General features: G+C 47.6%; 114 protein-coding genes, 10 tRNA genes, 2 rRNA genes, 1 pseudogene, 1 riboswitch and 2 other annotated features (1 of these 130 running past the window's edge). Of the genes and pseudogenes, 61 read left to right on the top strand and 66 right to left on the bottom strand.

Translation table 11 applies throughout. From position 1 onward, the window contains the following. Positions 1-290, bottom strand: partial view of a hypothetical protein gene (locus HNY42_RS00635; protein ID WP_188004895.1) — the 5' portion only. It extends 220 nt beyond the left edge of the window; 290 of the gene's 510 nt are visible here — the first part of the coding sequence; the start codon lies at positions 288-290; its stop codon lies off the left edge, out of view. Between the two features lie 64 nt (positions 291-354). Continuing rightward, positions 355-1,626 (bottom strand): purine/pyrimidine permease, encoded by a 1,272-nt coding sequence (locus HNY42_RS00630; RefSeq protein ID WP_131503527.1) that lies wholly within the window; start codon positions 1,624-1,626, stop codon positions 355-357. A gap of 159 nt (positions 1,627-1,785) precedes the next feature. On the opposite strand from HNY42_RS00630, the gene HNY42_RS00625 reads away from it, so the two are divergent. Next, complete coding sequence (locus HNY42_RS00625; RefSeq protein ID WP_188004894.1) at positions 1,786-2,481, top strand: alpha/beta hydrolase; 696 nt, start codon at positions 1,786-1,788, stop codon at positions 2,479-2,481. Between the two features lie 62 nt (positions 2,482-2,543). On the opposite strand, the gene HNY42_RS00620 is transcribed toward HNY42_RS00625, so the two are convergent. The 5 genes from HNY42_RS00620 to HNY42_RS00600 all read right to left on the bottom strand — a co-directional run bounded on the left by HNY42_RS00620 (position 2,544) and on the right by HNY42_RS00600 (position 8,557). Continuing rightward, positions 2,544-3,479 carry a carbohydrate kinase family protein gene (locus HNY42_RS00620; RefSeq protein ID WP_188004893.1) on the bottom strand — a complete coding sequence of 312 codons (936 nt, stop codon included), beginning with the start codon at positions 3,477-3,479 and terminating at the stop codon, positions 2,544-2,546. Beyond that, positions 3,466-4,317 carry a PRD domain-containing protein gene (locus HNY42_RS00615; protein WP_255412942.1) on the bottom strand — a complete coding sequence of 284 codons (852 nt, stop codon included), beginning with the start codon at positions 4,315-4,317 and terminating at the stop codon, positions 3,466-3,468. The genes HNY42_RS00620 and HNY42_RS00615 overlap by 14 nt, the downstream gene beginning before the upstream one ends. Positions 4,318-4,425: 108 nt before the next feature. Next, positions 4,426-5,838: a sucrose-specific PTS transporter subunit IIBC gene (locus HNY42_RS00610; protein ID WP_188004892.1), complete on the bottom strand. Its 1,413-nt coding sequence runs from the start codon at positions 5,836-5,838 to the stop codon at positions 4,426-4,428. Between the two features lie 175 nt (positions 5,839-6,013). Further along, positions 6,014-6,817: an endonuclease/exonuclease/phosphatase family protein gene (locus HNY42_RS00605; protein WP_131503522.1), complete on the bottom strand. Its 804-nt coding sequence runs from the start codon at positions 6,815-6,817 to the stop codon at positions 6,014-6,016. Positions 6,818-6,901: 84 nt separating this feature from the next. Then, complete coding sequence (locus HNY42_RS00600) at positions 6,902-8,557, bottom strand: PTS transporter subunit IIBC (RefSeq protein WP_131503521.1); 1,656 nt, start codon at positions 8,555-8,557, stop codon at positions 6,902-6,904. Positions 8,558-8,810: 253 nt separating this feature from the next. Here HNY42_RS00600 and HNY42_RS00595 point away from each other — a divergent pair, with 253 nt between their 5' ends. Continuing rightward, the gene (locus HNY42_RS00595) at positions 8,811-9,095 is read left to right on the top strand and encodes a helix-turn-helix domain-containing protein (RefSeq protein ID WP_131503520.1); all 285 of its coding nucleotides are present in this window, start codon (positions 8,811-8,813) and stop codon (positions 9,093-9,095) included. A gap of 264 nt (positions 9,096-9,359) precedes the next feature. On the opposite strand, the gene queF is transcribed toward HNY42_RS00595, so the two are convergent. The 9 genes from queF to HNY42_RS00550 form a co-directional block, all read right to left on the bottom strand. After that, a complete protein-coding gene (gene queF / locus HNY42_RS00590; RefSeq protein WP_012371770.1) occupies positions 9,360-9,848 on the bottom strand; it encodes a preQ(1) synthase in 489 nt (162 codons plus the stop codon). Positions 9,849-9,859: 11 nt separating this feature from the next. Further along, positions 9,860-10,576, bottom strand: coding sequence for a 7-carboxy-7-deazaguanine synthase QueE (gene queE / locus HNY42_RS00585; protein WP_114596672.1), 717 nt, complete (start codon positions 10,574-10,576; stop codon positions 9,860-9,862). Continuing rightward, a complete protein-coding gene (gene queD, locus HNY42_RS00580) occupies positions 10,573-11,028 on the bottom strand; it encodes a 6-carboxytetrahydropterin synthase QueD (RefSeq protein WP_012371768.1) in 456 nt (151 codons plus the stop codon). Before queD ends, queE begins: the two co-directional genes overlap by 4 nt. Further along, positions 11,025-11,681, bottom strand: a complete 657-nt coding sequence (queC, locus tag HNY42_RS00575; RefSeq protein ID WP_026827150.1) for a 7-cyano-7-deazaguanine synthase QueC — start codon at positions 11,679-11,681, stop codon at positions 11,025-11,027. The genes queD and queC overlap by 4 nt, the downstream gene beginning before the upstream one ends. Positions 11,682-11,851: 170 nt before the next feature. Then, entirely contained in the window at positions 11,852-12,508 is a 657-nt protein-coding gene (gene bshB2, locus HNY42_RS00570) for a bacillithiol biosynthesis deacetylase BshB2 (RefSeq protein ID WP_131503517.1), read from the bottom strand. Beyond that, positions 12,508-12,873, bottom strand: coding sequence for a YojF family protein (locus HNY42_RS00565; RefSeq protein WP_131503516.1), 366 nt, complete (start codon positions 12,871-12,873; stop codon positions 12,508-12,510). The genes bshB2 and HNY42_RS00565 overlap by 1 nt, the downstream gene beginning before the upstream one ends. 61 nt (positions 12,874-12,934) lie before the next feature. Next, entirely contained in the window at positions 12,935-13,750 is an 816-nt protein-coding gene (locus HNY42_RS00560; protein WP_026827153.1) for a bifunctional hydroxymethylpyrimidine kinase/phosphomethylpyrimidine kinase, read from the bottom strand. Between the two features lie 132 nt (positions 13,751-13,882). Continuing rightward, a complete protein-coding gene (locus HNY42_RS00555) occupies positions 13,883-14,887 on the bottom strand; it encodes an inorganic phosphate transporter (RefSeq protein ID WP_026827154.1) in 1,005 nt (334 codons plus the stop codon). A gap of 16 nt (positions 14,888-14,903) precedes the next feature. Then, entirely contained in the window at positions 14,904-15,521 is a 618-nt protein-coding gene (locus tag HNY42_RS00550; RefSeq protein ID WP_114596668.1) for a DUF47 domain-containing protein, read from the bottom strand. A 342-nt stretch (positions 15,522-15,863) separates the two neighbouring features. Between HNY42_RS00550 and cbpA the strand changes: the two genes are divergently transcribed. From cbpA to HNY42_RS00525, 5 genes are all read left to right on the top strand, one after another. Beyond that, entirely contained in the window at positions 15,864-16,502 is a 639-nt protein-coding gene (gene cbpA / locus HNY42_RS00545; protein ID WP_026827156.1) for a cyclic di-AMP binding protein CbpA, read from the top strand. 58 nt (positions 16,503-16,560) lie between these two features. Continuing rightward, positions 16,561-17,328: a pyrroline-5-carboxylate reductase family protein gene (locus tag HNY42_RS00540; RefSeq protein ID WP_131973509.1), complete on the top strand. Its 768-nt coding sequence runs from the start codon at positions 16,561-16,563 to the stop codon at positions 17,326-17,328. Positions 17,329-17,518: 190 nt separating this feature from the next. Beyond that, positions 17,519-18,076 (top strand): TetR/AcrR family transcriptional regulator, encoded by a 558-nt coding sequence (locus HNY42_RS00535; RefSeq protein WP_188004891.1) that lies wholly within the window; start codon positions 17,519-17,521, stop codon positions 18,074-18,076. 44 nt (positions 18,077-18,120) lie between these two features. Beyond that, a complete protein-coding gene (locus tag HNY42_RS00530) occupies positions 18,121-21,279 on the top strand; it encodes an efflux RND transporter permease subunit (protein WP_131973508.1) in 3,159 nt (1,052 codons plus the stop codon). Positions 21,280-21,496: 217 nt separating this feature from the next. Then, positions 21,497-22,159 carry a C40 family peptidase gene (locus tag HNY42_RS00525; protein ID WP_131503510.1) on the top strand — a complete coding sequence of 221 codons (663 nt, stop codon included), beginning with the start codon at positions 21,497-21,499 and terminating at the stop codon, positions 22,157-22,159. A gap of 56 nt (positions 22,160-22,215) precedes the next feature. Here the strand turns inward: HNY42_RS00525 and HNY42_RS00520 are convergent, their stop codons facing one another. Together HNY42_RS00520 and HNY42_RS00515 are read right to left on the bottom strand one after the other, a co-directional pair. Continuing rightward, positions 22,216-23,181 carry a LacI family DNA-binding transcriptional regulator gene (locus HNY42_RS00520; protein WP_188004890.1) on the bottom strand — a complete coding sequence of 322 codons (966 nt, stop codon included), beginning with the start codon at positions 23,179-23,181 and terminating at the stop codon, positions 22,216-22,218. Positions 23,182-23,193: 12 nt separating this feature from the next. After that, positions 23,194-23,451 carry a hypothetical protein gene (locus tag HNY42_RS00515; RefSeq protein ID WP_114596661.1) on the bottom strand — a complete coding sequence of 86 codons (258 nt, stop codon included), beginning with the start codon at positions 23,449-23,451 and terminating at the stop codon, positions 23,194-23,196. Between the two features lie 172 nt (positions 23,452-23,623). On the opposite strand from HNY42_RS00515, the gene HNY42_RS00510 reads away from it, so the two are divergent. Together HNY42_RS00510 and HNY42_RS00505 are read left to right on the top strand one after the other, a co-directional pair. Beyond that, complete coding sequence (locus tag HNY42_RS00510) at positions 23,624-24,082, top strand: MarR family winged helix-turn-helix transcriptional regulator (RefSeq protein WP_114596660.1); 459 nt, start codon at positions 23,624-23,626, stop codon at positions 24,080-24,082. Positions 24,083-24,198: 116 nt separating this feature from the next. Then, positions 24,199-24,831 (top strand): NAD(P)H-dependent oxidoreductase, encoded by a 633-nt coding sequence (locus HNY42_RS00505; protein WP_114596659.1) that lies wholly within the window; start codon positions 24,199-24,201, stop codon positions 24,829-24,831. Positions 24,832-24,881: 50 nt separating this feature from the next. Here the strand turns inward: HNY42_RS00505 and HNY42_RS00500 are convergent, their stop codons facing one another. Continuing rightward, on the bottom strand, positions 24,882-25,604 hold the full coding sequence (locus HNY42_RS00500; protein ID WP_188004889.1) for a WecB/TagA/CpsF family glycosyltransferase: 723 nt from the start codon (positions 25,602-25,604) through the stop codon (positions 24,882-24,884). Between the two features lie 82 nt (positions 25,605-25,686). Here HNY42_RS00500 and HNY42_RS00495 point away from each other — a divergent pair, with 82 nt between their 5' ends. Continuing rightward, a complete protein-coding gene (locus HNY42_RS00495) occupies positions 25,687-26,346 on the top strand; it encodes a uracil-DNA glycosylase (protein ID WP_188004888.1) in 660 nt (219 codons plus the stop codon). A gap of 58 nt (positions 26,347-26,404) precedes the next feature. Here HNY42_RS00495 and HNY42_RS00490 read toward each other — a convergent pair whose 3' ends face one another. Then, positions 26,405-27,211: a Cof-type HAD-IIB family hydrolase gene (locus tag HNY42_RS00490; protein ID WP_188004887.1), complete on the bottom strand. Its 807-nt coding sequence runs from the start codon at positions 27,209-27,211 to the stop codon at positions 26,405-26,407. Between the two features lie 125 nt (positions 27,212-27,336). Here HNY42_RS00490 and HNY42_RS00485 point away from each other — a divergent pair, with 125 nt between their 5' ends. The 6 genes from HNY42_RS00485 (at position 27,337) to HNY42_RS00460 (ending at position 33,133) form a co-directional block, all read left to right on the top strand. Continuing rightward, complete coding sequence (locus tag HNY42_RS00485) at positions 27,337-28,599, top strand: hypothetical protein (RefSeq protein WP_255508399.1); 1,263 nt, start codon at positions 27,337-27,339, stop codon at positions 28,597-28,599. Between the two features lie 23 nt (positions 28,600-28,622). Continuing rightward, entirely contained in the window at positions 28,623-29,315 is a 693-nt protein-coding gene (locus tag HNY42_RS00480) for a response regulator transcription factor (RefSeq protein ID WP_131503501.1), read from the top strand. Next, on the top strand, positions 29,312-30,697 hold the full coding sequence (locus HNY42_RS00475; protein WP_188004886.1) for a sensor histidine kinase: 1,386 nt from the start codon (positions 29,312-29,314) through the stop codon (positions 30,695-30,697). Before HNY42_RS00480 ends, HNY42_RS00475 begins: the two co-directional genes overlap by 4 nt. A gap of 97 nt (positions 30,698-30,794) precedes the next feature. After that, positions 30,795-31,172, top strand: a complete 378-nt coding sequence (locus HNY42_RS00470; RefSeq protein ID WP_188004885.1) for a DUF1499 domain-containing protein — start codon at positions 30,795-30,797, stop codon at positions 31,170-31,172. Further along, positions 31,169-32,596, top strand: coding sequence for a dihydrolipoyl dehydrogenase family protein (locus tag HNY42_RS00465; RefSeq protein ID WP_131503498.1), 1,428 nt, complete (start codon positions 31,169-31,171; stop codon positions 32,594-32,596). The genes HNY42_RS00470 and HNY42_RS00465 overlap by 4 nt, the downstream gene beginning before the upstream one ends. Before the next feature lie 3 nt (positions 32,597-32,599). Continuing rightward, a complete protein-coding gene (locus HNY42_RS00460) occupies positions 32,600-33,133 on the top strand; it encodes a DUF420 domain-containing protein (RefSeq protein ID WP_114596650.1) in 534 nt (177 codons plus the stop codon). Positions 33,134-33,223: 90 nt separating this feature from the next. On the opposite strand, the gene HNY42_RS00455 is transcribed toward HNY42_RS00460, so the two are convergent. The 3 genes from HNY42_RS00455 to HNY42_RS00445 form a co-directional block, all read right to left on the bottom strand. Further along, positions 33,224-33,997, bottom strand: a complete 774-nt coding sequence (locus HNY42_RS00455) for a flagellar motor protein MotB (RefSeq protein ID WP_188004884.1) — start codon at positions 33,995-33,997, stop codon at positions 33,224-33,226. Beyond that, the gene (motA, locus tag HNY42_RS00450; protein WP_131973501.1) at positions 33,972-34,757 is read right to left on the bottom strand and encodes a flagellar motor stator protein MotA; all 786 of its coding nucleotides are present in this window, start codon (positions 34,755-34,757) and stop codon (positions 33,972-33,974) included. The genes HNY42_RS00455 and motA overlap by 26 nt, the downstream gene beginning before the upstream one ends. 97 nt (positions 34,758-34,854) lie before the next feature. Beyond that, a complete protein-coding gene (locus HNY42_RS00445; protein WP_012371741.1) occupies positions 34,855-35,094 on the bottom strand; it encodes a hypothetical protein in 240 nt (79 codons plus the stop codon). Between the two features lie 161 nt (positions 35,095-35,255). On the opposite strand from HNY42_RS00445, the gene HNY42_RS00440 reads away from it, so the two are divergent. Next, positions 35,256-36,647 carry a TrkH family potassium uptake protein gene (locus HNY42_RS00440; RefSeq protein ID WP_188004883.1) on the top strand — a complete coding sequence of 464 codons (1,392 nt, stop codon included), beginning with the start codon at positions 35,256-35,258 and terminating at the stop codon, positions 36,645-36,647. A 65-nt stretch (positions 36,648-36,712) separates the two neighbouring features. Here HNY42_RS00440 and HNY42_RS00435 read toward each other — a convergent pair whose 3' ends face one another. Genes HNY42_RS00435 through HNY42_RS00425 form a run of 3 tightly spaced genes read right to left on the bottom strand, consistent with a single transcriptional unit; the run spans position 36,713 to position 40,679 of the window. Then, positions 36,713-37,456 carry a sugar nucleotide-binding protein gene (locus HNY42_RS00435; RefSeq protein WP_131973499.1) on the bottom strand — a complete coding sequence of 248 codons (744 nt, stop codon included), beginning with the start codon at positions 37,454-37,456 and terminating at the stop codon, positions 36,713-36,715. Next, positions 37,453-38,538, bottom strand: coding sequence for an SDR family oxidoreductase (locus tag HNY42_RS00430; RefSeq protein WP_131973498.1), 1,086 nt, complete (start codon positions 38,536-38,538; stop codon positions 37,453-37,455). The genes HNY42_RS00435 and HNY42_RS00430 overlap by 4 nt, the downstream gene beginning before the upstream one ends. Then, positions 38,535-40,679 carry a PAS domain-containing sensor histidine kinase gene (locus HNY42_RS00425; RefSeq protein WP_131503491.1) on the bottom strand — a complete coding sequence of 715 codons (2,145 nt, stop codon included), beginning with the start codon at positions 40,677-40,679 and terminating at the stop codon, positions 38,535-38,537. The genes HNY42_RS00430 and HNY42_RS00425 overlap by 4 nt, the downstream gene beginning before the upstream one ends. A gap of 203 nt (positions 40,680-40,882) precedes the next feature. On the opposite strand from HNY42_RS00425, the gene HNY42_RS00420 reads away from it, so the two are divergent. Together HNY42_RS00420 and HNY42_RS00415 are read left to right on the top strand one after the other, a co-directional pair. Further along, positions 40,883-41,407, top strand: a complete 525-nt coding sequence (locus HNY42_RS00420; protein ID WP_131503490.1) for a restriction endonuclease — start codon at positions 40,883-40,885, stop codon at positions 41,405-41,407. Positions 41,408-41,579: 172 nt separating this feature from the next. Beyond that, the gene (locus HNY42_RS00415; protein WP_026827182.1) at positions 41,580-42,056 is read left to right on the top strand and encodes an LURP-one-related family protein; all 477 of its coding nucleotides are present in this window, start codon (positions 41,580-41,582) and stop codon (positions 42,054-42,056) included. Positions 42,057-42,104: 48 nt separating this feature from the next. Here HNY42_RS00415 and HNY42_RS00410 read toward each other — a convergent pair whose 3' ends face one another. Continuing rightward, a complete protein-coding gene (locus tag HNY42_RS00410) occupies positions 42,105-42,725 on the bottom strand; it encodes a DUF1836 domain-containing protein (protein ID WP_012371734.1) in 621 nt (206 codons plus the stop codon). Positions 42,726-42,840: 115 nt separating this feature from the next. Between HNY42_RS00410 and HNY42_RS00405 the strand changes: the two genes are divergently transcribed. Then, positions 42,841-43,488: a diacylglycerol/polyprenol kinase family protein gene (locus HNY42_RS00405; protein ID WP_131503489.1), complete on the top strand. Its 648-nt coding sequence runs from the start codon at positions 42,841-42,843 to the stop codon at positions 43,486-43,488. 1 nt (position 43,489) lies between these two features. Here the strand turns inward: HNY42_RS00405 and HNY42_RS00400 are convergent, their stop codons facing one another. From HNY42_RS00400 to HNY42_RS00370, 7 genes are all read right to left on the bottom strand, one after another. After that, positions 43,490-44,353, bottom strand: a complete 864-nt coding sequence (locus HNY42_RS00400; RefSeq protein ID WP_188004882.1) for a tetratricopeptide repeat protein — start codon at positions 44,351-44,353, stop codon at positions 43,490-43,492. A 108-nt stretch (positions 44,354-44,461) separates the two neighbouring features. Beyond that, complete coding sequence (gene ald / locus HNY42_RS00395) at positions 44,462-45,586, bottom strand: alanine dehydrogenase (RefSeq protein ID WP_131973494.1); 1,125 nt, start codon at positions 45,584-45,586, stop codon at positions 44,462-44,464. A 120-nt stretch (positions 45,587-45,706) separates the two neighbouring features. Next, complete coding sequence (locus HNY42_RS00390) at positions 45,707-46,924, bottom strand: PucR family transcriptional regulator (RefSeq protein ID WP_131973493.1); 1,218 nt, start codon at positions 46,922-46,924, stop codon at positions 45,707-45,709. A 207-nt stretch (positions 46,925-47,131) separates the two neighbouring features. Beyond that, entirely contained in the window at positions 47,132-47,986 is an 855-nt protein-coding gene (locus HNY42_RS00385) for a sulfite exporter TauE/SafE family protein (protein ID WP_188004881.1), read from the bottom strand. Positions 47,987-48,093: 107 nt separating this feature from the next. Then, positions 48,094-49,650, bottom strand: a complete 1,557-nt coding sequence (locus HNY42_RS00380; RefSeq protein ID WP_188004880.1) for a solute symporter family protein — start codon at positions 49,648-49,650, stop codon at positions 48,094-48,096. Continuing rightward, a complete protein-coding gene (locus tag HNY42_RS00375) occupies positions 49,647-49,973 on the bottom strand; it encodes a DUF485 domain-containing protein (RefSeq protein WP_188004879.1) in 327 nt (108 codons plus the stop codon). The genes HNY42_RS00380 and HNY42_RS00375 overlap by 4 nt, the downstream gene beginning before the upstream one ends. Before the next feature lie 294 nt (positions 49,974-50,267). After that, positions 50,268-50,912, bottom strand: a complete 645-nt coding sequence (locus HNY42_RS00370; protein ID WP_114596634.1) for a TVP38/TMEM64 family protein — start codon at positions 50,910-50,912, stop codon at positions 50,268-50,270. Positions 50,913-51,148: 236 nt separating this feature from the next. On the opposite strand from HNY42_RS00370, the gene HNY42_RS00365 reads away from it, so the two are divergent. Then, positions 51,149-52,066, top strand: a complete 918-nt coding sequence (locus tag HNY42_RS00365) for an oxygen-dependent tRNA uridine(34) hydroxylase TrhO (RefSeq protein WP_188004878.1) — start codon at positions 51,149-51,151, stop codon at positions 52,064-52,066. A gap of 60 nt (positions 52,067-52,126) precedes the next feature. On the opposite strand, the gene HNY42_RS00360 is transcribed toward HNY42_RS00365, so the two are convergent. Together HNY42_RS00360 and HNY42_RS00355 are read right to left on the bottom strand one after the other, a co-directional pair. Continuing rightward, positions 52,127-52,915 (bottom strand): alpha/beta hydrolase, encoded by a 789-nt coding sequence (locus tag HNY42_RS00360; protein ID WP_255508395.1) that lies wholly within the window; start codon positions 52,913-52,915, stop codon positions 52,127-52,129. Positions 52,916-52,921: 6 nt separating this feature from the next. Continuing rightward, positions 52,922-54,598, bottom strand: a complete 1,677-nt coding sequence (locus HNY42_RS00355) for a GGDEF domain-containing protein (RefSeq protein WP_188004876.1) — start codon at positions 54,596-54,598, stop codon at positions 52,922-52,924. Between the two features lie 125 nt (positions 54,599-54,723). Further along, positions 54,724-54,945 (top strand) — a binding site (T-box leader). Positions 54,946-55,002: 57 nt separating this feature from the next. On the opposite strand from HNY42_RS00355, the gene argS reads away from it, so the two are divergent. Continuing rightward, positions 55,003-56,685: an arginine--tRNA ligase gene (gene argS, locus HNY42_RS00350; protein WP_188004875.1), complete on the top strand. Its 1,683-nt coding sequence runs from the start codon at positions 55,003-55,005 to the stop codon at positions 56,683-56,685. 29 nt (positions 56,686-56,714) lie between these two features. Continuing rightward, positions 56,715-57,320, top strand: a complete 606-nt coding sequence (locus HNY42_RS00345; protein ID WP_188004874.1) for a hypothetical protein — start codon at positions 56,715-56,717, stop codon at positions 57,318-57,320. Positions 57,321-57,393: 73 nt separating this feature from the next. Here the strand turns inward: HNY42_RS00345 and HNY42_RS00340 are convergent, their stop codons facing one another. The 3 genes and pseudogenes from HNY42_RS00340 to HNY42_RS00330 form a co-directional block, all read right to left on the bottom strand. Then, on the bottom strand, positions 57,394-57,987 hold the full coding sequence (locus HNY42_RS00340) for a metallophosphoesterase family protein (RefSeq protein WP_131503480.1): 594 nt from the start codon (positions 57,985-57,987) through the stop codon (positions 57,394-57,396). Positions 57,988-58,050: 63 nt separating this feature from the next. After that, positions 58,051-58,218: pseudogene (locus tag HNY42_RS00335) on the bottom strand (carboxymuconolactone decarboxylase family protein); the annotation flags it as partial. Positions 58,219-58,301: 83 nt separating this feature from the next. Next, positions 58,302-58,796: a YajQ family cyclic di-GMP-binding protein gene (locus HNY42_RS00330; RefSeq protein WP_026827201.1), complete on the bottom strand. Its 495-nt coding sequence runs from the start codon at positions 58,794-58,796 to the stop codon at positions 58,302-58,304. A 161-nt stretch (positions 58,797-58,957) separates the two neighbouring features. Here HNY42_RS00330 and pulA point away from each other — a divergent pair, with 161 nt between their 5' ends. Together pulA and HNY42_RS00320 are read left to right on the top strand one after the other, a co-directional pair. Then, entirely contained in the window at positions 58,958-60,970 is a 2,013-nt protein-coding gene (gene pulA / locus HNY42_RS00325) for a type I pullulanase (RefSeq protein ID WP_188004873.1), read from the top strand. Positions 60,971-61,187: 217 nt separating this feature from the next. Further along, a complete protein-coding gene (locus tag HNY42_RS00320) occupies positions 61,188-61,670 on the top strand; it encodes a site-2 protease family protein (RefSeq protein WP_131503478.1) in 483 nt (160 codons plus the stop codon). A gap of 60 nt (positions 61,671-61,730) precedes the next feature. On the opposite strand, the gene HNY42_RS00315 is transcribed toward HNY42_RS00320, so the two are convergent. Further along, entirely contained in the window at positions 61,731-61,907 is a 177-nt protein-coding gene (locus HNY42_RS00315) for a YycC family protein (protein ID WP_114596622.1), read from the bottom strand. Positions 61,908-62,022: 115 nt separating this feature from the next. On the opposite strand from HNY42_RS00315, the gene HNY42_RS00310 reads away from it, so the two are divergent. The 3 genes from HNY42_RS00310 to HNY42_RS00300 all read left to right on the top strand — a co-directional run bounded on the left by HNY42_RS00310 (position 62,023) and on the right by HNY42_RS00300 (position 66,204). Continuing rightward, a complete protein-coding gene (locus HNY42_RS00310) occupies positions 62,023-62,817 on the top strand; it encodes a hypothetical protein (RefSeq protein ID WP_255508391.1) in 795 nt (264 codons plus the stop codon). Positions 62,818-62,879: 62 nt separating this feature from the next. After that, positions 62,880-64,985, top strand: coding sequence for an MMPL family transporter (locus HNY42_RS00305; protein WP_188004872.1), 2,106 nt, complete (start codon positions 62,880-62,882; stop codon positions 64,983-64,985). Positions 64,986-65,088: 103 nt separating this feature from the next. Beyond that, complete coding sequence (locus HNY42_RS00300) at positions 65,089-66,204, top strand: NADH-dependent flavin oxidoreductase (RefSeq protein ID WP_188004871.1); 1,116 nt, start codon at positions 65,089-65,091, stop codon at positions 66,202-66,204. A gap of 50 nt (positions 66,205-66,254) precedes the next feature. Here HNY42_RS00300 and HNY42_RS00295 read toward each other — a convergent pair whose 3' ends face one another. From HNY42_RS00295 to HNY42_RS00255, 9 genes are all read right to left on the bottom strand, one after another. Further along, complete coding sequence (locus HNY42_RS00295; protein ID WP_188004870.1) at positions 66,255-66,827, bottom strand: 3'-5' exonuclease; 573 nt, start codon at positions 66,825-66,827, stop codon at positions 66,255-66,257. A 109-nt stretch (positions 66,828-66,936) separates the two neighbouring features. Continuing rightward, a complete protein-coding gene (locus HNY42_RS00290; protein ID WP_131503473.1) occupies positions 66,937-68,334 on the bottom strand; it encodes an MATE family efflux transporter in 1,398 nt (465 codons plus the stop codon). A gap of 160 nt (positions 68,335-68,494) precedes the next feature. After that, positions 68,495-69,574 carry a site-2 protease family protein gene (locus tag HNY42_RS00285; RefSeq protein ID WP_131503472.1) on the bottom strand — a complete coding sequence of 360 codons (1,080 nt, stop codon included), beginning with the start codon at positions 69,572-69,574 and terminating at the stop codon, positions 68,495-68,497. Between the two features lie 79 nt (positions 69,575-69,653). Beyond that, entirely contained in the window at positions 69,654-70,919 is a 1,266-nt protein-coding gene (locus HNY42_RS00280) for a sensor histidine kinase (RefSeq protein WP_131503471.1), read from the bottom strand. Next, on the bottom strand, positions 70,916-71,599 hold the full coding sequence (locus HNY42_RS00275) for a response regulator transcription factor (RefSeq protein ID WP_131503470.1): 684 nt from the start codon (positions 71,597-71,599) through the stop codon (positions 70,916-70,918). The genes HNY42_RS00280 and HNY42_RS00275 overlap by 4 nt, the downstream gene beginning before the upstream one ends. 11 nt (positions 71,600-71,610) lie before the next feature. Further along, positions 71,611-72,468: a hypothetical protein gene (locus HNY42_RS00270; protein WP_188004869.1), complete on the bottom strand. Its 858-nt coding sequence runs from the start codon at positions 72,466-72,468 to the stop codon at positions 71,611-71,613. A gap of 100 nt (positions 72,469-72,568) precedes the next feature. Further along, a complete protein-coding gene (locus HNY42_RS00265) occupies positions 72,569-73,120 on the bottom strand; it encodes a maltose acetyltransferase domain-containing protein (RefSeq protein WP_370528962.1) in 552 nt (183 codons plus the stop codon). 121 nt (positions 73,121-73,241) lie between these two features. Further along, positions 73,242-74,126, bottom strand: coding sequence for an SDR family oxidoreductase (locus HNY42_RS00260; protein WP_114596612.1), 885 nt, complete (start codon positions 74,124-74,126; stop codon positions 73,242-73,244). 227 nt (positions 74,127-74,353) lie between these two features. Then, entirely contained in the window at positions 74,354-75,706 is a 1,353-nt protein-coding gene (locus HNY42_RS00255; RefSeq protein ID WP_188004867.1) for an FAD-dependent oxidoreductase, read from the bottom strand. 419 nt (positions 75,707-76,125) lie between these two features. Here HNY42_RS00255 and HNY42_RS00250 point away from each other — a divergent pair, with 419 nt between their 5' ends. Together HNY42_RS00250 and HNY42_RS00245 are read left to right on the top strand one after the other, a co-directional pair. Beyond that, positions 76,126-76,737 (top strand): YitT family protein, encoded by a 612-nt coding sequence (locus HNY42_RS00250; protein WP_131973479.1) that lies wholly within the window; start codon positions 76,126-76,128, stop codon positions 76,735-76,737. A 76-nt stretch (positions 76,738-76,813) separates the two neighbouring features. Next, entirely contained in the window at positions 76,814-77,374 is a 561-nt protein-coding gene (locus tag HNY42_RS00245; protein WP_188004866.1) for a GNAT family N-acetyltransferase, read from the top strand. A 270-nt stretch (positions 77,375-77,644) separates the two neighbouring features. Here the strand turns inward: HNY42_RS00245 and HNY42_RS00240 are convergent, their stop codons facing one another. From HNY42_RS00240 to HNY42_RS00195, 10 genes are all read right to left on the bottom strand, one after another. Continuing rightward, entirely contained in the window at positions 77,645-78,340 is a 696-nt protein-coding gene (locus tag HNY42_RS00240) for a phosphotransferase family protein (RefSeq protein ID WP_188004865.1), read from the bottom strand. A gap of 13 nt (positions 78,341-78,353) precedes the next feature. Further along, a complete protein-coding gene (locus tag HNY42_RS00235) occupies positions 78,354-79,736 on the bottom strand; it encodes a hypothetical protein (protein ID WP_188004864.1) in 1,383 nt (460 codons plus the stop codon). Next, entirely contained in the window at positions 79,733-80,650 is a 918-nt protein-coding gene (locus HNY42_RS00230; protein ID WP_131503463.1) for an FTR1 family iron permease, read from the bottom strand. The genes HNY42_RS00235 and HNY42_RS00230 overlap by 4 nt, the downstream gene beginning before the upstream one ends. A 12-nt stretch (positions 80,651-80,662) precedes the next feature. Continuing rightward, positions 80,663-81,400 (bottom strand): hypothetical protein, encoded by a 738-nt coding sequence (locus HNY42_RS00225; protein WP_131973476.1) that lies wholly within the window; start codon positions 81,398-81,400, stop codon positions 80,663-80,665. After that, positions 81,397-82,128 carry a glycosyltransferase family 2 protein gene (locus HNY42_RS00220; protein WP_131503461.1) on the bottom strand — a complete coding sequence of 244 codons (732 nt, stop codon included), beginning with the start codon at positions 82,126-82,128 and terminating at the stop codon, positions 81,397-81,399. Before HNY42_RS00220 ends, HNY42_RS00225 begins: the two co-directional genes overlap by 4 nt. After that, entirely contained in the window at positions 82,125-83,558 is a 1,434-nt protein-coding gene (locus HNY42_RS00215; protein WP_188004863.1) for an alkaline phosphatase family protein, read from the bottom strand. The genes HNY42_RS00220 and HNY42_RS00215 overlap by 4 nt, the downstream gene beginning before the upstream one ends. Before the next feature lie 5 nt (positions 83,559-83,563). Next, complete coding sequence (locus HNY42_RS00210; protein ID WP_188004862.1) at positions 83,564-84,421, bottom strand: lysylphosphatidylglycerol synthase transmembrane domain-containing protein; 858 nt, start codon at positions 84,419-84,421, stop codon at positions 83,564-83,566. Further along, the gene (locus HNY42_RS00205; RefSeq protein ID WP_188004861.1) at positions 84,400-85,320 is read right to left on the bottom strand and encodes an NAD-dependent epimerase/dehydratase family protein; all 921 of its coding nucleotides are present in this window, start codon (positions 85,318-85,320) and stop codon (positions 84,400-84,402) included. Before HNY42_RS00205 ends, HNY42_RS00210 begins: the two co-directional genes overlap by 22 nt. A gap of 25 nt (positions 85,321-85,345) precedes the next feature. Then, positions 85,346-86,527, bottom strand: a complete 1,182-nt coding sequence (locus HNY42_RS00200; RefSeq protein WP_188004860.1) for a hypothetical protein — start codon at positions 86,525-86,527, stop codon at positions 85,346-85,348. A gap of 151 nt (positions 86,528-86,678) precedes the next feature. Next, positions 86,679-87,206: a type III secretion system chaperone family protein gene (locus HNY42_RS00195; RefSeq protein ID WP_012371690.1), complete on the bottom strand. Its 528-nt coding sequence runs from the start codon at positions 87,204-87,206 to the stop codon at positions 86,679-86,681. A gap of 208 nt (positions 87,207-87,414) precedes the next feature. Between HNY42_RS00195 and HNY42_RS00190 the strand changes: the two genes are divergently transcribed. From HNY42_RS00190 to HNY42_RS00180, 3 genes are all read left to right on the top strand, one after another. Next, a complete protein-coding gene (locus tag HNY42_RS00190; protein WP_188004859.1) occupies positions 87,415-89,862 on the top strand; it encodes a CoA-disulfide reductase in 2,448 nt (815 codons plus the stop codon). A 209-nt stretch (positions 89,863-90,071) separates the two neighbouring features. Continuing rightward, positions 90,072-91,517 carry an alanine/glycine:cation symporter family protein gene (locus HNY42_RS00185; RefSeq protein WP_131503455.1) on the top strand — a complete coding sequence of 482 codons (1,446 nt, stop codon included), beginning with the start codon at positions 90,072-90,074 and terminating at the stop codon, positions 91,515-91,517. 117 nt (positions 91,518-91,634) lie between these two features. Beyond that, a complete protein-coding gene (locus HNY42_RS00180; protein ID WP_131973469.1) occupies positions 91,635-92,096 on the top strand; it encodes a hypothetical protein in 462 nt (153 codons plus the stop codon). 94 nt (positions 92,097-92,190) lie between these two features. Here the strand turns inward: HNY42_RS00180 and HNY42_RS00175 are convergent, their stop codons facing one another. Beyond that, entirely contained in the window at positions 92,191-93,003 is an 813-nt protein-coding gene (locus HNY42_RS00175) for an aldo/keto reductase (RefSeq protein ID WP_026831792.1), read from the bottom strand. A gap of 157 nt (positions 93,004-93,160) precedes the next feature. Between HNY42_RS00175 and HNY42_RS00170 the strand changes: the two genes are divergently transcribed. Continuing rightward, the gene (locus HNY42_RS00170) at positions 93,161-93,361 is read left to right on the top strand and encodes a hypothetical protein (RefSeq protein ID WP_188004858.1); all 201 of its coding nucleotides are present in this window, start codon (positions 93,161-93,163) and stop codon (positions 93,359-93,361) included. A gap of 43 nt (positions 93,362-93,404) precedes the next feature. On the opposite strand, the gene HNY42_RS00165 is transcribed toward HNY42_RS00170, so the two are convergent. Together HNY42_RS00165 and HNY42_RS00160 are read right to left on the bottom strand one after the other, a co-directional pair. Beyond that, complete coding sequence (locus HNY42_RS00165) at positions 93,405-94,712, bottom strand: Na+/H+ antiporter NhaC family protein (protein ID WP_188004857.1); 1,308 nt, start codon at positions 94,710-94,712, stop codon at positions 93,405-93,407. Between the two features lie 78 nt (positions 94,713-94,790). Next, a riboswitch (SAM riboswitch) is annotated at positions 94,791-94,894 on the bottom strand. Positions 94,895-94,962: 68 nt separating this feature from the next. Further along, positions 94,963-95,925, bottom strand: coding sequence for a metal ABC transporter solute-binding protein, Zn/Mn family (locus HNY42_RS00160; RefSeq protein WP_188004856.1), 963 nt, complete (start codon positions 95,923-95,925; stop codon positions 94,963-94,965). Positions 95,926-96,103: 178 nt separating this feature from the next. Here HNY42_RS00160 and HNY42_RS00155 point away from each other — a divergent pair, with 178 nt between their 5' ends. Both HNY42_RS00155 and HNY42_RS00150 read left to right on the top strand, forming a co-directional pair. Next, the gene (locus HNY42_RS00155; RefSeq protein WP_188004855.1) at positions 96,104-97,063 is read left to right on the top strand and encodes an alpha/beta hydrolase; all 960 of its coding nucleotides are present in this window, start codon (positions 96,104-96,106) and stop codon (positions 97,061-97,063) included. A gap of 51 nt (positions 97,064-97,114) precedes the next feature. Next, entirely contained in the window at positions 97,115-97,705 is a 591-nt protein-coding gene (locus HNY42_RS00150; protein WP_188004854.1) for a histidine phosphatase family protein, read from the top strand. Here HNY42_RS00150 and HNY42_RS00145 read toward each other — a convergent pair. Then, positions 97,702-98,187, bottom strand: a complete 486-nt coding sequence (locus HNY42_RS00145; protein ID WP_131503448.1) for a YwpF family protein — start codon at positions 98,185-98,187, stop codon at positions 97,702-97,704. The two genes, HNY42_RS00150 and HNY42_RS00145, sit on opposite strands and share 4 nt — an antisense overlap. Positions 98,188-98,329: 142 nt before the next feature. Between HNY42_RS00145 and HNY42_RS00140 the strand changes: the two genes are divergently transcribed. Continuing rightward, positions 98,330-98,659, top strand: coding sequence for a hypothetical protein (locus HNY42_RS00140; RefSeq protein ID WP_114596592.1), 330 nt, complete (start codon positions 98,330-98,332; stop codon positions 98,657-98,659). A 26-nt stretch (positions 98,660-98,685) separates the two neighbouring features. Here the strand turns inward: HNY42_RS00140 and HNY42_RS00135 are convergent, their stop codons facing one another. Both HNY42_RS00135 and HNY42_RS00130 read right to left on the bottom strand, forming a co-directional pair. Continuing rightward, positions 98,686-100,137: a nicotinate phosphoribosyltransferase gene (locus HNY42_RS00135; RefSeq protein WP_131503447.1), complete on the bottom strand. Its 1,452-nt coding sequence runs from the start codon at positions 100,135-100,137 to the stop codon at positions 98,686-98,688. Positions 100,138-100,153: 16 nt separating this feature from the next. Next, positions 100,154-100,687: a cysteine hydrolase family protein gene (locus HNY42_RS00130; protein WP_131503446.1), complete on the bottom strand. Its 534-nt coding sequence runs from the start codon at positions 100,685-100,687 to the stop codon at positions 100,154-100,156. A gap of 164 nt (positions 100,688-100,851) precedes the next feature. Between HNY42_RS00130 and HNY42_RS00125 the strand changes: the two genes are divergently transcribed. Genes HNY42_RS00125 through HNY42_RS00115 form a run of 3 tightly spaced genes read left to right on the top strand, consistent with a single transcriptional unit; the run spans position 100,852 to position 101,908 of the window. Continuing rightward, positions 100,852-101,127: a 4a-hydroxytetrahydrobiopterin dehydratase gene (locus HNY42_RS00125; protein ID WP_026827240.1), complete on the top strand. Its 276-nt coding sequence runs from the start codon at positions 100,852-100,854 to the stop codon at positions 101,125-101,127. Beyond that, complete coding sequence (locus tag HNY42_RS00120) at positions 101,117-101,611, top strand: hypothetical protein (RefSeq protein WP_131503445.1); 495 nt, start codon at positions 101,117-101,119, stop codon at positions 101,609-101,611. Before HNY42_RS00125 ends, HNY42_RS00120 begins: the two co-directional genes overlap by 11 nt. Before the next feature lie 33 nt (positions 101,612-101,644). Next, on the top strand, positions 101,645-101,908 hold the full coding sequence (locus HNY42_RS00115; protein WP_026827242.1) for a hypothetical protein: 264 nt from the start codon (positions 101,645-101,647) through the stop codon (positions 101,906-101,908). A 72-nt stretch (positions 101,909-101,980) separates the two neighbouring features. Here the strand turns inward: HNY42_RS00115 and HNY42_RS00110 are convergent, their stop codons facing one another. Beyond that, positions 101,981-102,727, bottom strand: a complete 747-nt coding sequence (locus HNY42_RS00110; protein ID WP_131503444.1) for a rhomboid family intramembrane serine protease — start codon at positions 102,725-102,727, stop codon at positions 101,981-101,983. Between the two features lie 68 nt (positions 102,728-102,795). On the opposite strand from HNY42_RS00110, the gene acpS reads away from it, so the two are divergent. From acpS to HNY42_RS00005, 21 genes are all read left to right on the top strand, one after another. Next, on the top strand, positions 102,796-103,182 hold the full coding sequence (gene acpS, locus HNY42_RS00105; protein ID WP_131503443.1) for a holo-ACP synthase: 387 nt from the start codon (positions 102,796-102,798) through the stop codon (positions 103,180-103,182). Next, a complete protein-coding gene (gene alr, locus HNY42_RS00100; protein WP_131503442.1) occupies positions 103,154-104,227 on the top strand; it encodes an alanine racemase in 1,074 nt (357 codons plus the stop codon). The genes acpS and alr overlap by 29 nt, the downstream gene beginning before the upstream one ends. 139 nt (positions 104,228-104,366) lie before the next feature. Beyond that, complete coding sequence (locus HNY42_RS00095) at positions 104,367-104,591, top strand: hypothetical protein (RefSeq protein ID WP_012371670.1); 225 nt, start codon at positions 104,367-104,369, stop codon at positions 104,589-104,591. Positions 104,592-104,594: 3 nt separating this feature from the next. Continuing rightward, complete coding sequence (locus tag HNY42_RS00090) at positions 104,595-104,945, top strand: type II toxin-antitoxin system PemK/MazF family toxin (protein ID WP_014971520.1); 351 nt, start codon at positions 104,595-104,597, stop codon at positions 104,943-104,945. A 202-nt stretch (positions 104,946-105,147) separates the two neighbouring features. Then, positions 105,148-105,474 carry an STAS domain-containing protein gene (locus HNY42_RS00085; RefSeq protein ID WP_012371668.1) on the top strand — a complete coding sequence of 109 codons (327 nt, stop codon included), beginning with the start codon at positions 105,148-105,150 and terminating at the stop codon, positions 105,472-105,474. Next, positions 105,471-105,953: an anti-sigma B factor RsbW gene (gene rsbW, locus HNY42_RS00080; protein WP_012371667.1), complete on the top strand. Its 483-nt coding sequence runs from the start codon at positions 105,471-105,473 to the stop codon at positions 105,951-105,953. Before HNY42_RS00085 ends, rsbW begins: the two co-directional genes overlap by 4 nt. Beyond that, positions 105,919-106,716 carry an RNA polymerase sigma factor SigB gene (sigB, locus tag HNY42_RS00075; RefSeq protein WP_012371666.1) on the top strand — a complete coding sequence of 266 codons (798 nt, stop codon included), beginning with the start codon at positions 105,919-105,921 and terminating at the stop codon, positions 106,714-106,716. The genes rsbW and sigB overlap by 35 nt, the downstream gene beginning before the upstream one ends. Before the next feature lie 67 nt (positions 106,717-106,783). After that, on the top strand, positions 106,784-108,904 hold the full coding sequence (locus tag HNY42_RS00070) for a Tex family protein (RefSeq protein WP_188004853.1): 2,121 nt from the start codon (positions 106,784-106,786) through the stop codon (positions 108,902-108,904). Continuing rightward, positions 108,901-109,341: a SprT family protein gene (locus HNY42_RS00065; RefSeq protein WP_131973459.1), complete on the top strand. Its 441-nt coding sequence runs from the start codon at positions 108,901-108,903 to the stop codon at positions 109,339-109,341. Before HNY42_RS00070 ends, HNY42_RS00065 begins: the two co-directional genes overlap by 4 nt. A 149-nt stretch (positions 109,342-109,490) precedes the next feature. After that, positions 109,491-109,565, top strand: a tRNA-Asn gene (locus HNY42_RS00060). An 8-nt stretch (positions 109,566-109,573) separates the two neighbouring features. Next, positions 109,574-109,665 (top strand) — tRNA-Ser (locus tag HNY42_RS00055). A gap of 49 nt (positions 109,666-109,714) precedes the next feature. Beyond that, positions 109,715-109,789: transfer RNA gene (locus tag HNY42_RS00050), tRNA-Glu, on the top strand. 4 nt (positions 109,790-109,793) lie between these two features. Next, positions 109,794-109,869: transfer RNA gene (locus tag HNY42_RS00045), tRNA-Val, on the top strand. A 34-nt stretch (positions 109,870-109,903) separates the two neighbouring features. Further along, positions 109,904-109,979: transfer RNA gene (locus HNY42_RS00040), tRNA-Asp, on the top strand. Between the two features lie 4 nt (positions 109,980-109,983). Further along, positions 109,984-110,055 (top strand) — tRNA-Gln (locus tag HNY42_RS00035). A gap of 6 nt (positions 110,056-110,061) precedes the next feature. Beyond that, positions 110,062-110,137, top strand: a tRNA-Lys gene (locus HNY42_RS00030). Between the two features lie 30 nt (positions 110,138-110,167). Further along, a tRNA-Leu gene (locus HNY42_RS00025) sits at positions 110,168-110,253 on the top strand. Positions 110,254-110,257: 4 nt separating this feature from the next. Further along, positions 110,258-110,334: transfer RNA gene (locus HNY42_RS00020), tRNA-Arg, on the top strand. A gap of 19 nt (positions 110,335-110,353) precedes the next feature. After that, positions 110,354-110,430: transfer RNA gene (locus tag HNY42_RS00015), tRNA-Ile, on the top strand. Positions 110,431-110,564: 134 nt separating this feature from the next. Next, positions 110,565-112,126, top strand: a 16S ribosomal RNA gene (locus HNY42_RS00010). Positions 112,127-112,291: 165 nt separating this feature from the next. Further along, positions 112,292-115,206 (top strand): 23S ribosomal RNA (locus tag HNY42_RS00005). Together the 16S and 23S rRNA genes with 10 tRNA genes alongside form the textbook arrangement of a ribosomal RNA operon. A 48-nt stretch (positions 115,207-115,254) precedes the next feature. Further along, positions 115,255-115,343, top strand: a sequence feature (5S ribosomal RNA rRNA prediction is too short).

The raw sequence follows: 115,343 nt of genomic DNA, 5'->3' as shown, positions 1-115,343 counted from the left end.
CCTTCTAAAGATCCCTTAATAGAACCCCTTGAAATTTCACCTGCCCCAGTAACACTCCAATTGGTTTTTACTTTCTCGGATACAATCATTTTCTGTGGACCGTGCATTGTCTTAGATTCGACTTCCCATGCACCGTAACTTTTTGATTTGTAAACAGGGGATGCCGCAGGAGCATAATAGAAATATGTACCTTCATTTCCACTTAATGCCTGAGTATATTTAGGTCCTACAAGTACAAGAGAAGTCGATAAAAGTAGGGTAGCGCTTAAAATCTTTGTGATTTTTTTCATCTTAAACCTCCAAATGCTTATTTTTAACTGTTTTAATATAACATTTAAGGTTTTTTTTTGCAATTCAATCATTTGTACGAATATGACGTAAAGATTCTGCGAGCAGGGCGACGAGTGTTCCGAGTACGAGACCATTCGACATCAATGTCGTGACGAGCGGAGGCAAATCGGAAGTGGCACCTTTCGGAAGAAGCAGGGCACCGATTCCGACTAGAACCGGTAAGCCGACCGTAATCATGGCGGTCTGGCGATTCAATTCCCGCGAAGCTTCCGTGACCCCGATAATCGCCATTCCGGCGACGATTGGAGCAACCATTGCGTATCCGACAGCGACCGGAATCTTTGCAATCAGTCCGACGAACGGAGTGACGACGCTGAGGAACAGACAAATGGCATTGGCAATCGCAAAGGCCTTCCGATCCGTATTATCGGTTGAAGCGATGAAACCGGCTGTCCCGGAAATCGCAACGGGACCGACCGTTCCGAACATTCCCGCGAAAATTTGCCCGATTCCGGCTGTGACGCCGGCTGTCGCGACTTGTCCCTTCACTTGCTCACCACGTTTTGCACTGATGATTCGTTCAATGACTTTGATGTTCGCCAAGACGTTTGTCATCAGCAACAATGAGATGATCAGTGCTGTCGGGAGTAAGCTCCAGTCGAGTTGAATACCACCGAACGGCATCAAATCAGGGAAGGTAAAGAACGGACCGTCGAACGTCGGCATTTCGGCACGACCAATCAAAGCAAACATGCTCCAACCAACGAGCAGGGTGATCAATAACGCATACTGACGCAACCGATCGCTACGTTCTAAATAAAGTGAGATGATGACGGTTAAGACAGAAATGACGGCAGGAAGCACCTGAATCTTTCCGTCTTCGATATTGAGCAATCCTTTCATGACCGAACCGGATAATTGAGCCGATAACAGTAACATATAAACACCGATGACTTGTGGTGTGAACAGAGGAACGAGTCGACGAAGCACCCCGGTCAGGGTGAGAATGATACAGATGATCCCGCTTAAGATGAGAAGAAAACCTAACGACTGTAACGTGTTGGAGTAACTGCCGTACAAGGTGATTCCGATGGAAGAATAAAGCGCGAATACTCCCCACCAAATACCGGCAGGGCCTTCCATGATCGGCAGACGGTGGCCGAATAACACTTGAATGAGACTTAAAATCGCAAAAACGAATAAACAACGTGAGAGGAAAGCGAGGGTATCTGCACTTGATAGTTCAAATGAGGCAGCAATCGCGAGTGGCGGGGCAATGTTAGTACAAATAATAAACAAAAACCACTGAATCGTGGAGACAACAGTACGTGGCAAAACAAATGATTCCCCTTTCGAATAACGGATGCTTTTTTAATCTTAAACCAAATATTGAAAAAGAGATAGATACGCTTACATTAACTGAAAATTCAAAACACTTCTTTCATATGTGATTTTGCACATTATATTGGGTATCATAAAAGAGGAGGGATGAATATGAAAAGATGGTTAAAACGAATCAGCATCAGTCTACTGATTCTGGTAGGGATCTTAGTTGCAGCATTCATGATTTGGGCTCAATTTGATTACAATCCAACAAAAGAAGCAAAACAGTATTTCGGTGAACCGGTCGGACAAGGTTATCAGTTCGGAGACGACACGAGTGAAACGGGCTTCATTTTTTATCAAGGGGCCAAAGTGGATCCCGCTGCATACAGCTATTTCGGTCACCAATTGGCACAAGAAGGATATTATGTCGCCCTGCCGAAACTGCCGTTTAATATTGCGCTGCTGGACTCTAAAAAGGGATTATCGATCATCGAAGAGCATCCAAAAATCAAGCAGTGGTATTTGATTGGTCATTCGTTAGGCGGAAGCGCCGCTTCAACGATTTTGGAAGACAGTCCGAAAATCAAAGGCATGATTTTTTTAGCTTCTTATCCGATTGATGTAATCGATACTCCGTCGCTAACCGTCTACGGTGGAAGGGACGGGGTTTTACCGGTCGAGGATATTGAGGACAGTAAACAGGATGTCCGTTCTGATGCAGTGTTTCATCTGATCCAGGATGGAAACCATGCCAACTTCGGGATGTACGGCAAACAAAAAGGGGACAATGACAGTCCGTTGACGCCAAAAGAACAACAGGATGAAACGTTGAAGGTGATCCGGGAATTCATATCTGCACAGTAAAAAAAGACCCGCTCTTCTGTCTGATTGGACAGGGGAGCGGGTTTGATGTCTTCTCATATATGTTACGTCAACCGTCGTGAAACCTCGTCAAGCGTTGGCAAAGCAACCATCGCGCCTTTGACCGAAGCGGCTAAACCTCCGGAAATCGCAGCAAAGCGGCCGATATCCTGTAATTCGTTTTCATCCCAGTCAAACGAAAACGAGCGGATGGCACATTGATGGAGGAGACCGGACATGAACGCGTCACCTGCTCCCGTCGTATCAATCGCATCGACAGAAATCGCTTGAATCTCTGCCATCGAGCGGTCGGTATAAATCAGAGAACCTTCCGCGCCACGCGTTACAGCCAGTAACCGAATCGGATATTCTGCGAGTAGTTCGGCAGCCCCTTCATCCAAATTCGTCTGGCCGGTTAAAAAGGTCAGTTCTTCCTCCGCCAGTTTCACGATTTGAGCATCCGGTAAGACGGACCGAATCGTGGAACGGGCAGCATCTAAATCAGACCATAACGATTCACGTAAATTCGGGTCGTAAGAGATCGGGACATTATTGGCTTTCGCCACTTCAATCGCCCGCCGTGTCGCTTCGACCGCATCTCCGGAAATCAAGGAGATTGATCCGATATGCAAGAGGTCCGCCTCGGCGAGTGAATCCGGAATGTCTTTTTCATGAAAACTCATGTCCGCACGATAACTGTTGATGAACTCGAATGACCGGTCACCGTCGGCTGCATTCGTAACGAGGACAAGGCCGGTCTTATGTGTCGGATCAAAAACAAGATGATCCGTCTTAACACCGTAATGATGAAGTGTATCCTTTAAAAAGTGTCCCATCGAATCGTCACCGACGGAACCAAGGAAATAACTGTCGGCGCCGAGCCGTGCTAATCCAACGGCGACATTGGCCGGTGCACCACCCGGATTTTTTTGGAACGTTACATTATCGGCATCGAGCGGTATTAAATCGATCAATGCTTCACCAAGACTATAAATTTTCATAGGAGGTACCCCTTTCAAAATCTGGCCGAATCCGTTCCACGTGAAGAGCCATATAGCCGACTTCGGATTGCGGCACAGTCGTCTGTAATTCTTGTTCCAACCAGGACGCCATGTTTTCCGCACAACGGAAAGCGTCCGTATAACGGGTTTGAACAGCGGATAAGATGACGTCATCCATGTCATGTAACGTTTGCCCTTGTTCGATCCGGGCTAAGACGAGTTTCATATGGGTGAAGAACCGGTAATAGGTCATCGAGGTCGTTTCAATCGTTTGACCGAAAAAGGCTTCGATTTGTTCACGCAACTCATTTAATAACGTAGCCGTCTGGAGGGCGGTTGCCATATTAGGATGTCGTTGTCGTGCATTATACAAGTGAAGGGCGATGTTCGCAGCTTCTTCTTTCGGTAATGAAACGGCTAACTGTTGTTCAATATGGGCGACTGCCCATTCTCCAATCTGATATTCCGCTGTATACAGTAACCGGATTTCTTCCGCCAAGCGATTATGGACGACCAGTTGTTCACGGGCAAGCCGGACGGCGTGGGCGAGGTGATCGGTCAGACTGACATGAATGTAGTCATGAAAAGGTGTTTTCAGTTCGCCTTCTGCATAAGAAATGATCTGTTCCGACAAATCGATGATATCCAGTGGAGTCGTCGTCAGGATTTCCTTGAACTGTTCGGCATTTTCAAAAGACGGGATGAACATTTTTTCAATTTTTGTCGGATCAACAGGATCCTTCTTTTTTTTACCAAAAGCAATGCCGGGCCCCATGATGATCCGTTCCTGACCTTGTTCTTTTGTGACGATGGCGTTATTGTTGAGTACTTTATGAATGATCAGTCTGACTACCTCCTTTCTACTTCCATTATACGGGTTATCGGCAATCTAGGAAAACTGACAAATGCGACCCGAAGAGGATTCTCAAGGGGTCGCATCGTTTAATTAAGCAGCCAAATCCGTCTGTTTTTGTTTTCGTGTATCGAGACGCATCAAGATGACGGTAGCGACGAAGGCCGTTGCGACAGCAATTGCGAAACCAACCAAATAGTTGATCAAGTTGGAGGCGCCGAGCGGAGCGACGATGGCAATCATCGGAATACCGGTTAATCCGTAAGCGTTCGCTGCGACTTGTGTCAAGACGACATATCCGCCGCCGATCGCGCCACCAATCGCACCACCGATAAACGGTTTACCGAGTCGAAGGTTGACCCCGTAGATGACAGGTTCCGTAATCCCGAGAAATGCGGAAAAAGCAGACGGGAGAGCGAGTGCTTTGAGTTTGACGTTTTTCGTCATGAAGTAAACGGCAAGTCCTGCTCCGCCTTGGGCGACGTTTGCCATAGACCAGATAGGAAGTAAGAAGTTTTTACCGATACTCTTATCGGCAAGTAATCCCGCTTCAATCGCATGGAAACTGTGGTGCATTCCTGTGATGACGATTGTCGAGTACAGACCACCGAATAAGAGACCGGCGACGACCGAGAACTGCTCATAGAAGAAGACAAGAACAAACGAGATTCCCTTACCGAGCAACGTGCCGATTGGACCGATGACGATGAGTGCGAGGAAGCCTGTCACGAGAATCGTCACGAACGGTGTGACGAGGAGATCAAGTGTTTCTGGTGTCCGTTTACGGACTTCTTGTTCAATCTTAGCCATGACCCAAACTGTCAGAAGAACCGGGAAAACCGTTCCCTGATAGCCGATCAATTCAATGTTCATGCCGAGGAAATGCATCACTTCCGGTTCACTGTTTCCGAGTGTCCACGGATTTAATAACGATGGATGGGTCATGATTCCACCGATGACGGCACCGAGGTACGGATTCGCACCGAATTCACGGGCAGCCGAGAAACCGATCAGAATCGGTAAGATGATGAAAGCGGAAGACGAGAACATATCGAGCAACTGGACGATTGGCGAATCACCGCTGACCCAGCCGAATGCCTTGATCATTCCGAGCAGTCCCATTAACAGACCGGCAGCGACGATAGCCGGAATCAGCGGTACGAAGACGTTTGATAATGAGCGGGCAAGACGGGCAAACGGATTCAATTTTTGCGAAGCTGCTTTTTTGACATCAAGCTGTTCTTCTCCGTCCGGCCTTACACCAGCGAGTGGGGCGAATTCAGCGAAGACCTTGTTGACAGTACCTGTTCCGAAGATGATTTGATACTGACCTGAACTTGAGAATGCACCACTGACACCGTCCAAGTCTTCGAGAGCAGGCTGATTCACTTTGGATTCGTCATGCAGGACGAGGCGGAGCCGTGTTGCACAATGGGCGGCCGTAATGATGTTTTCCCGGCCTCCGACGAGTTCGAGGACATGTGCTGCAGTTTGTTTGTAATCCATCTTGAGTTCCTCCTTTAGGAAAGGCGTGCAGTTGCAACAAGCCACAAAAAAAGGCAAGACCGAACAGCATCTCCACGAACGAGATGCTGAATCGGTCTTGCCAGCCGTACTGTCACAATCCGCACTATTTGCTTGTTGCCCTCATCATAAGGAGAAAAGAAAGCGTTGTCAACCGTTAAATGGGTTCTTTTTGAATCGAGATATCGACTTCGACACCAAAGTGGTCAGAAACAACCGGTGCGAACACCCCGTCAAAGACGACTCCGACGCGATCGACGTCGATTTTTCGGTTCGATAAGACCAGGTCGAGACGTAATCCTTGTTGATTTTCTTCCCACCCGTCAATTTTGCCTTCGACCGTTTCAATACCAACAGTCTCTTGAGCCAACAAAAAGACGTCGTGGAGGCCGCGTTGTATCATATGGTCATAGCCGGCCTCACGTTCCAATGCATCATTGTTGAAGTCGCCTAAGAACATCGTCCATTCAAGAGGGTCCATTCGGGCAATCAAATGATCGAACTGTTCACTGAACGGCTCATCCGCATCTTCCCACCAACCGAGGTGACAGGAATTAAACGTGATTTGTGTCCCGTCGATATCGATGGTTGCCCGGACGATTTTGCGGGACTTCCAGTCCATCGTGTCCTGACTTCTGCTGACGTAATAACTGTCTGATTTTAAGATGGGGTGTTTCGTCAAAAGAGCGAGACCTTCCTCATACGCATCATATCCGATATGCGAGAAGTCCCAGACGAACGAATAGTCGAAACCTTGTTTCGCCAAGGCTTGTTGAATCAAGTAAACAAAATTATCTTCACGGATGTTGTCATAAAGGATCGGAGTATCCATCAATTGACTCACTTCCTGTAAAGCAATGACATCATAATCCTGTTGGATGATTTGTGTAACGATTTGATCGAGTTTATCGAGTTGATTGGTTTCCTGCCAAGAATGGCAATTGAGCGTAAGTAATCGCATCTGTTGATCCTCCTGTTTTTCAATAAAGAAAGGTGAAACTCAAGGAGAGCTTCACCTTTTCTTATTTACCCTAAATCATCTGGTTTATGCGCCGATTCGATCTTGGATATCTGATTTCAAGACATCCGCTTTAGGACCGTAAATAGCTTGCACGCCATTATTTTTTAGGATTAATCCAAGTGCACCATTGGATTTCCAATCAGATTCCGGTGCGACAAGACTTGGATCTTTGACCGTGACGCGCAGGCGTGTCATACAGGCATCGACTTCCTCGATGTTTGCTTGACCCCCTAATAATCCGATGATGCGTGAGGCTTGTGATTGATCGTTTGTTGCAGCCGCTTCGTTCGTAGCTTGAGTGTTATCTGAAACGACGACATCATCCAAGTAGTTTCCGTTACGGCCAGGTGTTGCATAGTTGAACTTTTTAATAACGAAACGGAATGTAAAGAAGTTCAAGAAGAAGAAGAACACACAAACACCGATGAAGCGGATCAAGTCACCGATCAGTCCCGCTTTTGCAATCAGCGGAATCCGTGTCAACAATTCAATCGCTCCGAACGCATGGATCCGGAGATGCATGACGTCAGCCAAAGCAAATGCAACACCTGTTAAGACAGCATAGACAACGTAAAGGACAGGTGCGATGAACATGAACATGAATTCGATCGGCTCCGTTACCCCTGTTAAGAAAACGGCAAGACCGGCAGATAGGAAGACCGGTTTATAAGCTTTCTTTTTGTCTTCATCAACCGACATGTACATGGCAACAGCAACACCGATTAAAGAAGCCAGGGAAGTAACGACTTGTCCTTCTTTAAAACGTGCCGGGACGACACTGTTGATCAAATCGTTGTATCCTTGTGTGTTACCTGCTTGTTTTAAGTTAACGAGATCGGTAATCCAGGCGAGCCATAACGGATCTTGACCTGCGACCGTCGAACCTTGCGCTGCCCCCGTTAAAATTTTATACGTTCCACCGAGTTCCGTGTAGTTCATCGGAACCGTCAGCATGTGGTGAAGACCAAACGGTAAGAGCAGACGTTCCAGTGTTCCGTAAACGAATGGAGCAAGGATCGGTGCCGTATCGCGTGACGTCGCGATCCAGCGTCCGAAGTCATTCAATAATCCTTGGACGAATGGCCAAACGAGTGATAAAACAAACGCTGCAACGACGGATCCACCGATGACGACGAATGGAACGAATCGTTTACCGTTAAAGAATGCAAGTGCATCAGGCAACTTGCTGAAGTTATAAAATTTATTGAAGAGTACAGCTCCAAGGAAACCGGAAATGATTCCGACGAATACGCCCATGTTAAGCGCCGGAGCACCAAGGACAGAAGTGAAATAATCTTTTACAATTAAATCAGAACCAAGTAAAGACGTGACGGTTGCTTTTGGATCGGCAAGCATCGTCGAGTTGACACCGAAGATAGCACCGGTAACACGGTTGACTAAGATAAAGGCAAGTAAGGCAGCAAATGCTCCGCCGGCCCGTTCTTTTGCCCACGATCCACCGATCGCAACGGCGAACAAGACATGCAGGTTAGTAATGATGGCCCAACCTAAATCTTCAACAATTCTTGCAACCGTTTGCATAAACACGATGTCGCCACCGTACATTCCGATCAACTTCCCGATCGAGATCATGATTCCGGCAGCTGGCATGACTGCGATGACTACCATTAAAGCTTTTCCTAGCTTTTGCCAGAAATCAAATGAAATCTTGTTTTTCATGTGGTTTCACTCCTCTATGTATCTGTTATCTGTGTAATTAGTGCAAGAAATGTAAGCGATTAATGCAACCGCTTGCACCTAGAATTGTAAGCGATAACTTTTTAAAAAGCTAGTTCTTTTTTATGATTTTTTTGAAATTATATTTTAGAAAATGAATATTATGAATAGGAGAAGTGTTGAAAAATGAAAATCGGGAATAAGTTAACAGGAAAGAAAGCGGAGCGTCATGTGCTTAGAAAAAGGAGACGAAATCATGAGTGAATCGATCATTCCTCTCACGAACTATGGAGAACGAATTCGAATGTTACGGAACCGACAGGGCATGGAGCTCGAACAACTTGCGGAACTGACGGAAACGACACCTGAAATGATGAATCGGATTGAAAAAAGCCTGGCATATCCATCCTTTTCGATGATCGAACGGTTGGCAAAGGTGTTAGGTGTTCCGTACGAACATTTACTTCGGGATATCTGGTCGGCGCAAATGATTTTTCAACAAGAGGAAGATCAAAAAATCATTGATTTGCCTTCGAGTTAACGATAGAAAAAAAGGGCTGACTCAAAAGTCAGTCCTTACAAAGAAAAGGATGGCAGATTCTAATTCTGCCGCCCTTTTCTCGTTTAAACAGGAATCACTCGTTTCACGCAACTCCTACAGGAAAAAGCGCATTTTTGTGCTGTCAGAGACAAACAAGACCCGCTTTCCTGCCTGAATGAGGCAGGAAAACTGGCTTGTGTCTCGCCTGAGGAAAGGGCGTGAAAAGACGAGAGATTCCTTTTTGAGTCAGCCTCTTTTACTGTATTATCGATTATCGATGGTTTCGGGATATAAATCATGATTAAACAGACGGTGCTCTGCCATCTGTTCATATTTCGTACCCGGTTTACCGTAGTTGTAGTATGGATCAATTGAAATCCCGCCGCGTGGTGTGAATTTTCCCCATACTTCGAGGTAACGGGGTTCCATCAGTTTGACAAGATCCTTCCCGATAACGTTGATGCAGTTTTCATGGAAGTCACCATGATTACGGAAGCTGAACAGATAAAGTTTTAGTGATTTTGATTCGACCAGCTTCTCGTCCGGGATGTAAGAGATGTAGATGGTCGCAAAATCCGGTTGATTCGTAATCGGACAAAGGCTCGTAAATTCAGGTGCATTGAATTTTACGAAGTAATCATTTTCCGGGTGACGGTTCGGGAAGGCTTCAAGCACTTCCGGTTGATATTCAAAAATATACGGGACAGACTTTTGACCAAGTAAGGACAAATCGTTTAAATCTTCTGGACGCATAATTAATCTCCTTAAACGCCGCGATCGTTTGCGAAAACGAGGGCATGTAGTTGTGGAAGAACCCGTGCATGATTAAATCGTTCGTCAGTTGCGACGCGTTCCCATAAAGTTTTTAAGCCGGATAACATCCGCGGTGCAATCGTACCTTCTTCCGCAGGATCAGGATTACCGAGTGACAGATATAAGGTTTTTAAGGCGTAGCGTTCTGAAATGGCAGCAGCAAAGTCAAGATCCGCCTCATCAAAGATGACGATTTTAACGGCGCGTTGCTGTTCAGGCAATCGTTTGAAAAAGACATCAAGGCGGTCATAATCAACGGTCATGCCACTCGACGGCGGTTTCGGACTGATCGTGACGTCTTCGATATCGAGCACCCAGTTTTGCCAGTAAGAACCTTGTGTTTCGACCGACATCGTGATGCCACGGCTCTTCAGTGCGTCGACGAGTGTCCCGATCGATGCGTGTAACAAAGGGTTACCGCCGGAAATCGTGACATGACCATACGAACCGAGGGCATCGAGTTGCGTCAGGATTTCTTCTGCTGTCAGTAAATCCGGTTTTTCCGATCCGTCCCAAGTGAAGGCCGAGTCACACCAGGCACAGGAATAATCACAGCCACCCGTCCGGACGAACATCGTTTTTTGACCGATCGAACGTCCTTCACCTTGAAAGGTTGGACCAAAGATTTCAAGAACAGGAATCTTCGGTATTTTCTTCAGTTGACTCATGACTCGAGCATCCATTCCCGGCGGACTTCTGCAAAAGCAGTCGGTGTTTCATACAGTTTAACGAACTCGACACGCAGACCGCGTTCATCCGGCAGATGTTTACCGAGTGTTTCAAAAATCCAGGCCGACATGTTTTCAGCCGTTGTATTCATGTAAGGAAGCGACTCATTCAAGTAACGGTGATCGAGTAACGGTTCGAGATGCTCTTTGAAAATTTTCTTCAAATCGCCAAAGTCTAGTGTCATACCGCGGTGATCAAGGAATCCGCTGATGCCGAGATCCACGTGATACGTATGGCCGTGCAGGGCGCGGCACTTGCCATCATAGTCATACAGGTGATGGGCTGCGTCAAACGTCAATTTTTTGACGATCATGACACGTGATTTTGTATAAATAAGCGAGTCGCCGGTCGGGCGCTCGACTGTTTCGGGTGCTTCATAGTTGAATTTCATGTGTGTTGGACCTCCTCGATGTAGGCATCTAAGCCTTTTTTCCGTAATTCACAAGCAGGGCAATCGCCACAGCCGTCTCCAATGATTCCGTTGTAACACGTTAATGTCCGTTCGCGGACAAATTCAAACGCGCCGAGCGAATCAGCTAATGCCCATGTCTCTTTTTTGTCGAGCCACATGAGCGGAGTATGAATCACGAATGGATAGTCCATCGCGAGGTTAAGCGTCACATTCAGTGACTTGATGAAGGAATCACGGCAATCGGGATAACCGGAAAAGTCTGTTTCGCATACACCGGTAATGATATGGCGGATGCCACGTCCTTTAGCGAGGACGGCTGCGAAGGACAGAAACAGGTGATTTCGGCCATCTACAAAGGTAGAAGGAAGCCCGTCTTCGTTTGTCGTGATCGATTGTGAGTGGTCAGTCAGAGAATTGCTTGTCAATTGACTGAGGAGTGAGAGATCGAGCTCGTGATGTTTCACACCGAGTTCAGATGCGATTTCGCGAGCGACATCGAGTTCTGCGGCATGACGTTGCCCGTAGTTGAAGGTAACGACTTCAACTTCTGAATAGTCGGCAAGTGCCTGAAACAGGCAGGTCGTCGAATCTTGACCGCCACTGAAGACGACAAGAGCACGTTCATTTTTCATTGGATACACTTCCATTCCTAGTTTTTGTGACGGAGGAGGTTACGAACTCCGGAGACACAGTCTCAACTATTCACACTAGCAGAAGGTGACTCAAAAGTCGACTGACAATCGAGGATTTTGTAAGACAAAAAAAACACCCTTGAACGAAAGGACGTCCAGGGGTGCGGAAATTATAACGGATAGTGGTAATAGCGTTCTTTGACGAGCAAATCACGGATGTTCGAGTCTTCTGAGATGACTTTCATCAAGCCGCCTGTTTGTGATGCATGCGCTTGAAGGGCAGCGATTTTTTGATCGGTATAGGCACTGACATCATGGATGAACGTTCCTTCACCGAGTTCGTCACGTGTATTGTTAGCGAAGGCAACCGCTAAAAATTCAGGACGCTGACTTTCGTCAATCGCACGAAGTGCCCGGACGACGGCACGTGCTGTCGCTTCGTGATCCGGATGGACAGCATATCCCGGATAAAACGAAATGACCCGTGTCGGTTGCGTTTTCGTAATCAATTGTCCGATTCGTTCAGCAAGCATCACTTCGTCTTCGAATTCGACCGTTTTGTCGCGGAGTCCCCACATTTGTAAATCGGAAATCTTCATTTTTTCAGATGCGGCAATCAGTTCGTGTTTGCGGATCGTCGCGAGCTGTTCGCGGTTCGTAAAGACAGGACGCCCCATGTTGCGTCCCATTTCACCGAGTGTCAGGCAGGCATATGTGACGGGTCCGCGGTTCTCTGCATGTTCGATAATCGTTCCAGCCGAGCTGAACGCTTCATCATCCGGGTGAGGGAAGATGACGAGGAGATGATCTTGTTCATTGTAAGCCATTATTCTACCTCCTCTGCGCCTTGCGCGAATGGAGTCGGACTGAGTTCGAAGGCAATCGCAAGGCGTCCTTCCATGTCGTGTCCGGCAATCAACAGTTGATCGCCTGCAAATTCATAATCCGTTAAGCCTTCACCGTACAACCAGCCGTGGGAGAGTTTCAGTCCGATCCGGTACGGACCGTTTCCGGTAATCAGACCACGTTCGTACGTAATCTCGGCGTTGCGGAAAAACATGCCGGCACTGTGGAACGTCGGATCCTGGTGGGTCGCGTACGCCCCGTTCGTCGTTTCGACGTGGACATAAAGTGGTGTATTGGCATGCTTGTCGATATAGTCTTGTACAGCGGTTAAATCAAGTGCTTGCATGATGAATCCCCTTTCCTATACAGAAAGAAGTCCGCGATCAGTGCGCGGACTTCTTGAGCGATTAAGACGTTACTGTTCGGTGAGCAGCATGGTCAGTCGGGCCGACATATTCATTCAGGCGGAATGAATGACGAATCGCAGAAGTGATAAACGATTTCGCTGTACGGACCGCTTGCTCCACAGAAGCTCCTTTTGCGAGTTCAGCTGTAATTGCAGCAGAGTAGGTGCATCCTGCTCCGTGCGTATACGGTGTCTCAATACGCTCGTCCTCAATTAGGATAAACTCTTTTCCGTCATAAAGCACGTCAACTGCTCGTGGGTGGTCAATCTTACTGCCACCTTTGACAAGAACGTATTGCGCGCCTTTTTCATGGATCCGTGCAGCTGCGAGCTTCATTTCATCGATGGTCGAAGGTGTTTTTCCAAGACCGGACAATTGACCTGCTTCAAAAACATTAGGGGTCACGACCGTTGCGAGCGGTGTCAAGACATCGCGTAAAGCATTCGCGGTATCGGGATTCAGAACTTCATCTTCACCTTTACACACCATGACCGGATCGATGACGACGTTTTTGACACCAGATGACTTGATTTTTTCAGCAACGACTTCAATGATTTCGACAGTCGGGAGCATACCCGTCTTCATCGCATCTACACCAATTCCTCCAAGGACCGTATGGATTTGTGTCCGGACGAGTTCGGCATCGATTGGGTAAACCGCATGGTGCCAAGAATGATCGGGATCTTGAGCGACGATGACCGTCAGTGCGTTCATCCCGTAGACTTCAAGTTCCTGGAACGTCTTCAAATCAGCTTGAATACCAGCACCGCCACTCGTGTCAGAGCCGGCAATCGTTAACGCTTTACGTTTTGTCATGTGGAATTCCTCCTAAATAAAATAAGCATATCTTCTTGCCATCAATCATAGCGAATTCTAGTCCAAGCGACAACTGCAGGGGCTCAATTGAGACAGAAAATCCCCACCTAGCTGACTAGATGGGGAATAAGATCATTTAATGAATAGGAAATCTAAGATGTAGTAGATGAGCGCCGCCACGGCCATTGAAATCGGCAATGTGATGACCCATGTAATCAACATCCGTTGTGCTGTTCCCCATTTAACACCTTTTTTCCGGTGTGATGTACCTACACCGAGAATGGCAGAAGAAATAACGTGTGTCGTTGAAACCGGTAAGTGAATGGCTGTCGCACCAAAGATGATGGCAGCAGACGTCAAGTCAGCCGCAACCCCGTTGACCGGACGGATTTTCATGATCTGTCCACCAACGGTCTTGATGATCCGCCATCCACCGACGGATGTACCTAGACCCATTGCGACCGCACACGATAGTTTAACCCAAAGTGCGACTTCGTGATCGGTTTGGAAACCGGAAGAGATGAGGGCAAGCGTGATGATACCCATCGCTTTTTGTGCATCATTCGTTCCGTGTGTATACGATTGAAGTGCGGCTGTTGCAATTTGCATATGACGGAAACGACGATTCGTCTTCGCCAAGTTTCCTTTTTTGAAAACTACTTTAAAGATTCCATAGACGATAAATCCAAGCGTGAAGGCAAGAATCGGTGAAATGATCAGTGCCTGAACGATTTTTAGAATCCCTTTAGCTTCAATTCCGCCAAAGCCGACAGATGCGATAGCAGCACCGGCGATTGAACCGATCAGCGTGTGCGAAGAACTCGACGGAATACCGAAGTACCACGTTAAGAGGTTCCAAGCGATAGCAGAGAGTAAAGCAGCGATGACGACATAACTTCCGTGCTCAAGCGTCGACGGATCGACGATATCGCTGGAAATTGTTTTAGCAACGCCAGTAAACGTGATTGCACCTAAAAAATTCATCGTCGCGGCAAGAATGATGGCGTGACGTGGTTTCAAAGCACGAGTCGACACCGAAGTCGCAATCGAGTTCGCTGTATCGTGGAAACCATTAATGAAGTCGAAGCTAAGTGCGAGAATGACGATTATGGCGGTGATGATAAAAAGACTATCCATCTCGTTAGCTCCTCACTTATGCGTTTTTCATGATGATCGTTTCAATGACGTTTGCTGCATCTTGGCAGTAATCGGCAATTGATTCGAGCGATTCATAAATTTCTTTGTATTGAATGATTTTGATTGGATCTGTTTCTGTTGCGAACAATGCTTTGATTGATTTACGACGCAAGTTATCGCAGATGGTTTCCTGCTCTTTCACTTTGATGACGTGTTCACGCATCGGTTGGAGTTTACGTGCTACTAACAAATCCATTGATAAAGCGAGCTCATTGACGGCAATGTGGATTTCATCCACGAAACGAATCATATGCTCGTCTGCTTGTACGATATTGTAAATTTCGAAGATAGCTGAACACTCTTCAAAACCATCGAGGACATCGTCAAGTGAATTAGCAAGTGCTAATAAATCTTCACGGTCGATTGGTGTGATGAACGCGTTGTTTAAATCGATGATCAATTGATGCATCAAATCATCACCAGCTGTTTCAAAATCTTTTACTTTATGGGCGAATTCTTTGACATCGGCAATACCATTGATTTTAAAGTCGACGAAAAATTGTGACGTTTGTTGCAGGTGTCCTGCAATCTCAGATAATTTAACCGCGAATGGATCTTGTTTTTTACTGAACATTTCTTCTGCCTCCATATTAAGAACAAGAATAGAATAGTGAAGTGACTTCACGAGTTCGATTGTATCAGACGCTATTGTAAAAGAATACAACTATGTCCCGTCTTTACGAAATCTTAATAAATCTTAATACTAATGGGATTGTTGATTTAATAAAGAATTAAAAATTGCAAAAATAAGATGGAATTGCTTCTTAATCTTGAGGGAATTTGTGTTTTCTCTTGGCTCCTGTAAGGGAATAGAAGAAAAGCAGGAGAAGGAAGAGCGGAAGCGAATAAGAAATTAAGTTAGAGCGTCATGTAAATCAGGTATAATCATGTTAAAGGAAAGAGGAGGACGTTTTGTATGCTCGTTCAAAGTTTGTGTATTCCGAAACACCAGTGTGTCAAGATTTTAGAAACCGCTACGATTCGAGAAGCGTTGCAGACGCTAGAAGAAACAGGATATCGTTGTGTCCCGGTTCTTGATCAGACCGGTCAATTGTTCAAAGGGAACATTTATAAAATGCATATTTACCGTCACGGGATGAACGGTGGTAGTTTAGATGATAACGTCATGACGTTAATCAAAAATACGACGAAGTTCATTTACACAGGCAGTAACTTCTTTGAAGTCTTTTTCTCAATCAAAGAATTGCCTTACATCGCAGTCTTGAATGATGATGGACAGTTCTTCGGCATCTTACCACACGGAAAGATGCTTGGTATGCTCGAAGAAGCATGGAATCGTGATTCAGGCAGCTATATCTTAACGGTTGCACTCAGTGAACAAAAAGGTGCCCTTGAAAAGATCGCTAAAATCGTTAATAAGTACTCAACAGTGGCGAGTTTGATGACACTTGATGCGAAAAGCAGTGTCATGCGCCGGGTCTTGATCACATTACCGACTGACTGTGATGAGAAAACGAAAAAGAAAATCGTCAAGAAATTAAATGAAAAAGGACTCCGTGTCGTTGCTGTGGAAGACTTGGCAGTTCGTGTATAATGACTAGGAAATCTGAAGGGACCAGTAAGTGGTCCTTTTTTTGTTGGGAGGAATAACAATGAAAATTTTAATGGTAGGGGCAGGTTCGATGAGCGAGTCCTTAGTCAAAGGATGGCTTGATTCGGGTATCTCCCCTCAAACGATCACGATGACCAATCGAACAGACCGGACACGTCTGTTTGCTTTGGCGGAGCAGTACGGTGTTCGGACGACGGCCGAGGAACAGGTCGAACAATTTGATGTCGTTGTTTTAGCCATGCAGCCGGACGGAGTTCTCGACTACATCAAACAAAAGACTTGGACGGACCAATTGGTAGTGTCCGTCGCCGCGCATATTACACCGGCAGACATCGAGGCACACGTTTCATGTGGTGCTGTCTGTGCGATGCCGAATACACCTGTCGCATTTCGGACAGGAATGACGGGACTTTGGTTTGGTGACCTTATCTCGGATCAGAAAAGACAACAAGCGACGGCATTGTTTGAACGAGTGGGTCAGACGGTTGAAACGAATGCGACAACGATGCCTTATTTGATGGCTGCAGCAGGATGCAGTCCGGCTTTCTTCTATGAAATCGTCGGCGCGATGACACCTGTTTTAACGAAAGCGGGTTTTGATGCTTCTTCTGCCCGGCGGATCATTGCGCAGGCTATGAAAGGATCGGCGGAACTGCTGTTACACGAAGAACGTCCGACAGAGGAACTGATTGATGATGTAGCGGCTCCGGGTGGTCCGACGGATCGAGGAGTCCGTGTTCTGCGTGAACATCACTTAGCACAAGCGATATATGCTGCTTTGATGGAAAGTGCGCGGGAAGATCACTAAAGATTACTTGAAACGTCTACCGGTTCTCGATTCGAAGAGTACGGGTAGACGTTTTTTTTCATGTTCGGCTCATATAATACGAAGCGTTTCACGTGAAACATTGATTTAATCTTGCAAAGCGGGACAGAACTTCGTATATTTAAAAAAGAAACCGTCCAGACGGTACAGTAAAATGGAAAGGAGAAAGATGATGGTCAGTATAAAAGCGTTAGAAACGCGACGTCGAATCACGGATGCAACTGTTCAAATCATGCTGACTCAAGGGTTTCCACAACTGACACTTGAAGAAGTGGCGAAACAGGCGAATGTCTCCAAAGGCGGATTGTTGTATCATTTTTCTTCCAAAGAAGAATTATTGATGGGTGTGATTGAAGAACAGGAACGGCGTCAGTTTCAGCAATATCAGACGTACCGGGAAGAGGGATTTGGTCCAATGGAAGCATTCGTCCTGCTGCAAGCAAGACGGGATGAAGAATTTTGCCTCGACATCGATACGGTATTGTTCTTATTGTCCTTATTAAAGGAAAATGCCGCTTTTGTGGAAGAACGAAAAAAACAGGTTCATCAGTTTTTTGATCAATTGATGGAACAGGCAGATCCTGTAGACGCGATGATGATTCGTTTTACATTGGACGGCTTGAAAATGTCGGAACATTTTCAGTTCGGTCAACCTGCACCTGACGTACGGCAGGCCTTGATTGAACGGTTATTGAAACAAGCACGCAAGATTGATCAAGCATCAAAATAACAAGATGGAATCGAAAAAGAAGAGAGAGAAGGCGGATTTTTACCATGAAGCGTATCATTCAATTTTCAGTCAATAATAAGTTTGCCCTTTGGTTACTGACGATTATCATCACAGTCGCCGGAATTTATGCCGGAACGACGATGAAACTCGAGACGTTGCCGGATATCACGACACCAACCGTGTCCGTGACGACGATTTATCCAGGAGCAACACCGGAACAAGTACTCGATGAGGTCAGCCGTGAACTTGAAAGTAAGGTCGAGAACCTTGGCGGAGTCGAAACCGTCCGCTCGTCCTCTTTCCAAAATGCCTCAAATTTACAAATCGACTACAGCTTCAGTACAGACATGGACGAAGCGGAACAAAAAGTCAAAGAAGCACTGGCCAATGTTGAATTGCCGGAAGGAGCACAGGAACCTCAGGTTTCCCGAATCTCCTTTGATGCCTTCCCGGTCATCGGATTTGCCGTATCGGACGAAAAACGTTCATTATCCGACTTGACGAAACTGGTCGAAAACGAACTTCAACCAAAACTCGAAGGAATCGAAGGCGCACAGACGGTTCAAATTGCCGGTCAGGAAATCCGTCGAATCGAGATTCAATTTGATGAAAAGAAATTACAACAGTACGGATTGACGGAAGAGAACGTCAAACAACTGATTCAAGCGAATGATTCCCGCTTGGCACTTGGGTTATATGAACTAGGTGATAAAGAACAGGCCGTTGTCCTCGATGGAAAGGCAACGACAGTCACTGAACTGAAGAATCTCCGTTTGCCGTACACACCACAAGCAGCAACAGAGTCACCTGAAGCCAGTGCCGGACAAGGACAGACGCAAGCACCTGCACAATCGGCGCCGACAGATGCGGCTCCGGCACAAGCAGCGAGTCCGGCTGCGGCGGCACCAACGCAAGTCCCGACCGTTAAATTATCGCAATTAGCGACGATTGAAGACAAAGGAATCGAAGAATCGATTTCCCGGTCAAACGGGGAACGTTCGATTGGCGTCCAGGTGACGAAGTCACAAGATGCAAATACGGTCGAAGTCGTCAATGCGGTCAAAGAGACGATTAAAGACTTTGAGAAAGACAATGCCAGCGTAAAAGCGTCGGTCACGCTCGACCAAGGGAAGCCGATTGAAGAATCGGTCTCAACGATGATCAGCAAAGCATTGATTGGTGCCTTGTTCGCTGTCGTCATCATTCTCTTGTTCCTGCGTAATGTCAAATCAACGATCATTGCCGTTATTTCGATTCCATTATCTCTGTTGATGGCGATTTTGGTCTTGAAACAGTTGGACATCTCCCTCAACATCATGACGCTTGGGGCGATGACAGTTGCGATTGGTCGCGTCGTGGATGATTCGATTGTCGTCATTGAAAACATTTACCGTCGCTTGACGGATCCCGCTGAACCGTTAAAAGGGAAAACGCTCATCATTGATGCGACGCGTGAAGTATTCATTCCGGTCGCTTCATCGACCATCGTCACGATTGCCGTCTTCCTGCCGCTCGGATTTGTCACAGGATTTGTCGGTGAACTGTTCCTTCCGTTCGCGTTAACGGTCGTGTTTGCACTCTTTGCCTCATTGATCGTGGCGGTAACGGTTGTTCCAATGTTTGCTGATTCACTCTTTAAACGAGGGAAGGCACCAAAACCGGAAAAAGAAGATGGCGGAAAACTCGCCAATTGGTACCGTGGTGTACTGAATTGGTCGTTAAACCATAAACTCGTCGTGTTCGGACTTGCCGTCCTGTTGCTGATCGGCAGTTTCGCGCTTGTTCCGACCATCGGCGTCAACTTCTTGAATCAAGAGAGTGAAAAAACGTTTTACGTGACCTACAATCCGAAACCGGGTCAAACGTTAGAAGATTCATTGAAGGCTGCCGACTTGGCAGAAGGATATTTCGAAAAGCAACGTGATGTGGATAATCTTCAATTTACAGTCGGTGGAGAAAATCCATTGAATCCCGGAAATACAAAGCAAGCTGTCTTCATCGCCCAGTATGATCCGGATACAGCTGATTTTGCCGATGTAAAACAACAGGCAATCAAACAACTGAATAAAGAGATTCCGACCGGCGAATGGAAAGAACAGGACTTCAGTGGAGGAGCTGCTTCTTCCGGTGTTTCGTACTCGGTTTATGCGAATTCAATCGAAGATCTACAAACGATGACACCAAAATTCGTCAAAGCGATTGAAGGCGAATCGAAATACGTGCGTAAAGTAACAACCGACTTAAAAGAGTCGTATACGCAATACACGTTCGAAGTTAATCAACAAAAAGCCGCTGAATTCGGTATCTCGACAGCACAATTGGCACAAGGAATTGCCAATGTGCAAGGCGAAGAAAAACCACTTTCTACTATAAAAGTAGACGGCAAGGAACTTGATGTCATCGTACCGAACGAACAGACGACATATGATTCCATCAATGATTTACAAACAACAGATGTCACGACGCCGCTTGGTGTCCGGAAACTGTCGGATTTCGTCTCCGTTAAAAAAGGAACGACACCGGATTCACTCAGTGAACGGGACGGCAAATTGGTCGCGACGGTCACTGCAGAATTAAAAACAGACAAAGCAACAGAAGCTTCACAAGCCATCGATAAAACAGTCAAAAAAATTAATCTTCCGACAGGTGTTTCGTATAAAGCAGGTGGTGTGACGGAGCAAATTCAAGAGTCGTTCACGCAACTCGGACTTGCGATGGCAGCAGCAGTCGCCATCGTCTACCTTGTTCTTGTCGTCACCTTTGGAGGCGCATTGACACCACTTGTCATCCTGTTCTCGCTTCCGTTTGCCATCATCGGCGGATTACTCGCGCTGTTGATTACAGGCGAAACGATTTCAGTATCTTCATTAATCGGTGCATTGATGTTGATCGGAATCGTCGTGACGAACGCCATCGTTCTGATTGATCGCGTCATTCACAAAGAAAAAGAGGGCCTCGAGACACGTGAAGCCTTATTGGACGCGGCAGGAACACGACTTCGTCCAATCTTGATGACAGCGCTCGCGACGATTGGTGCCTTGTCACCATTGGCACTAGGTCTTGAAGGCGGTGCTTTGATTTCGAAAGGTCTCGGGGTGACGGTCATTGGCGGATTAACAAGTTCAACGTTATTAACCTTGTTGATTGTCCCGATCGTCTACGAATTCTTTGCCCGATTTCGGAAAAAGAAGTCAATAGATTAAGCAGTTTTAGTTTCTAATGATTAAAGCAGGTACCCTGGAATGGCTCTAGCATGCTATTTTAGGACCTGTTTTTTTATTTGTTGCAAAAATGTTACGGTAAACTATCCCTGTTAATAAACTGTAACACGATGAAAGAAATCGACATGATAGGATAAAAACAGTAATTATCTGATAATTTAGTTTTTTACATAAACTCACTTACAAGGGAGACAGACGGATGAAAAGTTCATTTTTAATTCGTGTCATCGTGTTTGCAACGTTGCTCATCAGTAGCTTTGCCGCTGTTCCTCACCAAACAAAAGCCGGTACGGCAAAAAAAGTTGTCGTGGCGGTCGACGTGTTGAATGTTCGGTCAAAAGCAACGACGACAGGTCAAAAATTAGGCCAACTGAAATTAGGCCAAACGGTAACGGTCCTCGGCAAAACGGCAAACAACTGGTATCAACTCCGGTATGCGGGGAAAAATGCTTACATAGCGGCTACATACACAAAAGCGTTTAATGCAAAAGCGACAACGGGATTAACTAAAAATGGAGCAGCCGTCGTATCCGTGGCGGAAGGCTTAAAAGGACGTCCTTACGTATTTGGCGCAACAGGTCCTGTCAGCTTCGACTGTTCCGGCTTTACGCGTTATGTCTACAATGCATTGGGTAAATCATTACCACGAACAGCGGCTGCCCAATACGGCGCAACGAAACGAACAGCTCCAGTTGCTGGAGATCTGGTCTTCTTCACACACGGAAGCGGAATTCAACACGTTGGGATTGCGGTGGATGGATCGACGATGATCAATGCCAACTCGTATTACGGACAAGTCGTCAAAGAATCATTCCGAAGCGGCTACTGGGGATCACGTTACGTTGCTGCCGGATCTTTATAAGAAAGAAAATTAACCAAAAACCCGCTCTTGACGCATTTGCGAGACAAGAGCGGGTTTTAGTCATTGGATTCAAGAGCGGTCAATCCGCTCAGAAGGGTGGTCGGAATTTCCACTTGAGGATGATCCCGCCAATTGTCACTAATGGCGATCGAGAAAGCTTGGCGTCCGATGGTCTCGTAAGGGACGGCAACCGTCGTTAAATTGAGAACGACTGCTAACTCACTTCCGTCGAATCCGATCACGGCTAAATCTTCCGGAATCCGGTAGCCTTGTTTACGAAGCTCCAGGATGACGCCGGCTGCGACATGATCACTTGCGGTCAATAAAGCGGTCGGACGATTGGTTTGCTTCGCCCACTGCTGTGCGATCCGGGCCCCGTCTTCAATCGTCAACGCCTGTTGGTAGATCCAGGAAACGTCGGCAAGCGATACGGTATCCTGATAAGCCCGTTTTCGGGCACGGCTGTTTGTACTGTCGGGACGACCGAGACAGATCCCGATCTGGGTATGACCAAAAGACTGAAGTGCCTTCAAGCCGCTTTGAAACGCGGTATAATGATTGATGTAGACCGAAGAGACATCTTCATGGTGTTCACAAAAAATAATCGGACCATATTGTTCGTATTGCAAAATGTCTTCGACCGGCAGACTGTGTGAGACGACAATCAGTCCATCGACTTCGCGTTGGGCAAGAGCTTGAAGAACGGTTTGTTCGTGTGATGCGATGTAGTTCGTCTGCCACGTCAAAAAACGGTAGTCCGCTTCAAAAGCAGACTGGGCAATCCCGTGCAGAATTGCGGCATGATACGGATGATCGACGTAAGGCAACATGACGCCGATTGTTTTCGTTTGACCGGTCGATAAATGGACGGCAGTTTGATTTCGGATGTAACCAAGTTTTGTGATGGCGTCCCGGACGGCCCGCCGTTTATCTTCCGCGACGTACGGATGATCATTGAGGACACGCGAGACTGTCGTCACTGAAACCTCTGCTTCACGTGCTAAGTCACGAATGTTGGTCATCAAAAGTTCCTCCTAGCTGTTGGATAATTGTTGATGGATCTGAATCCAGTCCTGTCTCGTGATCGGGCCTTCAAGCCAAGCCGAACGATCGAGTTGTTCCGAAATTCTTTGAAGCAGCTCGACTTGATGAGCTGGCGGCAAGTCCGGAAACTGATCGACCAACGTATGCTTACACAAATAGTAACCGGTCGATGTGTACAGCTGTTCGATCGCTAATTCGTAAGCAACATTTTTCTGAAAGAGACGAGACAGGAATTTTTGAAATGACATGAGAAGACCTCCCTTGTAGTGTATATCAAGACCGTAATGTATGGAACGCGTTTCACGGCAAGCAAAAACTGAGAGGTCCGTCATAAAAGTGGAAAATCCGGACTGGAATTGACCAATGGAAAAAAGAGGTCTATGATTGGTTCGAATCAAGATAAAGAGGGGCGAACGTAAAATGGAATCGACAGACTCGAAGCTGGCATTAAAAATGCTCGTTGTTCTATCTCGCACAATGCATGCAGTAGCGGAACAAGTGAAAGTAGACATCAAGACCCATCAGCTGAATTTATCGGAATTTGGTGTACTGGAATTGTTGTACCACAAAGGCGATACACCACTTCAACAAATCGGCGATAAAATCTTATTAACGAGTGGCAGTGTCACGTACGTCGTGGATAAATTAGAGAACCGGGGTCTTCTTGCCCGACGATCATGCCCGACGGATCGTCGCGTGACGTTCGGAACACTGACAGAGGCGGGAAGAGAATTAATGGAAGAAACGTTCCCGAAACATGAAGCGTTTTTAACAGACTTATTCAGTGACTTGTCCATTTCAGAAAAAGAGCAATTGATTGATCAGCTAAAACGGATTGGTCATCGTGCAGACCATTATACACACTCAGAAAAAGCCTAATCATCCTGATTAAGCTTTTTTTGTTGCTTTCTTTGAAATCAAACTAATTGACAAAAGAAAATGGTGTTGGTATATTTACTTACAGAAATTACTTTAGATAAAAGGGAGAAATAAAAATGACTAAATTACTTTATGTAACTGTAAACCCGAAATCAACAGAACATTCATTCAGCCTTCAAGCTGGTGAAGCTTTCCTCGAAAGCTACAAAGCAGCTAACCCGAACGCTGAAGTCCAAGTTCTTGATCTATATAAAGAAGATGTCCAAGAAATCGATACAGACGTACTCAGCGCATGGGGCAAATTCGCGACAGGCGAAGAGCTTTCAGAAGTTGAAATCGCTAAAGTCGGTACAATGACGAAACACCTGGAGCAGTATATGGAAGCGGACGAATATGTATTCGTAACGCCAATGTGGAACTTCTCATTCCCGGCCCGTCTTAAAATGTACATCGACAGCGTTCTTCTTGCAGGTAAAACGTTTGCTTACACTGCAGAAGGTCCTAAAGGATTGATGGAAGGCAAAAAAGCACTCCACATTCAGGCAACAGGCGGCGTATACGCCGGTTCTGGCCTCAACTTCGGAGATGACTACCTCCGTCAAGCACTCGCTTTCACTGGTGTAACAGACTACAACTCATTGTTCATCGAAGGTATGGCAATGAACCCAGAAAAAGCAGAAGAAATCAAAGAAGCAGCAATCGCAGAAGCAAAAGAACTTGGTCGTTCATTCTCAACGGTCAACGCATAAGAAACGAAAATACCCGCTGTCCGGTAAACCGGACAGCGGGTATTTTGTGTTCACAGATGAGTTTTTTTTCGTAAAACAAGGGATGCGAAAAGGAGCAGGTCCTTTAACTTCTCCAGTCCGCGCGGGTGACTGGAAATCCGGTACAACCATTCGAGCTTCAACTTTCGGAAGACCTTCGGTGCCCGTTTGCTGTGACCTGACCAGACATCAAACGCTCCGCCGACACCGATGAAAAGGCCGTGATCCACTTTGTTATAAACGGATGCAATCCATTCTTCCTGTTTCGGTGCCCCGAGGGCCACCAAAATCAAATCGGCGTCGGCTGTTTGAATGACTTTGGCAGCTTGTTCTTCTTTGCCGAATCCATGAAAGGTCCCAACGAACTGGATATCAGGAAAACGGATTGATAATTGTTGAATCAGCGACTTCATGACTTCCGGACGTCCACCAAGCAGGAAGACCCGTTTCTTTAAAGCGTCGGCTGTTCGAAGCAACTCCCGTGCCGTCTCGATGCCGGGCAATGTCGCAGTGAGCGGTTGACCCATCCGTTTTCCGGCTGCCGTCACACCGATTCCGTCAGGCGTGATGAACGTTGCTTGTTGTAAAATATGCCTATAAGCGGGATCACGCAAAGAACGTAAGACCAGTTCGGGATTAGCTGTAACAATAAAGGCTTTTTCATTGTTGTGTAAAATCGTTTTAATATGGGTATACCAATTCGACGGTGTTGCGTCGACAAAAGGCAAACCAAATAACTGTGTTGTTTGAATCATCTTTATTCCACCTCATGTACCATCATAGCAGAATCAAGCCGGACGAACAGGGGCTTGAGACTGAAAAAAAGGAGCGAACGGGATGCATGCAGCCTGGCAGGAGATTTTAAAAGAAGAGAAAGAAAAAGACTACTTTATCCAATTATGGGATTTCGTCAAGACCGCTTACCGGGAAACGACGGTCTATCCGCCGAAGGATCGGATTTTCCATGCCTTTGACGCGGTGGCGCCGCAGGATGTCCGCTGCGTCATCCTGGGTCAGGATCCGTATCATGGACCAAACCAGGCAAACGGATTAAGTTTTTCCGTCAATGACGGGATTGCGATTCCGCCGTCTTTACGTAATATGTACAAGGAACTAGGATCCGATCTCGGATGCCCGGTGCCGACGACGGGTAATCTGGAAGCCTGGTCGAAGCAGGGCGTGTTTTTGTTGAATACATCACTGACGGTTGAAGCAGGGAAAGCCGGTTCCCATGCGAAAAAGGGCTGGGAATCGTTTACGGATCGTGTCATCGAAGTACTTGGACAGCAGGAGCAACCGATTGTATTCATTCTTTGGGGGAATCATGCGAAAAGTAAAAAAAGCTTGATTGATACCTCTCGTCACCTCGTCCTCGAGTCCGTTCATCCAAGCCCACTTTCGGCGAGCCGCGGTTTTTTTGGCAGCCGGCCGTATTCGCAGACCAATAACTGGTTACAGCAACAAAACCGAACACCAATCGATTGGTGTATTTCGTAAAACATGAAAAAACCAATTTACTCCACAAAGACGGAGTAAATTGGTTTTTTTGAATGGTTTAATCCATCATGAATTTTTCGATGACGAGGGCAATACCGTCCTCATCATTAGAAGCTGTCATGTACTGGGCTTTTTCTTTGACAGTATCGGCAGCATTCGCCATCGCGACACCAAGACCGGCCCATTCGATCATAGTCAAATCATTGTTGCCGTCTCCGCAGGCGATGACATCTGCCTGCTTGATTCCGAGACGTTCAGCGAGCAGGGCAAGACTTGTTCCCTTCGTCACACCGGCTTCCGTAAACTCGAGGAAAAATGGCTTCGAGCGGGCGACAGCAAGCTCACCGGCTAACTCAAGTTGAAGTTTTTGTTCGACTTCCGCCAAACGGTTTTCTTCCGCAAGCATCAAACATTTGACGACCGGTTCTGTGATGGCTGCTTTGAAATCCGGGACGATGATGACATCCATTCCTGTCAGTTCCCCTTCAATTGTCGTGAAGCCGTTAGCGCGTTCTGTCAAAATTTCGTGTCCGACATACGTGTGAATGTCGATGTTTTCCCGTTTACTTAAATCGTAAAGACGATGTACGGTTTCCGGAAGAAGGGTACTGGAGAAGAGGGACTCCTTTGTTTTACAGTCGATGATGGAAGCCCCGTTGAAACTCAGGATATAACTGCCATAGCGGGCAAGTTCCAACTCGTTTGCTAAATCAATCATCGCGTAAGTCGGACGACCACTCGCAAGCACGACTTTTTTGCCACGACGTTGTGCGTCGAGTAACGATTGTTTCGTTTTTGGAGAAATCGTATGGTCGCTCGTCAATAATGTATCGTCAAGATCAAGTACAATCATTTCGTAAGCCATGAATATAAACCCCTTTCGAATATCTGTTACATCTTAACAAGTTGACACTTCTTCCACAATATACTCTCACTTGAAAGAGTGTGATAAAGTTTGAGAAGAGCATGTATGGAAAGGATTTAAGTATGATGAAATATTTTGTAATTTTCTTATCGACCCTATATTTGGCGGGATGCGGTCTTACATTGCCTCATCCGGCTTCCTTACTTGAACACCCGGCGTTACCGGAATGGGAAAAATCATTAAAAACAAAAATTGAGACCGATTTGCCGACAGAAGCGGAAATCGTGGCCCCTCGGAATCAATCCATTTCAAGGCTGTATGAATTGATTGATTTGAACCGGGATGGACGTGATGAAGCCATCACCTTTTACCGGATCGAACAACTAGGGACATTTCAGATCAAAGTGTTGGTACATGAACGCCTGAAGAACAAGTGGGTTTTACGTGTGAGCCAGCCGATTGCGACAGGACGATCGATTGATCAACTGCATGTCATCCTCGATAAATCCAAAAAAGTGAATCAACTGATGATTGGTGTGACGAGTCTTGAAGAGAACACGGTCTATCTCCTGAAAGATTTGATGAAGCCGTCGATTAACACTACTAAAATCGATACATATGATCGATTGACGATTGCCGATTTGAATCAGGACCGACGTCAGGATATGGTATTGCTTAAAAAAGGACGGACGACGGAACTTGTGTATTATGAGGAAGCCTTGAACCCGACCAACCGGCAAAATGTCACATTGCCAGTCAAAGAAGGTGATTTATTTGCGGATCATGATCTGTTTGAAATTGATACCGTGAATCCGGCGAAGAAAAAGGGGATATTCGTTTCCTTTACCCGTGAGGCAAAAATGCATCTACGCGTCTTTCAACTTGAACAAGACCGGCTGACCTCGGTCCGCTGGGGAGAGACATCAGAAATCGTCGAGCCGATGTATACGTTCCCGAAAGATGTCGACCAGGACGGTGTCATCGAATTTGCGCATCAATACACGCCTGACGGAAGCATCGGACGTGTGGCCGAAGAAAAACCGAGAATCACGGCCTATTACGCATGGAACGGCTCCGACGTGGAACCGTTTCTTGAAAGCGGCTTTGAGCTTCGGGAAGAGCAGTATATTGATCTCGAATACAATTTCGTCATGCGTTTTCCCGCAAACTGGGCGACACGTGAAACGATTGAGAAAAAGGACAATCGGGTCCGGTTCATCAACCGAGAGACCGGAACGATTGATTTTGAACTGGAGATCATTCCAAAGACTCAATACATCGCCAGTCATCGCAAGAAGAAAATTAAAGAAGGCATTGATTACGTGTATGTCATCTCTACCAATCAATCCTATGAAGAGTACGCTGCCAACGTAGCGCTCGTGGAATAAAGTAAAAGCAGGAGGAAAATAAGATGACTAAAATATTAGTGGCCGAGGATGAGCATGCGATCCGCAGTTTCATCGTCATTAATTTAAAACGTGCAGGATATGAAGTGATTGAAGCGGAGAACGGACGGGAAGCATTGAACTACTTTGAACAGCAAACGTTCGATATCCTGCTGCTCGACATCATGATGCCGGAAGTCGACGGATTCGCGGTATGTGAACAAGCGCGCTCGAAAGATGAGGTCGTCGGCATCATCATGCTGACGGCACGGACGCGTGAAGAAGATAAAGTCATGGGACTCAGTGTCGGTGCGGACGATTATATCGCGAAGCCGTTCAGCCCGGCTGAACTGTTGGCGCGCATCCAGTCCCTGCTCCGTCGGGTCGAAACGCTCCGTCGCCGGAAACAACCGCGTGAACTCGTCTCAGGTCCTTTTCGCATTGATCTCGGAGCAAAGCGGGTGCAAAAAGCAGGGATTGATGTCGAAGTCACACCGACAGAATACGATTTATTATGCCATTTCATTAAAAATGAAGATCAGGTCATGTCGCGGGACGAGTTGCTCGATGCAGTGTGGGGCGAAAACTACTTCGGAGACCGGAAGACGGTCGACGTCAACATTCGCCGTTTACGTCAGAAAATCGAAGAAAATCCAGCAGAACCCCAGTTCATCGAGACGTTATGGGGACACGGCTATAAATGGCGTAACGAAAAATGAAACGACAGATTTTGATGCGGTTCATGACGATTATTACGGTGACAGTGCTGCTCGTCATCGGAATCCTATCTTTCGTGACGTATAACTATTATTATGTGACGGCGACAGATGTCTTGAAACGGCATGCGAACGCAAGTGCTGTCTTATTTGCGAACAGTGGTCTGGCATATGATTTTCAAGATTCAGAAGCGACGATTCATGATGTACTTGATTCGTATGCCTACACGGATGCGGAGATCGAAGTGCTGGATGCGAAGGGGGTCCCCCGTTATTCATCCACGGGTTTCGTCTCAAAGCGGAATATGACGAAACAGGAAGTGACACGTCTGCTGAGCGGGGGAACGATCACGAAACGTTACGATGATCCGGCAACAAATGAACATCTGCTTGAGGTGACAGAACCGATCGTATCGTTCGGACAGACGACAGGAGCACTGCGTTATACGACGTCGCTCGCTAAAATCGATCAACGGGTCATTGAAATTTGTCTGGCGATTCTCTTGTTGGGTGTCGTGATCTGGGGACTGGCCTACATTTATTCCTCCCGTCTCGTCTCGTCGATCGTTCGACCGATTCAGGAAGTCATCGGTGCATCCGATCAAATCGCCAAACAGCATTATGATGTTAAGGTCAATGAAGAGTACACGTTCGAACTGGGTGAGCTTGCCCGAACAATCAACTATATGGGACAACAGATCAAACAACAGGAAACATTAAAAGACGAGTTTATTTCCGGGATTTCGCACGAGTTACGAACACCGCTCACTTCCATCAAAGGGTGGAGTGAAACGTTGCTGGCAGAGCCGGAACGATTGCCGGAAGAAGCATCGCTCGGGATGGGCATCATCCATTCTGAAACCGAACGGTTGATTTCTCTTGTTGAACAGTTGCTTGATTTTTCAAAACTCGAAACGAGTCGTTTAGTCTTATACCGGCAAGAAGTGAATTTGACGGAAGTCATCGAAACGGTGACGGCGCAGCTCCGGCAAAAACTGGAGGAAAAAAATATTCGGATTATCCGTAAGTTACCGTCACAGGTAATCGGGTTGTACGACGAAAACCGATTGAAACAAGTTTTTTTGAATTTACTCGACAACGCCATCCGTTTTTCACCGGTTGACGGCGAAATTACGATTCGCCTTGTCCGTTCCGAACGTGTCCTCTTTTTATCCTTCAGCGATGAAGGTCCCGGAATTCCGAAAAATCATCTTCGTCACGTCACGGAGAAATTTTATCAAGTTCAAAAAGGAAAAGGGGGAACAGGATTAGGACTGGCGATTTGCCGGGAACTGGTTGAAGCGCATGAAGGAAAACTGTTCATCGATAATCAACCGGAAGGCGGAGCCATTGCGACGATCCTCCTGCCGGTCACAAAAGCATAACGGCAAAGTCAAATGAGAAGCGCTTTCGAAACTGAACTGGTAAAGTAAAATGAGAATCATGCTTCACAGCAAGACGAAACGAATGGAGGAATCAGTCATGGCACTTGGCGTATCGAACGGCAGATTAAGTCCGCTTACAGGGAAACCGAACGCGGTATCGACACAGACGGATAAAGAAGCGTTGAAGATGACACCTTTACCGTTCAACGGAAATCTAGCAGAATCAAAATTTCAAATCATGCGGGTTCTTCAAAGTCTTGACCGGGTGACAGTAGTCAAAGAAGATCCAACGTACATTCATGCTGTCTTCTCGAGTAGAGTCCTTCGTTTTAAAGATGATGTTGAATTTTATTTCGACGAAGCTTCCCAAAAAGTTCATTTCCGCTCAGCTTCCCGTGTCGGTTATTCCGACTGGGGCGTCAACCGAAAACGAATGGAAGACATTTCGGCACGGTATAAGGAGGCTTCCCGATGAAAAGTTATCAGTTGGTCGTAATTGGTGGTGGAGCAGCCGGAATGACAATTGCGGCAGGAGCAGCCAGTCTTGGTGCCCATGTCGCATTGATTGAGCGTCATACACATTTAGGTGGAGATTGTTTGCATTACGGTTGTGTCCCGTCAAAAGCGTTGATTGAAGCAGCGCATGACGTTCATGTCATGAAGCAGACGGCAGCCAAGTACAATGTGACCCTGAACGGAGACGCAGTGTACAGCAAAACAAAAGCAAGCGTCGACCGTGCCCGGAATATCATTCAGTCGCATGACGGAACGAAACGGTTCGAGGATTTGGGTGTCGATGTCTATATCGGCGAAGCCAGTTTCTTGAGTGCCAATGAAGTCGAAGTAGCGGGACAACTGGTTGTCGGAGAAAAATTCGCGATTTCGACGGGATCACAGCCGATCATTCCGCCGATTGAGGGGCTTGATACGATTCCGTACTTAACGAATGAGACGATTTTTGAACAAACGGAACGCCCTGAACGATTGCTTGTCATCGGCGGCGGAGCGATTGGTCTCGAATTATCGCAAGCCTATGCGCATCTCGGAACGGAAGTGACTGTGATTGAGGGTGCTAAATCCTTGATGCCAAAAGAAGACCGCAGCATGGTCACGGTACTACAACGACAAATCGAACAGGAATTGACACTCCATTTGGATACGACCGTCACAAGTGTCCGGAAAGCTGCGAACGGAATCGAAGTCACAGTCAAAACAGGCGAAGAATCCCGTGTCATTGAAACGGATGCCGTACTCGTGGCTGTTGGCCGGAAGCCGCGGATTGATGCGTTACGCCTTGATCGCGCAGGTGTTCATGTGGAAAAAGGTTATGTTCAAGTCGATGCTTCCCTTCGGACGAACCAACGTCATATCTTTGCTGTCGGTGATACGATTCAATCGTTGCCGTTCACACATGTGGCCGGTCTCGAAGGAAAAACGGTCGTCACGAACGCCTTGTTCGGCTTACGGACAAAACCAGATTACCGTGCCGTTCCATGGGTGACGTTTACGACACCTGAACTGTTCCACCTGGGACTGACAGAAGAAGAAGCACGTCAAAAACACAGTGACATCAAAGTCTATGAAACCGGACTTGATGAAGTCGATCGGTTTGTCATCAACGGCCGGACGGAAGGTCGCGTCAAACTGATTGCTGATAAACGCGGAAAACTGATTGGTGCCCATGCAATCGGCGAGCAGGCCGGCGAATGGATGCAGGAAGTCGTTTATGCGATGGCGCGCAAAGATAAGGTCGGTCAGTTATCCCGTGTCGTTCATCCGTACCCGATTCGTGGGGCGGCGGTCCAACGTGCGGCTGATTTATACTGGCGTGAACGTCTCTTTGACGGTCCATTGCCAAAATGGTTAAAACGATACTTTGATTGGAAACAAGGAGAATAATACATGCAACAATCTGCTAAAAAACGTAATTTCGTTCCGGTCGTCATTCTTTTGACGCTCGTCATCAATCTGTTGGTCGCTCTGTTGTTTTTTGCGCCGCCTTTACAAGTCGGTGACGGGTTTGACTGGACGCTGCTTCCTTTTTTAAATGCCATCTTTAACAGCTTTACCTTTATGTTGTTACTCGGTGCCTGGATTTCGATTCGCCGGGGAAACCGGATCAATCACCGCCGTTTCATCGGTGGTGCCATGACGACGACGACATTATTCTTGATTTCGTACGTGACGTATCATGCGGTCAGTGAATCGACGAAATTCGGCGGAGAAGGATTCGTTCGTCCCGTCTATTTCTTTATTCTCATTTCGCACATCATTTTAGCGGCGGTCATCGTACCGCTCGTCTTGATGTCGCTCGCTCATGCGTTGAATCAAAATTTCGAGAAACACAAGAAGTGGACGCGTTTTACAATGCCACTTTGGTTATATGTCAGTCTGACGGGCGTTATCGTTTACGTGATGATTCGTCCGTACTATTAAACAAAATCGTGCATCAAAAAAACAGGTCCATTCCGATTGTTCTCGGAGTGGACCTGTTTTGATTGCCGAATCGTCATACAGCAAAGGATGTTACGGTTTTACCTTCGTTTCATCCAAGACGTTTTGTGCTTTGATATCAATCAGTGGACGGATCAGGACTTCGACACGCCGGTTTTGACTGCGAGCGTTTTCCGTATCATTCGAAGCAATCGGTTGATACTCTCCGTAGCCGCTGACCGTAAATCGTTTAGGTGCAAGTTTCGGATTCCGCTGAAGAGCACGCATGAAACTGATCGCCCGTTCTGCACTGAGTTCCCAGTTCGACGGATACTGAACGGTATTGATCGGAATGTTATCAGTATGACCCGAAACCTGGATTTGACGTTGTCCTGCTTTGACAAGCAGGGTACTCATACCTTGAGCGATTTGAATTGCATCACCTTTTACATCTGCTTGGGCAGGAGAAAAGAGGGCCCGGTCACGGATCGTGAAGACAAGTCCTTCATTCGTGACCTCGACTTTGATATCTTTCTCAAGCTTCTGTTGTTTAATGTAATCATTGGCTTCTTCTTTGATCTTTTCGAGCTCAGCGATTTCGTAGCTTTGTGCTTTTGTTCGGGCATCCGTTTTTTTTGAATCCTCTTCTTCTTGTGAGGTCGATAGGGAACTGTTCGTAATCATGCCGGATCCGCCGTTGAAGACGGAACTGAACGATTGGGACATGGCTTTCAGTTTGACGGCATCGACGTTACTCGAAGCGAACAGTACGATGAATAAAGCGAGTAATAATGTCAGGAGATCGGCGTAAGGAATCAGCCAGCCTTCAGAGATGTGTTCATCATGCGGCTTCTTTTTCCGTTTCATACGTCGCACGCTCCTTCGGTGTCAGATAGACAAGTAACTTATCCTCCAGGTTTTTAGGAGATTCTCCGTTCTGAATCGATAAGATTCCTTCAATCATCATTTCATAGAGTTGGATTTCAGTAGCTGACTTTTGCTTTAACTTGGTCGCAAACGGGAACCACAAGACGTATCCTGTAAAGATCCCGAACAGCGTCGCGATAAAGGCACCGGAAATCGCGTGACCTAATTTTTCGATGTCTGAGAGATCAGATAAGGCCGCAACGAGACCGACGACGGCCCCGAGAACACCAAGGGTCGGTGCATATGTACCGGCTTGTGTGAAGATGTTGGCATTCGCATGGTGCCGTTCAGTCATGTTTTCAAGGTCACGCGTCATGACGTCTTCAACATATTCTGACGGTTGACCGTCAATGACCATCATGACGCCGCGGCGCATGAACGCATTATCGACTTCTTCGATTGCCGTTTCAAGTGACAATAAACCTTCCTTTCGAGCCTGTGTCGAAAGGGTTAAAAATTGTTGGAGCAACGTTTGTTTTGTCATCAATTGCTGTTCAAAGAAGATGACTTTAAACAAAGCAGGGATGATTTTAAGACGTTCCTTTGGAAATGAAATCATGATTGCTGCCGCTGTACCGACAAAAATGATGACTAGTGCTGCCGGGTTCAGTAATGCAACGGGTGGAGCCCCTTTGAGAATCATTCCTCCGACTAAGGTGATGAGCCCTAGTATAATACCAATAATCGACACGATATCCATTTCATTTGTGCCACCTTTCCCCATGTTGTCTGATCGTGAACGAAAAACAAAAAGAGCAGAAGAGGCGTCTTCTGCTCGGAAATCCAAAAACCGAGAATCACGCGCCGTTTTCATCGATAAGCAACTGAATGCTTTCGTTTCGTTCGTCACGTTCTATATCGGTTAATACATCGTATTTTTTTAATGCAATATACAATTCGTTTAGAATTGATTGATCCACATGTAGCGATAGTAACTCCTCGAATTGATAATATAGCTGTGCGGGCATCCATTGCGATTGGCGTTCAAGCCTTCGCGAGACATCTTCAATCGAATGGTCAGCCGTCCTAGGGTCCACTGTTTCCCTCAACCTCCTTTTATGATTAAACGTCGACTTTTATCTATTTTACCAAAAAAAAACGAAAACGTTTAGCAGATTGCAGATTTAAATAGAACAAATGTTTTTGAGGGAGTATGATAGATGCACTTGGGTCATTTCATCTTAGGAGGAGTACGAATATGTTTTCACATAAAAGACGTTCACGTCTTGCGAAGTTCGGACGGTTCGGAGAACTGATTTATCATCAGTTATTCGATAAACCGGCCCGATTCATTGCGACCGGTTTTACCTTGACCATCTTACTGGGTGGTTTTTTACTGTGGTTACCTATGTCCCAACAGGCAGGTCAGGATGTATCGTTCATCGACTGTTTGTTCGTTGCGACTTCGGCCGGAACAGTGACAGGTCTTTCGACGATCAATATTGCCGAGTCCTTCAATCTGTTAGGACAAATCATCATGATGTTGCTGATTCAGGTCGGGGGACTCGGGTTCATGACAATTGCGCTTGTCTTGTTAAGCGTGACAGGACGAAAGATCGGTATCCGACAACGGATCATCATTCAAGAGATGTTTAATCTCGACAGTCCAGGCGGAACAATCCGTCTTACCCGGAACATCATCTTGACGACCGTCGTCGTTGAATTGATCGGAATGCTGTTGATTGCCCTCGACTTATTCATCCAATATAAGTATACGTTCGGCAAATCACTGTATTATGGACTGTTCCATGCCGTATCGGCCTTCAACAATGCAGGCTTTGCATTATGGGGCGATAACCTGGTCGGGTTTCAACAGGATACGACTTTTATCCTGACGATTGCCGCGTTATTGATGATTGGCGGACTCGGTTTTACCGTTATTGCGGATATCTCTGCGAAACGGAGTTTTAAGAAGATTTCCTTACATTCGAAACTGATGGTGTTGTCGCTTGTTGTCATCAATGGACTTGGGGTCCTTGCGATGATGATTTATGAATGGGTGTCGAACCTCGGATCGCTTCATGACAAATCCTTTTTTGAAGCGTTACACATTGTCTTCTTCCAAGTCGTCACGACGCGGACTGCAGGCTTTCAGACGATTGATTTAACGACGATGGTTCCGTTATCGATCGGATTGATGATGGTCTTGATGTATATCGGGGCAGGTTCTGCTTCGACGGGATCCGGAATCAAGGTCACGACGGCAGCTGTCATCTTGAAAAACGTCTGGACTTATCTGCGCGGACAACGTGAGACCGTCTTGATGCGACGGACGGTTCGGCCGCAGGCTATTCAAAAAGCTTATGCGATTGCCGTGTTTAGTCTCCTGTTCATTGCTTTGATCACGACGTTGCTTGCTTTGTCACAACCGAACATTTCTTTTGTCGGCTTGTTCTTCGAGACGGTGTCCGCATTCGGGACAGTCGGGCTGTCATTGAATGTCACAGCGGAATTAAACGACTTCGGGAAAGCCTTGATTATGTTTATGATGTTGCTCGGCCGGGTCGGATCGTTGACGATTCTGTTTACGTTTGCCGCTCAACACGATCGTTTGATTCGTTATCCGAAAGAAAATATGTTGATTGGTTGATGTTCCGGGAACAACCTGAAAAAGTGTCGTCTGGCCCATGTTTGATAGGGTGGACGACACTTTTTTTATTGGAAAAAGGAGAGACGCTTTGAAATCGGTCGGATAACAACCCGTGAATCGGTCATCCGATCATCGCGCGTCATACGGTTATCTTCGGTAATCTGCCACTTCGACCCATGCAGGATGTTCAAAGCTGTCACGATGTCAAAAAATGAATGACTTGAATTCCCGTTTGCCAGATAAAGACCGGGTGTATACGTCGTGATAATCGTGTAAAGCGTCTGTGCCGTATCCTCTAAAAAAGCACAGGAAGGATACCACTCTGTGCTGGCGGGAATCGGACCTGCAATAGCGTGGCGTTCCAAATAATCAATCATATTATTGGAGCCGGCTGCTTGCCCGATCTGCCAACCGATCCGGACGATGTACGCATCGGGATTGACCGCTTGGATCAGACGTTCGCACGTTCGTTTGTATACACCGTATTCATCCGTTGCTGCCGGCACGACCGCAGGATCATGAGGTCCTTTTTGATTGTCGGAATAGACGGAAGCCGTACTTGTAAAAAGAAACGGAATGTTTCGTTCAAACGACAGACGCGCAAGCGTTTCGGCAAATTCGGATGAACCCATCCCGATATGGAGCAACAAATCGGGTTGGACACGATCGATGAACGCTTCCATGACGGCAGGATCAGTCGTTGAGACGACAGACCGATCCCATGCGGTGATCTCGTAGTGATGGGAACGGAAGACGTCCGCGAGGACAGGAGCGACCGTTCCGTTCACGCCCGTTATTAAAACATTCATATTAGTTCTCCCGTCTGTGGATGTTTTGTTTTGTAATAGGCGACAAGGCGGGGAATCAGTTCCGCTAAATCCGGGCAGATGATACCGGTCCCGTCCAAATCACGCAATGTGTTACTCATATCATACCGGGCCGGATGCACGAAGTAATCAAGCGTCTGTCGCTGCATCTGTAAGCGTTTAGCGACGCGTGGTGTCAGCAGTGATGTGACGAGACGAAACGGGACGACCCCGCGTGGATAGGACCCGTAATAGACGACATGTAACATCTCGTAAATGGCGCGGGCACCATGCGGGAACGGATCGGTCAAGTGATAGGTCGTCCGGATGCCGGCCGGTGCATGACTGAGATATGTCGTCGCATTGACGACATAATCATACGGAACGAGGTTGATGAGTGCGTTCGCTCGTCCGGCATAAGGCAACGGGGCAAAAGGGCTCAAAAACCGTAGCGCATTTAGAACGAAATAGACACCATCCCACTTAGGTGTTTCACCAGTCTTGGAATGTCCGACCACGATTCCGGGACGGATGATCGTATAGGGTAACGCTCCAACTTCTTCGCGGAACCGTACTTCTGCCATGTATTTCGTTTCTTCATAGGCATTTTTAAAGTCTGCCTGATGCAATAACTCATTTTCAGAGATCGTTCCGGTTCGAAGACCGGAAACGTATGCGGTACTGAAGTAAACATAACGCTCCAAGTGAACGAAGGTATGGGCAAGACGTGTCACATGAGAAGTGCCCGTGACGTTAATCCGAAAAGCAGCATCGTAAGAAGTCGCTAAGTCATACAGAGCAGCGAGGTGGAAGAGATGGGTGACGCGACCGGCCACCTCCTGCCGGATTGACCCAGGCAAACCCAGCCCTTCTTTTGTAATGTCGCCTTCAATCAAAATTAACTGTTCTTCCTTGAGCGGAGTCGTCCGCAAAAGCTGTTCTTTTTGCGAAACGGCACTCGCGTGTTCATGTTTAAGATGCAACAGATAAAAGCAGTCAATTTGCTCAGGAACAAGAGCCAAACGTTCGATCAGCTTCGTTGCCAAAAAGCCCGGAAATCCTGTCATCAGATAGGTTCGGTTCATTTTTTTTCAAAATCCTTTCGTGGATCAATTTCTAATACAATCGTGAACGTTGATCCTTGATTTAATTCTGATTCGACGGAGATAGCGCCTCCATGGGATTCTATGATTTCCTTACAGATGGCGAGCCCTAAACCGGTTCCACCGATTTTTCGGACAGCGGAATTGTCAACACGATAAAATTTTGTAAACAGTTTATCAAAAGCGGTAGATGGAATACCAAGCCCGTAATCGGTCACGCTCAAGATGGCTTGATCTGCTGCTTTTTCCAAGCGAACATCAATATGATCAGCGGCAGGTGAATATTTGATTGCATTGGATAACAGATTGATGATGACCTGTTTAACTTTGTCTTCATCAGCAAAAATGACAATCGGATCATCATCCATCGTGGCATGAATCGTATGTGTCTCTGCTGTTTCACCACAGGTTTCAATCGTTTCTGCTAACAATTGGCGTAACGAAAATGGTTTGAAGACATAGTCTTGTTTGCCACCTTCCATTCGCTGGATATCTAAAAAATCATTAAGAAGATTGGTTAGCCGTTTTGCTTCCTCATGAACGATTTCAACATACCGGGTCGTTTTTTCAGGTGTAGGTTGCCGGTAACGCAACAGTTCCATGAAACCAAGGATGGATGAGAGCGGCGTCCGCAATTCATGGGAGACGGTGCTGATCAATTCATCTTTGACGTGATTCATTTTTTGTTCTTCCGTCCGGTCACGGAATACGAATAAAAAGCCGTGACGAGAAAAACGACTGCGTTCTTTTTTGATCGAGGTCGCATAAAATTCAAAGTAGTGATGACTGGATTCATCGGGTTGCTGCAGCGTGAAGCGGAAGGAGATTTCGGAATGTTTCCCTGCCAGTAATTCCTCGACTTGCTGCAACATGGCGTAACGTGTTGCTAAATCGAGATTCGGAATCATACTGATCCGCTCCTGGATTTTACTTGGTGCGATACCAGGAACATCCAGCAGTTTACGTGCTTTAACGTTCATGTAGGTGAAACTGCCATCTTCCCCGGTCAGTAAAAAGCCTTCATTGGAAGCTTGAAGAATCGATTGCGTAATATCACGTTGACGCATGATGGCATTTTTTTCACGCTCCAACATCTTTTCGATTTTCTTTTGTTCGGTGATGTCGCGCACGACAGCGACGCGCATCCGGTTTTTTTCATATGTGATTTCGCGGGGAAACACTTCAATTTCGACAGAAGTGCCGTCTGCCCGCCGTCCGATGACTTCATAAGGTTCTTCATAATGATTCGTGATTCGGCGAATGACGGATTCCTGAAACTCAGGTTGGACAAAATCAAGAATCTGTTGTCCTTTTATCAGTTCGAGTCGGGTCCGGAAAATGATTTCCGCTGCCCGGTTAGCATCGAGAATGACGCCATCATTATGAAAGATGACGGCTTCAAGAACCGATTCGGCAATCAGACGGAATCGCCGTTCACTTTTTGCGAGATGCAGCTCGACTTGTTTTTGAGAACTGATGTCTGTAATGAATAAGAAGAAACCGCCATTTTTGAGACTTGTCATGTATAAGCGGCCATAAAACCGGGAACCGTCTGTTCGATGATACGTCCAGTCGTTTTCTGTACCCCGTCCGTGCAATAGAAGGATATCTTCATCGGACAGGTTTTTTAGATTCAACTGTTCCAGATGTTGTTTCCGGAGCTGGAATTCTTCCGGATCGTGGATCGAGATTGGTGTCATCTCCTGAGGCAGTGCGGCCGGATCGACACCGAACATCGTCCCGGCTGTTTCGTTAATGGCTGTGATACGGAAATTTGGATCCGTCACGAGAACAGCGGCATCGATGGTGGAATCCAATAATTGATGGAGATCAAGAGACTGGATTGTCACTAAAAAGAAATCCGTTTGTTCGACTGGGGAAATCGTCAACGTGTAAGGAAGAGAAACGATCTGAACCCGAGTTGAAATCGGAAAAAGTGTGTCTTCTAATAAAAAGAATGAAGAAAGCGATGTATCAGCTGATGACAGCCGGAACTGTTGATGAAATGCAGGATTCGCAAAGTCGATGATACCGAATCGATCCACTAGTACAACAGGCTCTTCGAGAGCACGCAACGTTGCATGAATGACTCTGCTGAAAGAAGGAGATGAATGTTCTGCCATGAGCTACCTCCTTAAAAGGAATGAACGATAAACGGATGTGTGTAAAAAAGTCAGCAGGGTGACGTATTCTCTATATATTCTCCGTCTGATGACGTCGTTCCTATCACCTGCGCAAGAGAAGCTTGAATTTAGTATGATGAATTCAGAGAACAATCATGATTAAAGAGGGTATCACATAGAATCAGAAGGGTGGAAACAGCACGATGCAAAAACAAACAAAACGAAGAATGATTGCCTTCTTATTCGCAGTGAGCGGAGGAGCCGCTGCTTATTTTTTTTCGAGTTCTTGGGAACCTTTAATCTTGATTGTCAGTATAGTAGGGTGTACACTCTTTTTGATCCTTTCCTTCCTGACTCCATCATTAGCAAATCGACTGGACCGGATGGAAGGACGAGAGTTTGAGGAATGGTTGGTCGAGCTTTTTGAAAGAGCCGGGTATCGTGTCGAGTTGACACCGGCCTCACGTGATTTCGGAGCAGATTTATTGATTGAAGACGCACAAGGGTATAGGATTGCGATTCAAGCGAAACGGTATGGTTCAGTCGTAGGACTCGAAGCCGTTCAACAAGTGGCAGCTGCCGTCCCGTTTTACGGCATGGATGAAGGATGGGTCGTGACGAACTCGACCTACACGGAAGCCGCTTATCGTCTGGCAGAACCGAATCGGGTTCGGTTGATTGATCGGAACGAATTACTGGAATTTGCTCATGAAATTGGCTTTCGCTAATGTTGTCGAATGATTGTCGACAAAAGGGGGTTGTCAATTTGTTCAAACGGTGCAATAATCATTTTCGTTAACGAAATATCAGTCAGATAAAGAAAATCAAAATTATACGGAATGTCTAAATATACTGGGGACGAAATACCAGCACTTTTTAGCAGTGAGAGGAGAATTTCTGTTGCGCAAAGTTGTCTATGTGCAGGGTTGCGTTTTTTCGCAAGGTCATGCCGCGATTTATGATGAATCGCACCAAATGATTGGTGCAGTTCAACACGACGAAACCGGTCGTGTCCAAGTAATGAATGGTGAAGGTAGAGGGGTAGCGTTTGGTAAGTTCATCCCGACATGCAAGAAATGGGTCGTGATGAACCACGATGGTCAAGAAGTAGGTCAAATGCGTGAGAAATTTTCACTCTTCTCGAAGAAATGTGAGTACAACGTTTACGAACGAGGTACGTACACCATTTCCTTCGACCTGACAAAAGGAAAATTCTCAGTACGGAGTTCAGCGGGAGAAGTCGTCGCAGAATTGCTGCAAGACGGCGATGAATACCGTCTCGTCAAAGATGCGGATAAGCTTTCGATGTACGAATTACTCTCGGTTCTAAAGAGCCTGACGAATAACGTCAACTACAAGTCACTTACAGCAGTCTAAAATAAAAAAGATGTCCGGCCATCGATGATGACCGGACATCTTTTTTTATTAAGTTTGTAAGACATGTTGAAGACGTTGCTTCGCTTCGTGCGTCAGATGCGATATACGGCGCGCATAGAGGCACAGTTGGAGAACGTGGACAGTTTCAGGGCGGTAGGCGTTGATGCGCTCTAAGGACCGTCTCAAGCGTTTTTCCGTCAACTCGATCGGACCGCTTGTTTCCGCATGTTGTGTATACACAAGATAGAAGTCAAGCGGACTGATTAAATCATCTTCATCAATGTTTGGATTTTTGAAGACAATCGTCAATAATTCACGTGTTTCCTCCAGTGAAAACAAATGCTTTAAATCATCCAGTAAGTAAATGATGGCAGCCTGGTTAATGGAATACTTCTTACCCCGGTGCGGAACGCCGATGATGTCACGGACTTCGCGCTTCGTCCAATTTTGAATCGTCGTTGCCGACATATGTTCCCCGATCAATGCATTGGCAAGGTGAACGATTTCATTAATGGATAAACCGTTTTTGGAAGGATCGAACTGTTTGAGACGGGTCATTACTTTCGGCAGATCGGCTTCATCTTCTGACACAAGTGTCCCGATTCCTTTGCCTTCTTTCAAACGAAGCAGGCAACTGGATAACGTTTGTACTGCTTGAGCATCATACATGCAGAATACTTCCTCTCTAGAACGTCATTTGACCTTATGTTAACAAATGAAGGTTCGAAAGAGCAAACGCCAATTGAACGAAGTACAATGAAACTATCAAAAAAGGGGGATTCGTATGGAGTGGATTGCTGCAGTCGGAACAATCGTCATCGTTGGAATCGTCTTAGCCCTTCTCGAATGGACGGGAAAAAAATTGCAGATGCAACCCGAGACGATACGGAAGTGGATTCATATCGCGGTCGGGCACTGGGTGTTTTTAGCCCTCGCTTGGATGGAGCATTGGTATGTCGCCATCACACCGCTGCTTTTTTTCACACTGATCAATTGGATTACATTGAAACGAGGGACCGGGCGGATGAATCAGGTGGAACGGGTTTCGTATGGAACAGTGTATTACCCGATGGCCTTGGCCCTGCTGGTTCTGTTCTTTTTCGAACAGGAACCGATGGCGCTTGTCGCAGGAAGTATGGTCCTTGCCTGGGGAGACGGATTAGCCGCCCTCGTCGGAAAGCGCTTTGGGAAAACATTCTACACCCGCGGAAAAATCCGTCGTTCGTTCGAAGGTAGCATCGCGATGTTTCTCGCCTCGTTTCTCGTGTTGACAGTGACCTTCCTATTGTATGAAGAACCGGCTTGGCTTGCCGTCAGTTACGGTTTTTTACTGGCCAACATTGCGGCCTTGATTGAAGCGGTCTCTTACCGGGATACCGATAACCTGTTGATTCCGCTGACGATCGGAGCTCTTGTCGCCTTTGCCTTGTAAATTACGGACGGTGCAACAGACGACGGACGAAATAACGGCTCCGGATCGACAGGTAGAGCGGAATGGACCGGATTCCAGCATGGCGATACGTCAAATCGCGGCAGATGGTCTTGAAAACAGTCTGATACATCCGTTCCTCTGATTGATCATAAACGGCTGCCCACATGCTGTGTTCAATCATCAAGGAAAGCATGGAATCGAGCTGGAAGACGGTGTCTTCATCCGGTTCGCCGTCCAGTGTCTTACAGAACAGGTCATAACGCATTTCCGCATTGTTGGCAGCGATTGCATGGAACATCATATCGTGACGGTGATCCGGAATCTCGAGCAGCATCGCATACAAGGATTCGAGCACATAGTCGTCATGACCCGGCATGGCTTGCATCATATCGATGGTCATCAAGGTACCTTCTCCGCCAGGACCAATCTTTTTTAAGTACTGAAGAGCATGGGAAGCGGCCTCACCATAAAATTCCCGGTCATAATAATGGACGGCCAAATGCCGGTGGACACTCGGTTCATCCGGAAAAAGCGACAAAGCGGCCAAAAAATGCTGTTCCGCTTCGTGTTGAAATTGTTCGACTTCACTCATCAAGCCGAGCAGCAAGTGAGCCCGGACATGATCGCCGGTTTTAGCACGTGTCTGCTCCAGTTGCCGACGGGCAGCTGAAAAATTTTGCTCATGAAACAACGCATAGGCTTCTGCAATTCCTGGGAGGGGATGGTTCGGTGCTAGCTGCCGAAGTCGCTCAATTTTTTGCTGAAACAGCGTTGGTTCGAATTCAACTGTTAAATGATGTAACAAATCGACTTCCGCAAATGGAATCGTGATCTCGTTTGATTGTGCGTGTAGCGTATGTACCATGTTAAAACCACCTTATATCGTGTTATGTGTTCATCATAAGGGAAATGGAAGACAAGAAACAGTCCGTTGCACGGAGCAACGGACTGTTTCCGGTCATATAGAATGGACTTAAGCGTGTAAGTGAAGAACGTCTTCAACCGATTTGTACGTATATCCGAGATCGCGGGCGACAGCTTCGTACGTGACAAATCCTTGCGCGACATTCAGACCTTTTTCAAGCGAGACGTTTTCGGCGAGTGCACGGTGTGTTCCTTTGTTTGCGAGTTCCAATACATAAGGAAGCGTTGCATTCGTCAAAGCGAGTGTTGATGTGCGTGGAACCGCACCCGGCATGTTAGCGACAGCGTAGTGAACAACACCGAACTTTTCATACGTCGGATCATCGTGTGTCGAAATCCGGTCAACTGTTTCGAAGATTCCGCCTTGGTCAATCGCAACGTCAACGATGACAGAACCCGGTTTCATGCGTTCGACCATTTCAGCTGTGACGAGTTTCGGCGCCTTTGCTCCAGGAATCAAGACGGCACCGACAACAAGATCGCTTTCAGCGACAGCTTCTGCAATCGTATACGGATTTGAAATCAGCGTGTTGATTGAATTACCGAAAATGTCATCGAGTTGACGGAGACGTTCCGGACTGACATCGATGATGGTGACATCTGCACCGAGACCAACGGCAAGTTTTGCTGCGTTTGTTCCAACGACTCCACCGCCGATGACCGTTACTTTACCGCGACGGACACCAGGAACACCTGCAAGCAGGATGCCCATACCACCGTGCGGTTTTTCAAGAAACTGAGCACCGATTTGTGACGCCATCCGACCGGCCACTTCGCTCATCGGTGTTAAGAGTGGTAACGTCCGGTTTTTTTCGACCGTTTCGTATGCGATTGCTGTAATTTTTGAATCGACGAGTGCACGTGTCAACTCAGGTTCTGCAGCCAGATGAAGGTATGTGAACAATGTGAGTTCCGGACGGAAGTATTGATATTCCGAAGCAACCGGTTCCTTAACTTTCAATGCCAGCTCGGCAGTAGCCCAAACTTCAGCCGCTGTCTCGATGATTTGTGCCCCTGCTTGCGTGTATTCTTCGTTTGTAAAGCCGCTCCCCATACCAGCAGTTGTTTCGACGATGACCGTATGTCCTTGACCCGTTAAAGCCGCTACCCCAGCAGGCGTTAACGCGACACGATTTTCATTGTTTTTAATTTCCTTTAATACTCCGATGATCATAAATGCGATCCCCTTTCGCGAATAAACAAACAGTGTGTCACTTCTCCTTCAGTATACGAGAAATGAAAGCGTTCTACTTTATCGGCGATTTCAAAAATACAAGCAATCCTTTGTGAAAAATCACAAAGGATAACGGTCTGCTTTTAAATACAGGTAAAGAAGGGCACGTTCCGGAAGCGACTCCATCCGGATACCGGCTTCTTCCTCGATTCTTCGCATCCGATACAAAATCGTATTCGGGTGGACATGCAGGTGGGAAGCGACCTGTTTGACGTTTCCGTCATAATGAAGGAACCACTCCAACGTCTCACATAACGAAGCGGCATGTTTCCCGTCATAGGCGCGTAATCGCTCAATCTCTTCTAAACGAACGGTCCTTCTGCGCAGACGTTCGGAAAAAATCGGTAACAGCTGGAATAAACCAAGACGCTCATATCGTGTGACGGTATTTAACTCAAACGGAAATGCATCTTTTAACCGGAGAACGATCCCCGTTTCTTCGTAACGTTCCGGAATCGACTGAACGCCGGTAAATACTTCGCTGCTGGCAGAGATGAATTTCGTGTAATTAAATCGTTCGGCAAGCATTTGTCGGAAAGATTGAATGAAGGCATCAAATTGTAATCGTTCGTGGTGGGCATCTTTATCATTTGTGCTGATCCACAAAATAAAATCGGTTTCATCGTACGCGTACAAAAGCGGTCGGACGGTTTGTTGGATAGTCAGCAAATAACGTAACCGATCAGCAAGTCGCGGTGTGATGGCTTCTGAAAACCGGATCACCATCAGGCGACTGATTCCGGGTGGAGCAATGTGTAGTTTAGAGAAGGTCTTTAAAATTTCCGACTCGGACATGTCTTCGTGAAGTAATTCAAAAAAGAATTGTTCGGATTTTTCTTCTTGGCGTTTCTTTTGCATATCGATGGCGAGTAACTGCCGTTGAGCCAGCAAAGCTCCTTTTTTTAAGTCGGATAACTCGGTTTCTGAAAAGGGGATGCTGCGGGCGATTGACCAAATGTACCCTAAAATTTCTGTATCTTGCTTGATCGCAATCGCGACACGGTCATTCAAACCGACACCTGTACGGGCTGAAATGATCAACGGTTCATTTTGTGCCGCAAGATTCTGAATGACTTCGTCTTTCCACAGTTGATCAATGACCGATTCAGGGACGCGTCGCCCGATAATCGTTGCAATCCGGGCCGGGTCCGTATCGGCAGTGTGTGTACTATAAGCAAGCAATCGGTGATTACGATCCTCGATGGTAATTGGAGCACTCAGTGCGACACCAATCGCTTCCGCTAAGTCCTCAAGGGAATGATACGTCGCTTCCAACATAAAAATCAGACCTTCTTTCTCTATATAAAATACTGTTGAAGTAAGTATATCTTTGGTTGTGCATAAGAACAAAGAGTTTTCCGATAAGTTGTAAGTTTTAACAAAATATAAAGAACGGATGAATATGAAAACCAGGCACAAAAAAGACCTCCCGACCGTTATCCGGATCTGCCGGGGAACGGTCGGGAGGCGAAATTATAGGGAGAATCAGCGTCGGACAGAGCGTTTACGACTGTAGACGACGAGTGTCAGTAAGAAAACAAGACTGAGGGCAATCAAGACAATCAGTGAAGCCGTATTGAAATGAAGGACTTCAAGAAGGACGCTTGTTGCAACTGTCAGATAAAAAATACCGAGATATTTTTTGACGAAAGGACTGTCGAAATGAGCCAACTGTTTCGCGCCGATTGGAGCACCAAGTAATGCTCCGATGATTAGCATGACCCCGACGAGGAGATCGACATCTGTACTTGCGACCGTATAGTTGACGAGGCCGGACAAGACGATCAGTAGGGCCGAAGCAATACTCGTTCCGACTGCCCGTTTCAATTCATATCCGGCGATACCGACGAGTAGTGGTGTAATGATGAAACCACCGCTGACACCAAGCAAGGACGAGATGAATCCTGCGAACAGCCCAATGAAACCAAGTGCCAGATACCGGTTTTTCCAACCGGTTTGTGCACCTGACGAGGACTTTGGACGTAAAAACTTATTGGCAAAGTATAATAATAAACCGATATACACAACCGAGATGACGAGATGGGCACCGTTCACTGCCTCTAATCGGAGAACGATCGGAGTCGCGATGGTAGAACCGATGATACCGACTAAACCGACGACCAGGCTGTCACGCCAGACCACATTTTTCAGGCGGAGGTGTGATAGGGTACCGGATACGGTTGAACCGAGCGTCAACATTAAACTCGTCGCGATAGCGACGCTTGGGGAGAAGCCGAGAATCAGTAAAAGCGGTGTTAAGATGATGCCGCCGCCGATTCCAAAGAAACCAGAGATGATACCAATAAAAAAGCCGAGTGGTAAAAAATAATAAAATTCCATGTAAGACATTCCTTTCACGTTCTTTCATACGGTTAGTATGGCAATCCGTTCGTAAAATGTAAAAGGGAACGGCTCCTTCAAGGGGGTTGAAGGAGCCGTTAAGGGGATTATTCTTTTGATGCAGCAACTTCAGTTGCTGCATCAATACCGGTATTGGCTTTGACAAGAATACGTTCGAAGTTACCGGCCACTTCGTCCGATTTCGTAACAAGTGTTCCGATAATCGCACCTAGAAAACCAAGTGGAATCGAAACAATTCCCGGATTCGACAGTGGGAATAATGCTTCCCCGACGAATAAGGCTGAACCGTCAACTGCCCAGATATTAGGACTGAGCGCGACGAGAAGCAGTGAAGAGAAAAGACCGACGACCATACCTGTGACAGCTCCGCCAGTATTGAAACGGCGCCAGAAAATCGTCAGCAAAATGACGGGCAAATTGGCACTGGCTGCCACTGCAAAGGCCAGTGAAACAAGGAAAGCGACGTTCATTGATTGTGCAAATAACGCCAGTACCATCGAAACGAGTGCGACGGCAATGGAAGCGAGGCGCGCAGCCGTCATTTGTTCTTTTTCCGTTGCTTGTCCTTTACGCAGAATATGACTGTAAAAATCATGGGCAAAGGCGGAAGCAGCCGATAAAACCAGTCCGGCCACAACGGCAAGGATGGTCGCAAAAGCAACAGCCGCAACGAAGGCGAACAGTAAGTCTCCACCAAGCGCCTGCGCAAGGAGAGGTGCCGCCATATTACCGGCTGCATTCGCAGCGATGATGTCATCTGCTCCAACGAAGGCAGCGGCTCCAAAGCCGAGGAAAATCGTTAAGATATAAAACGCACCGATGATCCAGGTCGCATAAACAACGGATTTCCGGGCAGTCGGTGCATCTTTAACCGTAAAGAAGCGGATTAAGATATGCGGCAAGCCGGCTGTTCCGAGAACAAGTGCCAAGTTTAAGGAAATCGTATCGAGCGGTAACTTAAACTTATTACCGGGATTCAAGAAGGAGTCACCGAGCGGTGTGGCTTGTTTCACTTCCGAGAACATCTTCATGATCGAGAAGTCGAATTTGGCAAATACCATGAAGGAAATGACGGCTGTACCGGCCATCAGCAAAATCGCTTTGATGATTTGCACCCATGAGGTGGCCGTCATCCCGCCAAACACAACGTACACAGTCATCAGAATACCGACGATGATGACACTTGTCGTATATGGAATTCCGAGTAACAACTCAATCAAAGCACCGGCTCCGACCAATTGCGCAATCATGTAGAAAATGGAAATAACAATCGAGTTCATCGCTGCGACACCCCGAACTTTCGAGGCATTAAAACGGGCAGCAATCATATCAGCCATCGTGTATTTTCCTAAGTTGCGCAACGGTTCGGCAACGAGATAGAGAACAACAAGATAGGCAACGAGAAAACCGATCGAATAAAAAAATCCGTCGAATCCGGCCAGGGCGATCATTCCGGCAATTCCGAGGAAGGAAGCCGCAGACATATAGTCACCGGCAATGGCGATACCGTTTTGAGCACCGGTCAAGCCACCGTCCGCAGTATAAAAATCATTCGCCGTCTTTGTTTTACGGGCAGCGAAATATGTAATGACGAGTGTTAACCCGACAATCGCAGCGAATAGGGCGACAGCGGTATAGTTCATCGTGATTCCTCCTTGATCTGTTCGACCAATCGATCAAACGAACGTGCTTTTTTGTTATAAAGCGTACAAAACGTCCACGTCATGATGAACTGCAGGAAAGCAAATAACCAAGCCCCTGTGATATCACCAAGCAATGGCCGATTCAAGAAGGTAAAGTAGCTGGTCATGATGGGAAGCGTAAAATAAAAAATGAGACAAAATACAATGGCCGGTAAGATGAATGCATTTTTTTCGCGCATCAATTGTTTAAACGATGCACTTTCGACGATTGTCTGGGCAGAGCGTGTCGTTTGCGTCTTCGCTGTTTCAGATACCTGGTGCATGAGACGCCTCCTTTGAAAATGAATTTAAATTCATTATAGAGACAGTTCCTTTGGAAAATCTATCCTAATTTAGAAGGGGGAATTCGAGGTATTATATTAATATTGGTCTTACCATTTTATTGTAAGCGTTTTCAATGTTGGACAAAATGTGAACGTTATTTTAAAAACATATTAATATGAAAAAATGATTCAAAAGTCCTGCCTGGAAAAATAAAGGGAAATGAATAAAAAACGTTGAAATCCGCATAATTAAAAGACACACCCTGATGGAGGATGTGCCGACAGTTGGTTATATCATTTGTTATTGTCCCCGATTTCCTGTTCAAGATCACGTAGTGACTTCGAACGTCGTGCTAGGGCGCGCCGTTTGATGATTTCTTCGACGCCACGACTGACTCCCCAGATGGCGAGTAAAATCAGAAACAGAAAAACAAGACGGATCGGTCGTTCCAAAAATGTTGACCATTCTTTACCGATTAACGAGAAGATGATGACGACGATCAGTCGACCCGCTCCAGCGGCAATCAAATACGTCCGAAGTGACAGTTGAATCATTGCAGAAATCGCTGTAATGATAAAGGCCGGCATGAAAGGAAGTGAAAAGAAAAAACCAAGCGAAATCGGACTCATATGGCGAACCCGTTCAATCCACTGCTGGGCGGCTTTATGTTGTTCAAGCCACCTCGTGACAGGGCGGCGAAATAAATAACGGATACAGGCAAAGACGACAAGGGAACCGAGCATACTACCGACCCAAGAGACGAGTACACCCATCCAAAAGCCATAAGTCGCTGCATTGGCGGAAATGATAAGAACAAGCGGGAGGAACGGAAAAAGTGATTCCAGAAAAGGAGCAATCAATCCGGTCGATGCACCACCCGGAAGATCCTGGAGAAACGTAATCATTTGTTCAATCCACTGACGGACGGTTTGGAGCATTCGGAATCCTCCTTACAAAATAAACTGCTAGTTTCTATTTTAACTCTTTCCCCGTCAGAAAGGAAAAACTTTATCGTGCTGTCCGCTGAACTGGCAATTGTACAATTCAAATGAAGTTGGTATTATACTTAAATGGGTGCGTTTTGCAGGCGTTCCCAGCTAGCTAATAGCTATGACGCTTCGTTCGCCAACGTTCGTTTTACTGCAAAAAACTGACATGGGGGCCAATGAGGATTATGAAACCTTATCGCGTACTATTATTTTATAAGTATGTTCCGATCGACAATGCGGAACAATTAACAAAAGAGCATCTTGCCTATTGCAAAGAGCTTGGCATCAAAGGAAGAATCCTGATTGCACCAGAAGGAATCAATGGCACACTGTCTGGAACAGTCGAACAAACCGATCAATACATGCAGGACCTGCTTGCCGATCCACGGTTTAGTGACATCGAGTTCAAAATTGATGAGGTCGACGAACATGCCTTCAAAAAAATCTTCGTTCGTTATAAAAACGAACTGGTCACATGGCGTTTTGAAGATGAGTTCAACGTGCCGGAAGAAAATGCCGCGTATCTTGAACCGGCCGAGTGGAAAAACATGATGCAAAATGAAGATGTCGTCATTCTGGATGTCCGGAACAACTACGAATACGATCTCGGTCATTTTAAAAATGCCGTCAAGGTCGATGTCGATGCCTCACGTGAATTTCCGCAATGGCTCGATGAAAATGAACACTTGTTTGAAGGAAAAAAAGTTCTGACGTATTGTACGGGCGGTGTCCGTTGTGAAAAATTCACGGCGTATTTCCGTAAACGTCAAAACAGCGATGATATCTTCCATTTAAAAGGCGGCGTCGTCATGTACGGGAAAGATGAAGCAACGCGTGGAGAAGACTGGGAAGGGGAATTGTATGTGTTCGATGAACGCATTCAAGTACCTGTTAACGAAGTCAATCCAACGGTCGTCTCGACTTGTTATTACTGTGGAAAAGACGAAACACGTTACGTGAATTGTGCAAATCCGGAATGTAATCGTCAACACTTCTGCTGTGAAGAATGTGAACCGAAAGTGATGCGTTCTTGTTCAGACGAATGCCGGGAACACCCGCGCAACCGTTATGTAAAAGAACAAATGGAAGAATTGGTAAAGTAATCATGGATGAATAAAAGCAGGCTGACAAAATCCGAATCCGGGATTTCGTCGCCTGCTTTTTTAGGATGAAAATAAGAAACGGAGAATATCCGGCATCCGTTTTGCCCATTCGGTCTCGTGATGGATCGCACCGGGAATGATTTCGTAAGTCGCTTGTTGGACTTTTTTTTGAACGGCTTTCGCAAGAACCTCGTTTGTATGAAGATAGTCATTTTCCGTCATCGGTCCGCTCGTTTCTTTCGTACCAACATCCATATAACAACGCTGGTGCTCGGATAAACGTGGACTGCGCTCAATGAATTCCAGTAAAGAAGAAAAATTCGCCCAACCGGCTGTTGATAAAGCAGCGACACGTGTGAAGATTTCCGGATAAGCGAACAAGCCATACAATGAAATGACACCCCCCATCGAACTGCCGATCATCGTCGTATCCGTCGGAATCGTCGCATACTGCGAGTCAATATACGGTTTTAGTTCATGAACGATCCAGTGCATGTATTGCTTTCCGTTGCCGCCAATCGTCTTGCGATGAGACGGATAGGCCGTGCGCATTAAAAGGGCTTCGTCCGTCCAAGGGGCATACTCATCGTAGCGGTCCATTCCATCATCCGGACTGTCGATGGCGACGATCATCGCATGCAACTGAACAGTATGGAGTGCATGATGGACTTCCCAGCCTTTTCCGAACGAAGCGGTCTCACCACTGAAGACATTTTGACCGTCATGCATATAAATGACCGGGAGCGCTTCGTCGACCGGGAGTTCGGTCGGACGATAAATCCGGATTGTTCGAGGCGAGGCTAGAGTCGAAATCGTTCGTTCAATTTCAGTAATTGACAAGATAGTCACGACCTTTCAAAGGTTAGCGTAATGGGCAGTACAATTCCGACCGTTATGTTTGCCACCGACATAGAGAGCATGATCCGCTTGCCGGAGCGATTCTTCGAACGATCGTTCCGATGGAAATTCGACGGTATCGACGCCAAGACTGATGGTGATGGATAAGCGATGTCTATCGACGACGAACGGCCGGTCGAGGACGGCATGCCGGATTTCTTCGGCGAAATCGATGGCTTCGTTCTGTGGAGCTTGATGAAGTAACAGGACAAATTCTTCTCCGCCGTATCGAGCCGCGAAGACGTTCTGCTTTTTCTGTTGCACGGCCCGGATCCTGCGACCGAGTTCACGCAGAACAAGGTCACCGACCTTATGTCCATACGTATCGTTAACATGTTTGAAGTGATCGATATCAAATAAGATGATCGACAAGGGATAACGGTCAGAGGCAAATTGCTGTGCCCCTTCCTCGTAAAAGGCACGACTGTTGGCGAGCTCCGTCAAAGCATCAGTCCGGCTCTCGGCGTACAGTTGGTATGTTTCCCGTGAACGGTGCAACACCCGACAAAAAATACGTAACAAACGCGAAATCTCGTCCGCACTTGTCGCATCATAGGCATCCGCGGTTTGATGAAATAGGATGATCGATACATCGACATCTTCGTTTGTGATGGATGGAATCGCAATCATCGAATGACGGTCAACGGGTAAGTCAATTTTAATGTCCGTCCCCCAATCGCACCGAAGACCATGGATGATTGGTGTTTGCAGCTGCTCAGCCTTCAGGGAATGGAATAAAGGCAGGACATCGATGATTGTTTTCGTCCGGATATTGTAAATGGTTTGCTTACGCTGTTGCTGAATTGATATCCAACCTTCCGAAAAATCAATCAGATACGGCAAGTCGCGTAATAAGGAGTCAATCGTTTCTTGTTCGAACTGGGAAATCAGCAGATGTTCTTTGGCGTCATCAAACCGTTTGGCTTTTTCATTCGCTTCGATTGTTTCCCCATGCTGTTGGAGCAATCGTTTGAATAAAAATAAGATCAGCGTCGAGACGGAAGCGGCGATGAGCGGGTTCTCATCATAAAACCAGATTCCGAGCAGAGCACTTAAGATACTGATACCGTAGACAAGTGTCTGCAGACGGACAAGGCGCACCCAATCATATTTCAAATATAAGATGCGGTTGACGAACCGGCATTGGAGGTAGGAAACGATCATGACGGTCGTTAAATATCCGAGAAGCGGAAGGAGTGCTCTCGAGTAAGTAAAGTCAGTTCCAATCGGTCCGCCGAGTACTAAATAGACGAGTGACGGAGAGGAAAGATAAACTAAATCAAACAGAGCATTGATCGGATATAAATATAAAAAACGTTGACGGCGAATTTCTTTTTTATGAGAAAAAAACTGAAAGACGAAGATGCCGATTTGGCTGAGAAGAATGGATGGCCATAATCCGTAATTAAGAAAGATGAATAAAATGATCCCTTCCTGAAACGTATAGTAAATGCCTCCACGACGAACATTATCGAACTGGAACAAGATGATGAGTGCTAGAAGATAAGTGGCATTGCCAAATGAGAGCGGAAAGTCGATGAGTGTGGGATGTGTAAGTAAAATGAAGGTAAGCAGACTAGCAACGAGACACAAGACAAGCCAACTGTTTCGTGCGACTTTTTGATAGTAGACCATGATGCGTCTCCCTCCTTTAACAGTCCTTCCCTACTTATACCCGTTTTGTGGAAATTATGATAAGGGATTTACAAAAAAATAAGGTTGAGAGAATGCAGTGAATTGCGTATAATGTGAAAGATATCAAACAATCGATGACGAAGAAAGTAGCGATATGATTTAATCGACCAGCGAATCAGGGAACGGTGAAAGCCTGAACAGATTAGACCATCGTGAAACGCACTTCCGAGATGCTATCCGAATCCATGTGATCAGGCCTAGCCGGGGGAACCCCGTTATCCCCGTTAAAGTGGGTGTCGTACCGTCGACACCAAGAAGAGTGGTACCGCGGTCATTCCGTCTCTTTGCGTGTTGCGCAAAGGGCGTTTTTTATTGGAAAAAATAAACTGTTTGGAGGAAACAAAATGAGTTACAAGCAACAATATGCCCAAGTATTACATGATGTGATTGGTGATGCATTATCACAAGAAGAGATCGAACAGTTGATTGAACAACCAAAACATGAGGATCACGGCGATCTGGCATTCCCATGTTTCCAACTCGCAAAAGCATTCCGTAAAGCACCGATGATGATTGCAACGGAACTGGCTGAGAAAATCGATAATTCACTGTTCTCGAACGTGCAGGCAGCTGGACCGTACGTGAACGTCTTCTTAAACCGGGAAGTTGTTTCGCGTGAAATCATTAAACGTGTTTTAGAAGAACAACAAGCTTACGGATCAAGCGAAGCGAACGGCAAAACAATTGTGACTGACTTTTCATCACCGAACATCGCGAAGCCGTTCTCGATGGGACATTTACGTTCGACAGTCATCGGAAATGCGCTGAACCAGATTTCACGAAAAAAAGGATATGATGTCGTCGGCATCAATCACCTCGGAGACTGGGGAACACAGTTCGGGAAATTGATGGTCGCCTACAATATGTGGGGCAAGGAAGAAGACGTCCGGGCTGAACCGATCAAAGAATTGCTCAAACTGTACGTGCGTTTCCACGAAGAAGCGGAAGAAAATCCGGCTCTTGAAGATGAAGGTCGTGCTTGGTTCAAGAAACTTGAACAGGGTGACGAACAAGCAACAGCACTTTGGACGTGGTTCCGTGAAGTTTCGCTCGTCGAGTTCAACCGTGTCTATGAAATGCTTGGTGTCAGCTTCGACAGTTTGAACGGCGAAGCCTTCTATAATGATAAGATGCAGCATGTCATCGACTTATTGGAAGAAAAAGAGTTGCTCGTCGAGTCGGAAGGCGCAATGGTCGTCGACCTCGAAGCAGAAGGAATGCCTCCTGCCTTGATTAAGAAAAAAGACGGGGCGACATTGTATGCAACACGTGATTTGGCTGCTGCCGTCTATCGTCTTGAGACATACGTTTTCGAGCAGGCCTTTTACGTTGTCGGTGGTGAACAGGCCCTCCACTTTAAACAGCTGTTTGCTGTTCTGAAGAAACTTGGCTTTGAAAATGTCGACGGTATGCACCATGTCCCGTTTGGTCTGATTATGAAAGACGGGAAAAAGATGTCGACGCGTAAAGGACGGATTGTCCTTCTTGAAGAAGTGCTTCAAGATGCAATCAATGTCGCGAAACAAAATATCGCCGAGAAAAATCCGAACCTTGCCAATGCCGAACAGACGGCACGCGAAGTCGGTGTCGGTGCTGTCATTTTCCACGATTTAAAAAATGAGCGCATGAACAACATTGAATTTGATCTCGAACAAATGTTGAAATTTGAAGGGGAAACCGGTCCATACGTCCAATATACAAATGCACGGGCAAATTCATTGTTACGTAAAGGCGAATACGATGGATCAGCTTTTGCGGGTAGCGCAGATGACTATTCATGGGGTGTCGTGTCGATGCTGAACCAGTTCTCGGCAGTGATTGACCGGGCGTTTACACGTCGCGAACCATCGATCATCAGCCGTTATGTCCTCGATTTAGCTCAAAGTTTCAACAAATATTACGGACAGGTTCGTGTCCTCGAAGACGATGCGGAAAAACAATCTCGCCTCGCGCTCGTAAAATCGGTTACGATTGTATTGACGGAAGGATTACGCCTGCTTGGTGTCGGCGCTCCTGAAGAAATGTAAGATAAATCAATTAAAGATGGGGTTATCATATGAACAAAGAGACAATGGAACGGTTACAGCACGCATCTACACAAATGAATCAGGAAGACTTGGCTGCATCCATCGCTTTTATTGCTGACTTTCACGGAAAGGTTGCCACGTGGCTTCCGGGTGAATCAGTCGATTTCATCTTAGATTTCGTGACAGCACCAGGAGCCGATCAAATTGCTCCGATCAGCGGTGACGCACTCGATACGAAAAGTAACTTCGAGTTCTTCATGGAAAAAAAACAGACGCGCAAAAAACTCGGTGAGTTATTGGTGTTATGGAAAGCACCTCGTACGAAAGAGACATTGAATCAAATTGATGCCATTGGTCTAAAAAAATGGTTGGCACGCAATGAATTTCGTTCGGAAGACAAGCCATGGGATTATTTGAACCGCCTTCATGTCCTGTTATTCCTCGATCAAATGACTACGGTCATCGATGATCATCAGTTGACGACATTGTATGAGCAACTCGTTCGGAAAACACCGGTACCGACTAGCTTCGTCCGTCGTCAAGGGGAAGTCCGGCGTGTCGTGAATCAGTTCGCCGATAAAACAGAATTTACACAAGTCGATTTAGTTCGCGCTTCACTCGTGCGTTTTCTGTAAAAGAGATGACGACAAAATCCCCCGCTTCATTCACGAACTGTGAATGAAGCGGGGGATTTTTCATGTCAGGTATTCATTTGACTTGATGAAAGGTGATGGTTTCGGCAGTCGTATCGTATAGTAACCATTCGCGTTCGACCAGAACCGGTCCGACGTTGATGGCGTAACGGCCACGTTTGATGGAAATCGGGATATCATGATGAATCGCTAGACGTTTGCCCTCTTTGAATAGTCCGTGCACATGACTGTGTCCAAAAAATAAGAGTCGGTCGGGATAAGCGGATGTATCGGGCGTCAGATCATAGCTCCATTTCAATTGGTCACCATGAATGAACAAAGCGGACGTGATTTGTTTTGTCCGTTCCGACATGCGCAGCTGATCGAGATAACTGGATATCCCTGCTGGAATCAATGAAAACAAGCGTTCTTCCTGGTTTCCAAGCAATGTCTCAAAAAAAAGCAATTTCAAAAAATCCGGATCAAGCGTCACGATTTGTTCGATTTCTTCAAACGTATACCGTTTGGCCCGCTTTTTTCCGATGTGACACTCATGGACATCCCCAAGCGAAAAGACAACGGCTTGCGGAGCCGTCTGTTGAATATCTGTCAACACAGCACGTGTATCGGATAGTGAACTGTGCAAATCCGTGATGAGTGCATACTGCATCTGGCATCGCTCCCTTGTACTAAGAGTATACCCCGGGTTTCAAGCGGCTCATCCTATTTTTGATTAAGCCGGGTCGACCGTGACACCGCGCTCGGCAAAGACCACTTTTGCAACTTCGAGTGCATTGAGGACACGCGGGAAACCGGTATAAGGGACAAGATGCATGATGGCTTCAACAATCTCATTTCCTGTCAATCCAGTGGTTAAGCCGGTATTAATATGAAGGGCAAGCGTTATCCTTGATGGTGGATATACAGCGCAATAAGCATGAAAAAAAATCCCTTTCTCCAATCGGAGTAAGGGGTTTTTTGTACTTAACGGAAATTGAGGAACTGGACGTCGACCGATAATGGTAATTCGCGGACGATTTGCATGACTTGTTGCAAGTCATCGCGCGATTTGCCTGTGACACGGATTTGATCGTCTTGAATCTGAGTTTTGACTTTGAGTTTGGATTCCTTGACGGCATTGTTGATTTTTTTAGCATCATCACGATCGATGCCGCTTTTGAGAATGACGCGTTGACGGACCGTGTTTCCGGCTGCCTGCTCGACTTTTTCGTATTGCAGGTTTTTCGTCGGGACTTCGCGCTTGATGAGTTTCGCTGTCAGGACATCTTTGACTTGATCGAGTTTAAAATTATCATCTGAAATCAGAATCAAATCTTCTTTCTCGAGTTTCATGTCGCTTTTTGATCCTTTGAAATCAAAGCGGTTCGTGATTTCCTTTAAAGCGACCTGCATCGCGTTTTTGACTTCCTCGATGTTGATTTGTGACACGATATCAAATGAATTGTCTTTTGCTGCCATAAGAATCTCCCCTTTCGTTCCACAACCATTTTAACATATTTGTCCGCAGATGCTTTGACTTCGTGTCGAAGTTTCGGCAAAAGAAAATGGAAGAGAAACAGTCGAATCGTTCATCTGTATGAAATTTTGTTATAATGAAAACCATGAAATGAAAGGGGTGCATGGCTTTGAAACAAACAGCAGATATGTTGACGCTCACACCAGAAGAGCTGGATGAGCGGTATGCCTATAAAGGATCAGATTTAGGAGCAACATTTGATGAAAAAACGATACGGGTCCGTTTATGGGCACCGACGGCTGAACGTGTCGTGATTCGTTTGTACCGGACATTGCGGGCAAGGAAAGTTGAAGAACTTGAATTGGCGGCGGATCAGCAGGGGACATTCGTCGTCGAACTGGATCGTGCTGTGTATGAAGGTTACTTTTATACGTTTCAAGCCAGCATCAACGGACAGAAAGTCGAAGCGGTCGATCCGTATGCAAAAGCAGTCGGGACAAACGGTAAACGGGGAGCATTAATCGATCCGTCCACCACTCAACCCGAGCGTTGGATTGAAGAACGCCCTCTCTTCCATTCGTCACAAGATGCCGTCATCTATGAATTACACGTTCGGGACGCGACGAGCCATTCGGCGAGTGGGGTCATCGAGCGGGGAACGTTCCGCGGATTGACGGAAGCCGGGACACGAACACCATCAGGCGGATTGACAGGTCTTGATTACCTGACGGATTTAGGTGTGACACATGTCCAATTGCTTCCGATTTATGATTTCGGTTCAGTGAATGAAGCCGCACCGAACGATCCGGATAACTACAACTGGGGATACGATCCCGTCAATTATTTTGCGCCGGAAGGATCCTATTCGTCGAATCCGGATGATCCGGCAGCGCGAATCCGTGAATTAAAAGCCTTGATTCAAGCCTTGCATGACCGGGGCATTCGTGTCGTGATGGATGTAGTCTTTAATCACGTCTATGATGCGGAAACGGCACCACTTGGCCAATTCGTTCCGGGTTATTTTTTCCGTCAGGCAGCAGACGGAACACTTTCGAACGGGAGTTTTTGTGGAAATGACACAGCATCAGAACGTTTCATGATGCGTAAGTTCATTCTTGATTGCGTGACGTACTGGGCGAAAGAGTATCATCTGGACGGATTCCGGTTCGACTTGATGGGCTTACATGATATCGAAACGATGAATCAAGTCCGCCATGCACTCGACCGGATTGATCCATCGATCTTGATTGTCGGGGAAGGATGGGATCTTGACACACCACTTGCAGCCGATCAAAAAGCCAACTACTTTAATGCGCCGCAGATGCCGGGAATCGCTCATTTCAACAACGGATTACGTGACGGTGTCAAAGGTGACGTTCAGACACCGCTTGACCGCGGATTCATCAGCGGAGCTTTCGAGCGGACAAATGAAGTCAAACGGGGCATTGCCGGAAACGTCTCTTCGCAAGGATTTGCGGATGAACCGAATCAAGTCGTTTCTTACGCGGAAGCCCATGATGATTTAACGATTTGGGACAAATTGTCCGTGTCACGGCCGGAAGATACGGATGAAGTCCGCCGAAAACGACAAATGCTTGCGAATGCCATTATCTTAACCGGACAAGGGATTCCATTTTTACATGCGGGACAGGAGTTTTTCCGGACAAAAAACGGCATTCGGGACAGCTTCAACTCCGGAGAAGTCGTCAATCAACTCGATTATGAACGGGCAGAAGAGTTCCGGTTCGGCGTCGAGTATGTCAAAGGATTGATTGCGCTGCGGCGTCAGTATCCGATGTTCCGTCTCGAAAACACCGCCATGATCCGCAAACATCTCCGCTTCCTCGAAGAAGGAGAAGGCATCATTGCTTACGAATTGAAGCGGACATATGAAGGGTATGTTGAACGTCAGCGGGTGTATCACAATGCGACGGAACACGATGTGACAATCGAGTTACCGGGCGGCGAGTTCGAAATTCTCGTCGAAGAAGGGGTTGTAAAAATCCATGCCCCTCGTCTGCATGAAGAAAAACAGCTTGTCGTGAAGGCTTTGTCGACGACAGTCATTGCCGAACGGAAAGCAGACTATAAAAAATATGCAGTGGCAGGCGGCGCCGCACTGACGATTCTTGGTTTGTTGTATGCAGCGAACAAACGGCGTAAAAATAATAAATGACGAGTCTTAAGCAATGAGGCAATTAGAAGAATCGGAGTTCACTGATGTGGGCTCCGATTCTTTTTTTTTAGAGCCGCATCCCGCAACGTAACAGTCATGTTGCGGTGTCATCATAATGACTTAATGATTTTTCATGTTTGCTGTTTTAATTCAGGGCTTCCGGGAACATACTATAAGTAGTATTTAGAGTGCTGGTTTTTTTGAAAGGATGTATTTTATGTTTGGCTTCAATGATATCTGGAAATTTTTCTTCTCGTTTTTTTTGTTATTACCAATCGTCACGTTAATTCATGAGATGGGGCATTACTTTTTCGCACGTCTGTTTGGCGGGAATATGGAAATCAATATCGGATCGGGGAAATCGTTGTTACGTGTTGGTCCCATCCGCTTGAACCGTATCTATTTCTGGGACGGATGGTGTCAGTATGAGGCCCTTCGTCATGAAAATAAATTTACGAACATTACCGTCTATGCCGGTGGAGCTATTTTTAATCTGGCGAGCATCCTGATTGTAAACGGTTTGATTTATGCGGGTGTCTTCGAGGCTTCGATTTTTACGTATCAATTCGCCTATTTCTCGTTCTACTTCATTTTCTTCTCGCTGTTTCCGATTGATCATCCGAACGGTTATCCGAGTGACGGAAAAGCGATCGTTAATGTATTCCGTTATGGAAAATCAGAATATAACCCCCAATCGTAATCATAAGCAAAATATGCCCTTCTTTTATGCGACCAGCGCACGAAAGAAGGGCATATTGCATCATTTGTCTTCTGAAGATGTATCATCCGCAGAAGAAGAGTCGGATTGTTCTGTTTCTAATTCGACCAGTTTTTGTATCAAAATATGCCGTGGCATGTGCATTAACTGTTCGAGCGGCACATTGAGACGTTTCGAAAGTTCAACAGCTGTATCAGCAGACAGTTGTAGGGGTTTCATAGTGTGTGTACCTCCTTTTTGTTTCCTTTAAGTATACAGGACATGCTCTTCGAGCGCATCGACAGTAGCTAGAAATGAAGAAGGTTGATACCGTAGGGAGTAGGAAGTGATGCGTATGTATAAACCAGCCGCTGAGCTGTTGTTCCATGAATCTGTTTCACTTTTTGACCGATTTGGCGATGATCTGATTTTATACCGGGATCAAGGCGGATTTACAAAATGTGATTTGGATTTGAGAATACGGTGGGAGACAGCATGTGCGTATGTTCCGTTCACGTGGTTCTTTGAGCCGGACGGATACCGTGTGTTCATCGTTTTTGAAGAAACTTCATTGTTTGGTTTACTCGATTTAAGAGACGGACGTCTCCAATATATGAATCGCCCCATCCTCTTTGCTGATGCCTGGTTCAGTAATCTGTATGAATGGCGAGACAATCAGATTTTTATGTACTCGGCTGAGACCGATGTCGTGCGTTATTGTTTTGAAAAACAGGAAGGAACTTTTTCGGATTATGACGAAGCTCCTCTATTAGGACGTTTGATTGAACGGGGGTATCATCCGCAGTATGCGTTCGAACGTCTACTCGCACCTGGAACGATGATTTCCTATGATGTGAATCAATCACGTTATGTCATTTGGGATGCGTTTACGGAACAGGAACAGTTGATTCCGTTTTCCGAGTATGACGACTATTTGTTGGTCGACAGCCGGAAAAATCTGTTTTCTGTCACGGATGCCAATCGATTTTATCTGTACGAAAAAGAGCAACTGAAATTTAAATTTGATGGGTGCCAGTCATCGATCCTGTTAAAGACGGTTTTACTGGATGAATCGGCGCAACGTCTGGCCATCGTCTCGACGTCGGCGAATTTCGGAAATACGTGGCTCCAGATTTTTCAAAAGACGTAAACACATCCTTTGTCGTAGCGGGCGAAGGATGTGTTTCTTGTATAGAGAGAGGAAGATGACAGATGGAACGTTTTGGTCAATACGTAGTGCGTTTTCGAAAAGGCATCAGCGTTACCTGGGTGGTGCTGTTGCTGATTCTTGGTTATTTTGCGGTGCAACTCCCGGATCAGCTGAAGGGAAACGGCTTTACACGGGACGGAGAGTTTCAACAAGTCGAACGCACGTTAGAAAAAGAATTTAAGCAGGACCCACACCAAATCATCGTTTTGTTTGAAGGGAAAACAGAAACCATCCGGCAGGAGATGCAGCGTCACGTCACGGCGTTTCGGACCATCCAAGGAGTGGGACAGGTTATCGGTGCCCAGGAAAATCCGGAAGCTTTAAAAGACGGAAAAGGATATGTCTCGATCGGGATACCGGACATTGACCCTTCCTGGGTGAAGGCGGTGCAGGAAAAACTGGATCCGCAAGACGGCAATACGATTCGACTGACAGGAGAGCCGTTGATCGTCGACGATTTGAATACCGCATCGAAAAATGATTTGGTCCGGGCGGAATTGATTGGCGTACCGGCAGCGTTACTTGTCTTATTTCTTGTTTTCGGGACGCCGCTTGCTGCCATCTTGCCGCTCATCATGGGACTCGTCACGTTCATCTTTGGAGCCGGAACGTTGTATTTCATCGCCGGACAACAGGAATTGTCCATCTTTGTCTTAAATGCCGTAGCGATGATTTCACTGGCCCTCGGAATCGATTTTTCCCTGCTTTACGTCAACCGGTTCCGGGAAGAACGGGCAGCCGGAAGGTCGATTACGGCAGCAGCGGAAGTTTCGGTTGCGACGGCCGGACGATCGATTTTATTTTCCGGGATTTGTGTGTTCGTCGGACTGGCGGGCTTACTTGTCATTGATGTCGATGTGTTTCAAGCAGTTGCGATCGGCACGCTGGTTTCGGTACTGGGCGCCGTCATCAGCGCTGTGACCTTACTTCCGGCCCTGCTCGCACTACTCGGGGGCAGTCTGGAAACAGGGCGGATTTTTAAAGCGGATTCGGAGCAGGGGGAAGTCCGATGGCGTAAGCTCGCCCGGTTCGTCATGAAACGTCCGGTTGCCATCACCCTTTTTTCACTCCTTCTTCTTTTGCCGTGTTTAATTCCGTTGCGCGATTTGGAACTGAACATTCCGCAAGCAAGCGCGTTACCGGAAGATTATGAATCACGCCTCGCTTTTGAAGCGTGGGAAAAAACCTTTGGCGACGATGGGACCGATGCCGTCGTCTTGCTAAAAGCTGATTTTCAAACGGAACAAGGTGTCGAAAAACTGGAAGCGTTGACGACACGACTCGAAGCAGATGACGGAGTAAGCAGTGTCATTTCAGCGACGGCGCTGGCGGAAGCGAATGGACAGACCGTGACCCAGCTTGCTGCGAACGAACAGGGAAAAGAACAGTTGGCGCCTTTGATTGCGTTTGATCAAGGAGTTGCCCGGATCAATGTCAAGCTGACGGGAGATCCGGGAGACAAGAGTTCACAAAAATGGGTCCGCGACGTGCGGGACCAAGGATACCAGGTCGGGGGACCGGCAGCCTTTAATCAGGAAATCTATGATGAAATCTACTCGAAAATGCCGCTCGCGCTAGGTCTTGTCTTACTTGCGACATTCATCATCCTGTTGTTTGCGTTCCAGTCGATTTTGATTCCGATCAAAGCCATCTTGATGAATCTGCTCAGCCTCGGAGCAACATTTGGTCTGCTCGTCATTTTATTTGAATCGGGCTGGGTTTTCCCGGCCGAAACAATCGGTATCTTAACCCCTGTGTTCATCTTCTCGCTTGTTTTCGGATTATCGATGGACTACGAAGTATTCCTCGTCTCACGAATGGAAGAATACTACGATGAGACCGGGGATAATGACCTCGCAACGGAAATGGGACTGGCGAAGACGAGTAAAATCATCACCTCCGCCGCCTTGATCATGATTGTCGTCACCGGTGCATTTGCGTTTACCGGCGTCAGTCCGATTAAACAGCTTGGTGTCGGAATTGCTTTGGCGATTTTCATTGACGCGACGATCGTCCGGATGTTCCTTGTTCCGGCACTGATGAAGCTGTTCGGACACTGGAACTGGTGGTGGCCGGGCGGACGGCGAAAACGAAAATACCGGATCTGATCATCGTTCAGAACATCAGTGAAGCACATCATTAGTCATTTAAAGCAGGGCGGGCGTATACTGACGATATTCAAGTTAAGATTTCAGAGGAGGATATGCTTCAATGGCTAATGAAAAGATGTTTGATACGTTTACACTTCCAAACGGAGTGACCCTTAAAAACCGGATTATGATGGCGCCGATGACGAACTACGCGGCGGAAGAAAACGGTGAAGTTTCAGAAGCGGAGCTTGCATACTACGCAGCACGTTCAGGTGGAGTCGGTGCAGTCATTACAGCATGTGCCAACGTCACAGCAGACGGTCAAGGATTCCCGAACGAGTTTGGCGCAGAGCGCGATGAATTGATTCCGAGCCTGAAACGTCTCGCTACAACAATCCAAAATCAAGGCGCAAAAGCGATTCTGCAAATTTTCCACGCGGGTCGTATGGCACCACCGGAACTCGTCGGCGGACAAACAGTCAGCGCAAGTGCAGTAGCACCAGAACGTGAAGGCGCAATGACACCACGTGCACTGGAAGCAGCAGAAGTCGAAGCGATCATCGAAGCATTCGGTCAAGCAACACGCCGTGCGATGGAAGCCGGATTTGACGGAGTGGAAATTCATGGTGCGAACACGTACTTAATTCAACAATTCGTTTCTCCGCACTCGAACCGTCGTGAGGACAAATGGGGCGGAAGTCTTGAAAAACGTCTTGCTTTCCCATTAGCTGTCGTCGATGCCGTCGAAGCCGTTGCAAAAAAAGATCCATCGTTTATCGTCGGTTATCGTTTCTCACCGGAAGAAGTTGAAAATCCGGGAATTACACTCGATGATACGATGCAACTCGTTGATGCACTTGCGAAAAAAGATCTCGACTACCTGCATGTTTCCGTCATGGACTTCTTTGCAGGATCGATTCGTGATCAAAACGAAACACGTTCGCCAATCAGTCTCGTACAAGAACGTGTCGGTCAACACGTTCCGGTCATCGGTGTCGGTTCACTCCATACACCGGAAGAAGTCGAGCGTTCACTTGAAGTCGTGCCACTCGTCGCTCTTGGCCGTGAGTTAATCATGGAACCAAAATGGGTTGAAAAAGTAGAAGCTGGCGAAACGGAATCGATTCGGACAGAACTCGATCCGTCGGCACAGTCTGAACTCGTCGTGCCGGATGCACTATGGCAGGGAATCACGAGCCGTCCAGGCTGGTTCCCAATCAAACAAACAACAAAATAAGAAATACGAAAAGGAGCAACTCAGAATTCTGAGTTGCTCCTTTTTTAGTGTCAGTAAGCGACTTCACCCATTCGGACACCACAAAAACGGTGCAGTTCAACGGGATGATCCATGTTCGTCCGGTCGAACATATCCTGCAGTAATAACGCACAGATGTAGGCATCTTCCTTCGCATCGTGATGCTTAAAAGATACACCTAAAAACTCCGCCATCGTATTTAGCTTATGGTTCGGCAACCACGGATAAAGCTTCCGTGACAATTTGACCGTACAACCATACTGAAATGTCGGCATTTGATATAAGTCATATTTTTGAACCGCTTTTTGGAGCGCACCCATATCGAAAGCTGCATTATGGGCAACGACGAGCTCGGCCTGTTCAATTAATTCAAACAAGCCGTGTGCCGCCATTGCTTCCGGTAAGGCCGGTGCATCCCAGACGTCACTCGGGCGAATGCCGTGGACACGGATATTACTGGCATCAAAGTCTTCTTCCGGATTGATTAAGACCTGCTTGCTTGTGAGGACTTTCCCAGCGGATAAAACAGACCAGCCAAAGGCACAGATGCTGCGGCTGTTCCGGTTCGCTGTTTCAAAATCAATCGCCAGTGTATAACGTTCCATATCATCTCTCCTTTTTAATCAGCATACCGTATTTCGATTTAGAATGCATGTTCGTCTTTTCGTTTAATCAAAAAGTACGTCTGTCTTTGAGACAGGACGGACTTTTTGATTATTTAGCCTGTACCGCTTTTTCTTGTGCTTCAGGTTCCGTATACGCATCGGGCTTAAAGAGCATGATCCGGTCACGGTAGGCAAAAACGACAGCCGTCAAAACGGCCATTAAATCAGCAATCGGGAAGGCGAACCAAACCCCTTGTACTCCAAAAAAGATAGGTAAAATCAGGACGAGTGGAATCGTATATAAGGTCTGCCGCGAGAGCGACAGGAACAAGGCGATCCGCGCCTTGGCAAGTGATTGATACATTCCGTTGATGATCATCTGAATCCCGTAAACGAATGAAATTGCGAATAAAATCCGCATCGCGGTCGAACCTTCATTGAGTAATGTCACATCTTCCGTAAACATTCCGACCCAAAAACGGGGGAACAGCTGGATTAACAGCCAAAGCGTGATCGACAGGCTCAAACCGTAGCGAATGGCCAGTTTGATTGCTTGTGACATCCGATCAAACTGTTTCGACCCGAAATTGTAGCCGACAATCGGCTGCATCCCTTGGACGATTCCCATGATTGGCATTCCGACAAGTGCCATGAACTTATTGATGACGGCAAAGGTCGCAAGTTCCGTCGTACCGCCGTAGCGGACGAGCATATGGTTGACGGTGATGAATAAAATGGACTGTGACACTTGCATGATGAAAGACGATGAGCCGATCTGTCCCATCCGACCGACCAGTTTGGGATCAAACCGAAAGGCTTCACGGTCAAGGACAAGACTTGTTTTTTTCGCTTTCGTAAAGAAAAACCTGAAAATCAGAACGGAACCGACGATTTGCGCGACGACCGTCCCAAGTGCAGCCCCTTGAATGCCCCAGTCGAGTCCGAAAATAAACAGGGGCGTCAAGACGATGTTGATGGCGACTGTCGTCAGCATGACACGCATCTGATAACTGGCACGTCCTTCTGCCCGAAGCATGGCGCTCGAAGCCATCGTCAACATGAAGAACGGGGAACCGAGTAACAGGACACGGAGGAAATCAATACTGTATGGCATGATTTCCGGTGTGGCACCGAACACCTGTAACAACGGTTCGACGAAGATGAATGCCGTGATAATCGCAAGCATACTGACGACGAAAACGGTCATCAGGACATTTGCATAGGCACGACTGGCACCTGCCAGATTTTTTTGACCAAGCCGCTGAGAAGCAATGGCCGCACCGCCGATTCCAATCGAGTTCGAGATGGCCATCAAGACGAGCTGAACGGGGAACGCAATGCCGACAGCCGCGACGGCAACCGTCCCGATTCCTTGTGCCACAAAAATCGTATCGACAATATTATAGAGAGCAGTCACAAGCATCCCGATCATCGCCGGGAGCGACAGGCCGATCAGGAGTTTGTTGATGGGTGCTTCTCCCAAACGAGCCGTATTTTTATTCATCATCAGGAGAGCCTCCTTTTTTTCAAAACAGGGATATGGATTTTCATTCAGATTAGTCGCTTCGACAACCGGATGCAAGTAATCGAATCAGGCAATGTGCAAAACGATTAAAAGACACTCCGCCGATTGAAGACGAAGTGCCTGTTTGACATAACACGACCGGTTAAGATGGCGTCGGAAGATATCCTTTTGAATATTCAAAAGCGATGAAGAGAATTGCACCAAGAGCCAGATAAGCGAACAACGTAATCGTCTGTTGTTTTTTCGGCATTTGATGGTATTCAACTGATTTTTCAGCTTCGAGTAACGGTTCAATCCGCTGGTCCAGTCGACGCAACAAGGCATCGTAATCATTAGCCGAATCATATTGGTAACGAAGCAAGTCATCGGCAGCACTTTTCGCTTCTTCCGGACTTGCACTCCGTAAATCCTGGAGGTCGTGTCGGAGTGACCAGGCGATCGGATCATAGGTCGAAACGGGTGCATCGTCCGGTTCGTCGACGGTCGAGTCCGTCACAGTTTCCGTTGCTGCCAATTGTTCCTGTTCGACTTTCGCTTGCAGGACACGGCTGCGTGCAGCACGGTATAACATTAAAATCGATTTATTGTCTTCGTATTGTTTCGCAAAACGGTATCGCTTCCAGACGGCACTTCCGCCGAGAAACGCGATCAATAACAAGATGATGCTGAAGTGTGTCACACCGTATGCAATCAGGGCGGCGAGACCGGCGACCCAAACGACAATCGGCAGACCGGCTAAAATCCGTCCGCCGTCAAGCGGACTGACGGGCAACAGGTTGAACAGGTTCAGCAAGGCCCCTAAATGGAAGATGACAAGCCAAAAATCGTTTCCCGTCACGGCGTATCCGATCAAAAGCGGGATGAGGGAGAGTAATCCGGCAAGCGGACCGCCATATGCCAAAATTGCTTCTTGTTTCGGGGTCCGGAACGTATCCTTGATTCCGATGACAGCTCCCATGAACGGAACGAAAATCGCCGGTCCGGTCTTGAAACCAAGCCGTTTGGCTGCTGCGAGATGCCCCATCTCATGAATGAACAGGAGATAAAGCAATCCGACACCAAACCAGACGCCAAAAATTTGTGCATAAAACAATAACGAGATACCGAACGAGATTAGCGTCCCGCCGAATTTAGAGAACTTTAAGAGAGCGAGCAGCACTTTACCTTTTGAGAGCAAAAATGCTCCGGCGACGGCTAAGCCTCCCCAACGTTTTTTATCCATCGTTCATAACCTTCTTTCATCATCTGACTCCTGTCTCTAGTGTACGCCAAAAGACGGGGGAAGGTTTCATTTCAGGTGTTCAATGGAAGGTGATGTAAAAACAACTTCCGCCACCGGGACGAGCTTCACTGCCAACGGACAGATGATGATGTTCCGCCAGTGCAGCAGCAATCGACAGACCAAGACCGCTGCCGGACCGGTCACGGGCTTCATCGAGCCGGTAAAACCGATCGAACAGACGCTTGCGCTGCTCCGCAGATAATGAGGTTCCACGGTCAAGCACTTCGAGCCGGTCCGGTCGAAGACGGATTTCCGGATCTTTGGCATATTTGATCGCATTATCGATGAAAATCGTCAAAATTCGGACAAGTGCTTCATGATTCGCTGTGACGGTTCCGATGGCATCGACTGGAATAGCAGTGTCATAGGCATGGTGCATCCGGTCCGCGACTTCCGTCCCGAGCTGCTTCAAGTCAACCGTCTCCGTCGTCGTTTCACCATAGCCGAGGCGGGATAATTCGAGCATCGGTTCAATCAGTCCACTCCGCATCGTGTGCGTTTCGTTCAGAATGTTACTGATGGATTCTTCGAGGACATCAGGATTTGTCTTGCCCCAGCGCTTCAGCAGTTTCGCATACCCTTCGATGACGGTCAGCGGCGTCTTCATCTCATGCGAGACATCCGCGACGAACTGCCGTTGCTGTTCCATTGTTTGATCGACACGTCCGATCATCCGGTTAAAGACTTTTCCGAGCTGTCCGATTTCATCATTTTGCTGTTCCGGAACAGTCTCAAGTGTACCGGAGTCGGAAATCCGTTCCATCGTCTGACCGAGTTGACGAAGTGGACGCAACGTTTGATAGGCGATGAAAAAACTGCTGAGAAAAGCGATGATGACGGCGACGATCAGGACGATCGAGAAGGCGAAAATCAGCGTCGAGACCGTATCGTCCACCGTGTCGTCTTCAAACAGATACGCCTGATCTTGATGGACGACGCCAAACCAGTTACCGGATTTGAACGGTTCGTCGCGGTTTGTCGGAATGCCGGGAAGATCGCGTGCCCGGACATCGCCGTTGACCGTCGCGGAATCGTCATCCTCTTCATCGTTTGCAATCACCCAACGTCCGTCGTTACGGGACAGGACGACGGAATCTTCATGAAGTGTCAATAATGCCCGGGTCGTCGAATCATCTTCCATCAGCTCCTCGGCCTGCTCGAGTTGTGTGAAACGGGATTCGATTAAATGGTCACGGACGACATACGTGACGACTAAAAAAGACAACAGCAATAAAAGGGTCGTGAACAACGTCACCGATAACGCAAGTTTGGTTCGTAACTTCATCCTTTCTCCTCCCTTAAAACATAGCCAATGCCACGAACGGTCTGAATGAGGGGAGACTGGCTGCGGTCCATTTTTTTGCGTAAATACCTGATGTAGACATCGACGATATTCGTTTCCCCGAAATAATCATAACCCCAGACCCGGTTAAGGATTTGCTCACGGGTCAAGACGTGTTCCTTGTTTTCCATCAGATAAGACAACAAATCAAATTCACGTGGCGTCAAATCAAGCGGAACATCGCTTCGAAACGCTTCATGCCGGTCCAAATCGAGTAAGACATCGGCGTAATGCAGCTGATTGGTTTCGACCGCTGTACGTATCGTCAAACGGAGTAACCCGCGGATCCGTGCCAACAGTTCCTCGATTTCAAACGGTTTCGTCACATAATCATTGGCACCGAGATCAAGACCGGCAACCTTATCATACACTTCGCCTCGTGCCGTCAACAGGATGACGGGAACCGGATTATTTTTTCCGCGAAGCCGCCGAAGCACCTCGAAGCCGCTGAGCTCCGGCATCATCACGTCAAGTAAGACGAGATCGATGTCGTTCTCAGCAGCTGCTAAGCCATCTTTACCGTTGAAGGCGACCTGCGTCGCGTATCCGGCGTGGTTTAATTCCAGTTCAAGTAGGCGGGCGATTTTTGAATCGTCCTCGACGATTAAGATGGTCGGTGCCATAGACTTCCTCCTTACGACTGTTCGTCGATTTCTGTCACTTGCTTAGATCCGTTCAACTCCAGTTCGACTTGTGAACCAACCTGTACATCATTATCCTGTTCCATGTTTTGCGCACGTTCAAACGTCACATTTTTACCGTTTTGTTCAATGACGACTTGTGTGTCCGTCACACGGATTAATGCACCACGGATGTCTTGATCTTCCGCATCTTCACGGTCGAGCTCCCGGACGAGACCGGCTGCTGTCAGTTCAAGTTTGACGGTATCACCGGCTTGCGCTTTGTCGATCTCTGCGCGCTCGCTGAAGCGGTACGCTTGATCCGAACCATTTTGAGTCAAGACGATTTGTTCATTGGACAACTCTTTGACGACACCGGTGACTTCATTGCGGTCATCGTCGGATGAATCGTCATTTCGATCATCCCGGTCGTCATTTCGATCATCTTCCCGTTCAAGTTCCCGGACAAGACCGTCCTGATTGAGTTCAAGTTTAATCCAATCACCGGGCGTAGCTTGTTCGATTTCAGCAGATGAGGCAAACGAATACGATTGATCCGAACCATTTTGTGTCAGTGTCACCGATGTGTCGGATACTTCTTTTAACGTTCCTTCTATTTCTTGATCATCATCCCGGAATGAGCTTGGAAGCGACTGTTTGACGTTACTTGATACTTTTGTTGAAGCCGCTTCGACTTTTTGTTCCACTTGTTCTGAAGTTGTGACCGTTGAATTGACGAGAGAATGTCCCGGACCGGTGAAAAGTAAGAAGGCGCCGGCCCCCGTCAAAACGGTTCCTGTGATGGCGATTGAAGCAAGACCGCGTTTTACAAAATTCTTTTTTGGCTTATCCGTACGTTTTTCGTTTGTCATGATGATTTCCTCCTCAGTAGTGGTAGCTGCTTTTCTTATTCTTAGAATAGCGCCCGCAAGTGAGAGGAGACTGAGGATTAGATTAAAATTTGATGAGAAATCAAATCGATTTGATGAAACGGGCAGGATTCCCGCCGACGACAGTGTTTGGGGCGACATCTTTGACGACGACACTTCCGGCCGCGATGACGGCATTGTCCCCGATCGTTACGCCCGGCGTGATGACGGCACGTCCGCCGATCCAGACGTTGTCGCCGATGACAACCGGTTTCCCGAATTCATAACCGCTGTTGCGTTCGACGGGATCTAAAGGATGCGTCGCTGTATAAATGTGGACGCCCGGAGCGAGCATACAGTTGTCGCCGATTGTAATCGGACAAATGTCGAGCAGAACACAATCGTAATTGGCATAAAACCGCGCGCCGAGCGTGATGTTGTAGCCGTAATCACACTTAAAGGACGGTTCGATATAAAAATCTGTCTGCTCAATCTGGAATAATTCCTGGAGGAGCGACTTTCGGGCAGGCAACTCTTCGATGCTGAGTTGGCTAAATTGATGGCAAAGCATCTGGGCCCGTTTCCGGTCAGCGACCAGTTCCGCGTCACCGGCTAAATACAATTGACCTTGAATCATTTTTTCTTTTTCCGTCACATCAATCATCTCCTATCCTATGTATATCTTCATTAGACTAAACCAGGCAGGGAGAAGCAACTCATAACAAAAAAAACAGCCTTGATGTCGCCATCAAAGCTGCCGGGTTGAAAAAATTGAATTAAGCGAGTTCGATTCCGCCTGTGACACCATAAATTTGCGCCGTCACATAACTGGCATCATCCGAAGCGAGGAAGACATAGACGCTCGACAGTTCGACCGGTTGGCCGCTCCGTTTAAGCGGTGTTTCCTGTCCGAATTCCGGAATGTTTTCGCTTGGTTGACCACCTGAGATTTGCAATGGTGTCCAGATTGGACCCGGTGCGACCGAGTTGACGCGGATGCCTTTTGGCGCGACTTGTTTCGCAAGTCCGCGCGTGAAGCCGTTGATGGCAAATTTTGTTGACGCGTAATCGAGTAAGTTCGCACTTGGGTTGTAGCCTTGAACCGAAGTCGTCGTAATGATGGAAGCCCCTTCTTTTAATAACGGAAGGGCAGCTTTAACGACCCAAAACAGTGAAAAGACGTTGATTTCATATGTTTTGCGGAGCTGTTCCGTCGACAGGTCCATGATGTCCTCGACAGCTTGTTGTTTACCGGCGACGAGTGCCAAAATATCAATTCCGCCAAGAGATTCGTGTGCTTCTTTGACGAGTTGTTGACAGAATGTTTCGTCACTGAGGTCACCGGCAAGTAAGTATGCCTTTTGACCGGCTGCTTCGACGAGTGCTTTGACTTCTTCCGCGTCTTGCTGTTCTTCCGGAAGATAATTGAGGAACACATCGGCACCTTCACGGGCATAAGCAATGGCAGCGGCACGGCCGATTCCGGAATCGCCTCCTGTGATTAAGGCTTTTTTCCCTTTTAATTTACCGGATCCTTTGTAGCTTTCTTCACCACAATCGGGAACGGGTTCCATTTTTGCCTGGACAGCCGGCGCCTCCTGATATTGTTTCGGGAAGTCATCATTGAAATATTGTGTAAGTGGATTGTTAGACTGTGACATGAATTGATTCCTCCTGTGATAGTGGTTTCGTTTGCATAAGAAGTATGTTCCCTGTCACTTCACGTCTAAACGTCAATTGGTTAACCGAGTGAAGTTTTTCTCAGTTGTGGAAGGAGACTGGGCAAAGCAGCCGCAACAGATTATCGGAATCGACCGGATGAAAAATAAAAAAATCGGAATCCACAGGTGTGGACTCCGATTTGAAAAGAGAGGGGGAAGGCAATGCATTAAACGCGTTCCGATGTCAGCTCATTCATGCCTTGTAAAGCTGCTTGGTTCAGTAAGTTCCACGGTTTGTTGTAATGGGGCTGGAAGAAGAAGTCGACGAAAGCCAATTCTTCGAGCGTCATGTCGTTTTGAATGGCTACCGATAACGTGTTCATGGCTTGTGTCAAATCAACTTTTGAGATAATCTGCGCCCCGACAAGGCGGTGAGTCGTTGTTTCATAGACGAGTTTCAATTGGACATTTTCAGCTGTCGGCATGAACTCAGGACGGTAGGCATCCTGAACCGTCGTACTCGCTACTTCCAAACCGAAGAATGGAGCGGCATCTTCCGTCAGACCGGTCGAAGCAATGTTCAAGTCATACAAGCGGAGACCGGATGTACCTTGCGTCCCCTGGTAACGGATTGTCGGAGCAAGCAGGTTTTTCCCGACAAGTGTCCCCATACGGACGGCATTCGTTGCGAGTGGAATATATGCATGTGTCCGGGCCGGATTGTAATAGACGGCACAGCTGTCACCGGCAGCAAAGATGTTCGGATTACTTGTCCGCATATATTCGTCGACGATGATGGCACCGTTCGGTAACATGTCGATTTGTCCTTTTAACAATTCCGTGCTTGGTCGGAAACCAACACAGAGAATGACGAGATCCGTTTCAAACGTTCCTTTATCCGTGACGACTTGTGTGACGTTTCCATCAACACCGGTAAAGCTTTGAACAGTCTGGTTCAGTTCCAAACGAATGCCGCGATCCGTCAATTCGTTTTCGATGATGTCGGTGAATGAACGATCCAGGTATTTATTTAAAATCCGGTCGGCACTGTCGATGAACGTGACGTCTTTACCGTATGCTTCAAACGCTTCAACCAGTTCGGCACCGATATAACCGGCACCGACGACTGTGATTCGCTGGGCATCCGTCGCTTTTTTGATGATTGTTTGGGCATGGTGATAGTTTTTACAAAGCTCGATTTGATTGAGTTCAATACCCGGTAACATCGGAATGATCGGCCATGAACCCGTCGTCATGATCAATTTATCGTACGTATCATAAACGGTTTCACCCGTTACGAGGTTTTTGGCAACAATCGTTTGATTCGTGCTGTCGATTTCGAGAACATCATGTTTTAAGCGCATGTCTGCACCAAGCTCAGCCAGTTCATCCGGTGAAGAATAAAACAGCGACTCCGCATGCTCGACGACGCCACCGACGTGAAGCGCGATACCGCAAGAGAGGAAAGAGACGTTATCGTTTCGTTCATAAACGGTGATATCCAATTGCTCGTGCTGTGAAGTCAATTCTTTAACTGCTGCTGTTCCTGCGTGTGTACAACCGATGACTGCTACTTTCATGAGTAAAGTCCCCTTTTTGTTTTGTTTGTGATAAAAATCACATTCATTTGATATCCTTAGTGTATTACTTCACAAAGTGGTTTTCAAGTTCTTTGTTCAATATTGAGCAAAGATTTGTCTAAAATGTGAATGAGTGAGCAAGTGAGTGTCGTCTATATCAGTTTTGTTAAAAACGTGTAAAACTGTTTCAGTTTCTGAAGTTCAGGTTATAATGAAAGGGACAACAAAACGAAAGGGTGGAAACCGATGGACACCGAGAGGACCGATCATCTATTCAGCTTACCTGATTTTTAGCAGCGCCAATCTTCATTGAACAGGAAGGTAATGGCTTGAAAAAAATCAGGGAGAGCGAAAATAGATGAATACCCAAACGGGACAATTACATCCTCTCCCATGGAAGATACGGGAGAGGACAACACATGAAACGAATTATTACCATCTTAGCCGGAACGCTGCTTATGGCGTTTGGCTACTACACCTTGAATGAACAATTTGGTTTGGCAGAAGGCGGATTTATCGGGTTATCATTGCTCGGACGCTACTTTTTTGACATCAATCCATCGATTTCGATGATTGTACTCGATATTCCATTTTTTATCGGAGCACTCTATTTTAAAGGCAAACGGTTTGTCGGGGAAGCGCTGATTTCAGCAAGCGCCTTGTCTCTGTTTTACGAAATGTGGTACCGACTGGATCTGTTTCATTTTCCGGAACAGGCCTGGCCGGCAACGCTGATTGCGGCCGTCGCAAGCGGTATCGTGACCGGATATGGTCTCGGACTCGTCTTGAAAAGCGGCGCGGCAACAGGAGGCGACGATTTATTGTCGATGGGTCTCAGTAAGCTGACCGGCTTATCGATCGGGACGATTTTATTTAGTCTTGATGCCGTGGTCCTTGTCATCTCACTCGTCTATCTGCCGTTGAGCTTAACGTTATATACGTTGCTTGCCGTCGCGATTGCGGGGCGTGTTGTTTCAGTGATGACGCGTGAACCGGTTGAGGTAGCAATTCCGGTAACAGAGTTGAAATGAACCAAATCAAACCTTCCTGACATCAGGAGGGTTTTTGTTTTAGGATAATAAGAGAAGAAGAAAGGAGCAAAATCAAATGATCAGACAAGCGACTGCGAATGACGCGGATCAAATCGCGCCGTTGATTGAACAGGCGATTCATGAAATTGCCGAGACGCTGACCGGAACGCAGGAGAAGGAATTAATTTTGGAGCGGCTCGAGCTGTTTGTTACGCAAACCGGAAACCGGTTGAGTCACGAGAATATCCTTGTCAAAGAACTCGACGGACGTGTCGTCGGCATCGTCATCACGTATGCCGGATTTGATGCAGCGCGGTTGGATGAACCGATTAAGCGTCAGCTCCGCGAGTGGACAGGACAGGACGTGCAAATTGATCAGGAGACGGAAGGTGATGTCTTTTATCTCGATACGTTATCCGTTGATGCAGCATACGGTGGAAAGGGAATCGGGTCTGAACTATTGCAGGCAGCGGCGGACGAAGGCGAACGGCGTGGATTACGGGCCTTTACGTTAAATGCGGATCAGACAAATGCGGGGGCGCAACGATTGTATCGACGTCTTGGATTCGTACCGGTCAAGACGATTGAAATCAGTGGTGGACAATTTGACTATATGGAACGACCGTATTCAACTTGAATGACGAGGGAAGTGCTTCGAATTCGTTTTAAGATTCGTTGATACGCAGACAAGACTTCGCTTTCCGCTTTTCCCGCAGGAGACTTCGTGTTGTCTGCTTCTCCATGACGTTTTGTTAAGCTGTTAAGATCGATACAATAAGAATCTGGATTCAAAAAATCACTCGCTTCACGCGACTCCTACAGGAAAACGCGTGAAGCGAGTGATTTTTTTACGTTAAGCTTAATTAGGTGGCGATGATTTGTGATTCGTTGGAGTCGACCGGATCCATCACTTTAAAAAACGTTGTAACAGAACGGATTCGACAGGCGTAATCTGCTCTTCCAAACGAGAAGCTGCACACAACCGTAAACAACCCTTAAATCCGGTGACTTTTCTGATGCGCTTAAAGTAACAGACACGGTACAAATGACTGAGGATGAAGCGGGAAATACGTTCTGCCGGGTTTCGTAAAGACATTCGTCCTCCGTAGCGAATCAATAAAAAAGTACGGGCGACGTCCATCAGTGGATTGCCGATAGAGGCATCCATCCAATCGATAACGTACAGTTCTTCTTTTACGAGTAATAGATTATATGGATGAAAATCGCCATGACACAAAGCAGTGCCTCCTACTAGCCTATCATGATCAGGATACCGTTCCTGTAAAAGCGGTAAGCCGGCAATGGATAATGCATGAAGAAGTTTTTGTGATATGACCATTTTTGTCATGTAACGCCAAATCCTAAACGGATGACATTGCATCAGGTCACCGAGCGGTTCCCCTGACAGATACTCCATGCGAATGGATCGATTGACACAGTCATAGACTTGAGGGGTCATCGGAAAATTATGACGAATCCGTTGATGATTTTGAAATTCCTGTTGAATGGCAGCGAATGGAATAGAATCGTGAAACTGTTTTCGAACAATCGTCTCGCTTTCTTTCTGGATCATCGCCGTATTTCCGCTTCCAATAATACTCATCCAAATTCGCTCCTTAACGTAAAATTAACCGATACAACCGTGCATCCGCATCTTCCGGCTCAAACCGCCGATCACTCGTGAAATGGAAAACTTCCGTTGCTTCAAGCGGCACATCCGCTGCCCTTAACCGTTCCAGCAATCGACCGGTCAGGTAGACTTCCTGTGATTTCGGCTCTGCCCGCCATTTACTTACAGATCCAATCGGAACGATGGTGGCAGCCGGTCGTTTCATCAAAAACTGCCGGTCCTCTTCGTCGGTGAAGACGGTTGCTGACGCCGGTAACTCGGTGATCGCTTCCGCCAGCTGAAGCGTTGCCGGCTGAGCAGTCGCCTGTTCATACAAGGCAATGCTGCCGATTACCAACTGGATGCATAAAAACGGAACGAGCCACTGGATCGATAAGTGCCGTACGAACAGGATGACGAGAAGCAGGACAAGCGGTAAGACATGCCGCGGCTTGTCGATATTTTGCGCGAACCAGACCCAAAGAAAATAACCGATCCCGGTTACAGACCACCAAAGTGAAAGCGGACGGATCCGTTGAGCGCATAAGAATAAAACAGACGCAAGACCGAGCCAGGTCGCCAATCCGAATCCATGCCAGATCATTTGTTTTAGTGTTAATCCAAGTCGTTCGAGCAGCGAGGCTTGATCCGTTTGTGCCGTCCCTCCCCAGTCCGAAAAGTGTCCTGTCACGAAACTGAGCGACAATTGGGCAAAGGAGGCTGGTCCGCCGACAGAGAAGGCAACCGGCAACAACCAGGCGAGTTGAGCAAGCAGGAGAACGGCGGTTTCCGATACAAATTGCCATGCATCACGACGTGACTGCCACAGTAAAAACAAGAGGATGATGCCGAACGGCGCATATGACAGCCGGGTCGCCATTAACAGTCCGAACAGGAGGTACGGCAAAAGGCGGAAACGGTTCTGCCGGGCCTGTTCAACACTCCACATGAACCAACAGAGTACACCGAGTGCGAGACCGTCCGACATACCGGTTGCAGACAACGTGACAAGCGAAGCAATCGAGACGACTGTAAACGCGCTGAGCAACCGAACGGTGTCGAGGGAACAGCGTTTGAATAAAAGATACAACGGGATGACACCACTTGCGAGACCGAATGTCGAAATCATACCAAGTGCACGGACCGGATCGACACCAAGCCGCGCGAGACCGGTCGCGAGTAAGATGAAAAACGGGTATCCGGGGAAGTGCGGTTGCAGATTGGCCAAATCGTATTGACCGACAGCCAGTGTGAAATTCGCAATGTCGTAGCTTGCCACAAACGGACTGACGAATGCCAGACGGATGCCGGTGAACCCGAACAATAACAGACAAGCGATGAAAAAAAGCGATCGTCCACGTCGATGTGGATGACCGCTCCGAACCGTCATGAGACCTCCTGCAGTTTCTTAGCGGTTTTTGACGTCCGATTTTGACGTGTTAACATAAAACCGGCAAAGGCGAAGTATCCCCACCACGCGATGACCTGCTCGATGGATGGGTTGTGGCTGTAGCCGAACATCGCACCCATGAACGTGCCGATTTGTCCGCTGATCAAAGTCGTATTGCCCGTGTCCCGCAAATACTGGACTTGATCGATGTAGTGTTCCGGCATGAAAGCGACGATATTGTAAAGCGCAGCCGGTGTTCCGTCCGCATTCGTCAACAGACTGCCGAGCAAGCCGAGATCCTGGAACCGGCCAATCGTTTGCACAAGCATGCCCGCTGCAATGAATAAAATCAAGACGCCGGTCACTTGGAAAAAGCGCTTGACGGGAATCTTCATCGTCCCGGAAACGAACAGGTAACCGAAAATCAAGGCGAGCAGGAGACCGGAGACGGCACCGTAGCTCGTCAGGACTTTTTCGATTTCACCGCCGGAAATCGCGGCGAAGAAGAAGACCGTTTCGATCCCTTCCCGGACGATGACGAGGAACGAATGGACGATCATCGTAATCGCACTGCCGGTCGAGACGGCAGCCGCGACTTTCGCCTGTGAAGCCTGCTGGTTCTCTTTCGCCTCCTTGCCCATCCAAAGGACCATGTGCGTCAAGAGGAAAACCGAGATGATCATGATTCCAAGACGTAAATACGTATCGCTGCCGAAGCTTGCGAAACTCGTAAAGACGACCTGGAACAGGAAGGCGACACCCAGACTCGCGAGTAAGGCAAGTCCAACACCGGCGTAGACCCATTTTTTATATTGTGGTGCATTGAGCCGATCGAGATAACCGAGAATCAAGCCGACGATCAGGACGGCTTCGAGACATTCGCGAAGGGTGATTAAAAACGCCTGAAAATCCATGTGTCTTCCTCCTTATTGAGCGCGTCGTTTCTTACGCTGACCGATGATGACGATGACGATTAAGATGATGACGAGACTGATGGCGACCGTTTTCCAAATATCGTCCGTTCCGAAAGACTGACCGAAAATCGAGTCTTCTTCATCGAAGACACCGGTCTTTTCCTCACCCGGCAAAATGAATAACGGTGTGACCGTCTCTTCAATCTGTTTGATGTTTTGGTCAAACGCTTTGCGGTCACTTGCTTTTTTACCGACTCCGAACAATCCGGGGTTTCCAAGAGCAGCAAGCGAATCATCAAATGCAGTATACAAGGAATCACTTGTCTTTGCACCCTCGCTTTCCTTAACATAAGGGGCGAGGACGTCATATGTGCCGCGTGCCTTCGCGAGCAACAATTTCGCTTGGCCAAAGTCATCGAATTGTTCCTGTGCGAAATGCAGACGGCGTTCGATATTTTGACGTAAAGCGACGCGATACGCCTGTTTGGCTGCTGCTGCATCTTGGTCTGCCAAAGCGGAATCAATTTTTTCCTTCGCTTCCGGGAAGTATAGCGTGAATTCTTTATCGTAAGCGTCAATCGTCTCCCGCGCTAATGTGTAATCTTTTTGGTCGAGTTGTTCTTCAAACTGTTTATAGGCTTCCGCGAACGCCTCTTTTCCCGGATCCCCGTAGCTGTAGGCAGATGCCGACAGCGGCGCGGTCAACAGGATTAAGAAGGCAATCATGGTCAATACAAGCGGTTTTTTCATCCAAGATGCTCCTTTCGTTCAAAACGTTCTTCAGCGGATAAGCGGACGACGGGGCGACGCCATTCCCGATAAATCGCAGGTAAGACACGCTGGACATAATTCAAACGGATAAAGGACTTACCGGCTTCGCGCACACGGTAACGAATCGGAACTTCGTGCAACCGGAAGCCTTTCCGGACAAGGTTCAGTGTCAGGACTTGAGCGTAGTTGTAGTCGTGGATGATTTCTGCATGGTTACACGCTGCACGGGAAAAGGCCCGCATCCCGCTTTGTCCGTCATAAATCCGCTGTTTCAGCAACAGACACTGTAACCAGGTGAAAACATGATTTCCAATATAGCGGTACAGGCGCATCCCGTCAACGGTCCCTAAGAAACGGGAACCGAACACATAGTCCGCTTTACCCGCGAGGATCGGTCGGACGACATCCGGAATCTGGTCAGCCGGATATTCATTGTCCGCATCGATCATGACCGCGACGCTTGCCCCATGCTCGTAAGACCGGAGCAGTCCTTCGCGGACAGCCGCACCGAGTCCCTGGTTGTCGAAAAAGCGATAGACGTGTGCGCCGTGGCGCCGTGCAATGTCCGAGGTCGCATCCGTCGAACCGTCATCAATGACGATGGTCTCGACGGGAAGCCCGTCAATTTCAGCCGGAATGCGTTTTAAGACAAGCGGCAAGGAGACTTCTTCGTTATGGGCCGGAAGAAAGACGACGATTTTTTTCATGAGGATTCCTCCTTAAAGGCTTCCGTCAGTAAGACACCGCGGCTGTCGTGCGGGATAGCAGCACCAAGCAACTTCGTAATCGTTGGTCCAAGTGACAGGATATGCCGGTGTGTATCAACTTTCAGACCGGCATGGACGTGTTTGCCGTACATCCAGAACGGAACAAACCGTTCTCCTTCATCGAGATGACCGTGACCGCCGATTCCGTCGGCTTGTCCGTGATCCGCCATGACAATCAGTGTTGCATCGTCGAGCTTACCAAGCCGGTCCAAATCGTCACAAAACTCAGCCAACAAGGCATCCGCCTCTTCGATTTTTTGCACATATTCGGAATAAAGGGTGCCGCGGCTGTGACCGGTCTGATCGGTTCCGATCAATTGAATCGCCAGTAAATCCGGATCTTCGTCCCGGACGATCTGTTTGGCGCGGTCGATGATGTTCCGGTCGGCGATATCGTTATGCATGACGGCTGTCACGGTATGCACGTCTTTAGAACCGAACGCATCGACGAGATGGGCGATACCGAGAATCTTACCGGTCTTGCCGACGTCACGCAGTCGATCGAAGACCGTGTCTGTTTTGACACCGGTCGTGTTCCAGACCATGTTCGAATGGATCCCGTGTTCTTCCGGTCGTGCGCCTGTGAACATCGAGCTGAAGCAGACGACGGTCCGGGCCGGATAGACCGTCTCCATGTTCGTATACTCCGTTCCTTCCTGGCGCAATCGCTCAAGGAAAAAAGTGTTTGCTGCCATATAACGATCTTTCCGCATGCCGTCGACAATCAGGACATAAACTTTCGACGAACCGGGAACCGGTGCATCGACGGTCGACTCCGTCGGTAATTTCGGTTTCCAATCAAACAGATAATGATGCAGGATCCAAGCGAACAGGAACAGTCCGAGCGGAAACCAGAGATAAGACCAGTCAAGCGTCTGTTCGATTGAAGCCGTTTGCCAATAGGCAAGCAACAATCCGACTTTCGGCAGTTGTTCCTGGGCGTTTCCGCTTGTTGAGTCACTGTTCTTTAGAACGAGCTTCCAAAACCGGGTGAAATTCAACCAGTCGGTCCCGATCCGGAGATGATAATAAATCGTTCCCCAGAAAAAGACGGTAAAGAAGAAGTAGAGACCGGCGCCGTACGCGAATAGCGGGAGCAGACGGGAATCCGTTCCTTCTATAAATAGCCAGACAATCAAAGGCAGCCAAAGATAGTTCCGTAAAAATAACGGGAAATCAAACTTCCAATATAAAACGAGCAGCGGCAGTGTCACGAGGAAACCGAAGCCGGCACCGCTGAGTGAACCTTGAACTAAAAGCGTATAGCTCAGGAAAACACCCAGTGTAAAAATCGGTGTGAAGGGTTTACCTTCATTCAGTAAGTTCCACATCCGTGCGGCAACTTTTTCAAAGCGGGAAGCACTTTTCATGCAGGTCATCCTTTCGTGTTGTGCTTCTTGAACTGGGAAAACAGTAATTGAACCGTCTTAAAATGACGGATGAGTACATAAACCGGCGCTAAAAACGCAAACGCGTATTTAAAGAGATGGGTCATCAAGGCAAGCTCATACGGGTTCGGAACACCAGACAGGTGCAGGACGGTTCCCATGGCAAGTTCATACGTCCCGAGCCCGCCCGGTGTGAATTGGGCGATGCCGGACAGGACCCCGGCGCTCATCGCGACGAGAATGACGGGAAAAGGAACGGTCACTTCGGCGCCTTCGAAAAGACAAGCGACGGCAACGGATTCAAAAACCCAAGCGAGCAGACCGTATCCGATTAATGCCGGCATCGCTTGGATGAATCTGCGAACGAGCAGTAAGAGGACGAGACCTCCTGTGAGTGCCAAGGCAGCGACCCAAACGGTTTGTCCTAATAATACCCCGGCCGCCACGAAAAGACCGAGTACGGATAGGTCGATCCCGCGTTGTGCGACCAAAATGGCGGTCGTCCGTTTGAGAGGACTGCCAATGGCACGGGCTGTCAACAAGCGGACCGCTTCCCCAAGCTTGACGGGGGATAGATGATTAACAGCCAGTCCGATATAGAGACTCGTCAGATAGACAGCTGTCGGAGCCGTTTTTTCATCGGCTGTCCGCCAGGCAATCGCCCGGACATAAAAAGCAAGTGCGTAGCTGAACGTTGCGGCCAGCGTCCAGTAAGAAGTCGTCAATGTTTTGATATAGCGCCAGGCAGTCGGCAGTTCCAAGCCGAATCGCAGAAGTAAAAAAAGAGCTGCCAACGTCAAGAAGACGCTCGCAACTCCACGGATCACCGACGTTCGAGATGCCATGTGATCATCCGTTCGATTCCATCAGCGAGCGTAAAGGAAGGAACGTAACCAAACGTCTGCCGGGCCGCCTCGGTATTACTCCAAGTCATTGAGACATCGCCTGGTCGGGCCGGTGCCGAAATGACAGGTACGTTAAACCGTTGCCCAAGTAACATGGCGATATCATGAACCGATTCCGGACGATTGGCACCGAGATTGAAGAGGCCTGTCGCGTTTGCTTCAAGCGCCTGTTCCATGCCCCGGGTAATGTCATCGATATAGGTGAAGTCACGGACCGGATCGCCGAAAACGGTAATCGCTTGACCGTCCAACGCTTGTTCAATGAAGCGGAACAATGCCATATCCGGTCGACCGGACGGACCATATACCGTGAAAAATCGGAAGATCGTCATGTTCAGGTCATACAGATTTTGATAGGTCCGGCAAAACGTTTCCGCACTGTACTTAGCTGCTGCGTAAGGACTCATCACATTTCCCGTCGCTTGATGTTCAAGCAAGGCGCCGGTCTGTTCACCGTAAACGGAAGAGGAGGAAGCAAAAAACACATGCGGAATACCGTGGGTCCGAGCTGTTTCGAGGACAGTCACCGTCATCGCGATGTCATCTTCGATGTAGCGATGGGGTTCAGTTAAAGAGCCCGGGACACCCGGCAATGCTGCCAAATGAAACAGGGCAGCAAACGAGTGGGAGGCACACCACGTTGCCAAATCTTCGTGGACGTTGCCGTCAAAGACGTCAATCCCGTTAGCCTGTAACTGCTTTGCCCGTGTCAGCTTCAATTCGACATCATAATAGTCGGTAAAAGCATCGATGACATAGACGGTGTGACCGCTTGCTTGAAGACGTAGTGCAAGCGCCGCCCCGATAAAGCCGGCTCCTCCTGTAATTCCGATTTGCATAGGGCATTCCTCCGATTTTAAACGATTAGTTGAGCGGCTCTAACGCGTCAGTGATTTGATCACCTGTTTTTTCTGCCTTCAGATCACCTTTTTCGACAAGAGCATACCAGGCACTCGCATCTGCCAAAACTGTTTGTGCTGTTTCTTTGCCTAAACGATTTTCGAGTGTCGGTTTCATGGCAATGACGAACATGTTAGCTTCCATCGCTTCGACGCGTGCTGTATCAATATCTTTTTTCTCAAGTGCTTCTTGTGTTTCTTCGTGGTAGCCGTCAATCTTTTCCGTTAGTGCTTTGGCGAACAAGCTCTCGATTTCTTTGAACTTAACGTCTGCCGGTTTTGTTTTTGAGAAATCATAGCGTTCTTTTAATGTAGCGACGGCTTCTTCATCGCCGCCGGCAAGTGATTCTTCGATGGCCAGCAGGAATCCGTATCCTTCAGCTTGTTCCATCTGCAATTCTTTTTCGTCTGTGCCGGCTTTGACACCGTCTTCGATTTTTTGAGCGTATCCGAGAGCGGCGAGATAGAACGACCGGTAAATCGATTTATCCGTCAATTGTTTCGCAACATTAAAATCGGCGATGTTTTTTGCCGTAATCGCTTCTTCCTGCGCTGTCAATCCGGAGTTGATGGCTTGAGCGATCGAGTCTTCGTTTTTAAAGCCGTAACTGGCATCCCGTTTTTCAGCCGTCGGAATGAAGACTGTCTCTGACATGTCTTGAATGTCGTTGAGTGCAGCTGTCGCTTCGTCCGTTTTTCCGGCCTTAACGGCTTCTTCCGCCGTTGCTTGTGTTGATTTTTGAAGTTTATAGAAATAAGACTGAATGCCTTTATCCACGAGTTGGCGGGCAATATTCTCATCAAGTTCTTTGGATTCGACACCTGCTAATGCGGAACTGATGACTTCATCAATTTCAGGAGCAGCTGTCGTGACGCCGCCTTTTAATTTTGAGTCATAGCTCGTCTGAACCATTTTCCAGTCAATCGCTTGATTTTCTTTTGCTTTGTCGAGCTCCGCTTTGATGGAACTGAAGATCGTCAGTTCATCTTTTAAGGTCGTAGCGGCGATACCGGCGTTTGTTTTCGTCTCAGATGTTTGCTCCGTTTTTTCTTTTTTAGGAGCCGTCGTCGTCTCTTCGCTGTTTCCACAGGCCGCAAGCAGTCCTGCAGTCATAAAGAGTGATGCTACTTTTAAGCTTTTTTTCATAATCTATTCCCCCAGAATAAGATGATTGTGTTAAAAATGATGTCGTTTTCACAAATCTAACTATAGCGAGAATAATTCTCATTGTCAATTGAACCTGAAAATGAAAAAAATGGCTCCCGAGTTGTCTCGAGAGCCATTTTTAAGCGATATTTTACTGAACTTGGTCATACAATTTCGTAAGATAAGCAAATACTTCGTCGGAAGCTTGGAACATCATGACAGAGTGTCCGAAGATTGCTGCCGGATTAAAGCCGTGATCGAGGTCAATCGTTGAAGCAATCGTGACATCACGGTCGCTGTCGAGGACAACACGGAAGTATTTGAATTCTTGGTTAAAGTCATTGATCGCATTTAAGATTGGGAGATCTTCGACACCGTCTGGCACGTGTGTGATTGTACGGGCGAATAACTCGACATCCGTCGCCGTTTTGCTGAAGACGATCATCATCATCGGTTCTGCGCCTGATGGTGTTTTTTCCTGTGTCATGAAGAAGACGTGTGTTTCATTTTCGCGTGCTTCCATCGGAATGCCTTTTTCTACTAAGAAAGCTTGGAATTCTTCAAGGTATTGTTGTTGCACAGCCGTTACCCCGTTTTCATTTGTTTCGGGCTGACTGTTTTGGTTGATCGGTGTGACTTTGTTATCGTTCGTGTCTTTCGAGTTACGATCCTGGTCCATTTTAAAATCCCCCTTATAAATACTGTAATCTCAGTTTCAAGCATTTTAGATGGAATTGCAACTAATGTCCGTTATCATCGAAGGAACAATTTTAATCTGAAGTTCCGACAAGTTTGTGAATCAACGAACAGATAACTTGAAAAGATATACCTGAATGGGTATATTGGTACACATAGAACATTGGAGATCATTGGAGGAGGAAACCGGAATGAAAACGATCATTGTAGGTGGAGTAGCTGGTGGAGCAACTGCGGCGGCGCGATTACGTCGATTGGACGAAACAGCAGAAATCATTCTTTTAGAGCGTGGAAAAGAAATTTCTTTTGCAAACTGTGGACTTCCGTACTATATCGGAGACGTCATTAAAGACCGGAATAAATTGCTGGTTCAAACTCCGGAAGGGATGAACGCACGCTTCAATCTGGACGTCCGGAATTTATCGGAAGCGATCCGGATCAACCGCGAGCAAAAAACGGTGACGATTTGTAAAGTGGATACGGGAGAAGAGTATGACGAAACGTACGATCAGTTGATTTTGTCACCCGGCGCAAAACCGATCCGTCCAGGCATTTCGGGGTTAGCGGAAGCAACAAATGTCTTTACGTTACGGAACATTCCGGATACCGATAAGATGCGTCAGTATGTCGACGAAGCGCGTCCGGCACATGCGACGGTCATCGGCGGCGGATTCATCGGTCTTGAAATGGCGGAAAACTTAGTCGAACGCGGAGCACGCGTGACGCTGGTCGAGATGTCGGATCAAGTCATGGCACCGGTCGATCCGGAAATGGCAGCCATCGTTCATGAACACTTACGGGCGAAAGGCGTCGAGTTGATTTTAGCGGACGGTGTGTCACGCTTTGAAGAAGCGGGGAACCGTGTGGTCTTGACGAGCGGAAAAACGATTCAGACAGAAATGAACATCTTATCCATCGGGGTCATGCCGGAAAGCAACTTGGCTTCGGAAGCTGGACTAAAGCTCGGCATCAAACAAACGATTCAAGTCGATGAGACGTTGCGGACATCTGATCCTTCCATCTTTGCGATTGGTGATGCGATCGAAGTCAAAGACTATATTACGGGGGAACCGGTTCATGTCCCGCTGGCTTGGCCGGCAAACCGTCAAGGACGTCTCGTCGCCGACATCATTGCCGGACGAGATGTCCGTTACACGGGGACACTCGGAACAGCAGTCGCAAAAGTGTTTGATTTGACGGTTGCTGCAACCGGAAACAATGAAAAACGTCTCCGTCAGTCAGGACGCCGTTATGAAGCGATTCACCTGCACCCCGGTTCACATGCCGGCTATTATCCGGGAGCGAGTCCGATTTCGATGAAACTGTTATTTGATCCGGTGGATGGAACGATTCTCGGAGCACAGGCGATTGGGATGACAGGTGTCGAAAAACGAATCGACGTTTTGGCAACGGCGATTAAAGGTGGACTGACAGTACTTGATCTTCCGGATCTTGAATTGTCGTATGCGCCTCCTTATAGTTCAGCAAAAGATCCGGTCAATATGGCAGGTTACATTGCCTCGAATATCGTACTCGGAGACAGCGAAAACGTTCATTGGCATGAGATTGACCAAATTGTCGCGGACGGCGGATTATTGCTCGATGTTCGCGAACCTTCGGAAAATGAACTCGGTTCGATTCCGGGATCAGTCAACATCTCATTACCGACGTTACGTCAATCGCTTGACGAATTGCCGAAAAATCAGACGATTTACGTGACGTGCCAGGTCGGACTCCGTGGATATGTCGCGAGTCAATTGCTGAAACAGAACGGATTTACCGTCAAAAATTTGAGCGGCGGTTATAAGACGTGGGCGACGGTCAACCGTGACCGCGAAGCGAGAAGTCAAGTACAGGAGGAAACAGCTGTGACGACGATAAAAAGTGAGCCGAAACAAGTGGCGAAAGAACAGATTACGTTACTCGATACATGCGGTTTACAGTGCCCGGGACCGATTCTGGAGCTGAAAACGAAAATTGATCAATTACAGGACGGGGATCAAGTCTTTATTAAAGCATCCGATCCCGGTTTCCTGCCGGATGTTCAAGCGTGGGCAAAAAAATTGGGGCATACCGTCCACACGGCGGAAATGAATAAAGGCATCGTTGAAGTCCTCCTTGAAAAAGGGAATGCTACGAACCAACCGGTATCATTAGTCGCCACAACTGCCGATGATGCGACGATGGTCGTATTCAGCGGCGATCTTGATAAAGCACTTGCATCATTCGTCATTGCGCAAGGGGCACAGGCGATGGGGAAACAAGTGACGATGTTCTTTACGTTCTGGGGACTCAATGTCATCCGTAAACCGGATGCACCTGCTGTCGACAAGGCACCGATGGAACGGATGATGGGAATGATGATGCCGAAACATGCCGGTGATCTCCCACTTTCGAACATGAATATGGGTGGAGCCGGTCAAAAAATGATGAAAAAAGTCATGAAGGATAAACAGGTCGATGCTCTAGAGACGATGATGGCGAAGGCTCAAGCAGCCGGTGTCCGGATGATTGCCTGCACGATGTCGATGGATATCATGGGGATTAAAAAAGAAGAGTTACTCGACGATATCGATTACGGCGGTGTCGCAAGTTATCTTGGAGCGACAGATGGTTCGAACCTGAATCTGTTTATCTGAGGCAATTCAATTACCGAGGGACTGACCCAAACGTCAGTCTCTTTTTTTTTGTGAAATCTAACATTCGATGTGAGGTTTGAGTTGTGAAACTCAAATCATATGGGTTATCGGGTATTAAAATGAATTTGATTTTCTAAAATTATTTTCGTATCATAGAACACATGTGAAAAAAGGTTACATGATTGAGGCTTACATAAGGAGGAATACCTGTGGAAAAACAACTGATGGATTTAATCGGTAGTATTAATGACTTGTTATGGTCGAGTGTCTTGATCATCTTGTTGGTTGGTCTGGGAATTTATTTTACAATTCGAATGGGGTTCGTCCAGTTTCGGATGATTCCGGAAATGTTGCGGCTGTTGTTCCAAGGAACGGATAAAGGGAAAGATGGTGTGTCGCCGTTCCAAGCCTTCGCCATCAGTACAGCGGCACGGGTCGGGACCGGCAATATCGCCGGCGTCGCGACAGCCATTGCGCTCGGTGGACCGGGTGCGGTCTTTTGGATGTGGTTGATTGCCTTAATCGGTTCCGCTTCAGCATTCGTCGAGAGTACGCTCGCTCAGATTTATAAAGTACGTGACGAAAAAGCTTGGCGTGGCGGTCCTGCATATTACATGGAAAAAGCGCTCGGACAACGCTGGCTTGGCGTCGTTTTCAGTATCTTGATTACCATCTCGTTTGGATTCGTCTTCAACTCAGTCCAGTCCAATACGATTTCATTATCGCTTCAAAGTCAGTATGGGGTAGATAAAACGTGGATTACAGTTGGACTTGTCCTGTTAACGGCACTCGTAATCTTCGGCGGTGTCCGGAGTATTGCGACGGTGTCAGCCTTCCTCGTCCCGATTATGGCAGGCGGATACATCTTGATTGCTCTCTACATCATGGTGACGAACTTAGAGGTGTTACCGAACGTATTCGGTCTGATTTTCCAGGAAGGATTACTCGAATTCAAAACACTTGCCGGTGGAGCAATCGGAGCAGCGGTCTTAAACGGAATTCGTCGTGGTCTTTTCTCAAATGAAGCCGGTATGGGTTCAGCGCCGAATGCTGCTGCGACGGCAGAAGTGTCCCATCCTGTCAAACAAGGGTTGATTCAATCGTTTGCGGTTTTTGTGGATACACTGCTCGTCTGTTCTTCGACAGCAATGATTGTTCTAGTCAGTGGTGTTGCGACGCAGGATGCGAGTGGAGCACCGGTCGCCGGAATCGATTTGGCGCAAGGGGCACTCGCTTCTCAGGTCGGTCCATTGGCTACTGCATTTATGGCGCTTGCGATTTTCTTGTTTGCCTTCAGTTCGATTGTCGGAAATTATTATTACGGTGAATCGAATATCAGTTTCATCAATGACAATAAAAAAATCATGATGGTGTATCGTGTCATCGTCCTCGGCATGGTTGTGTTTGGTTCGCTCGTTCAAACGGCGGGACTTGTCTGGGCGCTCGCGGACATCTTCATGGGCTTGATGGCAATCGTTAACTTGTATGCAATTTTCCGCTTATCCAAAATTGCGAAGCTGGCACTCGATGATTATTTAGTACAACGTAAAAATGGTCAGGATCCCCGTTTCCATAAAGATTCGATTCCGAATCTTCCGGGGAAAGAAACGCTCGAGGCGTGGCAGGATGAAGACCGGAAAGAAAAAGCCATTTAATATGAGAAGGATCAGAGTCATCTGGTCCTTTTTTTATTGGTAGAGATTTTGATAATCGTCATTAAAGCGATGTGAAAATGGGAATACTAAAAAAAACGACCGGAAAGGAGGGGGAGGATGGAAAACGTACATTATGTTCGAGTCGCGGATGCCGTTTGGGATTCGTTTGGAGATGATCCCCACATCATCATGGACTGGATTTTGTTTATCCATGAAACACAACCCGATCATGAGCAATTATTCGCACTCGAAGAGACGACCCCACTGTATCAGTTGATGAGCCAAATCGATATCTTCATTGACCAGGAAACCCACTATAATTTGGGACGGGCGATTGTCGGGGAAGAACTAATCGTCAATGAGGAGCATGCGGCAATCGTCGGCATCCTTCCCTTACCGCTACTCATCATTTCGTCGGAGGTCATGCGTAATTTTGATCGACGGGCACTGGAAGTGATTTATCAGGAGGCCGGCCGGCAAGGTGAATTCGATGAGGTTTGGGAACAATTCGGGAATCTACGCGCCTATTTTCACCAGGCGGAAGAAGCGCAGGATACGATTCTCGTCTATTATGTATAGGGCTTTCCTTGTACAACTCCATTATATAAGGACATAGAAAAAGAGAGGGGGATGTGACATCCGCCTCTCTTTCCTGTATGTGTAAAGTCAGTGCTTAAAAGTCGATTTCGTCTGGATCCGGTCCGAGACGAACATCCGTTGCCAAACGATCAATCTTCTCGAGATCATCTGCGTCCAGTTGGAAGTCAAAGACGTCAAAGTTTTCCGCAATGCGTTCAGGTGTGACCGATTTCGGAAGCGCGACAATACCGTTATCCAAATGCCAGCGCAAGACGACTTGTGAAGGAGATTTACCGTGTTTTTCGGCAATTTCCTTGAAGTCGTTGATTTCGAGGAATTTCCCTTGCATGAGCGGGCTCCACGCTTCAACTTGAATGCTATGGTCCTGTAAATATTCATGCAGTTCGTGTTGCGGAAGTTGCGGATGAAGTTCGACCTGATTGATCATCGGTGTCATTAATCCTTCTTCAGCAAGTGTATCGAGGTGATGTTCTTTGAAGTTCGACACACCGATGGCTTTAATTTTCCCGGCTTCGTAAAGTTCAACCATCGCTTTCCATGCTTCGATATATCCTTCAACCGGCCAGTGGATCAGATAGAGATCAAGGTAATCGGTCTCGAGACGTTCAAGTGACTCGGCGAAAGCTTCTTTAGTGCGTCCGGCACGAATATCATCGTTCCATACTTTAGACGTTAAGAAGAGATCTTCACGGTTCACGCCGCTTTCTTTAATTCCTTTGGCGACACCACGTTCGTTTTTGTAAACGGCAGCCGTATCAATATGACGGTAACCGACACGAATGGCTTCTGCGACGGCAGCCGGTGCTTCCGTCTCTTCATCGACTTGCCAGACACCGAATCCGATTTGTGGAATTGTGACACCATTTGAAAGTTTTGCGTATTGCATGTGTATACTCCTCCTTTAATGAAACGAGAATATGGAATTGCTCGTTTAGTTTAGCATGAACAAGCAAGAACGTCCGTTTCAACGCTCAAGGGAGGAAAAAGCCGGTTAGAAAGCGAAAAGAGGAGGGTAAATCTATAAAGGAAACGAGGTGTATTTTATGAAACGATCTGTTAAAAACGTACCAAAAGGTGTTTGGGCCGGCCTTGCAGCCCTGTTAGGGACACAAGCGACATGTTTGTTCCTTGGTGCACGGAAGACAGGACGGAATCCGTGGATCTGGGGAGGCGCAGGACTGATTCAGTTCCCGCTTCCGGCGATTGCGTATTTTATTCTCAACCGCCAAGACCAGAAAAAATAAGTCAAAACAAGACCTATCGCAAAAGCGACGGGTCTTGTATTTTTTACGAAACATTTTTTTTACGCACATCAGCTGTTTTTCGACGCGGGAAGCCGAAGACGATGGCAAGAGATCCGCAAACGAAAAGCAGGAACGGATAAAACAGATAGGGAATCAGTTCCGGGGAAGCCGTTTTCGTTAATTCCGCTGCAATCAGCAACTGGGCTCCGTACGGGATGATTCCTTGGATACCGCACGAGAAGATATCGAGGATACTGGCGGATTTCTTCCGATCAATATCATACGTATCGGCGATTTCCGCAGCGAGTGGTCCGGCGACAAGAATCGAAATCGTATTGTTCGCTGTCGCGAGATTCGTTGCACTGACGAGTGCCGCCATACTGAATTCCGCGCCGCGGCGTTGTGAGATTTTCCGCGTCAGGATTTCTTTCAGATAAGCAATCCCGCCGTTAAAGGTGATCAGGCTGACGAGTCCGCCCATTAATAACGTCAAGATCGAAATTTCTGCCATCCCCATCAATCCTTCAGACATCGACAGGACGAAGCCGCTTAAGCCGAAGCTTCCGTCCATCATACCGATGATACCCGTCAAAACGGTTCCGCCGACTAAGACGAGGATGACGTTGACACCAAACAAGGCGAGGACGATGACAGACAGATACGGAATCAATTTATAAAACTCAAACGCTTTTGCTTCGACGACGTCTCCTGTACCTGAGACGAAAGCCAAGATGATGACCGTCAGGATTGCTGCCGGCAAGACGATCATGAAGTTGGTTCTGAATTTGTCGCGCATATTGGTTTTTTGCGTCCGGACTGCTGCGATCGTTGTATCGGAAATGAATGACAGGTTATCACCGAACATTGCACCGCCGACGACAGCTGCCGCGGCAATCGCAACATTGACACCTGTTGCTTCATGAATTCCGAGAGCAATCGGGGCAAGTGCGGCAATCGTACCGGTCGAAGTCCCCATCGCCATCGAGATGAAAGCAGCGATGATAAACAATCCACTCATTAAAAGAGAAGGCGGTAAAAATGTCAGCGACGCGTTGACGGTCGCTTCGATGGCGCCAATCGCATCGGCCGTTCCGGAAAAGGCACCGGCAAGTAAGAAAATAAAGACCATGATCATGATGTCCGGATTTCCGGCACCCGTTGCAATCCGTTCCACGGTTTGATTGATGCTGCCTTTCGTTGTGACCGCCGCAAAAATCAAGGCAATCAAAGCCGCAATCAGAATCGGGAATTTGTAGAAATCATCGTAAAAAATACCGGCACCGATAAAAAGAACTAAAAAGACAAGTAACGGTAGAAGTGCCCATTTGTTCGGTATAATCGTCTCGTTCATAAAACCACTCCTTTTCTACAAATACAAAAAAAGACTCCTTCGCAAGAAAGAAGGAGGTCTTTACTGAAAAAGACGCTCTTCTTATCTCTCAAGCCGCAGCTTGCTGGATTTGGCACAGTACGATTTAATCGTCCGCTGCCGAAACATCATCGGGCCAGTCCCTCCGTCTCTCGCGATAAAAAGAAGTCATTTAATTGTCTGAAATACGTTTTCTACCGTAACGTATCTTTTACTGCATGTCAACACTACTTCACTGAAGTGCTTGTTTGAGCGTCGTCACATTTTCATTCATCAAGTCAAAATACGAGGCATTCTGCTGTTCTTTCGTGACGGACTCCAGGTTGTGGATCGTAATCGCTTCGGCTCCGATTTCCTGTTGGATGACGCGGGCGACTTTAGGAGAAACCGTCTCCTCGAAAGCGATATACTTCAAGTCATGCAATTTGGCTTCTTTGACGAGAGCGGCCAGTTGCTTTTGGGAAGGCTCGTCCGACGGAGAGATGCCGGCAATCGGCAATTGCGAGAAACCGTATCGTTCGGCTAAATATCCGTAAGCGGCATGCGTGACGAGCAATTCTTTTTTCGAGCCCTTATCGACAGCCTGTTGCAGATTTTGATCGAGCTCATCTGCCTGCGTATCAAATTCAGCCAGGTTTTTTTCAAACGTCGCTTTTTTATCCGGTACTTCTTTTGCCAGTGCCGTCGAAATCGATTGGGCCATCATTTTGGCATTGTTCGGATCGAGCCAGACATGGGGATCGTATTTGCCGTGATCATGTTCTTCTTCCGCGTGTTCGTCAGCATGATCATCGTGTCCTTCATGTTCGTGAAGCGTGGCGTTGGCTTCGAGTAAGTCGATTCCTGTGCTTGTCTCGACGAAACGGACATCATTGCCTTTCAGACTGGCTTTGATTTTTTTCGAGTACGGTTCAAGCGTCGTACCGGTTAAGAGGAACAGATCGCCTTGTGCGATTTCTGTCAGTTGTTTAGACGTCGGCTCGTACGAGTGCGGATCGGCACCGGGAGGGACAATCATCTTGACGTCGATATCTGTTCCGCCAATTTCCTTGGCGATTGCCGCAGTAGCGAATGTCGATGTATACACCCGAAGCTTTTCAACGGTCGCATCTTGATTGGATTCGGAAGAACCGCAGGCAGCAAGAAAAGCAGCGCTGGCAAAGGCGACCGTGAAAGCTGAAAGTAATTTTTTCATATGAATAAACCCTCCAAAAATTATTAAAACGTAATTATTCCGATTTGAACCTTTTCACTATAACGAATCCAAAACGAAGCGTCAAGTATAAGTCGGGGAAGACGTTCGGCTTCTAAATAAATCGGGTAGATGACTAATAAGAGATCAGAAATCGAGAGTAAGCTTTGGAGGTGATGAGGTGAAACGGGAAACTGCTTGGCTGATGGGAGGGGCGGCAATTTTAACGACAGCCGCAGCCGGAGCGAGCATCTGGAACAACTATGGTGCTTTATTACGATGGACGGAACCGGCGCTTCCACTGTCGGAAGTCCAACTCGCACCCCGGACGATTTTGTTTAAAACCGTCAATCAGAAAGAACTGAAGTTGGATTTATATTATCCGCCGGGTGATGGTCCTTTCCCGGTCGCGATTTATGCGCACGGGGGAGCCTTCGTCAGAGGGAACCGGGATGACGTCTTTTGTTTTACGCCAATCGTGGAGCGTTTCCTGGAACTCGGCATCGCCGTTTGCAGTATCGATTATCGCTTGTTTGAGGACGGCAGTTATTTTCCGGATAATCTGGAAGACGTTCGGGATGCACTTTGTTTCTTAAATCAGGAAGCGAACGATTTACGGATTATGCGGGGACGCATGGTGTTGTGGGGAGACTCAGCCGGTGCCGCGTTAATGCTGACGACGGCACTTGCCCCGATGGAATTCATCGGCGAACAAACAGCCGAATGCCTCCTGTTGATCAGTGGTGTCATTGCCTTGTATCCTCCGACGAACTTCCTCCTGTTCAAGTTCATTCAAACGTGGATTGCCCATATTAAGTTTTACGGAGGAGGGCGGGACGAGTGGCGGGAACTCATGACACGTGTTTCGCCGGTAACACATTTGACAGCAGACTCACCGCCGATCATGTTGTTGCACGGAAAAAAAGATCCGATTGTCCCATTTACGCAAGCGCTCCACTTCGTTGAAAAGGGAGCCGATGTCGGAGCCGACGTCCGGCTGTTTTCCTTCCCGAACGGCACGCATTCCCTGGCGAGCTTTACCCAAACCGAAAATCCGTTGAAAATCGAGCGGTTACTGGAACGGATTGAGACGTTTAGTTGTCAGGTCCTGGCGTTGCCGCCCCGGGAGACCCTTCACTAAAAAAGAAAACATGATACAATCAGTGATATTTCTTTTGAAGGAGACAGTAAAATGACAGAAATTTGTTTAGTGCGTCATGGTCAAACGGATTGGAATTTAAACGAGCGGATTCAAGGACGAGAAGATATTCCGCTCAATGAGACAGGGCGATGGCAGGCTGGAATGAGCGCAGCTTACCTGGCGGAAGAAAAATGGGACGTCTTGATTTCAAGCCCCTTATCGCGGGCAGTCGAGACGGCAGAAATCATCGGACGTTCAATCGGGCTGGATGTAACGGAGACGGATGAACGGTTGGTCGAACGGGAGTTTGGAATGGCATCAGGACAGCCCGTCGCCGGAATCTATGAAGCAGTCCAAGCGAATGATACGGAACGTGTACCGGGACTTGAAACCGAACAGGAAATTCAGCAGCGGGTCTTTTCGGCAATTGAAGAATTGACAGAAAAATATCGGGGACAACGCCTGTTGATCGTCTGTCACTCGCATACGATCAAAGCGGCATTATCCTCGATTGATGATAGCTTCAGTTACCGGACACCGCTTAAGAATGCATGTGCGAACTATATTCGTTTCTCCAACCGGTATGAGATTGACCGGATCAATGTCGCGGATCATATCGTAGATCAAACGATACGTCCTTAAGAGATGGTTGGATTTTCGTGGAGGTACTGTTTAAACGTTTCTTTCGCGATACTCGTAATATGTGCGCCGCGTTTTGAACGCCGGTCTTTGTATTCCTGAATCAAGGCTTCACCGGTGAAATGATCCTCGACGACTTCGCGTAAGATCGATTCCGACAAGTCATTTTTCATCATGACCATCTTTCCTTTGAACAGGTACGATACCCCTTCACTTAAGGGAGTCGATTCAAGCGGCGTCACAATCATCGCAGCCGGATCATTATCAGGTCGGGAAATCGTAATTTCAATCAAGGCCCGTAAATTTTTATTGAATAACTCGTCGATGATCGGTTGATCATTTTCCAGGACGACAATTTCAGCGACCCACTGTGCCGTCTGATCCGTGCTGACAGTCAGTCCATCTTTGATCGTAACGGGAATCGTCGTATCCCGGCCGGATTCATCCATTAAAATACGTAAGGTGCACAATTTAAAGGTTTTCAAGAAAACGCCTCCTTGTTGAATGAACAACAGATTTTCTTCAGTATACCGTGACCGGGCAAACGGTGGGAAAGTTTTAGAGAGGATTTTTTAGTGAACTATGTTTAAATGGAAGTAGAAATTAGAAACAGGAGGACCGTTCATTATGCCGCAAGCACTGATAGGAGTATTAGGAATCATTGGCATCATCTTACTTGCCCATTACATCATCTCGTATTGGCATGCTGAACCAACAGACCGTCCGACACTTGCTTATCGTATAGCGCTCCTGATTGCCTGTTTGCTTCTCATCAGTGGAAGCGACCACTTAATCAGTATTTTTTATGCGGATTCCTTGGCAGAGTTCGGTCAACGGATTACGTATATCGTCTTCATCGGAGGTGCGCTTGGTTTCGCTTGGTACTTTCGTCAACAAATGGAACAAGCGGCAATCCAAATGACAGTTACACCAAATGAAACAGCCCACTTCAGCTGAAGTAGGCTGTTTTTATGTTCAGGTATTTATTTGAGACCGCTCGCGGTCCGTGTGTCGCGAATCATATCCAGTTTCAGTTTCCAGAGACGGTCGCTGAAGGTGATGGCGTAGACTTCCGGCAGACGGAGGCGTTTGTATTCTTCCCATAGACGACCGATCTGCTGTTCATGGAAATGGCGGCTTTCTTCGATGGTCGGGACCGTGTATACCAGTTCTCCGTCAACGAAAATCGGCGTCAGCAACCGTTCGACGTTAAAGTTCTCGATCCGGTTGCGGAATGACGGATCACGGACGTCGATTAAGTCGATTGCCTCCAGATCAGTCGGATCTTCATCCAGTAACGTCACGTAATCACCTTTGAATTTATTCGTGACGCGGTCGACAATCCGGTACACTTCTTTGATGTGTGGTGTCGTCGTCTTCGCTTTTGAGGACGAGACTTTGATGACCGGAATGAGTTCGCCGTCGACTTCACGTGCGACCAGCTTATAGACCATACCGAGTGCAGGTTGTTCGTATGCTGTGATACCGCGTGTTCCGACGAGGAACGTATTCGCCTGTGCCCCTTGAATCCGTAAATCCTGGATGACGTATTCATCGAGATCACCGGATAAGACGATGTCGACATCCGGGAAGCCGGCTTCATCGAGCATTGTCCGTGCCCGTTTCGATAAGTAGGATAAATCGCCGGAATCAATCCGGATACCGCGCAATTTATGTCCTTTTGCTTCGAGTTCCTTCGCGACGATGATCGCGTTCGGCAAACCGCTTTTCAGCGTGTCGTACGTATCGACGAGTAATGTCGCTTGATCCGGATAGTAGGCAGCAAACGTCCGGAACGCCGTTAATTCATCATCATGGAATTGAATATCGGCATGCTCCATCGTTCCGCCGCACGGAATACCGAAGTCTCGTCCGGCAGAAGCAAGGCTCGTGACATCAAAACCGGCTAAGTACGACGCGCGGGTTCCGAAGTAAGCAGCATCGATGCCTTGGGCACGACGCGCACCGGCTTCGAGGAATTTTGCACCGGGTGCCGATTGACGGATCCGCGCATATTTCGTAGCGATCAGGGATTCGTGGTTAGCGATATTCAAAATCGCCGTCTGCAATAATTTTGCTTCGAAAATCCGGGCTTCGATCCGGACAAGTGGTTCGTTCGGGAAAACGATTTCGCCTTCTTTGACGCTTGAGATGGAACCGGAGAATTTAAAGTTGCGCAATTCCTCTTTGAACTCGTCCGGGAAACCGATCATTTTTTGGAGATACGTAATGTCCTCTTCTGTAAAACGGAGGGTCTGAACATATTCGATGATATTTTCGAGCCCGGCGAAGACGACATAACCCCCTTCGAACGGGTTTGACCGATAGTAGACGTCAAAGACAGCGCGTTCATTATGACGTCCTTCCTGCCAATAAATATACATCCACCGTGGCAGATAAAGATCAGTATGAAGTGCAAGATTACGTTGTAACATGAAGACAGATCCCTTCTTATTCGCCGACGACATCTGCGCCGATCGATTGTTTGAAATGCGTAAGTGCCCAGTCATGGCCGGCCGCGTTAAAACTTGCGACGGCGTCGGCATGGACGACGATTTTATATCCCAGATTGTAGGCATCGACCGCTGTGTGCAGGACGCAGATATCCGTACAGACACCGACGAGATGAACTTCGTGAATCGAACGTTCCCGTAACCGTAAATCAAGATCCGTTCCGGCAAAAGCACTGTACCGTGTTTTATCGATGACATGATCTGCGACACGTGCCATCTCAGCTACTTGTCCGAAAAGATCTCTGCCATGAGTACCACGGATGTTGTGGGGTGGGAAGAGGACGGTTTCCGGATGGAAGGTGTCTCCTTCTTCGTGAATATCGTTTGCGATGACGACATAATCCTCTGATGAGAACTCATCCATCAGTGAAGCGATGCGTCCTTCAATGGCCTGTCCTGGTTTTCCGCACGTCAACTTTCCTTCATCGGCTACAAAATCAACCGTATAATCAATCACGATAAGCGCACGCATGAGCGTCTGCCCCTTTCTTTTTTGGGAGATAGTGTTCTCCTTCACATTGTACTCTATCTGTGCCAGAAGACAAAAGGAAGAAATCCATCGGCGAGAGGTATAAGAAACCGGAAAAGTAGGGTATAAGGTATAGGACGAAAATAATGGTGGAGGAGGAAAATGGCATGAAAAGGTTGAATGAGTATGAAGTGGAAGAACGTCTGGAAGGACTGGCGGAATGGCGTGTCGTCGATGACGAAATCGTCCGTGTCTATACATTGGATTCATTCCCGGCAGCACTTGATTTTGTACAGGAGGTTGGTTCGATAGCGGAACATCTCAACCATCATCCGAGAATCATCATTGACTATAAGAACGTTACGCTTGCTGCGACGACCCACGATTCAGGCGGTCTGACTAGCAAAGACTTCGAACTCGCGGAGGCCTGTGATGCCATCTAAACTTTCCATAACATTCGGTAGCGGCAGTTTTGTTGATCAAATTCGATCGCGTGATCCTCAGATTCGAGCAGCAAGTGGAAGCGGTGAGGCTCTTTTGTTTATTGAAACAGAAGGGAAGTCCCCGTTTCAAAGCGGCAACACATATACATTACTCGAAACACGCGGTAATTTTGATGAACAAGGCAGTTTATTTTATTGGTCGATTCCGGCAGATCAAAACAGCGGCGATTTATTTGTCCATCATGTCATGTCGGATCCAAAAGTACTGGGTGCGGAATACGACAGTTTCAAAGCCGTTCGGATCGCCCGCGTCGAGCGCGGAACAGATTTGGTCCTGTTGATTCAGTTCAACAATGACACGGATGCTTCGCGTTATGCGAAATCAGTTGAACGACTGACCGTCGACCAGTATGCTGAAGAGGCAGGGAAGTCTTTTTCGCCTTCTCCGGTCATGAAACGGTATCAGCTTTTACCACCACTTTAAGAAACAGTTAAATTAGTCTAGGGGGAAAAACAGATGAAAAAGAATTACTTTTTAGTAGCAACACTTGGCGGAGCACTCGTAGGTGCCACATTATCCATGCTTCATAAAGATACACGTCAATCGCAACTGGCTGCGGTCAAACGCACATTTGGCGGAGCGGGAACACAACTTTCAGCTGTTAAGCAGGATCCGAAAGGCCGTTTTGAAGAACTTCGCGCTTTATATACAGATAACCAAGAAACGATTCACAACTTGATCGATGATATCAAAGATCTTGCGGAATCATTACGTAAATAAGCGAATAGGGAAAGCGAGCCTGTCTAAATTTCGAAAATCGGAATTCAGACAGGCTCGCTTTTTTGTTCTTTTTTAAATGAATCGAGCCAGCAGACCAAACACGGCAAAGGCGACGATGACATAAAAGATGATCCGTCCGAGTTGTCCGGAACCGCTCGTATGAATGATACGACCGCCTGATGCAGGACGCCTTCCGCTATTGAATGGTCGTGTAAACGGTACGGTGCCTTTTCCGAAAATGAAGCCGGCAAGGAATCCGAGCACGAAACCATATAAATGACCGAAGACAGAGACATTTGAACCGAGTAATGTGAAGATTGCTGTGATGGCACTAAAGATATAAACGAGACGTGCATCATCGGCTGAGATGACGGTCCGTTTGAAACGGCCGAGGTAGACGTAAAAACCGAGCAATCCTAAAATAGCACCCGATGCCCCGGCTTGACCATAAAGCGGTTCATTGATTTTCGTGAAATACGTCAAGACGTTCGCGAGCGTACCGACTAAAAGATAGAAGGAAGCAAACTTCGCGTGACCAATCATCCGCTCTAGCGCAGGTGCAAAAATGATCAGGGCAAACGTGTTGAAGGCGATATGCCAAAAATCATAATGCAGGAACGTCGCCGTCACGACACGCCACCATTCCCCGTTCCCGATGAACAAGTTGATGGCTGCCCCGTAATTGAGCGGCGAAAAGCCAAAGTTGAAAAAGACGTTTAACTGTTCGATGACAAACAGGACAACTTGGATTAAAATGAACAACGAAACGACCGGATAAGAACGTGTGAACGTTTGTAGGTTTTCCGTTCGACTAAACATGACAACACCTCGCTTCCTCTTCATTCTATATGAAGATGGCGAAGAATAGAACTGTGGAGGCGTCAGGAATGATTTTTGGAATAGGACTCGATCTCGTAGAACTGGAACAAATTCGCCGAACGCTCGAGCGTCAACCGCGTATCGTTAAACGGATTTTGACGGCAGAAGAACAAAAACGGTTTCATACGTTATCCGACGGGCGTAAGCTTGAGTATCTCGCAGGACGGTTCGCTGCCAAAGAAGCGTTTGTCAAAGCGTTTGGAACCGGCATCGGTGCCGAAGTATCCTGGCTCGATCTCGAAGTGTTGAATGAAGCCTCGGGACGCCCGGTCATGACAGGACCGTTTGAAGGGACGATTCATCTCTCGATTACCCATTCCGACCATTATGCGGCTGCACAAGTCTTATTAGAAAAGAGGAGTTCAGATGTATCGACCAACTTGGATAGAAATTGATCGCGACGCAATCGCCCACAATGTACGTGAAATCAAGGCCAAAATCGGTCATCAAACGATGATGGCCGTCGTAAAGGCGGATGGATACGGACATGGTGCCGTGACGGTCGCGGAAATCGCTTTGGCAAACGGGGCAGATTTGCTGGCCGTCGCCTTGCTTGAAGAAGCAATCGAGTTACGGGAAGCGGGGATTCAGGCGCCGATTTTAATGCTCGAAACGCTTTTGCCGGAACACGCACCGATCGCCTCGAACTATGATGTTGCCGTGCCTGTTTTTTCAGCAGACTGGTTGCGGGAAGCGAAACAGCATTTAACGGACGTCGATCATTTACGACTCCATATTAAAGTCGACAGCGGAATGGGACGTCTTGGACTCCAGACACTGGAAGAGTTGGATGCCGTCTTAAAAGAGCTGGACTCGGATGTGATGGAGCTCGAAGGCATCTATACGCATTTCGCGACGGCTGATGAATTGAACAGCCGGTTGTTTGACGAACAACAGACCGTTTTTCTGCGTTTCGTCGAACGTGTGCCCGGCATTCGGTATATCCATGCGGCCAACTCGGCCGGCGCCATCCGTTTAATTGGACAGGACCCGTTTAATGTCGTCCGGATTGGGATTGCGTTATACGGAGCAATGCCGTCAGATGAAATGATTCCATTTTACGAATTTTTACGACCGGCTTTTTCACTAAAAAGTCGTCTGATGCAGATCAAACAGGTTGAACCCGGTCAAACGATCAGTTACGGTGCGACGTATACGGCTCCGACGGATGAGTGGATCGGAACGGTCCCGATTGGATACGCCGATGGCTGGTCTCGTAAATTCCAAGGATACTCATTGCTTGTCGACGGTTATCCGTGTGAAATCGTCGGACGGGTCTGTATGGACCGGTTAATGATCCGCTTACCGCACGACTATCCAATCGGAACAGAAGTCACATTGATCGGGCAAGGGGTACCGATTGATGAGGCCGCTCACTGGTTAGGGACGATCAACTACGAAGTACTGTGTCAGTTTTCGAAGCGTGTCCCGCGTATCTAGTTTTTGAAAAGACATCAATATGATGGTAAAAAAATGTTATTTGTTTGAATTTTGATTGTATTTTCTGAATTTGACTGATATATTGAAGTGGAAGTGAGTCGTTCGTTAAGGTTTCAGTGAATCTGGAGGTGCCATTATCTTGGTCCAACAACGGGAAAAGCAATTTGTTGAACGAAATGTAGCGAAGGAGACGATTGGGATGAAGTCGAACCATACGACCGAAGAACGCAAGCGTCAGCTACGTGAGGAATTGAAACGTGGTTACGAAGAAATGGCAGCGATCAATTTATCAATCGTTGGCGAAATGTTCCAGATTGAAACGGAGGCGGAGTTCTCGCTCCTACGTCAAGTAAGCGGGGTGTAAGCTTTGATAGTCAAACGTGGCGACGTGTTTTATGCAAATTTGTCACCTGTGGTCGGATCGGAACAAGGAGGCGTTCGTCCTGTCCTTGTCCTACAAAATGATATTGGTAACCGATTCAGCCCAACTGTAATCGTGGCTGCGATCACGGCACAGATCGACAAAGCCAAACTACCGACCCATGTGGAAGTATATCGAGAGCGACACGGATTAGAACGTGATTCGGTCATCCTACTTGAGCAGGTCCGTACAATCGACAAACGCCGTCTAACGGATAAAGTCACGCACCTAGATCCTGACACGATGATGAAAGTAAATAGTGCCGTCGCGATCAGCCTAGGCTTGATTGATTTCTAGGCACTTACATATAACAGCGAGAAGAGTCGATACATCTGTATACGACTTTTTTTGAACATTTTTTTAAATTTTGGTTTAAAGATGTTCAAATGCGGGAATTACATCAGAGTGACCTTTTCTTTAAGGAGGGTCAGCCCATACTATTTAAACCAAATAGATAGAGAGAACACATAGCAGATTTTCCTTGAGGAGGAACTTGAAGATGGATTTAACAATCAAAACAGAACAATTGGATGGTCAGACGCATCTCTATATCGCAGGAGAGATTGATACGTATACAGCACCGAAACTTCGTCAGGAACTTGTACCGGCAGTCGAAACAAATGACGTCGTTGTTCATTTGGACGAAATTCATTATATGGATTCAACAGGCCTTGGCGTATTTGTCGGAGCGCTTAAAGCATCAAAGAAAAACGGAACATCATTCACACTCGTCGGTGTTTCGGAACGGATTCGCCGTTTGTTCGAAATTACAGGTCTTTCAAGCATCATTACAATCGATAGTGGTGTACGAGGTGGAACACAATGAAGAACGAACAACTTGAAATGACACTTCCGGCAAAACCGGAGTATGTTGCAATTGCCCGATTAACCGTTTCAGGTGTCGCGAATCGGATGGGTTACACTTACGACGATATCGAAGACATTAAAATTGCTGTTTCTGAAGCATGTGCGAATGCCGTCCAGCATGCGTATGAAGGAGAACAAGATGGATCGATGGCTTTAACGTGTAACGTTTACCCGGACGATCGTCTTGAAATCATTGTCAAAGACAATGGTGTGACGTTCGATAAAGACAGCGTGAAGCGTCAAAGTGAACCAATCACGGAATCGCATGATTTAGACTCTCTGCACGAGGGGGGACTAGGGATCTTAATGATCGAAGCACTCATGGATCAAGTCACGATCGAGAAAGCAAACGGCGTCACTGTCCATATGACAAAATATATGAATAGAGATGAGGTGGGTCAAAGTGCCAGCAAAGTCTCAACAACGCCATCACAGTGACGATGAAGTCCTTCGTCTGATTGACCTGTACCAACAAGATGATCAAGATGAAGAAGTTCATGCTGCTTTACTTGCCCGGTATTCCGATCTCGTTGAGGCGCTTGCCCGTAAGTTCTCACGTGGCCGTCCGATTCATGATGATCTCGTCCAAGTCGGGATGATTGGTCTGCTTGCCGCACTTCGTCGTTTTGATAAAGAGTTCGGTCGTAGTTTCGAATCGTTTGCCGTTCCGACCATCATTGGTGAGATCAAACGGTTTATCCGCGATAAGACATGGAGTGTTCACGTGCCGCGTCGTATCAAGGAACTGGGACCGAAAATCAAGAAAGCCGTCGAAGAACTGACGACAGAATTGCAACGTTCACCGCGAATCGATGAAATTGCAGCCCGGTTGGAAGTATCGGAAGAGGAAGTTCTTGAAACGCTTGAGATGGGTAAAAGTTACCAAGCCTTGTCCGTCGACAGCTCAATTGAAGCGGATCAAGAAGGCAGTACGGTGACATTACTTGACCTCGTCGGTAACCAGGAAAACGGATATGATTCGGTGGATCAAAAGCTGATTCTTGAAAAAGCGTTTGCTGTTTTGACGGACCGGGAACGCTCGATTTTAGAATGTGCGTATTACCGGAACATGAGTCAAAAAGAAACCGGAGAGCTCCTTGGAATTTCGCAAATGCATGTGTCGCGTCTTCAGCGTCGTGCATTGCAAAAATTACGGGAAGCCATCAAAGTAGAACCAAACGAAGTATTTTCAAAAGACTGATGCGGAAGCATCGGTCTTTTTTTGTGTCCTATCGATTCTTCGGTATAATGACAGAGAGGTGAGGAAAATGGAGAAGAGAATCGCAACAGAATTGAACATCAGACCAGCCCAGGTGAAAGCCGTTTTACAATTGACGGAAGACGGAGGAACGATTCCGTTTATCGCCAGGTACCGTAAAGAACAAACCGGTGAACTCGATGAGGTCGAAATCAAAGCAATCCTCGATCGCCATAAAAGCATCACACAACTGGAAACGAAACGAGAAGATGTCCTGCGGAAAATTGAAGAGCAGGGTGTCTTGACGTCCGAGTTAAAACAAAGTTTGATGGGAGCGACGACGTTACAACAAATTGAAGACTTATACTTACCGTTTCGTCCGAAGCGGAGAACAAAAGCTGAAATTGCCCGTGAAGCAGGATTGAGTCCATTTGCCGACTTTTTACGTTCGCCAAAATCATACGATGAACAGCAATTTAATCAGTATGTAGCAGCACATCCGGAAGGCGAGGCAATTGCCGGGGCGCAAGCGATCATCGCAGAAGAATGGGGCGAGCAGGCGAGTGTCCGGGAACATATCCGGAAGACAGCTTACCGGTTTGCAGATATCGTCACGAAACTAAAAAAGGACGCAGTCGACGAAAAACGTGTCTTTGCCCAATACTATGAGTACATTGAACGGATCCGTCAAATCGTGCCGCACCGGATTTTGGCGATTAATCGTGCCGAGGCGTTAAAAATCGTTTCCGTCAAAATCGTCCTCGATGAACAACAGGTATTACCGTACTTGTTGCGACCGTTCAGCCGATTGGCAGAACAAAAACGTCAGTTGGTCGAAGAAGCCGTCCAGACAGGATATAAAAAATCGGTTTTCCCGGCAATCGAGCGGGAACTTCGGAATGAGTTGACCGATAAAGCGGAAAACCAGGCAATTGAAGTGTTCGGAAAAAACTTACGACAACTCTATATGCAACCACCGATGAAAGGGAAAGTGATGTTAGGACTGGATCCTGCATACCGGACCGGATGTAAGTGGGCAGTGATTGATCCGACAGGGGAAGTAAAGGAAGTGGGTGTCGTCTATCTCACGATGTCGGAACAAAAAGCACAGGAGGCACGTCAAGTCTTGACGAAACTCGTGAACCGGTACGGAATCGAATTGATTGCGATCGGAAACGGTACGGCTTCCCGCGAGACCGAATCCTTCGTCGCGGACTGGATTAAAGGACATGATCAAATTGCCTTTACGATTGTTGATGAAGCAGGGGCAAGTATTTATTCGGCGTCAGAAATCGCGCGCACCGAGTTCCCGGATCTACAGGTCGAGCAACGGTCAGCCATCTCGATCGCACGACGCCTGCAGGATCCGTTGGCGGAACTCGTCAAAGTGGACCCGCAATCCGTCGGTGTCGGACAGTACCAACACGATGTCACGCAGACAAAGTTAAAAGAAACACTCGATTTCGTCGTCGAGACGGTCGTTAACCAGGTGGGTGTTGACGTCAATACGGCCTCGGAGTCGTTGCTCGGTTACGTCGCCGGGATTACGAAGGCAACAGCTAAAAAGATTGTCGAACGCCGCTCTGAACTGGGTGCGTTTGCATCCCGGAAAGAATTGCTGAAAGTCCCGCGTTTAGGAGCGAAAGCATATGAACAGGCAGCCGGCTTCTTGCGTATACCGGAAGGCAGTCATCCGCTTGACCGGACACCGATTCACCCGGAACAGTATAAAACCGTTGAATCGTTGTTTAAGCAACTGGATTTATCCTTACAGACCGTGGGAACGGAAACCTTACGGACTCGGCTCGGAGAATTATCTGTACCTGAAACAGCTCAATTGCTTGAAGTCGGTGAACCGACATTACGTGACATTATCGAAGCTTTGCAACGTCCGGAACGGGATCCGCGGGAAGCGCTCGATAAACCGTTACTGCGTCAGGATGTCTTATCGCTCGATATGATTCAAGTCGGAATGGAGTTCCAGGGGACAGTCCGGAATGTACTCGACTTTGGTGCTTTCGTTGATATTGGTGTGAAGGAGAGCGGCCTTGTCCACATCTCGAAGCTCAGTAAAAAACGGGTCAAACACCCGCTTGATGTCATTGCAGTCGGTGATATCGTAACCGTTTGGGTAACGAGTGTCGAACCGGAACGGGGACGGATCGGTCTGACGATGGTCAGTCCGTCATGACGAACGAAGAGTTGCAGCAATACGTCGAGCAACTCTCGCTCGACGTGTTTGCTTTACCTTTTAGACATATTGCACTTTTTAACGATCGCTTACGGACAACCGGGGGACGTTATTTTCTGACAGATCATCATTTGGATTTCAATCGGAGCTATTTAGCCGACCGTAATATCTTTCGCGGAATCGTCATTCATGAGCTGTGCCACTATCATTTACACCTGCGTGGAATGGGACACCGGCACCAGGATCAGGATTTTAAAGAGTGGTTACAACGATACGGAGGACTGCGCTACAGTCCGCGTCTGGAAGAAACGGAAAAAAAGAATCATCTTTATGAGTGTGAGAAATGCGGGACATTATATAGAAGAAAAAGAAAGATGAATCCGGAACGTTACCGTTGCGGACGATGTCGTGGAAAGATTTTTTACAAAAGTAGTTGACGTTCATTTCGGAGCATGATAAATTATAGAAGTCGTCAAAACGACCGCAACTAAACAACTTCTCGTCACTAAAAACTTTTTTAAAAAAGCATTGACGAAGAGAAAGAAAGTTGCTAATATAGAAAAGTGTTCTGAAACGAACGTCACGTTCCGCAATAGCTCAGTGGTAGAGCAACCGGCTGTTAACCGGTAGGTCGTAGGTTCAAATCCTACTTGCGGAGCCATTATCTTTGGAGATGTACCCAAGTGGCTATAAGGGGCGCCCCTGCTAAGGGTGTAGGCCGGGAAACTGGTGCGAGGGTTCGAATCCCTCCATCTCCGCCAGACCTCTTATGTGAATTTGTTACTTGAGAATAATTATCAGTTTTTAAATGGCCCGTTGGTCAAGCGGTTAAGACACCGCCCTTTCACGGCGGTATCACGGGTTCGATTCCCGTACGGGTCACCATTTTGGAGGATTAGCTCAGCTGGGAGAGCATCTGCCTTACAAGCAGAGGGTCGGCGGTTCGATCCCGTCATCCTCCACCATTTTTAATTTCATACTTAAGTTTCACAAAAATGTGGTCCTGTGGTGTAGCGGTTAACATGCCTGCCTGTCACGCAGGAGATCGCGGGTTCGAATCCCGTCAGGACCGCCATTTTTGGGCTGTGGCCAAGTGGTAAGGCACTGGATTTTGATTCCAGCATGCGAAGGTTCGATCCCTTCCAGCCCAGTTTTTCGTGTCATTAGCTCAGTTGGTAGAGCATCTGACTTTTAATCAGAGGGTCGCAGGTTCGAATCCTGCATGACACACCATTTTATTTTTTAAATTCTAATTTTATATTTGCGGTCGTGGCGGAATGGTAGACGCGCTAGGTTGAGGGCCTAGTGGTGGCAACACTGTGGAGGTTCAAGTCCTCTCGACCGCACCATATCGCACCCTTAGCTCAGCTGGATAGAGTACTTGACTACGAATCAAGGGGTCGGGAGTTCGAATCTCTCAGGGTGCACCATATTTTGTTTGCTTTTGACGGGCCTATAGCTCAGCTGGTTAGAGCGCACGCCTGATAAGCGTGAGGTCGGTGGTTCGAGTCCACTTAGGCCCACCATTTTCAAAACAAACGATGACGAACTTTGAAAACTGAACGATGAGGCAAAAAAACGTATCTTCGGATACAAACAATGAATGAAGCGCAAGCTTCGTCAACGTGACTTCGGTCACAAAAACGAGCAAGTCAAACACTTTATGGAGAGTTTGATCCTGGCTCAGGACGAACGCTGGCGGCGTGCCTAATACATGCAAGTCGAGCGCAGGAAGCTCACGGAACTCTTCGGAGGGAAGTGAAGGGAATGAGCGGCGGACGGGTGAGTAACACGTAAGGAACCTGCCCCAAGGATTGGGATAACTCCGAGAAATCGGAGCTAATACCGAATAGTTCTTCAGACCGCATGGTCTGATGATGAAAGGCGCTCCGGCGTCACCTTGGGATGGCCTTGCGGTGCATTAGCTAGTTGGTGGGGTAATGGCCCACCAAGGCGACGATGCATAGCCGACCTGAGAGGGTGATCGGCCACACTGGGACTGAGACACGGCCCAGACTCCTACGGGAGGCAGCAGTAGGGAATCTTCCACAATGGACGAAAGTCTGATGGAGCAACGCCGCGTGAGTGATGAAGGTTTTCGGATCGTAAAACTCTGTTGTAAGGGAAGAACAAGTACGAGAGGTAATGCTCGTACCTTGACGGTACCTTGCGAGAAAGCCACGGCTAACTACGTGCCAGCAGCCGCGGTAATACGTAGGTGGCAAGCGTTGTCCGGAATTATTGGGCGTAAAGCGCGCGCAGGCGGCCTTTTAAGTCTGATGTGAAAGCCCCCGGCTCAACCGGGGAGGGTCATTGGAAACTGGAAGGCTTGAGTACAGAAGAGAAGAGTGGAATTCCATGTGTAGCGGTGAAATGCGTAGAGATGTGGAGGAACACCAGTGGCGAAGGCGACTCTTTGGTCTGTAACTGACGCTGAGGCGCGAAAGCGTGGGGAGCAAACAGGATTAGATACCCTGGTAGTCCACGCCGTAAACGATGAGTGCTAGGTGTTGGGGGGTTTCCGCCCCTCAGTGCTGAAGCTAACGCATTAAGCACTCCGCCTGGGGAGTACGGCCGCAAGGCTGAAACTCAAAGGAATTGACGGGGACCCGCACAAGCGGTGGAGCATGTGGTTTAATTCGAAGCAACGCGAAGAACCTTACCAACTCTTGACATCCCCTTGACCGCTTGAGAGATCAAGTTTTCCCTTCGGGGACAAGGGTGACAGGTGGTGCATGGTTGTCGTCAGCTCGTGTCGTGAGATGTTGGGTTAAGTCCCGCAACGAGCGCAACCCCTATCCTTAGTTGCCAGCATTCAGTTGGGCACTCTAGGGAGACTGCCGGTGACAAACCGGAGGAAGGTGGGGATGACGTCAAATCATCATGCCCCTTATGAGTTGGGCTACACACGTGCTACAATGGACGGTACAAAGGGCAGCGAGACCGCGAGGTGGAGCCAATCCCAGAAAGCCGTTCCCAGTTCGGATTGCAGGCTGCAACTCGCCTGCATGAAGTCGGAATCGCTAGTAATCGCAGGTCAGCATACTGCGGTGAATACGTTCCCGGGTCTTGTACACACCGCCCGTCACACCACGAGAGTTTGCAACACCCGAAGCCGGTGAGGTAACCGCAAGGAGCCAGCCGTCGAAGGTGGGGTAGATGATTGGGGTGAAGTCGTAACAAGGTAGCCGTATCGGAAGGTGCGGCTGGATCACCTCCTTTCTAAGGAAAACGTCCCTTACGGGACATGCCCATCGTTCAGTTTTGAGAGCTCGTCTCTCAGTCTCGCAAGAGACACTCGCACCTTGAAAACTGAAGACATCAACAAGACATCAAATTTTTATAACCATGTCATTAGACGTGTGTTCTTAGAATACCAAAATGCTAGATCAAGGTATGAAGGGCGTACGGTGGATGCCTTGGCACTAGGAGCCGATGAAGGACGCGACGAACAGCGATATGCTTCGGGGAGCAGTAAGTATGCTTTGATCCGAGGATTTCCGAATGGGGGAACCCACCATCCGTAATGGGATGGGACATGTTACATGAATACATAGTGTAGCGTGAGGCAGACCCGGGGAACTGAAACATCTAAGTACCCGGAGGAAGAGAAAGCAAATGCGATTCCCTGAGTAGCGGCGAGCGAAACGGGAACAGCCCAAACCGGAGAGCATGCTCTCCGGGGTTGTAGGACACTCTATACGGAGTCAAAAAGGAAGACAGTAGGTGAACGACCTGGAAAGGTCGGCCGAAGAAGGTGACAGCCCTGTAGCTGAAACTGTTTTCCCTCCAGAGTGGATCCTGAGTACGGCGGGACACGTGAAACCCCGTCGGAATCCGGGAGGACCATCTCCCAAGGCTAAATACTCCCTAGTGACCGATAGTGAACCAGTACCGTGAGGGAAAGGTGAAAAGCACCCCGGAAGGGGAGTGAAATAGATCCTGAAACCGTATGCCTACAAGTAGTCAGAGCCCGTTAATGGGTGATGGCGTGCCTTTTGTAGAATGAACCGGCGAGTTACGATAGCGCGCGAGGTTAAGCTGATGAGGCGGAGCCGTAGCGAAAGCGAGTCTGAATAGGGCGCCATAGTGCGTTGTCGTAGACCCGAAACCAGGTGATCTACCCATGTCCAGGATGAAGGTCAGGTAACACTGACTGGAGGTCCGAACCCACGCACGTTGAAAAGTGCGGGGATGAGGTGTGGGTAGCGGTGAAATGCCAATCGAACCTGGAGATAGCTGGTTCTCCCCGAAATAGCTTTAGGGCTAGCCTCGAGGTTGAGAGTTCCGGAGGTAGAGCACTGATTGGACTAGGGGCCCCCACAGGGTTACCGAATTCAGTTAAACTCCGAATGCCGGCAACTTATACTCGGGAGTCAGACTGCGAGTGATAAGATCCGTAGTCAAGAGGGAAACAGCCCAGACCGCCAGCTAAGGTCCCAAAGTGTATGTTAAGTGGAAAAGGATGTGGCGCTGCCTAGACAGCTAGGATGTTGGCTTAGAAGCAGCCACCATTCAAAGAGTGCGTAATAGCTCACTAGTCGAGTGGCGCCGCGCCGAAAATGTAACGGGGCTAAACATACCACCGAAGCTGCGGATTCCGTAAGGAATGGTAGGGGAGCGTTCCAAACCGCTGTGAAGCTGTACCGTAAGGAGCAGTGGAGCGTTTGGAAGTGAGAATGCCGGTGTGAGTAGCGAAAAGAGGGGTGAGAATCCCCTCCGTCGAAAGCCCAAGGTTTCCTGAGGAAGGCTCGTCCGCTCAGGGTTAGTCTGGACCTAAGCCGAGGCCGAAAGGCGTAGGCGATGGATAACAGGTTGATATTCCTGTACCACCGATCCACCGTTTGAACAATGGGGGGACGCAGGAGGATAGTGACGCATGCGGATGGAAGTGCATGTGTAAGTTTCGAGACCGTCTGATTGGCAAATCCGTCAGGCACCAAAGTCGAGGAACGATGCGGAGTCCCGTAGGGACGAAGGTCACGATTTCACACTGCCAAGAAAAGCCTCTAGTGAGGTGGAAGGTGCCAGTACCGTAAACCGACACAGGTAGGCGGGATGAGAATTCTAAGACGCGCGGGATAACTCTCGTTAAGGAACTCGGCAAAATGGTCCCGTAACTTCGGGAGAAGGGACGCTCTACATGAGTAGAGCCGCAGTGAATAGGCCCAAACGACTGTTTAGCAAAAACACAGGTCTCTGCTAAATCGCAAGATGACGTATAGGGGCTGACGCCTGCCCGGTGCTGGAAGGTTAAGGGGATGGGTTAGCGCAAGCGAAGCTTTGAACCGAAGCCCCAGTAAACGGCGGCCGTAACTATAACGGTCCTAAGGTAGCGAAATTCCTTGTCGGGTAAGTTCCGACCCGCACGAAAGGCGTAACGATTTGGGCACTGTCTCAACGAGAGACCCGGTGAAATCATAGTACCTGTGAAGATGCAGGTTACCCGCGACAGGACGGAAAGACCCCATGGAGCTTTACTACAGCCTGATATTGAGGCTTTGTGCATGATGTACAGGATAGGCGGGAGACGTCGAGACCGGAGCGCCAGCTTCGGAGGAGTCACCCTTGGGATACCGCCCTTCATGCATAGAGTCTCTAACTCGCAGCCGTCATCCGGCTGGAGGACCGTGTCAGGCGGGTAGTTTGACTGGGGCGGTCGCCTCCTAAACAGTAACGGAGGCGCCCAAAGGTTCCCTCAGAATGGTTGGAAATCATTCGTAGAGCGCAAAGGCAGAAGGGAGCTTGACTGCGAGACCTACAAGTCGAGCAGGGACGAAAGTCGGGCTTAGTGATCCGGTGGTTCCGCATGGAAGGGCCATCGCTCAACGGATAAAAGCTACCCTGGGGATAACAGGCTGATCTCCCCCAAGAGTCCACATCGACGGGGAGGTTTGGCACCTCGATGTCGGCTCATCGCATCCTGGGGCTGGAGTAGGTCCCAAGGGTTGGGCTGTTCGCCCATTAAAGCGGTACGCGAGCTGGGTTCAGAACGTCGTGAGACAGTTCGGTCCCTATCCGTCGTGGGCGCAGGAAATTTGAGGAGAGCTGTCCTTAGTACGAGAGGACCGGGATGGACGCACCGCTGGTGTACCAGTTGTTCCGCCAGGAGCATCGCTGGGTAGCTACGTGCGGACGGGATAAATGCTGAAAGCATCTAAGCATGAAGCCCCCTCCAAGATGAGATTTCCCTTTGAGTAATCAAGAAAGACCCCTCAGAGACGATGAGGTAGATAGGTCACGGGTGGAAGCATGGCGACATGCGGAGCTGAGTGATACTAATCGGTCGAGGCCTTGTTCTAGCAGATGATCTTGTTGATGACTTCAGTTTTGAGGGCGCGAGCCCGTCGTCTGGTGACGATAGCCAAGTGGTCACACCCGTTCCCATGCCGAACACGGAAGTTAAGCACTTGAACGCCGAAAGTAGTTGGGGGCTTCC

Origin of the sequence: Exiguobacterium sp. Helios, from assembly GCF_014524545.1 — a bacterium.
Classification (GTDB): Bacteria; Bacillota; Bacilli; order Exiguobacteriales; family Exiguobacteriaceae; genus Exiguobacterium_A.
The sequence above is the reverse complement of the archived record's forward strand: the minus strand, read 5'-3'. Positions and strand labels throughout refer to the sequence as shown.

Coding starts and splice junctions, on each gene's coding strand:
- HNY42_RS00510 (WP_114596660.1), top strand. CDS start 23,624: ATGGAATCGACAGACTCGAAGCTGGCATTAAAAATGCTCGTTGTTCTA.
- HNY42_RS00330 (WP_026827201.1), bottom strand. CDS start 58,796: ATGGCAGCAAAAGACAATTCATTTGATATCGTGTCACAAATCAACATC.
- HNY42_RS00300 (WP_188004871.1), top strand. CDS start 65,089: ATGGCTAATGAAAAGATGTTTGATACGTTTACACTTCCAAACGGAGTG.
- HNY42_RS00620 (WP_188004893.1), bottom strand. CDS start 3,479: ATGAAAATTTATAGTCTTGGTGAAGCATTGATCGATTTAATACCGCTC.
- HNY42_RS00530 (WP_131973508.1), top strand. CDS start 18,121: ATGAAGCGTATCATTCAATTTTCAGTCAATAATAAGTTTGCCCTTTGG.
- ald (WP_131973494.1), bottom strand. CDS start 45,586: ATGATCATCGGAGTATTAAAGGAAATTAAAAACAATGAAAATCGTGTC.
- HNY42_RS00165 (WP_188004857.1), bottom strand. CDS start 94,712: ATGAACGAGACGATTATACCGAACAAATGGGCACTTCTACCGTTACTT.
- HNY42_RS00560 (WP_026827153.1), bottom strand. CDS start 13,750: ATGACAAAACGTAAAGCGTTAACGATTGCCGGCTCTGACACGAGTGGC.
- HNY42_RS00410 (WP_012371734.1), bottom strand. CDS start 42,725: ATGTATGATGCTCAAGCAGTACAAACGTTATCCAGTTGCCTGCTTCGT.
- HNY42_RS00235 (WP_188004864.1), bottom strand. CDS start 79,736: ATGACGGTTCGGAGCGGTCATCCACATCGACGTGGACGATCGCTTTTT.
- HNY42_RS00280 (WP_131503471.1), bottom strand. CDS start 70,919: ATGAAGTTACGAACCAAACTTGCGTTATCGGTGACGTTGTTCACGACC.
- HNY42_RS00595 (WP_131503520.1), top strand. CDS start 8,811: ATGAGTGAATCGATCATTCCTCTCACGAACTATGGAGAACGAATTCGA.
- HNY42_RS00250 (WP_131973479.1), top strand. CDS start 76,126: ATGAAACGAATTATTACCATCTTAGCCGGAACGCTGCTTATGGCGTTT.
- HNY42_RS00460 (WP_114596650.1), top strand. CDS start 32,600: ATGCAACAATCTGCTAAAAAACGTAATTTCGTTCCGGTCGTCATTCTT.
- HNY42_RS00195 (WP_012371690.1), bottom strand. CDS start 87,206: ATGGACCAGGATCGTAACTCGAAAGACACGAACGATAACAAAGTCACA.
- queD (WP_012371768.1), bottom strand. CDS start 11,028: ATGAAATTCAACTATGAAGCACCCGAAACAGTCGAGCGCCCGACCGGC.
- HNY42_RS00425 (WP_131503491.1), bottom strand. CDS start 40,679: ATGGCAGAACATTCATCTCCTTCTTTCAGCAGAGTCATTCATGCAACG.
- HNY42_RS00625 (WP_188004894.1), top strand. CDS start 1,786: ATGAAAAGATGGTTAAAACGAATCAGCATCAGTCTACTGATTCTGGTA.
- HNY42_RS00470 (WP_188004885.1), top strand. CDS start 30,795: ATGGCACTTGGCGTATCGAACGGCAGATTAAGTCCGCTTACAGGGAAA.
- HNY42_RS00605 (WP_131503522.1), bottom strand. CDS start 6,817: ATGCGATTACTTACGCTCAATTGCCATTCTTGGCAGGAAACCAATCAA.
- HNY42_RS00505 (WP_114596659.1), top strand. CDS start 24,199: ATGACTAAATTACTTTATGTAACTGTAAACCCGAAATCAACAGAACAT.
- HNY42_RS00125 (WP_026827240.1), top strand. CDS start 100,852: ATGAAAAGGTTGAATGAGTATGAAGTGGAAGAACGTCTGGAAGGACTG.
- HNY42_RS00515 (WP_114596661.1), bottom strand. CDS start 23,451: ATGTCATTTCAAAAATTCCTGTCTCGTCTCTTTCAGAAAAATGTTGCT.
- HNY42_RS00270 (WP_188004869.1), bottom strand. CDS start 72,468: ATGACAAACGAAAAACGTACGGATAAGCCAAAAAAGAATTTTGTAAAA.
- HNY42_RS00370 (WP_114596634.1), bottom strand. CDS start 50,912: ATGCTCCAAACCGTCCGTCAGTGGATTGAACAAATGATTACGTTTCTC.
- HNY42_RS00240 (WP_188004865.1), bottom strand. CDS start 78,340: ATGAGTATTATTGGAAGCGGAAATACGGCGATGATCCAGAAAGAAAGC.
- HNY42_RS00220 (WP_131503461.1), bottom strand. CDS start 82,128: ATGAAAAAAATCGTCGTCTTTCTTCCGGCCCATAACGAAGAAGTCTCC.
- HNY42_RS00065 (WP_131973459.1), top strand. CDS start 108,901: ATGACGAACGAAGAGTTGCAGCAATACGTCGAGCAACTCTCGCTCGAC.
- HNY42_RS00190 (WP_188004859.1), top strand. CDS start 87,415: ATGAAAACGATCATTGTAGGTGGAGTAGCTGGTGGAGCAACTGCGGCG.
- HNY42_RS00495 (WP_188004888.1), top strand. CDS start 25,687: ATGCATGCAGCCTGGCAGGAGATTTTAAAAGAAGAGAAAGAAAAAGAC.
- pulA (WP_188004873.1), top strand. CDS start 58,958: ATGGCTTTGAAACAAACAGCAGATATGTTGACGCTCACACCAGAAGAG.
- HNY42_RS00365 (WP_188004878.1), top strand. CDS start 51,149: ATGAAACCTTATCGCGTACTATTATTTTATAAGTATGTTCCGATCGAC.
- HNY42_RS00205 (WP_188004861.1), bottom strand. CDS start 85,320: ATGCAAATCGGAATTACAGGAGGAGCCGGCTTTATCGGGGCGGCGCTT.
- bshB2 (WP_131503517.1), bottom strand. CDS start 12,508: ATGGCTTACAATGAACAAGATCATCTCCTCGTCATCTTCCCTCACCCG.
- queC (WP_026827150.1), bottom strand. CDS start 11,681: ATGAAAAATGAACGTGCTCTTGTCGTCTTCAGTGGCGGTCAAGATTCG.
- motA (WP_131973501.1), bottom strand. CDS start 34,757: ATGGATATCGTGTCGATTATTGGTATTATACTAGGGCTCATCACCTTA.
- HNY42_RS00150 (WP_188004854.1), top strand. CDS start 97,115: ATGACAGAAATTTGTTTAGTGCGTCATGGTCAAACGGATTGGAATTTA.
- HNY42_RS00295 (WP_188004870.1), bottom strand. CDS start 66,827: ATGGAACGTTATACACTGGCGATTGATTTTGAAACAGCGAACCGGAAC.
- HNY42_RS00310 (WP_255508391.1), top strand. CDS start 62,023: ATGTATAAACCAGCCGCTGAGCTGTTGTTCCATGAATCTGTTTCACTT.
- HNY42_RS00520 (WP_188004890.1), bottom strand. CDS start 23,181: ATGACCAACATTCGTGACTTAGCACGTGAAGCAGAGGTTTCAGTGACG.
- alr (WP_131503442.1), top strand. CDS start 103,154: ATGTATCGACCAACTTGGATAGAAATTGATCGCGACGCAATCGCCCAC.
- HNY42_RS00610 (WP_188004892.1), bottom strand. CDS start 5,838: ATGGATTACAAACAAACTGCAGCACATGTCCTCGAACTCGTCGGAGGC.
- HNY42_RS00500 (WP_188004889.1), bottom strand. CDS start 25,604: ATGATTCAAACAACACAGTTATTTGGTTTGCCTTTTGTCGACGCAACA.
- HNY42_RS00130 (WP_131503446.1), bottom strand. CDS start 100,687: ATGCGTGCGCTTATCGTGATTGATTATACGGTTGATTTTGTAGCCGAT.
- HNY42_RS00485 (WP_255508399.1), top strand. CDS start 27,337: ATGAAATATTTTGTAATTTTCTTATCGACCCTATATTTGGCGGGATGC.
- HNY42_RS00120 (WP_131503445.1), top strand. CDS start 101,117: ATGCCATCTAAACTTTCCATAACATTCGGTAGCGGCAGTTTTGTTGAT.
- HNY42_RS00465 (WP_131503498.1), top strand. CDS start 31,169: ATGAAAAGTTATCAGTTGGTCGTAATTGGTGGTGGAGCAGCCGGAATG.
- HNY42_RS00215 (WP_188004863.1), bottom strand. CDS start 83,558: ATGAAAAGTGCTTCCCGCTTTGAAAAAGTTGCCGCACGGATGTGGAAC.
- HNY42_RS00135 (WP_131503447.1), bottom strand. CDS start 100,137: ATGTTACAACGTAATCTTGCACTTCATACTGATCTTTATCTGCCACGG.
- HNY42_RS00480 (WP_131503501.1), top strand. CDS start 28,623: ATGACTAAAATATTAGTGGCCGAGGATGAGCATGCGATCCGCAGTTTC.
- HNY42_RS00355 (WP_188004876.1), bottom strand. CDS start 54,598: ATGGTCTACTATCAAAAAGTCGCACGAAACAGTTGGCTTGTCTTGTGT.
- HNY42_RS00540 (WP_131973509.1), top strand. CDS start 16,561: ATGAAAATTTTAATGGTAGGGGCAGGTTCGATGAGCGAGTCCTTAGTC.
- HNY42_RS00405 (WP_131503489.1), top strand. CDS start 42,841: ATGGAGTGGATTGCTGCAGTCGGAACAATCGTCATCGTTGGAATCGTC.
- queF (WP_012371770.1), bottom strand. CDS start 9,848: ATGCGTCCAGAAGATTTAAACGATTTGTCCTTACTTGGTCAAAAGTCT.
- HNY42_RS00255 (WP_188004867.1), bottom strand. CDS start 75,706: ATGAAAGTAGCAGTCATCGGTTGTACACACGCAGGAACAGCAGCAGTT.
- HNY42_RS00230 (WP_131503463.1), bottom strand. CDS start 80,650: ATGGATTTTCAGGCGTTTTTAATCACCCTTCGCGAATGTCTCGAAGCC.
- HNY42_RS00420 (WP_131503490.1), top strand. CDS start 40,883: ATGCAAAAACAAACAAAACGAAGAATGATTGCCTTCTTATTCGCAGTG.
- HNY42_RS00550 (WP_114596668.1), bottom strand. CDS start 15,521: ATGTTCAGTAAAAAACAAGATCCATTCGCGGTTAAATTATCTGAGATT.
- HNY42_RS00315 (WP_114596622.1), bottom strand. CDS start 61,907: ATGAAACCCCTACAACTGTCTGCTGATACAGCTGTTGAACTTTCGAAA.
- cbpA (WP_026827156.1), top strand. CDS start 15,864: ATGCTCGTTCAAAGTTTGTGTATTCCGAAACACCAGTGTGTCAAGATT.
- HNY42_RS00225 (WP_131973476.1), bottom strand. CDS start 81,400: ATGAAAAAACCGCTTGTATTGACCATGATTGCCTTCTTAATCCTGTTG.
- HNY42_RS00200 (WP_188004860.1), bottom strand. CDS start 86,527: ATGAAAAAAAGCTTAAAAGTAGCATCACTCTTTATGACTGCAGGACTG.
- HNY42_RS00385 (WP_188004881.1), bottom strand. CDS start 47,986: ATGGAATTTTATTATTTTTTACCACTCGGCTTTTTTATTGGTATCATC.
- rsbW (WP_012371667.1), top strand. CDS start 105,471: ATGAAGAACGAACAACTTGAAATGACACTTCCGGCAAAACCGGAGTAT.
- HNY42_RS00440 (WP_188004883.1), top strand. CDS start 35,256: ATGTTTTCACATAAAAGACGTTCACGTCTTGCGAAGTTCGGACGGTTC.
- HNY42_RS00260 (WP_114596612.1), bottom strand. CDS start 74,126: ATGTCACAGTCTAACAATCCACTTACACAATATTTCAATGATGACTTC.
- HNY42_RS00345 (WP_188004874.1), top strand. CDS start 56,715: ATGAACAAAGAGACAATGGAACGGTTACAGCACGCATCTACACAAATG.
- HNY42_RS00160 (WP_188004856.1), bottom strand. CDS start 95,925: ATGAAAAAATTACTTTCAGCTTTCACGGTCGCCTTTGCCAGCGCTGCT.
- HNY42_RS00245 (WP_188004866.1), top strand. CDS start 76,814: ATGATCAGACAAGCGACTGCGAATGACGCGGATCAAATCGCGCCGTTG.
- HNY42_RS00170 (WP_188004858.1), top strand. CDS start 93,161: ATGAAACGATCTGTTAAAAACGTACCAAAAGGTGTTTGGGCCGGCCTT.
- HNY42_RS00115 (WP_026827242.1), top strand. CDS start 101,645: ATGAAAAAGAATTACTTTTTAGTAGCAACACTTGGCGGAGCACTCGTA.
- HNY42_RS00340 (WP_131503480.1), bottom strand. CDS start 57,987: ATGCAGTATGCACTCATCACGGATTTGCACAGTTCACTATCCGATACA.
- HNY42_RS00490 (WP_188004887.1), bottom strand. CDS start 27,211: ATGGCTTACGAAATGATTGTACTTGATCTTGACGATACATTATTGACG.
- HNY42_RS00180 (WP_131973469.1), top strand. CDS start 91,635: ATGGAAAACGTACATTATGTTCGAGTCGCGGATGCCGTTTGGGATTCG.
- queE (WP_114596672.1), bottom strand. CDS start 10,576: ATGAGTCAACTGAAGAAAATACCGAAGATTCCTGTTCTTGAAATCTTT.
- HNY42_RS00475 (WP_188004886.1), top strand. CDS start 29,312: ATGAAACGACAGATTTTGATGCGGTTCATGACGATTATTACGGTGACA.
- HNY42_RS00555 (WP_026827154.1), bottom strand. CDS start 14,887: ATGGATAGTCTTTTTATCATCACCGCCATAATCGTCATTCTCGCACTT.
- HNY42_RS00290 (WP_131503473.1), bottom strand. CDS start 68,334: ATGATGAATAAAAATACGGCTCGTTTGGGAGAAGCACCCATCAACAAA.
- HNY42_RS00600 (WP_131503521.1), bottom strand. CDS start 8,557: ATGAAAAACAAGATTTCATTTGATTTCTGGCAAAAGCTAGGAAAAGCT.
- HNY42_RS00535 (WP_188004891.1), top strand. CDS start 17,519: ATGGTCAGTATAAAAGCGTTAGAAACGCGACGTCGAATCACGGATGCA.
- HNY42_RS00140 (WP_114596592.1), top strand. CDS start 98,330: ATGCCGCAAGCACTGATAGGAGTATTAGGAATCATTGGCATCATCTTA.
- HNY42_RS00565 (WP_131503516.1), bottom strand. CDS start 12,873: ATGCAAGCACTTGATTTAACCGCTGTACAAGACTATATCGACAAGCAT.
- HNY42_RS00455 (WP_188004884.1), bottom strand. CDS start 33,997: ATGAAACGGAAAAAGAAGCCGCATGATGAACACATCTCTGAAGGCTGG.
- HNY42_RS00175 (WP_026831792.1), bottom strand. CDS start 93,003: ATGCAATACGCAAAACTTTCAAATGGTGTCACAATTCCACAAATCGGA.
- HNY42_RS00070 (WP_188004853.1), top strand. CDS start 106,784: ATGGAGAAGAGAATCGCAACAGAATTGAACATCAGACCAGCCCAGGTG.
- HNY42_RS00110 (WP_131503444.1), bottom strand. CDS start 102,727: ATGTTTAGTCGAACGGAAAACCTACAAACGTTCACACGTTCTTATCCG.
- HNY42_RS00390 (WP_131973493.1), bottom strand. CDS start 46,924: ATGTTGGAAGCGACGTATCATTCCCTTGAGGACTTAGCGGAAGCGATT.
- HNY42_RS00210 (WP_188004862.1), bottom strand. CDS start 84,421: ATGGCATCTCGAACGTCGGTGATCCGTGGAGTTGCGAGCGTCTTCTTG.
- HNY42_RS00430 (WP_131973498.1), bottom strand. CDS start 38,538: ATGAACCGAACCTATCTGATGACAGGATTTCCGGGCTTTTTGGCAACG.
- HNY42_RS00085 (WP_012371668.1), top strand. CDS start 105,148: ATGGATTTAACAATCAAAACAGAACAATTGGATGGTCAGACGCATCTC.
- HNY42_RS00320 (WP_131503478.1), top strand. CDS start 61,188: ATGTTTGGCTTCAATGATATCTGGAAATTTTTCTTCTCGTTTTTTTTG.
- HNY42_RS00400 (WP_188004882.1), bottom strand. CDS start 44,353: ATGGTACATACGCTACACGCACAATCAAACGAGATCACGATTCCATTT.
- HNY42_RS00525 (WP_131503510.1), top strand. CDS start 21,497: ATGAAAAGTTCATTTTTAATTCGTGTCATCGTGTTTGCAACGTTGCTC.
- acpS (WP_131503443.1), top strand. CDS start 102,796: ATGATTTTTGGAATAGGACTCGATCTCGTAGAACTGGAACAAATTCGC.
- HNY42_RS00285 (WP_131503472.1), bottom strand. CDS start 69,574: ATGGATAAAAAACGTTGGGGAGGCTTAGCCGTCGCCGGAGCATTTTTG.
- HNY42_RS00380 (WP_188004880.1), bottom strand. CDS start 49,650: ATGAACTATACCGCTGTCGCCCTATTCGCTGCGATTGTCGGGTTAACA.
- HNY42_RS00305 (WP_188004872.1), top strand. CDS start 62,880: ATGGAACGTTTTGGTCAATACGTAGTGCGTTTTCGAAAAGGCATCAGC.
- HNY42_RS00435 (WP_131973499.1), bottom strand. CDS start 37,456: ATGAATGTTTTAATAACGGGCGTGAACGGAACGGTCGCTCCTGTCCTC.
- HNY42_RS00375 (WP_188004879.1), bottom strand. CDS start 49,973: ATGCACCAGGTATCTGAAACAGCGAAGACGCAAACGACACGCTCTGCC.
- HNY42_RS00275 (WP_131503470.1), bottom strand. CDS start 71,599: ATGGCACCGACCATCTTAATCGTCGAGGACGATTCAAAAATCGCCCGC.
- argS (WP_188004875.1), top strand. CDS start 55,003: ATGAGTTACAAGCAACAATATGCCCAAGTATTACATGATGTGATTGGT.